Raw genomic sequence first — 101781 nt, 5'->3', positions numbered from 1 at the left:
GGCGGTGGAGGCGGTGGCAGTCACGGTGGTGGTGGCGGCAACAGCGGTGGCGGCGGTGGCGGCGGTGGCAGTCACGGTGGCGGCGGCAACAGCGGCGGTGGAAGCGGTGGCGGCGGCAGTCACGGTGGCGGCGGCAACAGTGGCAGCGGCGGTAATAGCGGCAGTGGCCATAGCGGCAGCGATCACAGTGGCAGCGACCATGGCTCGAGCCATTCCGGCAACACAGCCTCCTCCAACTCCGGGCGCAGTGGCACGCACGCCGAACCTGGCGACGATCATGGCGTTCATGCCAACGGCGAAGCAGGCGATGACCATGGTGTTCATCGTTCCGGTGAAGTGGCCCACGACAATGGCGTCCATCGTTCCGGTGAAGTGTCCCACAACCAAAATGGCGTTCATCGCTCCGGTGAAGTGTCCCACAACCAAAATGGCGTTCATCGCTCCGGTGAAGTGTCCCACAACCAAAATGGCGTTCATCGCTCCGGTGAGGTGTCCCACAACCAAAATGGCGCTCATCGCTCCGGTGAAGTGTCCCACAACCAAAATGGTGTTCATCGCGCCGGTGAAGTGGAACACGACAATGGCGTTCATCGCGCCGGTGAAGTCGCCCACGACAAAGGCGTACGCGCCAATGGCGAAGTCGGCGATGACCGTGGCGTACATGCCAACGGCGAAGTCGGCGATGACCGTGGCGTACATGCCAACGGCGAAGTTGGCGATGACCGTGGCGTACATGCCAATGGCGAAGTCGGCGATGACAAGAAGAGCTGATAACCGCTAAACACGGGAACCCCAGAACCCCCCTGTGGGAGTGAGCCTGCTCGCGATAGCCATTTGTCATTCAACATTGAAGTCGTCTGACACTCCGCCATCGCGAGCAGGCTCGTTTCCACAGGGGAATCTGTGCGGGCGGCTTAAAGCAAACCCTCAGACTGATCCAGTCGCTCGCGCAAAAACTCGATCATCGCCTGCACCGGTCGCGAACTCTGACGGTGCTGCGGATACACCGCCGATAACGTCAGCGGCTCAGGCCGAAACGCATCCAGCACCGGCACCAGCCTGCCGTCCTTCAAGGCGGCACCGACAATAAACGTCGGCAAGTAGGTAATCCCCATCCCTGCAATCGCCGCATCCTTGAGCAACTCACCGTTGTTGACTCGCATCCTGCCCGTGACATTGACGGTCAGCGGTTTGCCCTGCCCTTCGAACCGCCATTGCACCTGACGACTGTGGCCATAGGGCAGGCAGTCATGGCTGTGCAGGTCTTCGGGTTTGAGCGGCGTACCGCGCTCGGCCAGGTACGTCGGGCTGGCGCAGTACACGCGCTGAATTGACGCGATGCGTCGGGCGATCAGCGTCGAGTCTTCCAGAATGCCGATGCGCAACGCCAGGTCGTAGCCTTCACCGAGCAAATCCACCGGACGATCGCTGAGGTCCACTTCCACAGTGACGTCACGATAGCGCTGCAAGAACACTGGCAGCAGGCAACCCAAATGCGCCACCGCAAACGACAACGGTGCGCTGATGCGCAGGGTGCCGCGTGGCTCAGTGGTCTGCCCGGCAATGCCCTGCTCTACTTGCTCGACCTCACTCAGCAGGCGCAAGGCTGATTCGTAATAACTCTGCCCCAGTGGCGTGACGTCCAGCCGCCGCGTCGAGCGGTTGAGCAAACGCACGCCCAGGCGCTCTTCGAGTTGCATCAAACGCCGGCTGACGAACTGCTTGGACAGCCCCAATTGATCAGCCGCCGCCGTGAAGCTGCCGGAGTCCATGACCTGGCAAAAAATACGCATGTCTTCGAACGGGTTCATTGTCATACCGTGGTTGACAGTCGACAACTTTATAGCCGCTTCTTAGCTTTTTGGCATCCTATTAATCTGTGGCCACGGCGTTAAGGAGCAGCACAAACACTGTGGGAGCGAGCCTGCTCGCGAATACGGAAGCCCATCCAACAAAGATGCTGGCTGATCCACCGCTTTCGCGAGCAGGCTCGCTCCCACAGGTTTATGCGTTGTAGCTGAAGTGACTTACTTCGACGTCAGCGCCGAATAGCTGTTCATCAAATTGCGGTAGTTCGGAATGCGCGGCGACAGCAGGTTCGCCAGGCCTTCCATGTCGTTGCGCCAGTCGCCTTGCAGCTCGCAGGCCACCGAGAACCAGTTCACCATTTGCGCACCGGCCGCGGTCATACGCGCCCAGGCAGCTTGCTGCACGGTTTCGTTGAAGGTGCCCGAGGCGTCGGTGACGACGAACACTTCAAACCCTTCCGCCAGCGCCGACAGTGTCGGGAAGGTCACGCAAACGTCAGTCACCACACCGGCGATGATCAACTGCTTGCGACCCGTGGCTTTGACAGCTTTGACGAAGTCCTCGTTGTCCCAGGCGTTGATCTGGCCAGGACGCGGGATGTATGGCGCGTCCGGGAACAGCTCCTTGAGCTCCGGCACCATCGGGCCATTCGGGCCGTTTTCGAAGCTGGTGGTGAGGATGGTCGGCAGCTTGAAGAACTTGGCCAGGTCCGCGAGGGCCAGCACGTTGTTCTTGAATTCGTTGGGTGAGAAATCCTGAACCAGTGAGATCAGGCCAGTCTGGTGGTCGACCAACAGGACAACGGCATCGTCTTTGTTCAGGCGTTTGTACGGAACGTTGCTCATGTGAAACTCCTCGGTGGATGTTTATCGCTCAGGGCATCGGCCAACGCGGCCGGCGCTTTTTATTTGATCGTCAGAATGCGAAGCACGAACAACCGAAGGCGCCCCAGAAACCCGCAAAATCGCTGACCGGGGCGTTCGACAAACGTGCCTTTTCATGGCTGTGTGAATGTACGCCACAGGGTCCGCTGCAATGGTGAACCTGCGTCTGCATCGGCGAAGTCGGACGCCAGTGGCCCGGCACGTTCGCTACCGGCGACCAGTCCGGCAGCACCGGCACACTGGCCGGCCCAAGTTTTTCGAAGTCACCGGCGGCGTATACCACTTTGCCGCCAACCACCGTCAGCACCGACTCGATCCACTTGATCGCTTCTTCGTCGACGCTGAAAAAGTCCGCGCTAAGCGCTGCGACGTCCGCCAGTTGGCCGACCTTGATCATGCCTTTCTTGCCCTGCTCGGAAGAGAACCAGGCGCTGCCGTGAGTGAACAGTTCCAGCGCAGTCTGCCGAGACAAGCCCTCGGCGTGCAGCTCAAGCCCACCCACGGTGCGGCCGCTGACCATCCAGTACAGCGAGGTCCAGGGATTGTAGCTGGACACTCGCGTGGCGTCGGTGCCAGCGCCAACCGGTACACCTTCGGCCAACATACGCTTGATCGGCGGCGTCGCTTCAGCGGCTTTGGCACCGTAACGCTCGACAAAGTATTCGCCCTGAAACGCCATCCGATCCTGAATTGCAATGCCGCCGCCCAGCGCCCTCACCCGCTCGATGTTCTGCGGGGTGATGGTTTCGGCGTGATCGAAAAACCATGGCAGACCGTTGAACGGAATGTCGCGGTTTACCTTCTCGAACACGTCGAGCATGCGGCTGATCGATTCGTTATAGGTGGCGTGCAAACGGAACGGCCAGCGCTGTTCCACCAAGTGGCGCACCACCGGTTCCAGTTCGTCTTCCATGCTTTGTGGCAGGTCCGGACGCGGCTCGAGGAAGTCTTCGAAATCCGCTGCCGAAAACACCAGCATTTCCCCGGCGCCGTTGTGCCGCAGGTAGTCGTCGCCCTGGTGCAGGGTCACGTTGCTGGTCCAGTTCTTGAAGTCGGTCAGTTCTTCTTTCGGCTTCTGGGTGAACAGGTTGTAGGCGATGCGAATGGTCAGTTGCTGGTCCTTGGCCAGTTGCTCGATCACCTGATAATCGTCCGGGTAATTCTGGAAACCACCGCCAGCATCGATGGCGCTGGTCAGGCCGAGACGATTGAGTTCGCGCATGAATTGACGGGTCGAGTTGACCTGATACTCCAGCGGCAACTTCGGCCCCTTGGCCAGCGTCGAGTACAAAATCATCGCGTTGGGCCGCGCAACCAGCATTCCGGTCGGCTCACCGTTGGCATCACGCACAATCTCACCACCCGGCGGGTTCGGCGTCGTGCGGGTGTATCCGGCCACGCGCAACGCGGCACGGTTGAGCAAGGCGCGGTCGTACAAATGCAGGACAAACACTGGCGTGTCCGGCGCGGCCTGGTTCAATTCTTCGAGGGTCGGCATGCGTTTTTCGGCGAACTGGAATTCATTCCAGCCACCGACCACCCGCACCCATTGCGGCGTCGGCGTGCGGTCGGCCTGATCCTTGAGCATGCGCAAGGCATCGGCCAGCGACGGTACGCCTTCCCAACGCAGTTCGAGGTTGTAATTCAAACCGCCACGGATCAGGTGCAGGTGCGAGTCGTTGAGGCCTGGGATGACGCAGCGGCCCTTGAGGTCAATGATCTGTGTACCCGAGCCGCGCAGGGCCATGGCCTCGGCATCGGTGCCGACCACAACGAAACGACCGCCGTGGATGGCAACGGCACTGGCGAGCGGATTTTCACGGTCAACGGTATGAAATTGGCCATTGAATAGAATCAGATCGGCGTTCATCGCGTTTCCTTGGGTTGAGTGGAAGGAGATAACCAGGGCGCGAACAGGCGCGTCGCCATCGGCATGAACAGGTACACCACCGACACCACGATGGTCAGGGTGATGAGGAACGTCGCGACCACGTAACTGGAGAGGAAGGCATTGAGCTGGAGCAGCGGCCCCCAGATCAGCGGCACCAGCAAGGTGTGCGGCAGGATCACCAACAGCGTCACCACGGCCTGTTTCCAGCGCGGCGGCCGTGGCGACGCGGTATCGGATTGCGGCGCGAACCAAAATTCCTTGACCGGATTAACCTCGGTCTGGTCCCCATCGGCGAGCATCGGCGTGGCTTCGCGGACCAGTTCCAGCCGCTGCGGCGAATCGAGCCAATGCTGCATCGCCTCGGTGGTGCAAAAGCGCAACACGCAGGTGTACATGTCGAGACCGGCGCTTTTACCGCGCATCACGTCCACACCCAGGTGCCCTTCCTGCTGCCCGGCGATGCTGACAATGTTGCGTAGCCAGGCTTCGTAAGGCACTTCAAATCCCGCCTTCACCCGGTGCTTGATGACCAGGGTCACGACTTCCTCAAAACGATTGGACTCAGGCATACCGTAACGCTCCGGCGAATCGGACATTGAACGCCAGCCGTCCCGGCCCGGCGATGAAAATGCTGGTGAACAGAATCAACAGCAGCCAACCGAACTGCCCTTCATCGAGACTCCATTGCGCATGCACCACCAACAACGCCACCCACAACACACACAAAATCGGCAGGCACGCCAAACGCACCAGCACCCCGGCGATGATCAGCAAGGGGCACAATACCTCGGCGAAAATTGCCAGCATCAGCGTGACGTTCGCGCCCAAGTGGAAAGGGTCTTCGATGATTTGCAGTTGAGCGCTGTAGTTAAGCAGCTTCGGCAAACCGTGCACCCACAGCAGGAACAAACTGCTGCTGACCCGCAAAAAAAAGCAGACCCAAGTCCTGAGCCCGTTCATCCCGTCGCGAAGCGTTCATGGGCTACCTTCACAAATGAAAAAACCACCGGCAGCGAGGTGCCGAGACATCATTCGATAGTGACGGCGCGGGAACGGGAAAAATTGGATGGGTGTGCTCTTTTTGCGAGTACACGCTGATCTGCAATGCAACGAATATCCTGCGGGAGCCGGGCTTGCCCGCGAAAGCGGAGGGTCAGCCAACATCATTGTTGACTGGATGACCGCCATCGCGGGCAAGCCCGGCTCCCACAGGGATTTTCGTTGCTGGAAGGCTTCTGCCAGGCACAAAAAACGGCCTCGACGAGGCCGTTTTTTCAACGGACAGAGTTATTGCGGATCAACAATGTCCAGCGCCCGATTCACTGCCAGTTCAGCCAACATGATGTTCTGTTGAATACCGAGCATCGTGTTGCGATGCGGCCCTTCCATCAGCCCGGCGAAATCGCTGGCCATGACGCTGGCCGAGGCCAGGGATTCGCAGGCATTGACCAACAGGGTTTCGGTGTCGACACCAGGGGCGATGAGATAAATGGTGCTGGGCTTGCGCGGTGGGAAAGTGACTTTCAGGGGATTGAGAGAGTGATCCGGCGCGCGGTCATCGGATTCCGGGGGATTGGGTGTGGCTTTGAACATGGTGACGCTCCTTTGGAAAATGGCGCCACCGGAACTTGTCGCTAAACAAGTAAGGGTGGCGGCTGTACGCAGGTTAGCGAACCGGTCAAAGGCAACCCGGTAGACCCGAAGGTCTCCCGCATACAACCGCCATAACGTAATTGCAGACGACAAAAGTCTGCAACAAAGTCTGGAGCACTGATGCACTTTGAATAGTCCGGGTCGCTATACCCGATCGCTGATTGGCAGCGATGCGGAAACGATAGAGTTCAGGGTCAAAGCACACAAGCCGGCGGATTCTGGCGTAGTCATAGGCAACGGCGCAAGGCGCTGTAGCTTTCAGGAAGTAACGCTAAACACGATTAAACACAGCCTTCGAATCCGTACACATTCCCTGTGGGAGTGAGCCTGCTCGCGATGACGCAGGATCAGCCACCATCAATGCTGAATGACACACCGCTATCGCGAGCAGGCTCGCTCCCACGTTGGGCCGGGGGTCTTCTGCCAGATATTGGTGGGCTGTGAGGGCGGCATCGCAGGCAAGCCAGCTCCTACAGTGGTTTGGTGCAGGTTCGGAGGAATTTGGTCGGCCCGCAGGTCGCCGTGTTCAAGCCGGAAGCGGTAAAGGTGCGGACATGAACTCGCTGATCCGCGACCGTAACCACCGCTCCGCCGGGTCATTGTCATGTACCCCGCTCCAGGCCATCGAAAGCTGCGCCGCATCAATTGGAAACGGCGGATCTTCAGCCCGCAACCCACAGCCTTCCACCAGCGCACACGCGGCATAGTCCGGCACGGTGGCGATCATTTCGGTGCCGGCGAGCAATGCGCGCAAGCCGCTGAACTGCGGTACTCCCAACACTACGCGGCGACTGCGACCGAGCTTGGCCAGATCGAGATCGATGTTGCCGCTCAGGTCGCCAGAGAACGACACCATGGCGTGAGGCCGTTGGCAATATTCATCCAACGTCAGCGTGCCCGGTCGCTTGTCCCCGCGTAGCACTTTGCAGGGAATGTCCCGCAGTTTTTTGCGTTTGGCGTTGGCCGGCAAGTCGGTGGTGTAGCTGACGCCCACGGAGATTTCCCCGGAGGCCAGCAACGCCGGCATCAGCAGGTAGTTGGCTCGGCGCACCACGACCACAATCCCCGGTGCATCTTCTTGCAGTTGCCGCAATAACGGCGGAAACAAGCCGAACTCGGCGTCGTCCGACAGCCCAATGCGAAACACATCGCAACTGGTCGCCGGATCAAACTCCTTGGCCCGGCTGACCGCCCCCGAGATCGTATCCATCGCCGGCTGCAATTCTTTGAGAATCGCCAGCGCCCGTCCGGTCGGCTCCATGCCACGCCCGTTACGCAGCAACAACGGATCGTCAAACAGATCGCGCAACCGCCCCAACGCCGCACTCACCGCCGGTTGGCCCATGAACAGTTTTTCCGCGACACGGGTCAGGTTCTTTTCGAACATCAACGCTTCGAAAATCACCAACAGGTTCATGTCGACGCGGCGCAGATCATTACGGTTCATAGGCACTGTTCCCTTGTGTGTTGAGCCTGGCATGAAGCGGTGAGACTTTACTCGATCAGCGGTCACGCGCAACGCCACCGGATGACGTCGATCGTGCATGTACCGCGCCCGAAAAAATTGCAGCAATGTGCTGAGTTAGCGCCTTTGCGGGTATTGCGCACGGGCGGAATTAACAACGTTTAACTCGCCTGCCAACGCCCCGCGCCCAAGAATGAAGCTCACCGACACGGACATTTGTCATGGCTCATTCTCAGCAAAACGCTGCCCTCGCGGCAGTCACTGAATCGCCAAAGAAGACCACTGGCGGCTTGACCCCGTGGCGCGAAAGGCTGGTGAAACAACTGATCCTCGACCGTCTCGATGAAACCGTCGAGGTCTGCGAACTGGCACGGGCCTGCGCCCTCTCGCGCAGTCATTTTTCCCGCGCGTTCAAATGCAGCACCGGTCTCTCGCCACAAGACTGGATTCGCAACCAACGCATCGCCCGCGCGAAACAACTGATCCAGAACACCGACCTGACGCTGACGCAAATCAGCCTCGAATGCGGCTTCTGCGATCAGGCACACTTCTGCCACATCTTCACCCGTAGCGAAGGCATCAATCCGTTTGCCTGGCGCTGCCGTGTTGCCCGCGCCCGGCCCCTGCGCAGCACCTACACCGCTCAACTTCACGCACAGTAAAGCCCGACACTTTGTAGCAGCTGTCGAGCAGCGCGAGGCTGCATTCGGCTGCGCAGCAGTCGTCAAATCAGTCACCGCGGTGTTTCAGATAGACCGCGTGATCAGGTTTCACGACTGCTGCGCAGCCGAACGCCGCCTCGCGCTGCTCGACAGCTGCTACAGCCGAACGCATCGTGGCACGTTATCCCTTGAGGAACGCCAGCAAATCAGCGTTGAGCTGATCCTTGTGGGTATCCGTCAGGCCATGGGGGGCACCCGGGTAGATCTTGAGCGTCGAGCCTTTGACCAGTGCTGCCGAGGCGATGCCCGCCGCTTCGATCGGCACCACCTGATCGGCGTCGCCATGCACCACCAGGGTGGGGATGTCGAACTTCTTCAGGTCTTCGGTGAAGTCGGTTTCGGAGAAGGCCTTGATGCAGTCGTAGGCGTTTTTGTGGCCCGCAGCCATGCCTTGCACCCAGAACCAGTCGATCATGCCTTGTGACGGTTTGGCGTCCGGTTTGTTAAAACCGAAGAACGGCCCGCTGGCGAGGTCGATGTACAGCTGCGAGCGGTCGACCAGTGATGCCTGGCGAATGCCATCGAACACCTCGATAGGCAGACCACCGGGGTTGGCTTCGGTCTTGAGCATCAGCGGCGGCACCGCAGAGATCAGCCCGGCCTTGGCCACGCGGCCAGTGCCGTGGCGACCGATGTAGCGCGCCACCTCGCCACCGCCGGTGGAGAAGCCGAACAGCACGGCGTCTTTGAGGTCCAGCAACTCGATCAACTGCGCCAAATCGTCGGCGTAGGTGTCCATGTCATTGCCGGTCCACGGCTGGCTGGAGCGCCCGTGACCACGACGGTCATGTGCGATGACACGGTAGCCTTTAGAAGCCAGGAACATCATCTGCGACTCCCAGCTGTCGGCATTCAACGGCCAGCCATGGCTGAAGACGATGGGCTGACCGGTGCCCCAGTCCTTGTAGTAAATCTCGGTGCCGTCTCGGGTGGTGAACGTACTCATGCGATATCTCCTTAGCGAGGGTTGGGGTGAATCAAAGCGGTGAGTGGTTCATGCGTTCGGCCAGCCGGGCCACCCGCTCGCCCAGGTGCGCAGCGGTGCAGCGGTCCTCGGGCGGCGGGGCCAGTTCGGGAGGTTGCTCGACATTTGACTGGGACATGGCACCCAGCGAGCTGCCCAGGCGATTCATCTGCCCATCGAACACGCCGGTGCCGGAGCGCGCCGGCAGCACGTCCAGACCAACCCAGATCATTGAGTGTTGGGCGGCGAACACTGCCATCTGCAACAAGGTGTTGAGCTTGTCGCCGCACAGGCTGCCGGAGTTGGTGAACCCGGCCGCCAACTTGTCGCGCCAGGGTTGGGCCAGGTAAAACGCCGCAGAGGCTTCCATGAATCCTTTGAAGGGTGCCGAGGCGCTGCCCATGTAGGTCGGCGCGCCAAAGATGATGGCGTCGGCGTGGTGCAATCGGTCCCAGTGGTCTTCCACTTCTTCGACAGCAATCAATTGGCAGGTGCTGCCCAAATGCCGTTCCACCCCTTGGGCGACGGCCTGCGCCATGACCCGGGTGTGCCCGTAGCCGCTGTGATAGACCACCACCACGTTGCTCATTCCCGTGTCCTCATGAATAAGAATCCCTGCTTAACTTCAATGCCAACACCACATTTGTAGGAGCCGAGCTTGCTCGCGATAGCGGTGTGTCAGTCACAGTCAATGTCGACTGATCCATCGCTATCGCGAGCAAGCTCGGCTCCTACAGGTGTTGCGAACTGCGACTGATCGGTGGAAGTTGAAGGATGAGAGTTTTGGACGTAGACCAGACGCAGGACGAGTTAAACGTTGTTAATTTTCCATGGCGCGCCAAAAACCATAACGCGGCCTTTGCTACCGTAAACATGGCACCGGCTGTCTGTGTCGGGTGCTGCAGTCGTGGCGACCACCCGACAGTCACCCAAACCCTCGTTGCGTTGACGGAAAAACCTGAGGAATATGCTCGAAAACCACATCCTGGACGGATGCAAGCTGGAGTGCCTCGTTGACCCTTTCCCCCGAGCAGGCTGTGCATTTCGGCCCCTACCGGATTTACCCCGGACAACGCCTGGTGATGGAGGCTGACCAGCCCTTGCGCCTGGGCCGACGTGCCATGGACATTCTGTTGATCCTGCTGGAGCACGCCGGCCAGGTGGTCAGCAAACAGCAACTGATCGCGGCGGTCTGGCCCAAAAGTGTGGTGGAGGACATCAACCTGCGGGTGCACATGGCGGCACTGCGCAAAGCCCTCGGCGATGGCCAGGCCGGCCAGCGCTACATCGTCACCGTGGCGCAGCGCGGCTATAGCTTTGTCGCGCCCTATTCACTGGAACTGATCGAACTAAACCCCGACACCAAAAGGCCTGTGCCCAACGGCCATAACCTGCCCGTGCGCCGCACTCGCCTGATCGGTCGCCAGTCCCTGGTCGACACCCTGGTGACGCAACTGGCACGCCAGCGATTCATCACCCTCGTCGGTCCTGGCGGCATCGGCAAGACCACCGTGGCCCTGCGCGTCGCCGAACAACTGATCGGGCGCTACCGGGACGGCATTCGCCTGTTGGACCTGGCACCGATCAACGACCCGTTGATGGTCACCACGCATTTGGCGACGCTGCTGAATTTATCCTTGCACGACGGCGAACCCGTGAGCGAACTCGCCGCCTTCCTGCGCGACCGGCAGATGCTGCTGGTGATCGACAATTGCGAGCATCTGCTCGACGCCATTGCCTTGCTCTGCGAAGGCATCCTGCGGGGCGCGCCGCAGGTGCACATTCTGGCCACCAGCCGCGAGAGCCTGCGGGCCGAAGGCGAATTTGTTCAGCGCCTTGAATCGCTGGATTGTCCACCCTCCATCGCCGTGCTGGACCGCACTCAGGCCATGACGTTTTCGGCGCTGCAATTGTTTGTCGAGCGGGCAATGGCCAGCCACGACAGCTTTGAATTGAGTGATGACGAGCTGCCACTGTTGGTCGACATCTGTCATCGTCTGGACGGGATTCCGCTGGCCATCGAACTGGCCGCCGCACAAGTCGGCAACTTTGGTTTGAGTGGACTGCTGGACCAGTTGCAAGGCAGTTTTCGCCTGCTCACCCAAGGGTGTCAGCGGGTGTTGGGCCGGCACCAGACCCTTCGCGCCACGCTCGACTGGAGCTTCGAACTGCTGACGGCCTGCGAACAAACCTGCCTGCGCCGATTGAGCGTGTTCAGGGGCGGATTCACCCTGGAGTCGGCCGCCGCGGTGATCGTCGGTGAACACATCGACCCCGACAAGGTGTTCGGCGCGATTACCCAATTGGTGGCCAAGTCGCTGCTCAACGTGGAGGTGGGCGATGAGGAAGTGTTCTACCGCCTGCTCGACACCACACGCAGCTATGCCCTGGAGAAACTCGACCAGACCACTGACTTGGCGGACACGCAAATCCGCCATGCCGAACGCTGCCTGGCCTTGATGCATCAGGCCCAGAATGACTGGGAGCACATCCCCACCGGTGTGTGGATCGAGCGTTATGCCCGAGGTCTGGAAGATATTCGCGCGGCGCTCGATTGGGGCTTGAACGGACATGGGCCGCAAACGCTGGCGATCCGCTTGGCCGCAACGTCCACGCCGCTGTGGCAGGAACTTTCGCTGCTCAAGGAACATGGCGTGTATGTACGCAAGGCCCTGACGCTGCTCGATGCGACGCCCGAGCCCTGCCTTCATCTGAAAATGGCCCTGAAGCTTGCCCTGGGCAGCTCCTGTTACCACACCCAGGGCGGCACGCCGGAAACCATCGAAGCCTTCGTCAGCGCCAGAAACCTGGCCAGACAGTGCAGTGACGTGGCCGGTCAGCAGCGGGCGGTGTCCGGGCATATGGCGGTCAGCCTCAGTTGCGGCAACTATCAAATGGCGCTTGAGCAAAGCCAGCAATTCGACCGGTTGAGCGCAAAAGGTGAAGCCGTTCTGTCGCTGAGCACTCACCGCTTACGGGTGCTGGCCCTGCACTTTGCCGGGGATCAAGAACAAGCGGGGGCGGATGCCCGACAAGTGATCCAGCGCATGGCCCAGAGCGGCCACCTCAACCGCTTCACCCACGGTTTTGGCGTGCAATACGATCAGAGCGTGGCCGCCCTGACGATTCTGGCGCGCATCTTGTGGTTGCAAGGCCAACCGGAGCAAGCCTGGCGCACGGCGCGCCAGGCGCTGGACATCGCGGTTCAGATCAACCATGGCACCTCGATTTGCTACACACTGGCCTTGGCCGGCTGTCTGATCGCCCACTACAACGGCGACACCCGCAGCGCTCGCGAGCTGCTGAGCTTGCTGCTGGAGCAAGCGCAAAAACATTCTGTGCTGCTGTTCTACACCTGGGCGCGCCACTACGCGCAAGTGATCGACCCGGCGCAAACGCAATTGTCAGTTTCACCTGGCACCGGGTTGATCAAGGACATCATGGTCACGCTGGACAACGATTTCGTCGATAACGCCTTGCTGCAGCGAGCGGATACCGGCACCGCAGGCTGGAGCACAGCAGAGATTCTGCGGGCCAGCGCGAACGCGCTGCTGGCAGAGGATTGCCCGCAGCAAACCGAGGCGGCCGAGGCCGTACTGATCAGGGCGCTGAACGTGGCCAAAACCCAAGGCGCCCTCGCCTGGGAACTGCGTAGCGCCACTTCGCTGGCACAACTTTGGCAGCGCCAGGGCCACTATCAGCAAGCCCATGAGCTGCTGGCGCCGATCTACCAGCGGTTCACCGAAGGCTTTACCACACCGGACCTGATAAAAGTCCGCCGGTTACTCGACGAGTTGCAACGCCACCTGCCCGCCTGATATTCCACGCGCCCGGCTGATGTAGCGGGCATAACGCCTTTCAAAATCGCGCCCCCCCCCACTGTGTTCAAGCTTTTCCAGGGCATACATGCGGGTGGTGTTGAGGAAACGGTACCGGCTCACACCACTACCCTGCTCCAGCGATAACAGTGATTTGAGCACCAGGTGTTCCACCGCCTCCCTCACGCGACCAGGCAGCAGCACCGCGCAGCTCATCACGCCAATGGCTGCGTCCAGGGTGAAGGCCATTTTGAACACCGCCAGGCGCTGCAATACCGTTTGCTCTAACGGGCTCAGCCGTTCATAGCTCCAGTCCAGCGCGGCTTTCAAGGTTTGATGCCGGGGGACGGCGGTGCGGCGGCCCTGGGTCAGCAGTTGAAAACAGTTATCGAGCTGGGCTTGCAACCCCACCAGCGCCAATGCGTCGATTTGCGCGGCGGCCAACTCGATGGCCAACGGCAAACCATCGAGCCTGCGGCAGATGTCACCCACGGCTATGAGGTCTTGTTCGCGCAGGACAAAGCCTTGTTGACGGGCACGGGCGCGACTGACGAACAGTTGCACGGCCGAATACCCCATGACTTGGGCGACACTTTGCAGTTCGCAGACGGGCGGCACCGCCAGTGGCGGTAAACGCACGAGCGTTTCCCCAGCGGCCAGCAAAGGCTCGCGACTGGTGACCAGAATCGACAGCCGGGGCGCCGCGATCAGCAGGCTTTCGACCAATGTCCGGCAACGCTCAAGCAGGTGCTCGCAGTTGTCGAGTACCAGTAACGCATGGCGCTGCGCCCATCCATCGAGGGGCGTCCCGACGTCCAGTTCGAGGGTGCGCCTCAGGTGGTCAAGCACTTGCGCGGGATCATCGATCGCCCCCAGATCAACCCGCCAGACGCCGTCCTGATAGTGCTGCAACAACAGTTCGGCCACACGCAACGCCACGGTGGTCTTGCCAATCCCGCCGGGGCCGACCAGTGTCATCAGACGCCGCAGCGGTAACTGGCGGACCAGACTGCCGACAATCGAGTCACGACCGGTCACCGGCGTGAGTCGTGCAGGCAGGTTGTGCTGAGCTTTTTGAACAGTCTGGATCGACACAGGCACGCCCGCCGGCACGTGCTGCACCGGGGCAACAAAGCTGTACCCGCATTGTGGAATGTTGACGATGTAGCGCTGGCCGTCCTGCCCATCGCCTAAGGCGCGGCGTAACGCAGCGATGTGCACGCGCAGGTTGATTTCTTCGACCACCGACGTCGGCCAGACCTGGGCAATCAACTCGTCCTTGCTGACCACCGTCCCGGCACGTTCGACCAGCACCTGCAAAATGTCCAGGGCTCGCCCGCCCATGCGCAGCGGCCGATCACCTTCAAGGATCAGCCGTTGCCGCTGGTGAAACGCGTAGGGGCCGAAATGCAGCACCGCTTCGCGGTGTAAATGTGTGAGGCTGTTCATGCACGTTCGCGTGCTGAAAACCTGGCCCGGCTCAAAGTGCCTCAAACATCCTTCGCACCCGCCCTCCAGGCTCCCGCACCTCCATTGCAAAGAGTTCACGGCTATCTTGGCAGACCTCAGTGACGGTTCAACGGCCACGGAGGGAGCATACCGGCCATCACGGTGCGTGCAACGGACACAAGGCGCTAGCTGAACTGTTCACGGTATTGGCTGGGTGTCAGGCCGAGTTTTTCGCTGAACAGAAAACGCATGTGCCGCACACTGCCGAAGCCACTTTTGAAGGCCACGGTCTTGAGCGGCACGTCACTGGTTTCCAGCAGGCTCCTGGCGCGGTCGATGCGTGCGTTTTGCAAAAACTCCATGGGCGTCATGTTCACTTCCCGGGCAAAAACCCGGGTGAAGTGGCGCGCACTCATGGTTGCCAGGCCGGCCATGCGTTCGATGCTGAACGCTTCATCGAGATGCTCGAGCACATAGTTTTGCAGTCGGGTGATCGGTGTTTCATGGGGAGCGACCGTAGCCATCAGCGGGCTGAACTGCGCCTGCCCTCCCTGGCGTTTCATCACCACCAGCAGCACTTTGGCCACGTCCTGCGCGACTTTTTTACCATGGTCTTCGGCGACTACTGCCAGCGCCAGGTCGATGCCGGCGGTTACGCCGCCGGAGGTAATGAGATTGCGGTCCTGCACATAAATCTGATCAGTCTCCACCGTTGCCTTGGGAAAACCTTTGATCAACCGTTCGGTGTAATGCCAGTGAGTGGTCACGCGGTAACCGTCGAGCAAACCGGCGTGCCCCAACAAAAAGGCGCCAGTGCAGATCGAACCATAGCGTCCGGCACGATTCACAGCGCCCTTGAGCCAGCCGAGCAACGGTGGATATTTCTCGTTATAGGCACCAGGACCGCCTGGCACCAGCAGAAGGTCGTAACTTTCAATTGCCTGATCAATGTGCAGATCGGCCTGAACCCTGACGCCATTGGAGGCACGCAACGCTTCAGGCTCGGTGCCGATGGTCGTGAGCATGTAGTGGTCAGCCGGGGCCAGGTATCGGTTGGCGATGGAAAACACTTCCATGGGACCTGCCATGTCGAGCAGTAGAAAGTCCGGAAACAGCACCATAGCGACGGTTTTCATGGGTTAAAAATCACTGAAGTCAGAAAAGAATACTGGCCAGACACCGGTCCCTGTGGGAGCGAGCCTGCTCGCGATGACGGAGGCAAAGTCAATATTGATGTCAACTGATACACCGCTATCGTCGGAACGCCGCCCGGAGCCGGCTCGCTCCCACAGGGGTGATGTGTCCGGCATTAAAAGGTGCTGTGCATTATGGCCAATCGCGGCGTCAGCGTCGGAGAAGAATACGTGATCGCCCGCACACAACTGTCAACCCGAACGAGACAGTGTTTCAATTTCCATCTACTTATTGCATCAACCAGTAACCATTAATCTTCTCCTCACTCGGACGAATCAACGTCCCAACAGGAGATTTCATCATGCTGACCCTTCGCAAAGCTTCTGATCGCGGCGCGGCCAATCACGGTTGGTTGAAGTCGTTCCATACCTTTTCCTTCGCCAACTACCGCAACCCGAAAGAACAGGGTTTTTCCGACCTGTTGGTGATCAACGATGACCGCGTAGCGGCCGGTAAAGGTTTCGGCCAGCACCCGCACCGCGACATGGAGATTTTTTCCTACGTGCTCGACGGTGCGCTTGAACACAAGGACACGCTGGGCACCGGTTCGGTGATCCGCCCCGGTGACGTGCAGCTGATGAGCGCCGGCAGTGGCGTGGCCCACAGCGAGTACAACCACTCGGCGACACGGCCCGTGCACTTCCTGCAAATCTGGATCGTGCCAGAAGTGAGCGGCGCAAAACCGCGTTATCAGCAAGAGCATTTCAGCACGCAAAAGAAGCGCGGGCGCCTGCAACTGATCATCTCCCCCGACGGCGACAAGGGTTCGCTGAAGGTGCGCCAGGATGCACGGGTGTACGCCGCGCTGATCGACGGCAAGGAAAGCACCGCGCTGGAACTGGCCGCGAATCGTTATGCCTACGTGCATGTGGCCCGTGGCAGTGTCGAACTCAACGGCGTGCCGTTACAGGAAGGTGACGGCGTGCGGGTTCGCGATGAGCAGGTGCTGACGTTAAGCAACGGTGTGGATGCCGAAGTACTGGTGTTCGACCTGCGCCCGCAAGAACTGCCTGAAATGCCATAAGATCAAGAGTTCGCAGCCGGGCGTTGCCTACCGATGATCGATAAGGTGTATACGCTTGCCAATGCGTCGCAGGCGTATGCGCGTATGGAGGGAGGTGGATTGATCGGGATTTGGCTTTGGCAGTAATGGCCCCTTCGCGAGCAGGCTGGCTCCCACAGTGGATCGCATTTCTTCTGGAAGAACTCGGTCAAATGTGGGAGCGAGCCCGTTCGCGAAGGGGCCCGATGATTTACCGCCTATTCATACGGCTGTCGCAATTGTCCCCGCCCCCGCCACGCATCTGTTAAAACCCGTCCTTTCCCGCTGATCTTCCGGACCGCCGCATGTTGTCGAGTTGGATGAGCCGTCGTTGGCTGCCGCTGCTGTGCATGGCCATGCTGATCATCGGCCTGCCGGTGAGTTGCGGTGTGCTCAAGTACAAGGAGCGCGAGCTGTTGTTTCGCATCGAGCCGGGTAACGCGGGCTGGTACCGCGGCTTGCCGGACGATGTGCAGGAATTCGACATCAAACCCTCCCGTTTCAGGGCGGGGCAAAACCTGCATGCCTGGTGGTGGCCCGCCGAGCGCCGTGATGCGCCGTCGATCCTCTACCTGCACGGCGTGCGCTGGAACCTGACGGGCCAGGCGTTTCGCATTGAGCAATTGCGCGCCATGGGCTACTCGGTGCTGGCCATCGACTACCGTGGGTTCGGCCAAAGCCAAGGTGATCTGCCCTCGGAAGCCAGCGTTTACGAAGACGCCCGAGCCGCTTGGGAACGCTTCACCCAAATGCAGCCGGACGCCAGCAAGCGTCTGATCTACGGCCATTCCCTGGGCGGCGCGGTGGCCATCGACCTCGCGGCGGACCTGGCCGCACAGGCGAAAAAACAGCATGTCGCGGTGCCGGTGCGCGGCCTGGTGATCGAGTCCACGTTCACCACGCTGGGCGATGCCGTGGCGCAAGTGGCCGACAACAACCTGCCGGTGAAATGGCTGCCAGTGCGTTGGCTGGTGTCGCAAAAATTCGATTCCATCGACAAGATTGTCGACATCGACATGCCGCTGTTGGTGGTTCACGGCCTGGCCGACCCGCTAATGCCTTCACGTTTCAGCCAGCAATTGTTCAACGCCGCCAATCAACCCAAGCGCCTGCTGCTGGTGCCCGGTGGTACGCATAACAACAGCATGAGTCTGGGTGGAAGCCAATATCGCCAGGCAATCGATGGTTTGATGAAAGCAAAACCTAGCGGTAACCCCGGGCTTGCAGGTTGAACAACTGCGCGTAGCGTCCGCCCGCGTCCACGAGGCTGTCGTGATCGCCACGTTCAAGAATCGCCCCTTGGTCCAACACAATGATGTGGTCCGCATTGCGCACGCTGGAAAACCGATGGGAAATCAGCAACGTCATGCGACCTTCGGTGTGCTCGCTGAAATGCTCGAACACCGCCGCTTCCGCCGCCGGATCGAGTGCCGACGTCGGTTCATCGAGAATCAGGATATCGGCGTCGCGACGCATGTAAGCACGCGATAGCGCGATCTTTTGCCACTGCCCCCCGGACAGCTCTTGCCCACCGGCAAACCATCGCCCCAATTGCGTGGCATACCCGCGATCCAGACGCTCGATGAACGGCGCGGCCATGCCCTGCGCCGCCGCGTCCTGCCAGCGCTGTTCATCATTGAACGCCAACGTGTCGCCGACGCCGATGTTTTCACCCACCGAGAATTGGTAGCGGATGTAATCCTGAAAAATCACGCCGATGCGCTGTCGCAGCACGTCCTCCTTCCAGGTCTGCAAATCGCTGCCGTCGAGCAAAATACGGCCTTGATCGGGTCGGTACAAACGGGTCAGCAACTTGATCAGCGTGGTCTTGCCCGAGCCGTTCTCCCCCACCAGCGCCAGGCTGCGCCCCGGAACCAGGTGCAGATCGATGCCTTCCAATGCCGCACGACTCGCACCCGGATAACGAAAACTGACGTTCTCGAAACGCAAACCATCGCCCGGCACCGCGCCCTCGGTGAGATGTCCGGAATCGGCCACCACCGGTTCGGCCAGGTATTCATAAAGGCTCGACAGGTAAAGGCCGTCTTCATAGAGACCGCTGATGGCGCTCAAGCTACTGCTGACCGCGGTTTGCCCCTGCTTGAACAACACCAGGTACATGGTCATTTGCCCCAGGCTGATGTTGCCGTGAACGGTATCGACCACCACCCACGCATACGCCAGGTAAAACGCCGACGTGCCGAGCAGGCCGAGGACAAATCCCCAACCATCGCGACGCAACGTCAACCGGCGGTCTTCGGCGTAGAGACGCGCGAACGTGTCGCGATAACGCTTCAACAACAGCGGCGCGAAACCGAACAATTTGACCTCTTTGATGTACCCCTCGTGGGACAACAGCGTCTCGATGTAATTCTGCTGCCGACTCTCCGGCGCCCGGCGGGTGAACAGCCGAAAAGCATCCCCGGAAAAATGCGCCTCGGCGAAAAACACCGGCAATGCACCGACCACCAACAGCACCAGCGCCCACGGCGAAAAGTGCACCAGCAACACGCCGAAGCTGATCAGCACAATCAGGTTCTGGATCAACCCCAACGACTTCATCACCAACGCCAGCGGCCGGGTCGAAGCCTCGCGCCGCACCCGCACCAGCTTGTCGTAAAACTCGGAATTCTCGAACTGCATCAGCGACAACGTCTGGGCTTTCTCCAGAATCATCGTGTTGACCTTCTGCCCCAACTGCACCCGCAACAGCGACTGCTGAACCGACAACGCCCGCTGAGTACCAGACAACAACGCCAGCACCCCCGCCTCCATCAACACATAACGCACCACCGGCCACAACGGCGCACTGCCTTGCTGCGCGTGCAACTGCATGGCACTGACCACTGCGTCGACGATGCGTTGACCTATCCAGGCGGCCAGCGCCGGGAGAACACCGGCAATCAGGGTGGCCAGGACCAGGCCGAGGAATAATCCGCGAGAGGTGCCCCAGACCAGCAGCAAGGCGCGTCGGGCCTGGTCGAACAAGGCGGTGAAGCGGCCAACTATGGGGATCACCCCGAACACTCCACCTGAAACCGCGCCCGATACCGCCCCGGGCTCTCCCCCGTCCATTTCTTGAACGCCCGATGGAACGCGCTCGGTTCCTGAAAGCCCAGCCGCTCAGCGATATCACTGATGCTCGCCTTGCTCTGGCGTAATTGCTCAAAGGCCACGCCTCGCCGCACTTCGTCCTTGATCTCCTGATATGAGCACCCTTCACGCTCCAATTTGCGGCGGAAGGTGCTGGGGCTCAGGTGTTGCTCGAGGGCGAAGTCCTGCAAGGTCGGCCATTCGCTGTAGTCGCTGTTGCGCAGGCGCTGGTGGACTTGCGAGGCCAGGCCATGTTGGTTGCGGAAGCGGATCACCAGCCATTGCGGGGCCGTGCGCAGGAATACTTTCAGTGAGGCCAGATCTTGAACCACCGGCAGGCGCAGGTAGTGGCTGGCGAATTCGATTTCGGTGCGCTCGGCGCCGAAGGTCAGGTTGGGGCCCCACAGCAGGCGGTCATCGCTGAGGGACACGCGTTCATGACGGAAGTCCGCGCGATCGATGGGGATGCGTCGCCCCCCGAGCCAGCACAGCAGACTGATCATCAGCACCAGGAACGTCTCTTCGCCGAAACGGCTGAGATCGTCGTTTTGCGCATGGGTCTCCAGGCTGATGATTGCGCGCTTGCCGCGCACGGTCAGGGTGCCGCGAAAGTCGCGCAGGAACAGACCGAAATTGGCCAGGCACTGGCGCATGGCTTTGTGCAGGTCGGGCTCCTGAATCAAGGCACGGCAGATCAACGCGAAGCTGCCCGGCGGCATGCCGTGGGAGTCGAGGCGGAAAAACTCGTCGTTCAATTCGCGGATCTGAATCAACCACAGCTCGGCAAACGCGCTGGCCGACACCCGCGCCGTGGGCTCAGACAACAACGCCGGGTCGATACCGGCCTGCTCCAGCGCAGCCTTCAGGCGCTGCGGATCTTGCGCCAGTGCATGGATCATTGCCTGCACGAAATAAACGGCAACCGAGTCGTTTTCCCGCATGTGAACGTTTCTCTCCCTAACACTTGAACTGGCAAAAAACGCCAGCACCGTTGAACAGTTGCGGCATAGGACAACCGGGCTGCCGGTTCTAGACTCGCGGCCAATAGTACGCCTTCGACCGTTGTCACGGCCAAGGTATCGCACGGTATGACCGGAAGGACGGCAACATGAATCTGCAAAACATTGGCGTGATCGGCGCGGGCACCATGGGCAACGGCATTGCGCAGGTCTGTGCGCTGGCTGGCTTCAACGTGACCCTGATCGACATCTCCGACAGTGCCCTGCAAAAGGCCCTGGCAACCGTCAGCAAAAACCTTGATCGCCAGGTCGCCAAGGAAACGTTGACCGAGGAGCAGAAGAACGCAGCCCTCGACAAGATTCGCACCAGCACCCAATACGATAGCCTGCAGAACGCGCAACTGGTGATCGAAGCGGCCACCGAAAACCTCGATTTGAAACTGCGCGTGCTGCAACAAATTGCCGCGCAGGTCAGTGCCGAGTGCGTGATTGCTTCCAACACCTCGTCGCTGTCGATTACCCAACTCGCCGCCAGCGTCAGCCAGCCTGAGCGCTTCATCGGCCTGCACTTCTTCAACCCGGTGCCGGTGATGGGCCTGATTGAAGTGATTCGCGGCCTGCAAACCAGCGACAGCACGCATGCCCTCGCCCTGGACATGGCGACAACCCTGGGCAAAACCGCGATCACCGCCGGCAACCGCCCGGGTTTCGTGGTCAACCGGATTCTGGTGCCGATGATCAACGAAGCGGTTCTGGTATTTCAGGAAGGTCTGGCCAGTGCCGAAGACATCGACGCTGGCATGCGTCTGGGCTGCAACCAGCCGATCGGCCCGCTGGCCCTGGCGGACCTGATCGGTCTGGATACCCTGCTGGCCATTATGGAAGCCTTCCACGACGGCTTTAACGACAGCAAGTACCGCCCTGCTCCACTGCTCAAGGAAATGGTCGCCGCCGGCTATCTGGGGCGCAAAACAGGACGTGGATTCTATGCCTATGCCTGAACGTTGCTCGCGCTTTGCCGAGTACCGGGACAAAGTGCTGGAGTTGTTCTCCAGCAAGGGTTTCGGTCAGGTCGGCATGCGTGAACTGGCCGCGTGCCTGGGGCTCTCCCCGGGCTCGTTGTATCACCATTACCCGAGCAAGCAGCACTTGCTGCTCGACCTGATTGAGGAGTTCTACGAAGAACTGCTGGCGACCTTGGGTCGCCTCGATCAAAAGGGCCCGGCCAAACGCGACAAACTGCAAAGCCTGATCCGCGCGCATTTGAATCTGCACCGGGAAATGCCCTGGCATTTCCGTCTGGCGGAGCGTGACGCCGGTTGCCTCAATGACGAGCAACAAGCGCGCGTCCGGCAATTGCGCGAGCAATACGAACAGCGATTACTGCTGATGATCGGCACCAAATCCCGGGTCGGTGAACAGGCGCAACGTGCCACTGCGCACGCCATCGCCAACTTGCTCAACAGCGCCCCCAGTTGGTTGATGCAACATTCGCTGAACGAACATGAGCATGATGAACTGCTGGAGAACCTGGTGAGTGGGGCCATTGAGCGCCTGCTTCGGCCCTCGGCACCGCGTGCAGTGGCCTGAGGAGTTGACGCAATGTCAGCACACCGAGGCCGCTAAACGTCATAAAACCCAGCGTTTCAATAGAAAAAACATCTAAAAAAATTTTGCCAATCACTCCCTCTAACGCTTTGCTAATGGCGTCCAATCACTGCGGAGCTGACGGTTAATCCAACCTCGTTCGGCTTCCTTCGCTACCGGGAGCAAATCATGAAAATCAATCCCTACCTGATCTTCAACGGCGACTGTAAAGCGGCCTTCACCTTCTATGCCCAAAGCTTGCCCGGCAAGATCGAAGCCATGATGACCTTCGGCGAGACGCCGGCCGGCGAACACGTGCCGACGGATCTTCACAACCTGATCATTCACACCCGACTCGTCGTGGGGGATCAGGCCATCATGGGGTCCGACACCACTCCGGATCGTCCTGTCGATGATATGGCCGGTTTTTCGGTATCGCTGAATGTCGACAGCATCGCGGAAGCTGAACGCGTCTTCGCGGCCTTGTCGAAAGACGGCACCGTGCAAATGCCGCTGGAACAGACGTTTTGGGCGGCGCGTTTCGGCATGCTGGTGGACCGTTTTGGTGTGTCGTGGATGGTCAATTGCGAGAAGGATCAGTGACCGTCAGGCATGAAAAAGCCCAACCTGAAATGGCTAATGCCGATCAGTTAAGGCGTAAAACCTGTGGGAGCGAGCCTGCTCGCGATGGCGGATTGTCAGGCAACGCAAGTGTTGACTGTGCCACCGTCTTCGCGAGCAGGCTCGCTCCCACAAGGATTGCTGCGTTCAACGCCTTAACTGATCGGCATTAGCCTGAAATAGCTGGGTTTTCTGGCCTGACTCACTATTGCCGAAGGGCTCAGCCCTTTACGCACACCACCTGACGCAGGGTGTGCAGCACTTCCACCAGTTCGCGCTGGGCGTGCATGACGTGGTCGATGTCCTTGTAGGCCATCGGGATTTCATCGATGACCGCCGCATCTTTGCGGCACTCGACGTGGGCGGTGGCGCGGATCTGGTCTTCGACGGTGAACAGGCTTTTCGCCTTGGTGCGACTCATGGTGCGGCCGGCGCCGTGGCTGCAGGAACAGAACGATTGCTCATTGCCAAGCCCGCGGACGATGAAGCTTTTCGCGCCCATCGATCCGGGAATAATCCCCAACTCGCCCTTCTTCGCCGACACCGCGCCCTTGCGGGTGACGAGTATGTCCTGACCAAAGTGCCGCTCTTTTTGCACGTAGTTGTGGTGGCAGTTGACCGCCTCCAGCGCCACCTCAAAGGGCTTGCTGATCACTTTGCGTGTCGCCTGAATCACCGATTGCATCATCAATGCACGGTTCTGTCTGGCGAAGTCCTGGGCCCAGCCCACGGCTTCGACGTAGTCATTAAAGTGGCGGCTGCCTTCGTTGAAGTAGGCCAGGTCACGGTCCGGCAAGTTGGCGAGGTGCTGGCGCATGTCGGCCTGGGCCAGTTGAATGAACAGGTTGCCAATGGCGTTACCGACCCCGCGTGAACCGCTGTGCAGCATGAACCAGACCCGGTTGGTCTCATCCAGGCACACCTCAATGAAATGGTTGCCGCTGCCCAACGTACCCAAGTGCACGCGGTTATTGGTGTTGGCGAGTTTCGGGTACTTGGCGGTGATCGCCTTGAAGCGTGAATCCAGTGCGGCCCAGGCCTGATTGGCCTGTTTCGGAACACTGTCCCAGGCACCTTTGTCCCGAGCGCCACGAACCATGGTGCGGCCGTGGGGCACCGCTTTTTCGATGGCACAGCGCAAGCCGTGCAGGTTGTCGGGTAAATCAGCCGCCGTCAGCGTGGTGCATGCGGCGATCATGCCGCAGCCAATGTCGACCCCGACGGCAGCCGGAATGATCGCGCCCACCGTCGGAATCACACTGCCGATGGTCGAGCCCTTGCCCAGATGGACGTCAGGCATAACCGCCAGGTGTTTGAAGATGAACGGCATCTTCGCGGTGTTGATCAACTGTTGCCTGGCTTCGTTTTCTACCGGGACGCCTTCGGTCCAGAGTTTGATCGGTTTGCCGTGGGCGACTTCCAGTAGTTGATAGGTCGGTGTTTGCATGATGTGCGATTTTTTCTCAACTGCCTGCACCGCCATGTGCTTCCTCAAAGAAGTAATCTTTCCAACTGTCAGCCTTGTTTTTCAGCACACCTAACGCCTGCAGTTGCTCGGCGTAGATATAGGTTCGCTGTGGCACCACAGTAAAGTCGATTTCGGGGTCGGCGACGATCTTCTCAACCAAGGGTAAGGATAGTTTCGATTGCTCCACACGGATATAGGTCTGGGCTGCCGCCGACTTATCGGCCTTGATGATTTTCTCGGCCTCGGCCAGCGCCGCGTAAAACGCCTTATAGGTTTTCGGGTTTTCGTCGTGGAATTTCTCAGTGGTGTACAGCACATTAAACGTGGCCTGGCCACCCAGCACGTCGTAGGAACTCAGCACCTTGTGCACGTTGGGACTTTGCAGTTCCTGGTACTGGAACGGCGGGCTGGAAAAATGTGAGTTGATCTCCGAACCGCCAGCAATCAGCGCCGACGTCGCATCGGGATGGGCCAAGCTGATCGAGATGTCGTCAAACTTTTTGAAATTGTCCGCGCCAAACTGCTTGGCCGTTTCGATCTGTAAAGTGCGCGACTGGAACCCTACCCCCGCCGCCGGCACCGCGATGCGGTCCTTTTCGGTGAAGTCCTTGAGGCTTTTTACGTTCGGATTATTGGTCAGCAGGTAGTTGGGCATCGACCCCAGTGAAGCGATGGCCTTGACGTTCTGTTTGCCCTTGGTCCGGTCCCAGATCGTCAACATCGGCGGCACGCCTGCCGAGACAACATCCAGCACGCCGGCCAGCAACGCTTCGTTCATTGCGGTGGCACCCGAGATGCTGTTCCAGTCGACCTTGATGTCGAGGCCCTGCTCCTTGCCATGTTTCTCGATGAGCTGCTGGTCGCGCACCACATCCAGAATCAGGTAACCGATACCAAATTGCTGGGCAATGCTGATTTTGCCTTCGGCCTGAACGACAGGACTGAGTAACGCACTCAGCGCCGCCACGGAAGTGGCCAACAGGGTCAATGCGTTGCGCTTGAAAGGTGTCGTCATGAAAACCTCAAGGTGACTGAGCCTCTAATGCCGATAAGTTAAGGAATGACACAGTCCGTAGCAGCTGGCGAAGCCTGCGTCCGGCTGCGCAGCAGTCGTGAAATCAGACGATGCGGCGTGTCAGGAAGACCTCGCAAACTCAGGTTTCACGACTGCTGCGCAGCCGGACGCAGGCTTCGCCAGCTGCTACAAAGTGCGTTTTGGCTGAACTGACTGTCGGGGTCAGAGCTTGGCGATCGAGACCTCGGTGGATTTGACGAAGGCAATCACTTCGCTGCCCACTTTCAATTCGAGGTCACGCACCGAGCGGGTGGTAATCACTGAGGTAACAATTCCAGAGGCGGTTTGCACGTCGATTTCGGACACCACTTCGCCCTGGACGATTTCCTTGATGACGCCTTTGAACTGATTACGGACGTTGATCGCTTTGATGGTCATGATGAGGTTTCCTGTCTGATGGCGGGCGTATCCGTTCGGATGCGCAGGCCCTCAAAGTGCACCACCGGCACAAACAACAAAAGGAATAAATAATTATCTATTTATTCCTTTTTTGAATATAAAACCGTCATGCCATCGCCAAATTTGCGTGCACTACAACCATTCGTCGTATGGGGAAACCCTGGACGCAAATGCTCCAAGTGTCTGGCGCGGGGATTGCACAGGCCGGCCGTAGCCGCACGGAAACGACGTAATTCTGACGCGGCAACAATCAAATTAATAATTAAGGACCCCAGCGCAACGCTTGGTGAGTCACCCGGAGATTTAACGTGTCAACCCTCAGTGAAATCGCAGCGAACCACGCGAGAATGGCTAAAACAAAGGTACAAGAGTCGACCGGATTGATTGAGCGGCACGTGCACATTGTGGGTGGCTTCGAAGTCCCTTGCCTGGAAGAACAACCGCATATTCCACTGCACCTGATGGCTGGCGTGCAGGACAACCACCTCGGACAGGTACCGGCCTACCAGCTCTGAGCGTGTTTGCGCACCAAGAAGTGGCACCAATCGATTGATGACCACTTCTTGCGCACTTATTTGGTGCGCTGAAGACGAGCCGATGATCGTTCCCACGCTCCGCGTGGGAATGCCTCCAGGGACGCTCCGCGTTCCAGTCACACCTCCGGCGTCGAGCCGGGCACCGATTTGACGCAGAGCGTCAGGGGCTGCATTCCCACGCAGAGCGTGGGAACGATCATTCAGCGGAGTTACTCCGAAGGCCGTGCCCGCAACCGCCGCCCAATCACATCCAGCACGTCGCATCCATCCCGCAATGGAATGGCGCACAGCATCGCAAAATCACTAAGGATGAACGACTCACACTCAACCGAACCTCGCATCGACATGTTTTCCAGCACCTGCGTGACGGCACGAATTCGATAGTTGGCGGCGTCATACAAAACATCGAGCGGAGCGTGGGTATCGACGAACAGCGTGGGCATGTCGGTGCAGTTGCTGGTGAGGGCCATGAAGCGGTTGTTGGGGTGGGGGGTTGGTTTTTCATAGGGTGGATCGGGGTGAAGTGTTTTCATTTTTTAGAGACCTTGGAGTATGTATTTGAAGCTACCAACGGCCTTTCCTACGGGCTTGGGTGGCAGCCGTGCGCGGGAGTAGGAAACTGAGATACTCCAACTCAGCCACGTCGAAACGTGTCCCGCACACAGCCGCCGCGAAGGATATTACGGACTCGATATAAGCGCCGCAATCAATCGACAGTACTGATGCACGTTGGAGTAAGGGTTCCTACACCCTGCCGCTGCATTTGCAGCGACAGCCATAGACTATCCATGGATCTCACTTCACACCAGTTCATGGAAACCGCTGCAGGTTGAAGGAAACTTCCGACGAACTTGTCCAGAAATTTCGTAATAATAACGATTGTGTTAAAAAGAACTTAAACATGCCGTAGTGCTGGCGATTGGCATTGAGAATGCCGATGCGTGGGATTCCAGATTGACAGCCGCCACCTGCTCCATCACCAGTTGGCCCGATCCTCAAGACTCGCTTTAAGAAGGTCTTCCTTCCAGGCCTCCTGAGCCAACAAATAGACATCTTGAAGAAATCCACGGGAATCCTCCAATGCATACCACTCGCCACGCGGCCAACTCCCCGCATCTTCTTCGTTTATATCAAACAAACTCTGAAAATCATAAGACGCATCGCTTAGCTTTTCCGCAAGAAAATCCAGCAGCACGAGCTTATGTCGATAGGACAGATAACCTAGATTCAAGCTGTATCTTTTGATCAGCTCCGCTCTGTCAAAGCGATCATTAGGATTAAATACTTCCAGCTCCACACCCCGAGTTTCCTCGCGATCATAAACATCAAAGACGCCAATAAACCACATCAAATCGGGCTGGAACTCTTCGTTTGAAAATGGATCTCGCAACATTATTTGCTCTCCGCAGGAAAACCTGTAAAAGGCCGACGCACATTGTCCTTATCGAACTTAATTTCAAACCAATTCAAATCTTCATTTAGTGTTGGGTTGCGAGCGTCTCTCCTGTTTGGTTTATAACCACGCCCAGCCCCAGGTAGCTCCATCCTTACAATCGGGTAATTATTGTGATCCTTCCCTGTATGCGGGCTCAAACCTAACACTTCCCTTGTCATAGCTTTATTCAATGCTCCCAAATGCATACGCCAGTTTCTGAATTGAGAGCTCAAGTTCCCTCTAGCGCCTCTCGCAACCTCACCGGTATGAGGATCGGCACCATTAACTGCTCGTTGTTTGAGCGCTTGGTCAGATATTTCTGAGCTGTGTTTTTTGACTGTGTGCATGTCATATTTTTCTTCCATTTCCGTAACACGCCGCTTCGCATTCGCTTCCGCTAGTTCATCAATCCGCGCCCTTCGCTGATCACCTGTCAGCTTTGGCAGCGCCGGCTCACCCTCATCAACCTTAACGCCAGTCGTATCATCCGGCGCCTGACACCCAGACTTACCCGACTGCGGACAGTTCCCGCTCAACCCCAACGGATCAACCCACCCCGTCGGATTCGGCGTGTACTGGTACTGATTCAACCCACCCGCCAACTTGATCGGATCAGGCGTCAGATACCGTCCAACATCCGGATCATAGTACCGATGCCGGTTGTAGTGCAGGCCGCTCTCGGCGTCGAAATACTGCCCTTGAAAGCGCAACGGTTGTTCAAGCTCCTCGCCCCCGCCCAACGCCAGGTGCGTGACCTTGCCGTAGGCGTTGTACTTCGCCGACCAGACAATCTCGCCACCAAAATCGGTCAGTTCCTGCGGTGTGCCGAGGTGGTCGAGTTGGTAGTAAAACGGGCAAGCCTTGCGCGGGCCTTTGCCGTCGAGCATCGCCAGCGGGCGGAAGCTGCCCGGTTCGTAGACGTAGCTGCGGTAGTGTTCGCGGCTGCTTTCGGCGACGAGGTTGTCGCCCTGCCAGAAGAACTCGGTGGTGTGGCCGTCGATGGTTTTGCTGATGCGGCGGCCGAAGGCGTCGTAGCGATAGTTGGCGCAGCGGCCATCCGGGGTGGTGACGCCGACCAGGCGGTGCTGGCAGTCGTAGCGGTAGTCGGTGACGAGTTTTTGTGCGGTGCCGCGGCGTTCGCGGATGAGGTTGCCGAAGGCGTCGTAGTCGTAATGGCGGTCGCCTTGCAGGAGCAGGCGATTGCCCAGCACTTTCGCGGCGCCGGGGCGGTCCTGCATCAGCAGGTTGCCGGCCGGGTCGTGGGCGAAGGTTTCCGGCGGGTCGTCGCGGGTGTGGCGGACGCGGGTCAGGCGGTTGAGTGGGTCGTAGGTGTAGTTGCGCTGGCCGTGGCGGGTGTCGGCGAGGCTGTCGAGATTGCCGTTAGCGCTGTAGGCATAGTCGCGGCGATACAGCGGTTGCTGCTGTTGGCTGACCGCCTGAGCCTTCAGACGGCCCTGATCGTCGTAGGCATATTCGCTGAGCAACTGGCCTTGCTGGCGTTGCTGCTCGCGCCCAAAGGCGAACTGGTGAGTGGTGAGCCGTGCGCCGTTGAGGTCGATGGCGGTGAGTGCGCCGCCCTTGGCGTGGTGGTAGTCGAGTTTGCTGCCGTCCGGCAGGCGCAGGCGCTTGAGTTGGCCGCAGGCGTCGTAGCCATAGCGCAGGGTGCCCCAGCCCTGATGCTCGGTGATCAGCCGGTCCTGTGGGTCGTACTCGAATTCCAGCGGATGGTCGTGGCCGTCGTCGACGCCAATCAGCCGACCGAGGCTGTCGTAGCGGTATTTGACCTGGATGCCGTCGGGCAGGGTTTTGACCAGCAACCGCCCCGCCGCATCCCGCTCGTAAGCGGTGATCAGCTGCGAACCGTCAGCGCCGAATTCGGTTTTCTCCAGCAGATGGCCATTGAGGTCGTAGGCGTAGGCCGTGCGTTGGCCGTCGAAACCGGTTTCCTGTCGGATCAATCCACCGGGGGTGTAGTCCAGTCGATATTTGTCGCCGGATTCGTTTTCGATTTCCGTGAGCAGCAGCTGCGCGTTGTCGTAGCGGTATTGCAGCTGGGTGCCGTCGGCATTGAGGCGGCGGCTGACCAGGTGCAGGTCGTCGAGGTATTCGTAGCGCGTGATGCGGCCGAGTTCGTCGCGTTCGGCGGTGATTTTGCTGTAGGCGTTGTAGCTGTAGGCGCGGCTCGCCCCAGTGGGAAGGATCGTCTGGATCAGTCGGCCAACGGCATCCCATTGCGACTTCGTGACCGCACCGTGTTCGTCCTGACGGGTAAGCTGCCGCCCCAAGGCATCGTAGGAAAACCGCCGCTGCCCACCGTCCGGCAACGTTTCCTCAACCAGCTGCCCCAATGCGTTCCAGACGAACACATGTCGACTGGTGTCCGGGTAACGGATCGACAGCAGCTGACCTTTGGCGTCGTAGTGGTAATGGGTGACCTGACCGTCAGGATCGATGGCCTCGGTGACATCGCCCTGCGCATTGCGCTGCCAGGTCCACACGGCTTTGCCGCGATAACGTGCGTGCAGGAAACCGTTGCGGTACTCGTAGGCCGTCGGCTCGTCTTCTGACGGAATCAGCGCCACCAGCCGTCCGACTTCGTCGTAGCGGTATTCAGTGACGGCGCCGAGCGGGTCCTGTTCGGCAACCAGCCGCCCCTGATCGTCGTAGGCCTTGAGCTGTTCGCCGCCATCCAGTTCGACCTTGCGCACCAGCCGCGCCTGGTCGTCGTGGACGTAAACTTCTTCGCTGCCGTCGAGGTTGTGCACGGTGACGCTGCCCGCGTCATCCCAGACATAGCGTGCGTCCATCTGCGCAAACGACGCCCAGTGGCGGATGCAACGCGCCGCTTTGCCGGACCGTTCCCACTCCCAAAAGAAACTCGCGCCACCGGCCAGTTGCCGCTGGAGAATGACGTGCTGGTCGTCGTAGTCGTAGCGTTCGCTTTCGCCGGCGGCGTTGCTCGCTTCGATCAGTTGCGCGCGTTCGTCGTAGGCGTAACTGACCAGGGTTTGCTCAGTCTTCCAGCACGCCTCGAGGGTCTGCGCCGGGACAAAGACCTGATAGTCGATGGCGACCAAATGGCTGCGTTCATAGCGCAAGCGCAAGGCGCGGCCTGCGCCGTTGCTGAGGCGCTGGATGCGGTCCTGGCGGTCGCGACTGATGCGCAGGCGGTTGTCGTAGGCGTCGCTGATCGTGGTCAATCGACCGTTACGGAAGTGATAAAACCGCGCGTCGTCACCGGCCCGGGCGAGGATCAATTCTTCGGGTTCAGCCCCGAGATAAATCGCGGCGCGCGACAGGCTGTTGTGAATGGCCGGGCGTTCGGCGGACGGCAGCGGGAATGTAGTGCGACGGTTTTCGTGGTCGATCCAGATGACCGTGTCGCCGTCGATTTCCAGGCAATGGGATAAGGAATGGCTCCAGCCAAACCCGAGGCCGCAGTCGATCTCGGCGGCGCTGGTGCGATAAAGCCGGGTGAAGTCGAACGGCAGGAGGCCGCCCAGCGAACCGTCGGTGAGGGTCAGCAGTTCTTCGCCGGTGACCATCGACACCGGGCATTTGTTGGTGGCGGTTTTGTTGGCGGAATCGGCACTGTCGCCGTTGGGGTTTGTCGCCTGATCCGGGACGTTGTCGTGGTGTTCGTTTTGCTTGAGGGTGGTGTTGCGCTTGGCATCCCAGCGCAACTGCATCCGGCCTTTTTTCAGACCTGCCGCGACACCGCGCGCGGCGACGGCTTTGTACTGGTCGACGTACTTCATGAAGGTCGTGAGGATGCTGAAAGTCGCCTCGACGAAACGTATCGCGAGACCCGCCAACACCATCCCGTACTTGATGCCACGAAGCTTCAGATAGGCTACGGCTGCGGGCACACCGATACCCGTAAAAGCCAGCGCCGACGCAATCAGAATATCGATCAGCACTGTAACGATGACGTGACTGGCCACTTCCGCCGAGTTACCAGCAATTTCGCTAGGTGGTAACGCTGAAAGCCACATACTCGCGGCACGAAACAGCAGACAAAGCGCCGCTTCATCACTTGCCAGCAGCATGGCTTTTTCCATCGCGGCAGGGGATCGCTCCGCCAGCTCGATGAGTTTTTGCGCACTGCTACCAAGCTGTTCAAGGTGAGCACCAGGATTTTTAAGGATGTCAAAGACAAGGCTCAGACCATCCCAAACACCCATGACCGCGGCCCAACCTCCCGCCAGCAATCCGTTCCCGGCGGCCGCAAATGTCGACTGTGACCATTGCGGCTTAAACCCTGCCCACTCACTGCGCAGCCAGCCCTCCAGCGCTGCGCTCAGGCCTTTATAAGAATCAAAAAGCTTGTCGATTTGCTTCGGCGTGACTTCACTCTGAACATGAACACGGTAGAACTTGCCGGGGGTCCCCTTAAACTGCCCTTTACCGTTTTCATCGAGCGTGATCGACTTGCTCTCGCCGCCATCCATGGCAATCACATCAACCGAGATATTCCCCAACGGGATGTCGTAAACCGATTCGAACTTGCTCTCGATCTCTAGCTTTCCACCCTTCGAGCACTGCACGACGGTAGAGAAAAATTCGTCGTCGCCACTGCTCACCGTGGTGCTGGCATCACCGAATCGGATGATCCGCTCCATGCCCATCAGCGACGGCAAATCAGCCACACGGCTGGCTTGGTCCGCCTTCTGGTTAAACCAACCCTTCAACTGTTCGCGATAAAGCGTCAGCGTGTGCGGAAAACTGTCGAGTTCCTGCTCGATGCGGGCGATGTGGGTCATCAACGCACCGAACGGCATGGAGTGGAGTGGAAAATCGGGTCGAACATGAGCAATCCCTCGCGCAGAAAATGGGGCGCGCGAGACTTTGCAGGGGATCAGTCAGGAAAGAAGTCAGAGAAGTAGGCGATGCCTGTAGGGAAAATCCGTAAATATGCATCCACAAACAACAGGCAAGCTAAAACGCAAACGTGGCGTGAGGTTTCCCTCACGCCACGTTTGTTTATCTACCTCAGGAGGCTAGAACCCAGCGGTTTCAACCGTCAGTTCGACGCGGTTTCCCGAATCAGCTTCTTGTTGATTTTGCCGACGCTGGTCCTGGGGATCTCGGCGACGAACTTGAACTGCTTGGGGATTGCCCATTTGTTGATGCGCCCACACTCGACAAACGTCAGCAGGTGCGCTTCGAGTAGCTGCTTGTCGAGGTACTGCCCCGGCTCGCACACCACCATGGCCATGGGCCGCTCGCCCCACTGTTCATCGACGATGCCGACGACCGCGACGGACATCACTGCGGCGTGTTCGCTGATCAGGCTCTCCAGTTCCAGCGAGCTGATCCACTCGCCGCCCGTCTTGATCACGTCCTTGATGCGGTCTTTGATTTCGACGCCACCCATCGGGTCGATCGAAGCCATGTCGCCCGTGTGCATCCAACCGTCGAGCCAGAGCTCGGCGCCCTTTTCGGGTTCTTTCAAATACCCCTGGGTCAGCCAAGGCGCGCGGACCACGATTTCGCCCAACGACTCACCGTCATGGGCAACATCGTTGCCGCTGGCATCGATGATTTTCAGGTCAACCATGGGCACCGGTGTGCCGGTCTTGATGCGGGTAGCCAATTGTTCTTGCATGGGTTGTTTGAGCACGTCATCACGCAGGTAACTCAGGCACAGCAGCGGGCAGGTTTCCGACATGCCATAACCGCTGTGCACCACCATGCCTTTGGCGCTGGCTTCGCTGGCGATACCGAGAGTCAGCGCGCTGCCGCCCAGGAGCATTTTCCAGCCATCAAAACGAGTCTGTTTCCCGGCTTCGCAGTTCAGGATCATCTGCAAAATGGTCGGTACGCAATGGGAAAAGGTGACCTTCTCCTCACGATAAAGTTTGACCAGGGTGTTGGGCTCATAGCGGCCCGGGTACACCTGTTTGATCCCCATCAGGGTGGCGACATACGGCACACCCCACGCATGCACGTGAAACATCGGCGTGATGGGCATATACACGTCATCGGAACGCAGCAGCGGCTGGCCTTGATAGACACCCAGGGTGCCGACGGCGTTCAAGGTGTGCAGGACCAATTGGCGGTGGGTGAAATACACCCCTTTCGGGTCGCCGGTGGTGCCGGTGGTGTAGAACAGGGTTGCGACCGAGTTCTCATCGAAATCGGGGAATTCATATTGGTCTGACGCTTGGGACAGCAGGTGCTCGTACTCACCCAACACCGGCAACGACGTTTCGGTAGCCGTGTCGTCCGTCAGTTGCAGGTAACCTTTGACGGTCGTGAGTTGACCCTGGATCTGTTCGAGCAAAGGCAGGAAGTCATCATGCACCAGCACCAGATCGTCTTCGGCGTGGTTCATGGTGAAGAGCACTTGATCCGGAGAAAGACGGATGTTCACCGTATGCAACACCGCACCAATCATCGGTACGGCAAAGAAGCATTCCAGGTAGCGATGGCTGTCCCAGTCCATCAGCGCCACGGTGTCACCGGCTTTCACGCCGGCTGCCGTCAAGGCGTTGGCCAGTCTGCGAATCCGCTTGTTGAGCGTCTCGTAGCTGTAGCGCAGTTTGTCGGCATAGACGATTTCCCGACCCGGCTCGTAGCGCACACCGGACAGCAATAATTGCTTGATCAGCAAGGGGTAGGCATAGGCGCCTTCGGCGGGCGGAATTATTTTTGTCGCCATCATGATTAGAGTTCCTGGTCCTTTATTGTTGGCTCAGTGCCCCTCGGTGCACACAGGTGCAATCGACTCCCGACGCGGTGCCGGGAGTCGCGGGGGCCTGGCAATCAGAACTGCGTTGCGTCCAGTTGGTAGAGGCACTCGCTTCCGGCCTTGACCGAAGCGCTCAATGAATGAATGCGCGGTAGTAGGCGAGCGAAGTAGAAGCGTGCGGTGGCCAGTTTGCTGACGTAGAAGTCGTCCTCGGCTTGCTTGCCGATGGCGGTCTTGGCCATCAGTGCCCACATGTAGGCGTAGGCCACGTAACCGAAGGCTTGCAGGTACTCGACCGAGGCCGCGCCGATTTCATTCGGGTTGGCTTTTGCCCGGTCCAACACCCATGCGGTCAACTCGTCGAGCGTGTCCACGGCAGCGTTCAACGGCTTGCTGAACTCGTTGAGTTCCTCGCTGGCGTTGGCGGCGAAGTCGCGAATTTCGGAGGCGAACAAGCGGTAAAGCGCCCCGCCACTGCCAACGATCTTGCGCCCGACCAGGTCCAGCGACTGGATGCCGTTGGTGCCTTCGTAGATCTGGGTGATGCGCACGTCACGCACCAGTTGCTCCTGGCCCCACTCGCGGATATAGCCGTGGCCGCCGAAAATCTGCTGGCCGTGGATGGTAGTCTCCAGCCCCATGTCGGTCAGAAACGCCTTGGCCACCGGGGTCAGCAGCGACACCAGCTCTTGCGCACGATTGCGGGTTGCCTGGTCTTCGCTGTACTTGGCGGTGTCCAGTTGCAGGGCCACGTAGCTGGAGAACGCACGACCGCCTTCGTTCAAGGCTTTCATGGTCAACAACATGCGCCGCACGTCCGGGTGGACGATGATTGGGTCGGCAACCTTGTCCTTGTTCTGTGCACCCGTTGGCGAACGGCTTTGCAGACGGTCACGGGCGTATTCGACGGCGTTCTGATACGAGCGCTCGCCCAGCGACAGACCCTGAATGCCTACGCCCAGACGCTCGTAGTTCATCATGGTGAACATCGCCGCCAAGCCCTTGTTCGGCGCATCGACGATCCAGCCAGTGGCGCCGTCAAAGTTCATCACGCAGGTGGCGGAGGCCTTGATTCCCATCTTGTGCTCGATGGAGCCGCAGGACAGCGCGTTGCGCTCGCCCAGGGAACCGTCGGCATTGACCAGCACCTTGGGCACCAGAAACAGGGAAATACCCTTGGGGCCGGCCGGCGCATCCGGCAGTCGGGCCAGTACCAGGTGAATGATGTTTTCGGTCAGGTCGTGCTCACCGCCGGTGATGAAGATCTTGCTGCCACTAACCTTGTAGCTGCCGTCGGCCTGAGGCTCGGCGCGGGTGCGAATCAGGCCCAGGTCGGTACCGGCATGGGCCTCGGTCAGGCACATCGAACCGGTCCAAGTGCCGGCGTACATGTTTGGCAGGTAACGTTCTTTGAGTTCTTCGCTGGCGTGGGCGTTGATCGACAGGCACGCGCCGGCAGTCAGCATCGGGTACAGGCCGAAGGACAGGCCGGCCGAGTTGACCATCTCTTCGACTTGAGCCGAAATCGCCTTGGGCATGCCCATGCCACCAAACTGCGGATCACCACCGACGCCGACCCAACCGCCTTCGGCGAACGCCTGATACGCGGCGACAAAACCGTCTGGCGCGGTGACCGCGCCGTTGGTCCAGGTGCAGCCTTGTTCGTCGGCACTGCGGTTCAGCGGTGCGATCACTTCACCCGTGATCTTGCCGGCCTCTTCAAGGATCGCGGCAGCCGTCTCTTCGTCAATGACCTCGGCCAGGCCAGGCAAACTGGCCCATAGCTTGGACACCTCAAAGACTTCATTGAGGACGAAGCGCATGTCGCGCAAGGGAGCTTTGTATTCGGACATAGTGAACTTACTCAGGAGTAGTCAATGCATGAGGAACAAGCGGAGCGTGGGAGGTGCCGGCTTCATTGGCAGGCACCCCCAGGTCATCCGCAGCTGGATGAGTCTCCAGCGATTTTTCGCGCAGCAGGAAATACGACAGCGCAGGAATCAGGATCAGTGCGCCGAGCATGTTCCACAGGAACATGAACGTCAGCAGGATGCCCATGTCCGCCTGAAACTTGATCGGCGACCAGACCCAGCACACCACGCCCGCCGCCAGGGTGATGCCGACCAGGCCAACCACGCGACCGGTGAACGACACCGCGTTACGGTACGACTCGGACAGCGACAAGCCTTGACGCTGGAAATGCAACTGCACACTCAGCAGGTACAGCGCGTAGTCCACGCCGATCCCCACCCCCAGCGCGATCACCGGCAACGTCGCCACTTTCACGCCGATGCCCATGGCCACCATCAAGGCTTCGCAGAGGATCGAGGTCAGGACCAGTGGCAACAGCGCGACCAGCGTCGCGCGCCAGCTGCGGAAGGTGATCAGGCAGAACAGGGTCACCGCTGCGTAGACGTACAGCAGCATGGTGTGATTCGCCTCGCGCACCACGATGTTGGTCGCCGCTTCGATACCGGCGCTGCCGGCGGCCAGCAGGAACTGGCGATCTTCGGTGCTGTTTTCCTTGGCAAACTTGTCGGCGATGGCGACCACCGAGTCCAGGGTTTCGGCCTTGTGGTCCTTGAGGAAGGCAATCACCGGCATCAGCGAGCAATTGTTGTTGAACAGCTCCGGGGAGTTGACCGAGGCTTGCTGCGCGGCGTAGTTCAGCACGTCCTGGTTGCGCTGGATGCTGTTGAGCTTGGGGTTGCCTTCGTAGGTCCCGGCGGTGATTTGCCGCACGGCGTTGACCAGCGACGTCGTCGCCCGCACACCCGGATCTTGTTGCAGTTCCCAGGCCAGACGGTCGGCCAGCACCAGCGTCTTGTAGTTCAGGCAACCTTCCGGCGCAGTCTTGATCATCACCGCGAACAGGTCGCTGGACAGCGCGTAATGCTGGGTGATGTAGGCGTTGTCACGGTTGTAGCGCGAATCGGCACGCAGCTCCGGTGCGCCACTTTCCAGGTCGCCAATCTTCAGGTTCAGGCTGACCATGAAGCCGCCGATGCCCATCAACAGCGCGACCAGTACCGCGCCGGTAGCCCACTTGCGGGTGGTGAAGCGGTCGAGTGCGTCCCACAATTTGCCGAAGCCTTTGTGCCGGTCGGCGCGGGTGTCGATCTTCAGGGCGCGTTCGGCCGCCTTGGCGCCGACGCCGACATACGACAGCGCCACCGGCATCAGCAGCAGCGAGGTGAAGATCAACACCGCGACACCGATACTGGCGGTGATCGCCAGGTCCTGGATCACCGGAATGTCGATCAGCATCAACACGGCAAAGCCCACAGCGTCGGCCAGCAGCGCGGTGACGCCGGCAATGAACAGACGGCGGAAGGTGTAGCGCGCGGCGATCAGTTTGTGGGTGCCACGGGCGATGTCCTGCATGATGCCGTTCATCTTCTGCGCGGCGTGGGACACGCCGATGGCGAAGATCAGGAACGGCACCAGCACCGAGTACGGGTCGATGGCATAGCCCAGCCAGGCGACGATGCCCAGCTGCCAGACCACCGCGATCAGCGAACAGCCGACCACCAGCAGGGTGCTGCGCACGCAACGGGTGTAGCCGTAAATGATGATCAGCGAGGTGATCACGGCCAGGCCGAAGAACATCATCACCTGAATCAGGCCATCGATCAGGTCGCCCATCAATTTGGCAAAACCGATCACCCGGACCTTGTAGTGGCCCTTGCCTTCTTCGCCGGACTTGCGCGCGGCACTGTCACCGCCGTATTCGATCTTGTCGCGCAACTGCTCTTCGAGCATCTGCGAGAACTGATGGTAATTGATGCTCTGACCAGTGGCCGAGGCCTTGTCCATCAGCGGCACGATCAGCATGCTGGATTTGAAGTCGCTGGCCACCAGGCTGCCGACGATACCGGCACGGGAAATGTTCTGGCGCAGTTGCTCGATTTCTTCCGGGTTGCCCTGGTAGGTGTCGGGCATCACCGAGCCACCCTGGAAACCTTCCTCGGTGACTTCGGTCCAGCGCACGGCCGGGCTCCACAACGACTTCATCCAGGCCCGGTCGACGCCCTCGGTGAGGAACAACTGATCGTTGACCTGCTTGAGCACGTCCAGGTATTCAGGGTCGAAAATATCGCCCTGGGTGTTTTCCACCACCACGCGTACCGAGTTGCCCAAACCACGCAGCGACTGGCGGTTTTCCAAGAAATTCTGGATGTACGGCTGGCTCTGCGGAATCATTTTTTCGAAGCTGGGACGCAGCTCCAGACGAGTGACCGCCATGAAGCCCAGCACCACGGTGGCAAGCGCCATCATCAGCATGAACACAGGGCGGTAGTTAAACACCAGCCGTTCCAGCAGGTTGCCGGAGCGACGGTCGAAATCACGCATGTCGCGGATCACCGGCATGGCTTCTTGTTTTATATTGCCCATGTCTGGGTTCTCGCTTTAAGGGTTCGAGGTCTTATCGACGGACAGCGCCAAGGCACCACGCAAACCAGCCACCACCAGCGAGCCGTTGGTGGCCTCGGTGGCGCCGGCTACCGGCGTCGGTACGGGTTGCTGAACCAGGTGCAATTGCGCGCCAGTGCCCTGGCTGACCAGCATCTGCCCACCCAGGGTGAACAGGCGGTAGTCGCCACGGTCATCGATGAGGCCGGCGGTGATACTGATGCGCAGGCCGCTGTCCAGCGCGGTCCAACTCTGGCCGCCGTCGGTGCTGCGCAATACGTTGCCGCGCAAGCCATAGACGAGCACTTCCCCTGGCTTGCCGAGCACGCCGAAAAAGCTGCCCTGATAAGGCGTCGGCACGGCGGCGAAGCGCTGGCTGGCGTCATCCCATTTGAGCAACAGGCCCTGCTCGCCGGCGATGTACAAGCCGTCACCGGTCGAGGCAATGGCGTTGAGGTGAAAGCCTTGCGGGTTGTCGGTGCGGTCCTGATACGGGGTCCAGGTTTGGCCACCGTCTTCAGTACGCAGAATCAGGTTGAACACGCCGACCACATAGCCGACCTGCTCATTGGCAAACCAGACGTCGAGCAAGGGTTTGTCCGCGCCCTGCTCCATCAGTCGCTGGCCTTCGGCGGCCCAATGCGACCATTCTTCGTTGTCAGGTTCGGCACTCGCCAACGCACCATAATGCTTGACCAGTAATTCACCGATCTGACGGCCGTCCAATTGCTTGCGCCAGGTCACGCCAGCATCGCTGCTGTGCAACACCACGCCATCATTGCCGACCGCCCAGCCTTCCCTGGCCGATGGAAAATTCACAGCACTGAGATCGGCACTCACTGGCACAGCTGCTTGCTGCCAGTGTTTGCCGCTGTCATCTGAATAGAGAATGTGTCCACGCTGCCCGACGGCTACCAATCGGTCGCCTGCGCGGGTCATGCCGGACAACGGACTGCTGACTGCCAACGCACTGACTTTGGCGGGCAGATCCAGCACATCGATATAGCCGGCCGCCTGAGTGACGCCCTGCGACAAGACAAGCACGGCGCCAAACGCCAACTGCAGGTACTTTTTGTACGAACCCATACCGCGTCCTCTTGGGAAAACCGCGTCAGGGACTGCAATGTGCAGCCCGACGTTAAAAACTGTCGCCGCGATGATCGGCTTGCACCGACCCTCGCGCGGTCACACGGCCTTGTGGGCCGTGGACCGTTGGACGCTTTGTTGCGGTTTGCTTAGCGAATGCCGGCGCCCGCCAGGGACTCCGACGACCACTGCGCCTTGGAGAGCGGATCGATGTACTTGATGCCGCCGTACGGGCCGACTACACCGTTGATGTTGTAGGAACCGCCCACCAGGTCATAGATCATGAACGGAGTGGAGTCAGGGACCTGCTTGTCATAGCTTTGGCTGAGGAAGGCAAACGAACCACGGTAGAGCTGACCACGAGCGTCATATTGATCCGAGGCCAAAGCGGTCCAGCTGTCTTCGTCAAGGTAGAAGCGACGCTTCTGGTAGATGTGACGAGCGCCAGCCTTGAGGTTGCCCTCGACGACCCATACACGGTGTTTTTCCCAACGAACGAAGTCCGGGGCCAGGTGGTTCGGAGTCGTGATCGACTTCGGATCCTGGACGTAGGTCAGCTTGTAGGTGTTGTAAGGCACGATCATTTCCTGCTTGCCGACCAACTTCCAGTCGTAGCGATCCAGCGCACCGTTGAATACGAAGACGTCGTCGTATGTACCGGCGCCGGCGGTGCCTGGGTTAGGCGTGTCGTAGGCCAGGTTCGGTGCCAGCTTCACACGGCGCTGACCAGGCAAGTACTGCCAGGCACGACGTGGTTGTTGCAGCGGGTTGGCGGCGTCCTTGAGCATCACCGCTTCGCCGGCACGACGCGCCGGGCCGGTGTACTGCAACTTCATCTGGTAGTACACGTCAGCACTGCTGATCGGCTGCGCCAGGTTTTCGTAGATCGGATAAGAAATGAACGCCATCCCGGTGGTCGCCAGGCTTGGAACGCCTGCGGAGTCAACGTTCCAGGAGTCGTACTTGGAGTTGATGCTCACACCCTGATAGCGCAGCAGGAAGTTCCACATCGCTTCGTTACCCGATTGCGGAATCGGGAAAGGCACGCCCGGCAGCACGTTGTCGATGGCCAGGCCGCCTTCAAGGGACTTGGCGCCGGTGGCGTTTTTCACGCCGTTGTCGAGGATGGCTTTAGGCAGCGCGACGGTGCGGTGAGTCGGGTACACCTCGACTTTGAAGGTCGGGAAACGCTTGGCCAGTTCCGCCGTGGTGGCGCTGAGCAGGCCTTTGTACTGATCGACGTTTTTGCCGTCGATGACCAGCAGCGGCTTTTCAGCAGCGAACGGGTCCGGACGCATGCTGTCACCGGCCTTGAAACTGGCCGGCGGCGTGGTCAAGCCGCCGTCATAGGCGGGGATGGAACCATCGGCATTACCGGCTTTTTCAGCGCCGACCAGGGTCAGGCTGGTGCCCAGTTTGGCGGCGTCTTGAGCCGAAACAGCGGCGTGTGCCTGGGCGGCGACGATCATCGCCAGCGAGGCAGCCAACACGGTTTGTGCAAATTTCATATTGTTATTCTCCTGCTTGCATTGAGCAAATCAGTGGTGAATCAAAGTTGTGAATCAGAAGGTTGTTTTCATCGTCAGGTACACGGCGCCACGGTCCTCAGTCGTTGCACCACCACCGGAGAAGGACGAGTAGCCACCGGCGAAACAGGCGTAGTTTTCGTTGCCGCTAAAGGCGTTCGGAGTAGAGCCATCGCCACCGGTCGGGCCAGTGCTCACGCCACTTTTATTGCACTTGTCGGTTTGGCCGAAGGAGTCCACGTACTTCAGGTCGACAAAGTATTTGTTGTACACAATGGCGCCGACGCCCAACGCATAGTTTCCAGTGTCCTTGGCACCGCCACCGGAGACCGGTGACACGCCGGCGAGGCCGACGTTGACGGACATTGGCGCGTTGAGGTCAACACCGGGAAACACCTGGTACCAGGTCGGTGTGAAGTTGACCGCGACGCCCCAGTTGTCCCGGGTCGGCTGGTCGATGCCGCGATAGGTGCCTTTGCCCTTGTAGAGCGCTTCGTTCTTGTCATCGAGCTTGAGCAGGTTGCTGTAATACAGCTCGCCCAGCAGGGTTGCCGAATCGAACACCGGCGTTTTCGGCAGGGTCATCAGACCGTTCAGCGTCCAGTGCAAGGTATCGCCAGTGGCGCTCATGCTGTCGCCGCGGCTCGGGGTGTCGTAGATCACACCCGTGGACGCCGTGCGCGCCGGCAACAGGCCGAGGCCTTGGCCCAGACCCAGCGGGCTGGTGGTGCTGACGATGGCCGGGATACTGGCCAGCGGCATGTTGTGACGGATGTTCAGGTCCGAACCCACGCTCACACCACCGACATCCTTGGACAGACTCAGACCGGCAATCTTGATGTTGTCGGCATAGGCCAGTTGATAGGTGGCGGTGCTCAACGAGTTGAGCGTGTTGACCACCGCCGGCACTTGCCCGGCTGGCCGGGTGCCGTTCGGGTTGGCCGAGGAGATGCCTCTGGCATCCAGCCAGGCTTGCGGCAGGATGTCCGAGGTTTCGCGGTAGTAGACGCCGAGCGTCCCGTCCAGCCAGGCCGGCGACCACTTGGCCATCACGCCCCAGTCACCGCTGTTGTGCGGATCCAGGTCATGACCGCGACGCACGTTGGTCAACGCGTTGCACGGTGCCAGGCCACAACCCAGCGGGCTGCCCGGAACCACGGCGTTGGTGTTGCCCAACAGGAACGATTTCGCGCCAAAGCCCAACAGATCGGAACCACCGTAGTAGGTGCCCGCTTCAGGCAGGCGAGCGGCGTCCCAATCCATGAAGTACTGGGCCCCGACGGTCAACTCGGGGTTAACGGTGAACGACATCGACAACTGGTTACGCGGAACGAACAACTCCTTGGCTTCTGTACCCGGCGACGCAGCCAGTTTGGCCAGGTCGAGGCCGGACTGGCCGTAGCTGATCGAGTGCACCGGGTTGAGAATGGTCTCGCCCCAGAACACGTTGTGCTGACCGGCCTTGGCGCTGAACAAAGACTCCTCGCCCACTTCAGTGCTGTAGAACACGAAAGCATCGAGAATTTCGCCAGACGGACCGGTGTAATAACGCTGGGCGTAGTTGCTCAGGTGCGGGCTGCCAAAGCCGACGTTGTCGTTGGTGACGCCGGCCAGGCGTGGGTCGTTAGCGACCAGACCGGACCGTGAGTCATTGCCGTTGACGAACGGGTTGGAGTTGGAACCGGTGTTTTCATAAGCCTTGTCGTACCAGCTGGCAGCACTGACACGAAAGCCCATGGCGTTCTTGTAGACCACGTCCATCTCGGTCAACAGGTCAACACGGTTGGTGATGTTGGTTCCGGACTTGCGGAAGTTGTAGTCGCCATCGTTGTTGTTTGGCGTCCCCAACATGCGCTTGTCGGCGCTTTCGGTGCGCACACCGTAGTTGTACTTGACGGTGTTATCGATACGCGCGGTCCAGTCCGGGTTGCCCGTATCCAGTTCAACCGCCTGGGCGGTCGGCATGGAAGCAGCCAGGATGGCCGAAGCCAGCAAGGTGTAACGCGGAACCGTGAAACCTTGACTCTTATTGTTGTGCATTGCGATGTTTCTCCGCCTTTTTGTATTTGTTTTAAGCGCAGCAGCCCTCACGCAGTCCCTTGTACCAGGGACTTGCGCTTCTCAGGAGTGAGGGCAAATGCCGGTTGGCTAACAGCCAGTCGGCGCCTGAACTATCGGTCCAGTTCCAGGATGAGCGCTTGCGCTTCTGGCCAGTGGCCAAATCCTGCAGCTGGATTGAGATGACCCACTGCGCCAAAATTGCGCAGTTCGGCACCCCAGCCTTGAGCCATGCGAGTGACGGCGTCCAGACTGGCGAGGTGATCATTGGTGCTGCCGGCCACCAGGCTTGGGAACGGCAACGGACCTTGGGGGAGCGGATCCCAGCCATGGGCCCGCAGGGATTCAGAAGTGGGGTAGCCTTGCGGCCAAGTAGCCTCGAGGTCCGGTGGCGCGGCCAGCAGAGCACCCTTGATCGGACGACTGTGCAACGCTGCCCAGTGCGCGACCATCAACACACCGGCACTGTGGGCAACCAGAATCACCGGCCCTTCGATCTGATCCAGTTCGTGCTGGATCGCGCGAACCCGTGCAGCGCAGTCGAGTTTGTCGGTTTCAAGCGGCGGGACGCTGCGTACTTTGCAGAGTCTGGCTTCAAGCAATGTCTGCCAATGCTCGGCCACATGCTCACGCAGGCCCGGCACGATCAAAACGGTTGCGACAGTATTCAGTTTGTCCACGTCAGCACCTACGCTTTCTCGATGACTCTACTGACTCGTTGGTCAGAGATTTTTGTTGTGCTGACATTAAAGACCCCCCACCCCGGGCGCTTTTCATTGGACGTCAGTCACTTTTCTTTTCATGACAAATTTCACGGTGCCGACATGAGGTGCCCGCTGGTCGAAAACCACAGCAGGTTTGCCCAAGGCCACTGTAATCAATACGTGAGCGGATTTATCTCGATGAGACGGGGCGATTAGAGGAAGCAACGGGCGCTCGCCGGCGCTTACGCAACAACTTTCCATTTCATGACGTGCTGGATATAGTCGCCACGCTCATTTCCACCTTAACCGGCCCAGGGAAGACCCACGCATGACCAAGCTTGTTCGCGCCGCCGTCTTGACCAACTACCTGGAGGTCACCCAGTACCTGGGGTTTAACCCGCGCGATGTACTGGCTGCCAGTGGCTTGAGCAGGGCTCAGTTGTTAGCACCGGAACATCGGATTCCCATCGATTCCGCGGTGCGCGTACTGGAAGATTCAGCCGTCGCCAGTGGCTGCCAGAGCTTCGGCCTGAGCATGGCCGAGTCGCGCCACCTCTCGGATTTCGGGGTGGTCAGCCTGCTGCTCACTCACCAGCGTACGCTGCGGGACGCCTTGCAGGTCGTGGTGCATTACCGTCACTTGATGAACGACTCACTGGCGATCTTCATTGAAGAGGCCGGCAAGATGGTGATCATTCGCGAGGAGGTGGTGACCGACACGCCCATGCCCTCCCGGCAAGCCAACGAGCTGGCCATCGGTGTCATGTTCCGTTTGTGCGCGGCCCTGCTCGGTGCGCACTGGCATCCCTACAGCGTCAACTTCACGCACCAGCCTCCGGACAACCTGCAACTGCATCGCCGCCTGTTCGGTTGCACGCTGGAGTTCGGCAGCGAGTTCAACGGCATCGTCTGCCCCAATGCCAGCCTGGACGTGACCAACCCTCATGCCGACCCGGCCATGGCACGTTACGCGCAGGGTTATCTGGACTCGTTGCTGAGCGATGAAGGACCGTCGTTGCTGTTCGAGGTGCGCAAGGCCATTTACGTGCTGCTGCCAATGGGGCGCGCCACCATTGAGCAGATCGCCCAGACCCAGGGCATGAACGTACGGACGCTGCAACGTCGCCTCAAAGATGACGGCTGCGCCTTCAACGATCTGATCAACGACGTGCGCCGCGATCTGGTCCTGCGTTACCTGGACAATCCGAATTATTCGCTGGGGCGCATCGCCGACATGCTCGGGTATTCCATGGCGAGCTCCTTCACACGCTGGTTCATCACCCAGTTCGGCATGCCGCCCGCCACTTGGCGCGCACAAAAGCAAACCACCTCAAAACCCGTCTCTGGTCACAACGAATCCTGAGCCAGCCAAATCTTCGAGTTCCCACCCTGGGGACTTGGGGTATTAAACATCGCCCGAAAGGGGTTGTTTAAAACCCTTCCAGGTTACGTCCTGAAAGCCACAAAACCTTGCGCCGTTGCCTACGGCTACGCCAGAATCCGCCGGCTTGTGCGCCTTGGGGCCGCTCGGTAACTTGATTCGTGTCACTGCCCATCAGTGATCGGGTTTCGCAGCCCGGGTAATCTCTAGACGCACAACGTCTACCGTCCATGAACAGATGCTTCGTCAGGTCTGTCTCTATTGTCATGGCGGCTGTGCGTGGGAGACCTTCGGGTCTGCCGGGTTCCTAGAGTCCTGGTCTGCGAACCCGCGTACAGTTGCCACCTTATTTTCGTTTCGCAGCGAATCGTGGCAGCTCCATATCTCTAGGAGCTTCACCATGTTCAAAGTAACGCCTAATCCGCCAGACACCGATCCGGCTTCCCCGTACGAACCCGATTCAAAAAAACTCAACGAGGCCGCCGAGTGCGCGCTCAACTTCCACTTCCCGTCGAATGCCGACATCAAAGCCACCGCGCGTAAACCCAGCAAACTGTTTGCCGTGGACCCGGAGGCGACAGCCGAAACCCTGGCGGTTTTCTTGGTCGAGACGCTGGCCTCGGTGGATGTAATGGTCCATCACTTGGTCGATCATCTGGAGGGTGAGTCGCGTTATGCCCTACTGGGTATTTCCAACAGCATCATGGTGGCGGAGATCACTGCGAACCGGGTGCTGGATCACATCGAGCCCGCTGCGTAACCGCTTCCTGTGGCGAGGGGGCTCGCCCCCGTTGGGCCGCGCAGCAGCCCCAAAAAACGACGGCTGCTGCGCAACCGAACGGGGGCGAGCCCCCTCGCCACAACAAGCTCCCTCGCCACTGTTCATTGCCTGAAGCCTTTTCTGACATCCCCGGGCTTCAAGCATCCCATCCCGATCCTACAAGTAATCAGGCTGCGACTGGCAGCGTCGCCCATTCCCAAGAGCGCATCGTTTCTCCCTGACACCAATCATTTGATCTGGCGCCCAGGGAAGGGCTTTGCGCTCGAGGGATGCATCCATGAAAAATGGCTCTGGGGGTTGCCAATGTGCGATTTGCCGCAGCCGCAGTCGAGGCCCGCGACCGGACCAGGCAGCGGAACAACGCAAATATGACGAAGCAATGGCCCGACAACGGACAAGGGAAGAGGCGCTCAACACAGCCTGGGAAGCCAGGGAAGCACGTGAGGAAGCCTCGCGGGTGAAGATCACTCTGCGTATCGGGGTGTTTTTCGATGGCACTGGCAACAACCCGTTCAATGTCGAGATGGGGCGAAAGTGCGGCGCTCATCATCCAGTGTCCAAGCAGGATATGGATGGGAGTTGCAAGCCGTACATGCAAGACCCTGACAGTAGTTATGGAGGGGAAGTGACGAATGTTAAGCGGTTGTATGACTTGTACTTGGAGTCGACAGCACAAGAAATTATTCAGAAGAAACTGGCATTCGATAAGGTCTACATCGAAGGCATTGGCACAACGGCTGGCGAGCAAGACAGCCTACTCGGTGCGGCATTGGGCCGAGGAGATACAGGTATCGAAGCACGGGTGAATCTCGCGTTCGATCTGATCAAACAACGATTACGCATCTTTCATAGTCGCAACCCAAACATCCAGATTCAGCGCCTGATCTTCGATGTCTTTGGCTTCAGCCGTGGTGCGGCCGCCGCCCGACATTTCGCCTGCTTGTGCCTGAACAGGTCCGACAATGCGCTCAGGGAAACCCTGAACCTGCCGGACAGCCTGTTCGCCCGAGGGTTCAGCAAGGTGTTTGGTGAAGGGGTCAGCACCGGGTTTATCGGCCTGTTCGACACTGTCGCGTCTGTGGGCGGCCTGAGTAACCTGGGCTATGTGCGCAGCCCGGCAGCCCCGGGGGTCAAGTTGTATTTGATGCCGCGCTTCTTTCCCAATGTTGTGCAACTGGTAGCACGGGACGAGTACCGCGCCAATTTCGCCCTCAACAGCGTCAGCCCGGATCATTCGGAAATCAGCCTGCCGGGCGTTCACTCGGATATCGGCGGTGGTTACCGCGATGAAATCGAAGAGTGCGTCTTACTCAGCCCGATGCAGGCCTTGGAGGTTGGCGAATTCACCGACGTAAAAACCACTTCGATCTACTGCGAAGCCCAACAGGAACGGGCGAAGTGGCACACCAAGGGTTGGCCACTGGAGATGCTGGAGCTGATCACCCCTGCCCCGGTAACGCTACGGCCTGAACCAAGAGAGCAACATGCGCCGAAACAAAAGCGCGTGTTTGTCGGGTTGCAGCTACGGCGCAAGATCGGCGCTGGATTGTCGCTGGTGTACCTGCGGGTGATGTATGAGGCGGCGAAAAAACACGGCTGTGAATTCTTACCCATCCCAGACGAGCCAGAAACCGATGTGCCGGACGACTTGAAAAGTCTTTGTGAGCGATTCGTCGCGGGTGACTACAACATTACGTCGAGTGAGGAGAAATTACTGAAGCTGCACTACATCCATCAGTCAGCGCACTGGAACCCGACCTTTCTCTCGGGACCACGCGCCACCACATTTCAACTGGCCTATGCCCATGTCCCGACGGCGGATGCCGTACGGGTGTACCACCCTCATGTACCGGAATGGACGCTGTAACCATGAAAATACTTTTCTCACTTTTAGTGTTTTTATCGATAGGAGCCTGCCAGGCCGTCGACCCACTGTCAGCTAAAAACGACCCCAAAACACGTTGGTGGTACATCGGTTTTACCGAACCCGCCCACATGACGGTTTGGGTCGAGACCTCGGTAGTTGAAGACATCAAAGGTCGGATATTTCACTCTGTCGCATCGGGTGCAGCCGCAAGAAGTGATCATGAAGATGGAACCGAAAATGCGCGGGGTTGGGTGGGTATTGGCGGTGCCGGCATGCCAGTGCTGGGCGCAGACCTGCCGAAACGCATCTTCGTGCGCTGGCAATCGATAGTCGAGCGCAAGACCTACGCAGGCTGGATTGATATCTCCGAAACCACCCGCGAAATGATGCGCAACTCGACGGCCCAGCGCTGCCACGAAACCCCTCAGTTCACCGCTAACCTGAGTGCAGCCCTGAATCTGGGACTGGCGCCGGGCGGCATCATTCAGGTCTGGGTCTGGGACGACTGTTTCCGCGCCCACAAAGTCGACCGAGGGCAAGTCGGTATCGAGCCTCTTGGCCCTTATCTTGGCAAAAATGAAGGGCGCTACGCCTGGAAGATCAAAGACTCCTCCCAACGCTACATCGAACGTTTCGGCATCCCCTATGGCAGTTGGTGAGGGATGCCGTACGGATACACCCCCCTCATGTACCGGAATGAACACTGTAACCATGAAAATTCTGACCGCTTTGTTCGCACTCGCAACGATAAGTGCATGCCATCCTGTCGATCCACTATCGGCCAAAAACGACCCCAAAACACGGTGGTGGTACATCGGTTTTACCGAACCCGCCCACATGACGGTGTGGGTCGAGACCTCGGCAGTCGAAGACATCAATGGTCGGATATTTCACTCTGTCGCATCGGGTGCAGCCGCAAGAAGTGATCATGAAGATGGAACCGAAAATGCGCGGGGTTGGGTGGGTATTGGCGGTGCCGGCATGCCAGTGCTGGGCGCAGACCTGCCGAAACGCATCTTCGTGCGTTGGCAATCGACAGTCGAACGCAAGACCTACGCCGGCTGGATCGATATCTCCGAATCCACCCGTGAAATGATGCGCAACTCGACGGCCCAGCGCTGCCACGAAACCCCTCAGTTCACCGCTAACCTGAGTGCAGCCCTGAATCTGGGACTGGCGCCGGGAGGCATCATTCAGGTCTGGGTCTGCGACGACTGCTTCCGCGCCCACAAAGTCGACCGAGGGCAAGTCGGCATCGAACCGTTAGGACCCGATCAAGGCAAATACAACGGCTTTTACGGCAAGATCAAAGACTCCTCCCAACGCTACATCGAACGTTTCGGCATCCCCTATGGCAGTTGGTGATGAAGTGTTTTCGAGCCAACGAAAAAACGGCGACTGTTGTTACAGTCGCCGCAAAAAGCCGATGCTTGTGACACCGACCGAGTGCCGCAAAGCGCTGAGGAGTCAAACGCAAGGCGGCACTACGTAAAACGGATTCAGGTCGGGCTCAGAACCCCCAGCGCAGCAACAGCAGCACCAGGACGACGAGGAACACCGTCTCCCCCACCATCAGGAGGATGGGCTTGATGCCGACGGAGGCCAGCTCCTTGAGCTGAGTCTTCATGCCCAGGGCACTGATGGACACCACCAGGCACCAGCGCGACAGGTCATTGACCGTGCCTTGCACGGCGGGCGCTATCCATCCCGTGCTGTTGATGCAAGCCAGCAGCAGAAAACCGACGGCGAACCACGGCAGCAATGGTGGTCGTTTGCCTCCGGTGTCGGCGCCCTGCATGCGCGTCACCATGGCCGCACAGACGATCACCGGCAGGAGCATCGCGACCCGCATCAGCTTGACCACCGTCGCCGTGTCACCCGTTTCGGTCGACATGCTGTAACCGGCACCAACCACTTGGGCCACATCGTGGATGGTGGCGCCGAGGAATATTCCCGCCATTTGCGGTGACAATGAAAACCAGTTGGCAATCATTGGATAAACGATCATTGCCATGGTCGACAGGGCGGACACGCCAATGACGGTAAACAGTGTGGCGCGTTCTTTCTGCGGATGATTGGGCAATGCCGCCGCCAGCGCCAACGCCGCCGAAGCGCCACAGATCGCCGTTGCGCCACCGGTGAGCATGCCGAACAAACGCTGGAAACCCAGCAGCTTGGCCGCGATCACCGAAACGCCAATGGTCACCACCACCAGCGTCACCACCAGTGCTACAGGCTTCCAGCCCAGCCCGGCAATCTGCTCAAGGGTAATGCGCATACCCAACAAGGCCACGCCGATGCGCAATACGGTGCGCGCCGTAAACTCGATGCCGGCCTTGCAGACGCCCTCACCGGCCAGGAAATTCAGTGCCATGCCCAACAGCAAGGCAAACAGCATCACCGGCGCACCGTAGTGCTCGGACAAAAAAGTAGCGGCGGCTGCCACGATCAGACTAACGATAAAACCCGGTGCCAGTTCGCGTGTTCGGCTATGGATACGGGTAAGAGCGATGGCGCTCATGGCGCGGACTCCTCAGAAACTAAAACGATAAAGGCCTGGTCGTCGACAACTTCGACCGGGTAGTTTGGGACCTTGAGCTGGGTGGAATTGAGCAGGTAACCGCTGCGCAGATCGAAGCGCAGGCCATGGGCGCAACATTGAATAACCCTGCCGTCCAGACGCCCGCCACACAGCGAAGCGCCCTGATGCGGGCAACTGTCATCGATGGCAAACAGCTCGCCCTCGACGTTGAACAACGCCAGGCTTTTGTTCTCGAACTCAAACAGCGCACGACCGCCCGCCTGTGGAAATTTTCCGGCAGGTACGGGGACACGACGCGTCATGACGGGGACCGCATGCGCTGGCGCTCCAAGGCTTCGTACATGGCGCCAAGCAGCACCTCGGCAGGCTGCGCGCCGGTCATCGTTATTTGGCTATCGAACTGAAAACTCGGCACACCGCTGGAGGCCCCAATCTCGTTACCGACAAAGGGACCGGATTCGTCTTGCAGGTAGTCCTTCACCGCGTCAGCGTCGTAACCGCACGATTGGGCGATGGTGATCAACGTCTCGCGGCAACCCAGGTCCTCGCCGTTCTGGAAGTACGCGGCGAACAAGCGCTCAAGCAACAAGTCGCGCTGAGCTGCGCTCCCCCGTGTGTTGGCGTGCGCCAGCAAACGATGGGCGTCAGCCGTATTAGGCATCGTGGCGATGCGGCTCAAATCGATGGGCACCCCTACCGCCTGCGCGGCCTGCCGCACTTGGGCCTGACGCATCGCCACCGCTTCGGCACTGCCCAGACGATTGAGATAGAACTCGGCGAACGGTTCACCTTGTACCGGTATATGAGGCAGTAACTGCACCCCATGCCACACCGTGGTCACCAGAACTTCCGGTTGCAGCGAGTGCAGCGACTCTAGAGCGCGCTCCAGTTGGCGTTTTCCGATCAAGCACCAAGGGCAGATAAAATCGAAAAACACATCAATACGTAAACGACCACTCACACCTTCACCTCTACCGCAGTTTCACTTACCGAATCGTTGACATGCTCACCCGCCAGCCGGGCAATATCCTTCTGGTAATGGCATTTGGCATAAAAGAACACGGCTGCTGCCGCGATGCTCACCAGCGGCACTAACTGGAAGGCCGCCTGCAAGCCGATCATGTCGGATACCTTGCCGGTAATGAACGGCCCCGGCGCCAGGCCGAGCAAGTTGTTGGCCAGGGTCAGCGTGGCAAACGCCGTACCGTGCACCGAGTAATGAGTCAGGTTGGCAACCATCGCCCCGGCGGGCCCGGTGGTGCCGGCGGCAATCAACATGCCCAGGCAAATCAACAACAATTGCGCAGGTCCCGGCGGCAAGGCGAATGCCGCTGACAACAGCAGGCAGCTGCCCAGGCAATAGGCGATGGCCAGAGCGACCTTGCGCTCTGCCGACTGGCGGCACATCCGATCACTGAGCATGCCGCACAGGATCATCCCGGCACCGCTGCACAGGACAATAATCGCCGCCATACCGCCAGCCTTGTCGGTCGGCATGTCGTAGTAACGGTTGAGGTAGCTGGGCATCCACACAATCACGGTGCCGCCGACGAACAGCTGCAAGCCACTGCCGATGTAAGCCGCAATCACCGAAGGGCTGGAGCACAACGTGCGCAATGGGCGCTTGACCACCGCGCTGACTTTTTTGCCGGCTTGTGCCGCACGCTGAGGTGCAATACGCGCCTCCTTGACGATGATCGGGTACAGCACCGCCAACATCAGACCAAACAGAGCCATACCGGCAAACGACCAGCGCCAGCCCAGCTTGGCCGCAATAGCGCCGCCCAAGGCCATGCCCAACACCGAGCCGAACATACCGCCCGCCATGAAGGCACTGGCCAGCGTTGCTCGCATGTGTTTCGGAAACACCGAAATCACTACAGCAATACCGACGCTGCCATAGGCAGCCTCACCGACACCCACCATGAAGCGGGCGATAAACATTTGCTGGTAGTCCTGCGCCAATGCGCAGCCCAGCGTGGCGATACTCCACAACAGCGCCATCAGCGCCAGACTTTTAACCCGGCCGAAGCGGTCAGCCATTAATGACAATGGAAAGGTCAGCAAGCCGACCATCAAGGCCACAATGCCGCTGAGCAGGCCGAGTTGGCCGTCAGTCAGGGCCCACTCGCCCTTGAGCATCGGAAATACGGCGTTCAGCACTTGGCGGGACATGTAATCGGAAATCAACAAGCCGAACGTCAGTGCGAAGACGATCCAGGCATATTTGCGCGCAATACCGACACCACTGGTGTCGTCATCGCCGGCGGCGATTGGGTGAAAGGCCATGCAGCCTCCTCGAAACTTCGTTTTATTTTTGTTATCGAGCGAATTGCAAAACAGCGAGCGAGAGGTCACCGACCTCCCGCCCTCGCTGCCGGTCAGCCGCGTTGCGGCACACCTTTCTGCCCAGCCTTGCGGTTGGGGGCCATGCCGTTGGCCAGCAGAGTTTCTTCGATAGTTTCGTACTGCACGCCGATGCGATAGATCTCGCGGGCTTCTTTGCCGGTGGCGATTTCGCGACCCAGTTCGTGAGCGATGCGCACGGTCTGTTTGATCTGCGCAACCGAGCCGAAACGGTCGCCCTTGTGGTCAATGATGGTGTCTTCATTGCCCACACGTGGGTGCATGCCCATGGCCATCGACATGGTGTTGAACGGCATTACGTTTTTGAGCAGCGATTCGGAGGTCACAGTGGAACCGTCCGGCGCGCGATGGAGGAAGTTGAAGAAGTTGAACGGATTCGGGCCGTCGAAACCGCCACCAATGCCGATCCAGGTCAGGTTCAACGGGCCTTTGTAGACGCCCCTGCGCACCAGACGCTCGAGGGTTTCCAAGGAATGCATGCCAGTCAGTTGGAAGTGCGGCTGAATGCCGTTGGCCATCAGACGCTTGAGGTGCTCGGCAACCCAGGCCGGGCCGGCTGGCACGGTCATTTCGCTGTAGGCAGCCTGATAGGCCGGGTTGGCCAGGGAAGTGCCTTCCAGGTATTCCGGATACAGCAGCTCCATGATGTTCATCTGGACGGTGTTGATCGCCACCGTGACCTGATCCGGTTTTGGCGTCAGCTCGGCCAACATGTGGCGGGTATCGTCGGACAACCACAGGGCGGCTTCGCCATCGCTTTCAGGTGCGAACGAAATCGAACCGCCAACCTGGATAATCATGTCCGGCACTGCTTCACGTACGCCGGCAATCAATTCGTTGAACTTGGACAGACGCTTGGAGCCCTTGCCGTCCAGCTCACGCACATGCAGGTGCAGAACCGTGGCACCGGCTTCGTAGCACTCGACCGCTTTCTGAACTTGTTCATCCATCGTCAGCGGGATGTCTTCCGGGAAGTCTTCCGGCATCCACTCGGGGCCGTACGGGGCCACGGTGATGACCACTTTGTCCATGTTTTCCGGGTGCAGGGAATCGTCGAAGAATTGCATGAGTTACTCCAGTTTTTATGGTTGTCCGCCTGCCGGTCATGCCTGGCAGGCGACTCTACGAGTGCTAATACAGAGGGCGTTGATCAGAACGTCTTGTCACCGATAATCCCGGCGCGTTCCATCTTGCGATGGCACGGCGGGTAATCCATGACCGCGTAATGCTGGGTACTGCGGTTGTCCCAGATCGCGATGCTGTTGGGTTTCCAGCGCCAGCGCACCTGATACTCAGGGATGTACGCCTGGCTGATCAGGTAGCGCAGCAACTCGCCCGCACCAGGGTTTGCGTCCTGGCCGAAACGCACCCGATCAGGGGTGTGGTAGTTGCTGATGTGGGTGGTGAAGGCGTTGACGAACAACACCTTTTCCCCAGTCTCCGGGTGAGTACGCACCACCGGGTGCTCGGCATCCGGGTACATCGCCTTGAGCGCCAGACGTTTCTCGATCGGCATGGCCGCGCCAAAGCTCGCTTCGATGCTGTGACGGGCACGCAGGTCGGCGATCTTCACTTTTACGTCTTCCGGCAGGCGCGCATACGCCTCCACCATGTTGGTCCACATGGTGTCGCCGCCCACGGGCGGGCACTCTACGCAACGCAGCACACACCCCATCGGCGGGGCCTCGCGCCAAGTGGCATCGGTGTGCCAGGCGTTCTCGTAGCGGTCCATTGGTTGGTCCGGATTCTTGTAGATGCGCACCAGTCCCGGATGATCCGGGTCACTGCCGGCCACCGGGTGATCCTCCAGCTCGCCGAAACGTCGGGCGAAGGCCACGTGTTCGGCGCGGCTGATGTCCTGATCTCGCAGGAACACCACACGATGCTTGAGCAACTGGGCACGAATCTCGGCAAAAAGACCGTCGTCATGCACCGCATCGGCGAGGTTGACGCCGATCAGTTCGGCGCCAATGTTGCAGGTCAATTGTTCGACTTTCATGGCTGGTAGCTCCTTAAATGACGAAAATCGACGAGCCAGTAGTCTTGCGTGACTCTAGGTCGCGATGGGCCTGGACAGCGTCTTGCAAGGCATAGTGCTGATTGATTTCGATCTTGATCCGACCGCTGCCGACGTGGTCGAACAGCTCGCCAGCCAGGTCGGCTTTTTCCGCCGGGTCTGCGATGTAGTCGGCCAGGGCCGGACGGGTCAGGAACAGCGAGCCTTTCATTGCCAGCATTACCGGGTCGAAGGCCGGGATCGGGCCGGACGCCGTGCCGACGCACACCATCAAGCCGCGACGCTTGAGCGAATCCAGGGAACCCATGAAGGTGTTCTTGCCAACGCTGTCGAACACAACGTTGACACCCACACCGTCCGTCATCTCGCGAACGCGTTGAGCAACGTCTTCATGGCTGTAATTGATGACATGGGTGCAACCATGAGCCAGGGCAATTTCACCCTTGGCCTCGGTGGACACGGTCCCGATAACGTTCACGCCGAGCAGCTTGGCCCACTGCGAAACGATCAGGCCCACACCACCAGCGGCGGCGTGCAGCAAAATAGTGTCACCGGCCTTGAAGTCGTAGATGCGGCGCATCAGGTACGACGAGGTCAGACCACGCATGGTCATGGCCGCGGCCGTTTCGAAGCTGATGGTTTCCGGCAACTTGATCAACGGCGCGGCCGCGATCAGACGCTCGGTGCTGTAGGCACCCAAGGTGTTGAGGAAACCGGTGTAGGTGACGCGATCACCCACTTGAACGTTGGTCACACCTTCGCCGATAGCCTGGACCACACCGGAAGCCTCAACGCCCATGCCGTTTGGCATAGGGATCGGGTAGGTGCCATTGCGAAAGTAGGTGTCGGCATAGTTCAGGCCAACCGCTACATGACGAAGACGAACCTGGCCTGGACCAGGATCGCCGACTTCGACGTCTTCATAACGAAGGACTTCGGGACCACCGGTTTCGTAAAAGCGAACGGCTTTGGCCATGATTTCTTATTCTCCAATCTGCAATGTTGGCTTGCTGCGTCGAATTGCGCTGATTGGACTGTAGGTTGCTGCCTCTGGAGCCGCTTCTCATCAGACGACAATGGCTTTTCATTTCGTGACAGAGGCCCGGTGTTGCGAGATATGGATGCCAGTGGCGGATGGTCGGGCGACGGTGGTTCAGCCTCTGCATCAATGCGCGCGGCAACGCCCGACAGGAGAATTGCTGGTCAACAGGTATTAATGGACATCATGCGGCAACGCTGACCTGCCGCCTTTGCGATCAGGGCTCGCTCATCAGACCGATACGTTCTGCGCAAATAGCCGCCTGCCATAGGGGGCTGCGGGACGGACACACTCTGGCGGTTCAGTTTAATAGTTTTTGAGGGTTATTGATTCGGATTATCCAGCCACTCCGGGCAGGATGCGCCCCGCATTGACCGACGTACAAGCTCGCGCTTTGCGTAGCTCAGGTCAGCACCTGGGACCAGGTCGGAAACTGAATGACAACTTTCATCACTTGAGAACAGAACACATGGGCATGTCGAATAAATGGATAGTGGGAATTGCTTTGAGTAGCGTGTTTCAGGTCGGCTGTGTCTCGAAGGTCACTGAGCAGGAGCAATATTCGGGCTTCCTGGCCAATTATCAGGGACTGGAAGAGCAAACTACGCCGAGCGAAAAAAAGGTGCTGCGCTGGGTAAAGCCAGGGTTTGATCCTCGCGCTTATTCCACTGTCGTGTTCAAGCAGGTAGAGCTGTATCCAGCGCCGAAGCCGAGCGATCGCATCAACCTGAAAACCCTGCAAGACGTGCAGACCATGGCGAGCAACAGTGTCAAGAACGCCTTTGCCCCCACCTACACAATCATCTCGGATGCACAGCAAGCACCCGCCGATTCTCGGACATTGATCTTGCATGCGGCGATCACCGAGGTCAGCGCCACCAACGAGGGCATGCATTGGTATGAGGCCGTACCGATCTCTGCTATTGTCGGGGCAACACAAGCAGCCACCGGGCATCGCGATCAGACAGCCGAAATGTATATCGAAGCCGACCTGATCGATGCAAAAACCGGTTTGCCCGTCGTCAAGGTGGTACGCAAGGTGTTCGGCGAGACATTGGATAATGCCAGCCAGCCAATAGCTGCCAATGACTTCAAGGCCGCACTCAAAGAGATGACGAACGACATGCAGGCACTGCTTTCCAAGCAGTAATAACCGCGTAATACCCCATTGCAAACGTTGAATTGCCTGCCATCCATTGTCATGGGATTGCATCGCGAGCATGGGGTTTGAGCCGCGTCTCCCTAAACAAACCGTTAGGCCACGTAACGATATCTAACGAGAGTCCGACTTGATGAAAATACTGACCTTTACCTTATCGTCATTAGTGTTGCTCGCCAGTTCTGGCGCGTTGGCGGTGACGGTGGTTCCACTAAAAGGGCAAACGTCCCAGACAATTCAGCAAGACACCAGTACCTGCCAATCACAGGCCAATGCTCAATTCCCGATACAAAACACCGTGCCATCCGGTGGTCGGGTAAAAGGCGCTGCCACCGCCGCCGTCGCCGGAGCCACTGCAGCGCAGGTTCGGGGCAACCAACATGACAACGTCTATGACCAGATCGACGACGATATCAAGCAAGACTATCGCCAGAACCGTGCACACAGCGCAGCGGTAGCTGGCGCGGTGGTCGGGGGATCAAGACAACGCCAGGAGCGCAGACAAAACAGTGGAGCGACCGAGCAAAGCATCACCGCCAACAACTCGGTGTACAGCAGTTGCCTGCAACAGCGTGGCTACAACGTTTTGCCTTGATCCCGATGGTTATTCTTCTTCGAATACCCCGATATCAACGTTGCGAACTGACAATTTTTCCGGATAACTTAATTGATGTTCCGATGTAATTACCCAGTTATGCGATCAACAATTTAAGTTCGCCCTGCCTCTGAAGGAACTTCACTTCCCTTATCCCCTACCCTCGCCTGTATCTCACTCAAATACATGGCTTCAATCTGCTTGAGGGGCAAAAATGTCCTGTCAGCAAATGGGAATCAGTTCGGCCAAACCGCAGGCTTGTGTGTCAAATAGAACTCAGTCTCAACCCCCTGCCTTGCAGTTTTCGGATAGCGCACATTATTCGTACCGAGCATCATCATGGACCTCGATTGAACCCTCGTGGATTACCCTTGCTTGATTCCAGTGAGATTTTTGATAGGCTGTCCCAGCATTGTCTAGTGGCTCTCTCTGCACCTTCCGCGTATGCCCGCTCGTAGCCGTTCATCCCCTGACAAATATGTATTACGTCAAATCCGGCCTATCAAAACTGTCTTAATAGCCAGCCAGATCCACCCGATCGAAGGATTCTCATGCGTTACGCCTTCAAGTTGAAAAATGGTTCCATGGCCGTTTTTGACCCAGACACCGCCTTGCTTTCCATCACGACACCCTATGGAGATGTGCAAAACACCACGATAGGTAGAGCTGAATCGCGTCTACTGGACCTGCTGCTTATGGAACCCGGTCAGACTAAAAGCCGTGAGGAAATCATCGACTACACCTGGAATGACCGCGTCGTCGCCTCTGGCAGTTTGAATCAGGCCGTTTTCTCACTTAGAAACATTTTGAATGACAGTCGAGATCACGAGATTTTGATGACGGTTCCTCGAAGAGGCTATTGCTTCAACCGTCACTATGTTGTCGATGTACAAACAGACTTTCTGACGCCTTCCGATGAAGCCGCACAACCTGCTGTACCCGCCATTGAAGCGCTTCCGCTAACCGAAAATGATGGTGTCCTGGAGTCATCAGGAAAAACCATAAAATCTACTTACATTAAAAAATCCCTGTCAGTCGCTTATGTCTTGACCTTGGGAGTATGCGCCTTCACTGGTTTCCATTCGGGCTTCGACACACCGAAAATAGAAATTTCCAGTGTACAAGTGAACGAATTGGTCATTCATGCAGTAGGTAACAGCGTCGCAGAAGCTCAATCACTGCGGGATCTTTCGGCTAAACAGGTTCAACAGCTTTCGCCAAATTTAAAGGGTCAGGTTTGGTTGAATCTCTTTAAAACAAACTATTCCGTGTCGTGCGTTCGTCCGGACCTAAGCACTGCAAACTTACAGTTAAATAGCAACCAAAAAGACCTCGCCGTGATGATCCAACAATGTTTGGAAGCAACGCCATGAAGCTAAGAATACCGTCAATTGCTCACTGGATAGTGCTGGGAGTTATCAACGCTGCCTGTATTTTTTCGTTGATGTATTCGCCATCTTATTACATGGAAAATACCAGTTATCAAACAATCACTCGACAATGGCTCGAAGATTTAAATCAACTCAACTCTGAAGAATATCTGACCATCGGGCACGGCCGACTTACGCAAACCACTCTGGAAAGCCTGAACGGAAAGATCCGCAACGCTACGATCACGGCGGATGTCATCCGAGAAAGCTATCATCACGTTCAGATAAAAGTAAGTAATGTCAAACTTAGCCAGGATGACGAGCTATTCGCCATTGAAAAAACACCCGATCTCTTTTTCAGGCGCCAGTTCGCTCTGCAAGAAGGCGCTGTTCTAAACTACGAATTAATCCCTACCACCGATAAAAAAGCCGTATGCTTTTATGTGCACGACTTTGGCCGCTTGCGCTGCATGAATCACTAAGCCATCTATTGTCAATCACGTCACGCATATTCGACCAGGCAACAGGACTTGATACTCCTTGCGCCGCTAAAGCCGACTCAAACAAAAAAATAAGAATTACTGATTTGAGTCAGGCGCCCTTTCCCTTCAAAGTCTCTCCTCTATAGTTTCGGAGCCGTGCCTGCTATCTCTCAGCACAAAGACCGGCTCCCGGCTTCTCCAAACAAACTTCATGACCGCCTGTAAAGTTATGTTTCAGCTTCATACTCCTTCAAAACAACTTTTCCTGGGGTGGTAGATGAAAACAACTATTTTTTTGCGAGCCGTAAAATCGATGATATCCAAGATCCTGGTAGCTCTATCTCTGGCTGCAATACCATTTCATTCGATGGCCCACAATGAGTACTCTATCGGTAGCGCGGAAATCGAAATTTATGAAATAGAATTGAGTCCGAATGAGAAACTAAAATTGTCGCATCTAAAAATCTACTCTGAAAATGAGTTCCACGAGGAGGAAGAGGCGACAAACGACCAACGCCCCTCCCCCCCCAAAAACATGACTAATGAGCGTCAAGATTTATCACTCATTCCACTTTGATAATATTTTTTCTGGCTGCATAGCCTCTCAATACAGTGAAAGCTGCTCCTGACGTCATCTGCAAATAGACCGACCACTCCGAAAATATGAGTTTTTGACTTTGATAAGCCTCGTTGGAGCGAGACTATCCAGAGGCCAAGCCGTGGCAGTGATGCGGCTGACACTATGCTCTGCCTGAAAAGCCATTCATAAGGAAAGCACGTCAATGCAGCTAAAAAACCTCGCAACCGTATCGTTTGGTGTATTGCTTTCTGTCAAGGCCATGGCCTATGAAGACGAACCTCATGGTGCCGACCTGACACGTATTGAAAGCAACAAAAAAGCACTGAGCGATGAAAAAGCCAGATATAAAATTTGCACCAACTATCGTGTCAATGATTTGTTTGCCTATGATGCCGCAGCCATCGGCCCAACAAGTCAAAAAACGGCCATCTTTGGTTCGAAAATAGCGCCGTGCAAACTTCAAAGCCTATTGGATATACCATTGAACGATGCGTATGTTTTTTCAGCGGCGTTGGATCTGATGCCGGAGTCATTGACGGACAAAAATGACGACAGCGCTGAAGTCGAGCCAGGTGCGTTTGCGTCATAGTCTATACGCTGAATGTGAAAATTTAGAAGTAAAAGAATTGTCACACTCAGCGCTTATTTTCTTTGGACGTCACTGTCAAGGAGCGATCAAATGGATCGCTCGTCAAACTCTCTCGACTGAGTTGCATTAACGACCGACACCACAGTCGTTGACACACATTGCTTAGCACTATCCATTTAGCTGAAGAGCGTTCAACTCCATGAGCATCCCCAATGAAGTCTTTCGTGTAACCTCTACGCCTGCGGACAAATCCCATAGAACAATTGGCCGATGGGAGATGAGCCTTGTCCCATCAGAGCGTGAAGCAAGCATTCGACAGCATAAGCTCATTAATAGTCCCAAACTTCAATGCAGTCGACTGGAGTTTGATTCAGCGGTGACTATTATCAGCTCTGTGCCTCACGGCTATGTCACCTTTGCCATTTCACAAGCTTCCGTTGGTCGCCCCACTATAAATAACCATGAATTACGACCTAACGAAATCATCGTACTGACTAGCGACGAGCCAGTGCATTACACTTGCGAGCCAAATGAAACTCTTTTCACACTCACCACGACTTTAGAACACTACAAACAGTGCCTGGAAAACAATTCAACTATCGATATGCTTGCAAATCGAAAAGAATACCGCTTTCAGGTTCCAAATTTCAAATTAATTCAGTCTGCCATCCAAGCCATCAACGCGTGCGTTAACGACGTCAACAATCAACCTTTAGAACAGCGCGACCGCCCTGATACTTCCTCCATTGAAAGTGTGCTGCTGATTTCTCTACTCCGGGTACTGACACCTGCTGGTCGCTCCTCGCTAAAAATCCCGACCAGAAGAAAGGTTGCGATGGCAGCGATAGAATACATTCATGACAACCTGAAAAAGGCGCTCTGCATGAAGGCGCTAGTAAAACAACTTGAGACTACGACTCGCACCTTGCATCATGGATTCGTCGAAACATTTGGAATTTCTCCGATCGCTTACATTCGAAATTTAAGACTCGCCAATGTCCGCCGAGACTTGATCCGCAACACGTGGCCAACGGTTACCGAAACCGCAATGTTCTGGAACTTCCAGCATCTAAGTCGGTTTTCCAAGGCCTACCAGGATGCTTATGGAGTGACACCCTCCGAAACCACCAGGCGCAACGCTGCAAAACTGGCGGCGTCCAACTGCTGAGTATTAGAAATGGTAAGGTGATGCTACTCATGCGGGATACTGCAGGCGCTTTTCATTCACTGCAACAAGCGCACCGCCTAGACAACGTAATTCCAAAAAAATAACAATCAATAATTTTCATCCATCCATTTTAACCACCAATATTGATTACTTCTAATTCAAGGGGGTAAGCATGAGCTATCGATTAAATTCACTGCCGCTTAAGCAAAAAATTATCTTTTGTCTTCTCGCCTACTTATGTGGTGTAGCACTGGCCTGGTTGATTGACTATTAACAAGCGCACCTTTAATTCTTCAGGCCGCCCCCACCAAGTTGAAGTCGTGTATTTCGGAGTTTTTTATGATTACGGGGTATAAAGCTTTGCTTAGAAGGCACACGGTAGCTTTATGCGTAACGGCTGCGGCGGGCTCGGTCGCATGGTTTTGTACCGGGAGTCTTGCTGAGCATCTGGCTCTCGGATGGAAGTTATTTATTACCCTGGCGTTTATGCTGGGCGTATTGCTCTACAGTGCACGGAAGATTGAAAGGTATTACACCTCAACCGCCATTCAGCTTCGCAAGGCCATAAGGGCGAATGAGCTGGATGTTCACTACCAGCCTATAGTTAATTTGCGGACGGGTAACCTGGTCGGTGCCGAATCGCTGTCGCGCTGGAGCTCTAAAGGAGCCATCATTCCGGCGGACGTATTCATCGCGGCGGCAGAGAAGTCCGACTTGATCTGCGAGCTTACGCGCTCGGTCATACGCCGGGTTGCGGAGGATTACAGCACCTATCTTTGGGCGTGCAAGAATTTCTACATCACAGTCAATCTTTCCACTCAAGACATTCTCGATCCAACCTTTCCAGACTTTGTGGCCAACATCATGGCAGCGTACAACTTGCCAGCCACCGCCATCGTCTTTGAAATTACCGAGAAAACCTTGTTAGACCAAAAAAGTGCAGCGACTCAGTTGCACAGACTTCGAGCACGCGGGCATCGTATTGCCATTGATAACGTCGGCTCCGGCTACTTCCGCCTCTCGCTCATCGAATCAGTACCTGTCGACATACTGAAAATAGATCTTACGCTCATCAACCACGACACCATCGCTGCCAAGGATGCCTTGTGGCGACATATTGCCAAAATCGCCAAGACTCTAAAACTTAACGTTGTCGCCAAGGGCGTCGAAACTCAACAGCAACTACCGCACTTGACTTCAGAAGGTGTGTTATTGGCGCAAGGCTGGTTGTTTTCCAAAGAGCTCCCTGTTCGTGCATTGGCAAGACGGTATTTTCAATTACCAGCGAACATCAGTCCCCACACTGATTGAAGTCACTCAAAAATATCAATCAATGACTTCTATCAGTCTTCGCGATCACTCAAATTCTCGGCGAACACCTCACAATCGACAATCTGTAGAAGGATTCCACCTCACATGTTTTTTCGAAACCTTGGCTTCGTTTCACTGCTTTCGTTGCTGTCTTTTCAGGCAGTCGCGGAGGATGACAGAGGTTTGTATCTTGGAGCTGGCGTAAGCAACATTGAAACCGACAAATCCAGTCTGAGCGATGAAGATTCCAGCTATAAGGTTTTTGCCGGCTATCGTCTCAACGGCTATCTGGCCTTCGAAGGCGCCTTCGTTGATCTCGGTCAATTCGAGGACAAGAATCTTGATTTCGATGGCAAATCTGTCCAGGCCAGCGCCCATGTCGGCTTTCCACTGGGAGACCGGATACGCCTTTACGGCAGTGTCGGTGCTCATGCCTGGGATGCTGACGGCAATGCCAGCGATGATGACACCGGGGTGGATCTGACCTACGGCGCCGGTGTTGAATTTGATGTGTTTCGCAACATTGGTATCCGCGCTGAATATGAAGTACTGGAGGTCGGCGACATCGACCTGAATCAAACAACGGCCTCTGCTTTTATTCTCTTTTAACGCCAACTTGCATTGAGCGGCCATGCGGGTCGCTCAACGCACACCCTGAGACCATCATCCTCGCCGGACTTGCCCTGTCGCGCCGCGCGTCACCACTGGCAAATCTGCCATTCCAGCAGTCGGCATTCGCTGGCGCCCTATCACTTGCGCCGTGACATCGAATGGTCTGTTTTACACAGGTTCTGTGCTGCAAGCGGAGGGCTACTAACGCCCTTATTTTTCTGAGGGCTATGGATGAAACAAGGGCGAGTTTGGGCGCTGTTGCTAGTATTTGCGATCTTGACGGGCTGCACGACGGTGCCGCCAAAGGATCAAAATAATCTGTGCAATATCTATCGTGAGTACCCTGACTGGTACGAAGACTCGCTAGAGATGCAGAAAGAATGGGGTACGCCTCAACACGTTGCGATGGCGATCATGAAGCAGGAGAGCAGTTTCGTCTCCGATGCATTGCCTCCCCGTGACTACGTGCTTGGAGTGATTCCCTGGGGGCGAGTCAGTTCTGCCTATGGTTATGCGCAAGCCCTAGACCCTGTCTGGGGTGAGTACAAGGATATGACCGGCAATGGCGGCTCGCGGGACAACTATGATGACGCGATCATGTTTATCGGCTGGTACACCACTGGCACCCACAGCCAGCTTGGAATCTCCAAAGGGGACGCCTACAACCAGTACCTGGCTTACCATGAAGGGCGTGGCGGCTTTCGTCGTGGCACCTATCGCAGCAAGCCATGGTTGATGCAGGTGGCACGCAAAGTAGAGCAGCAGTCAAAGAACTACGATTCGCAACTCAAGCAGTGCCGCGAAGAGCTGGAGGATGATCGCAGCTGGTTTTAACACCGACTGATCAGCATCTACCGAAGAGGCACCTGGCAACGTCGTTTCGTTCTGCGGCGCAGATCGAAATGCCCAATTTCTGACTCTGTCACACCGTCGTCACATCCACCCGGCACAATGCGATCAGCCAAAAGGATTTGGCTACGTGTATGAAGAGCCCGGCCACAGCGCCGGGCTTTTTCGTTCCTGCGACATACTTTTCACGAAGCGCTCACATAATGGAGCGCAGATTGAGCAAACAAAAGGATTTGACCCCATACAGAAGGCCCGCCATGTGCGGGCTTTTTGTTTTCAGACTCCCTCTCTCCTACCTGCTTGTATTCCACGCAAGTGCCCCTCTGCGAATTCGCGACGCTTTAGCGGATGCCATTTACCGGATAAGCATGGAATCAGGCACGCCCCTAATTCCCGCGATGACCGGTATTGAACCGAGAGCGTTGAATTGCGTCCAACGGAAATGAATCGCATCAAGGGGATGAGGGCGATGGAAACGCGAGCAGTGGTCAAGTTTTTTGCAGCTTACTTGTCTGTCACTCTAACAATTGCATGGTGCGTAGCCGAGGCTTCACCCTGGATCGCCTCTCATATCCTGATGAAGTGGATGCTTTAGCACAGCAGTGATCGAACCGGGAACAAGCACCGAGCATGAACAGCGTTCACGCTGGCAACGTCATTGCTGCTCTGGGTGTCGAAGATCATGATGAGTTAACGCATGAGTATTCAGCAAGCGTGCTTTCAAGAATTTCCGAATTCAGCCTCTCGCATTCTGCATTGGCCTCAATTCGTGTCGGATAGCAGATTTTTAGCCTGCACTTACCTTCAATATCGTAGATGTCGAAATCTATAGGCGCCGTCGTGCAGTAGAAGCGTGCCCCACTGCGGGTTGATCCGGTTTCCTTTGGAATCGAGGGGACAACCACGAATCTCGCCATATTGGTTTTCCCTGCAGTGCTCACATGTCAGTGACTTAAGGAATAGCGGCTACTAGCCACTAGATCAAGTGAGTATCTTAAAAATCCGATGAGCAGTTTGTTGCAACCAAAACGCATTCGAATTCACCGATGTGATTACTGCGCAATCATACATTTAGGGTGCGTTGATTGACCGTCAAGGTGCTTGAGCTCAGGCGTGAAGGCGGCGATATACGGCTCGGATGCTGCGCACAATCGCCTATGATTTTGGCTCGGGTGAGCGCGAAGCTCGGTCGGTCGGCACGGGAGCGTTCTCAGGCTTTACATGCCTCGTGGGCGCATCGAACAGCTCCTCCAAGCGGGTCTGCTTTCGGTGCGAGAAATCGCCTCAGCTTGTGCCAGAGAGGCGGCACCGTTGATCAGCATGCAGGACGTGGAAACTAGCAGCCGCAAGTTAACAATCTTAAAAAGGAAACGAGCGTGAAAAATCGAGGAGTCACGTAAATCTCACGCACATGAAAAAGGCCAATGCTGTGAACATTGGCCTAAGTCATTGAAAAATATGGTCGGGACGGAGTGATTCGAACACTCGACCCCTAGCACCCCATGCGTGCGGAGACCGCTGGAACCCGCCAAACACAAGGCTTCGCGCTTGGCGCTCGCTGCAACGATGCCCAACAGTGCGCAACCGCGTTTTACAAAGTCACTCGGAAAGTCACTGAGCCATTTTGTCCCCTTCCCCGGTGCCCAATGTGGGTAGCCAAGCAGATACAGAGTGAACGATAACTGCAAGAGTCTTCTCGAGTTGGATGCCATCTTCGATGGGCAGCATCAGAATTAAAAGCGGTGCGCATGGTCGATGAAAAAAACGCTACAGCGCCCACCGTGTCCTGCCTAACAGATCAAAAACTAAGCGGAACTACGGGACCGACGGACTGCGGGTGCATCTTACGAACCACCTGCTTAACAAATTTATTAAAACCTAATACAAGTTCAGTCATGTCGTGATCATGAATTTTTACGACTCCGCTATAGTCGTTATGCGGTGCGGAAATAGCTTTAACTAATGGAAAATGGTTGTTCCAATCATTGCGTGCCTCAGGCATCAAATAACTGTGTTTCAGAGCGTTCACGAGATCATTCAAAATATCAGGAAATGAATCATACTCACCTACATATTGCTCGATGATTTCACGACCAAGCGTAGTAGGCTTACCTTTGCGAAAAAGCACACCCCAACCATCGACTTCAATTTTTCGCGTGTCGTTGATCTCAAGCTCTTTATGAATACAATAAGAGCCCATTATTAAATCGTCGATTACTCGTTTCATCGACACCAAGGTAGCCTCTAGGGCAAATTGGTAGTCTTGAAACTCACCACGCGTGAAGTGTTCTAGGAGTCCGCTCCATTGGTGCTGAAGATGTTGGAGTCTCAAAGAAACCCATATCGAAGCCGATTGACCGTTGATGAGGCCAGGGATAGCTGGAGGTCTAGGCATCGATAAGGGCTGAATCTGAATAATGGAAGGCCAATTCTTCCTGGGCTCCTCACTGACATAGCAGACAGTCTCAAGTTGCATTCTGATGCTCCCATGCAAAAGACAGCATCATGACAGCATACTGCGTCTACCGCATGACTACTGAAGCGAATCTTCTCCAAAAACGGCTGCAACTTCCCATTTCAGCTCAAGCAATTGCTGCAAGACTTTATTATATTCCTCTTTCATGCGCAGCAGTTCTTGCTGCAACTTAGCCGATTCAAAAATACACGCTTTGATTCTATCACCAAGTTTTTTTGAGTGCGCACTTTCCACTCCATTACTGCCTTCGAGCGAAACCTTTTGGCGAGCAACCAAGTCAAGTTGTTCGTGTTCCGTAGCCTCGATCTTAAATTCAAGGGAACTCATCCTAGGCTGGATAGTAACCAATCTACGTTCAAACGATTCACGCTCCAAATATAGCTGCTGCAATCTTACCTTCTGTGACACCGTCATATTTGCAGCACTGGAATTATTCAAAAAATCATGAAAGTCTTGCAAACTACCAGAACGATCAAAATTACCAAAATTACCAAAACCACCAAAACGACCAAAACCATCTGAACTATCTGAACTAGCTGAACTAGCTAAATCCTCTACCAGGTCTTCAGACCGAACATCTACGATTTCATCAACAGCTCGTTGGGATGTAGCTCGATTCAGATATTCGTTTGCTCGCTCCATAAATTTCTCAGGGAGATACATGAAGAAGCCATGCCCTACCTCCCTGACGAACTCCTCAACCAGCTGCGGATGCGGCTCGATAGGATTCCCACTAAATATTGTCCACCAATCTTCCTTTTTGTCCCCGGTCACAAAGACAACGGGGACACCTTCCGCCTTAGCCTTGTCAAGTGTCTGCCGCCAAACAATATAGTCTCCATAGGGTTTCAGCCTTTCTGCAATAACGTCAGAATCCCCGCCTTTTTTTGCATCTTTGTAACCTGGTGGGATTTTCTGAGAGTAGCGATCCTGACCAGTACTCAATACGTCTTTAATTTCTTCGGTGGTTAAAGGAGAACCGACACGCCCATCCAACAACTTCTCTAGCTCAGCTTTAACATCATCCGACTCAATTTTACCCAAGTATGTTTTTTTATTTTCATTAAGCTCGCTTACAACCTTATCAAACGAAGCACCGAGCTCACGAAAAGTGGCCTCTTTCACGAACGGGTGCTGCCTTGGATTTTCAAACGAACGCTTCAGCTCCTCAACATTTTTTATAGCATCATCATAAACCTTAACTTGCTGATTGATAACACCAATTCTGTTTATCAAGTATTCACCAGCCACCTGATTAGGAACCCAAACGCGATCACCCAACAGATGAAATATTTCGACAAGCTCGGATCGAGTGTAATCAGAATAACGATACAAACTTAATAATACGTTTGCATCCAAGACGAAGAGGCATTGCTCCCAGATAACCTTCAAATTTTCGGCATCGCTTGCGAAATACCCTGGAAACATCTTTTTCATTTCTTGCACCTTTCTCTGAACCGTTCCATTCGGCCCTTTAAGGGCGCCACACGACTGCGTCACATGTTACCCACACTCCCAGAAAATTTGTTGGTGACGTCCTCCTCGCTGATCTCAAGCCGGCGTCACACATTCGGCCGACGAGGACGCCACTCCACCCGAGCCAATGACATGCGTGACCGACTCGACCTGCCAAAGTCTGTTCGCGCTGGTGCGATGGTTGCGCACATCGATCCGCCCCTCGGCGACAATTCTAGGCGTCAGCGGTCGAGTGATGGACATAGTCGACTTGCCGCGCTGCAGCTTCTTCAATTGCGCCGCCGCCGCTTCCTGGGCGCTCTTTTGATCCGTATGGGTCTTGCGGATGATGTAGCGCGGGCCCGCTTGGCTATCGGCGTCTTCAGTCGCCTCGCTGCCGTTGTCCGGGGCATCGCCGTACACCGACACCGCGCCGGCAACTATGCCCGCGACCACCGGCACCTTGCGCTGCTCGGCTTCGTTGAACCAATACGCGACCACCGACTGATAGTCGTTGCGCTCTTGGATCGTGACCCGGCCGCTGCTGTTCTCCGGGTCACTGATCACAATGGTCGCCAGGGCGGCGCCCGTGACGGTCTGGGCCACGCCCTTGGGCACCACCACCAGGCGACCGCCAATCGGCTTCGCCACGGCGCCCAGCTCACGAGCCAGGCGCGTCAGTAGGTTCATATCGGATTCGGCACGCTGGTCGATATGGCTGAAAACATGCTTTGCCAGATCCGGCGCCACGGCCGCAATGTAACCATGCTCCTTGGCCATCTTGGCGACCAGGGCGCCCAGGGTAATCCCGTCGAACGTGGCGTCACGCGGGGCCTTGATCCCGCCCAGCATCTTGGCCGCTTTGCCGTGAATCACCAGGGCCTGATCGTCTAACGGCTCTTCCAGTTCGTCGACCTGATAGGCGCCTTTGAACACCAGGGCGCCCGGTTCGCCTATCCACACCTTCAGTTCCGCGCCCGTCGACGGTAGACGAATCAGGTTGTCGCGGTTATCCAGCTCAATCGCCACGGTGTCGCTGTCTTCACCGGCGGAATCCTGCAAAGTCAGCTTGATAAAGCGCTTGCGCAGCATGGCGGTAATGTCGGCATCGTTGGCCGTGATTCGGTAGTCAGCTTTTTTCATGGTCGTCCTCAATCCCACAGCGACACTTGCCCGGGCGCTTGCGCCGGGGCAAGGTCTGGCAATTCAATCAACAGCCCTTCAGGCAGTACCGCGCCCCGCCGGCAAAGCCCCGGGTTGGCCTCTAAAACCGCTTCGGCGGTCCCCGGGCGAGCGCCGTAATGCACATGACAAATGGCGTCGAGCATGTCCCCCGGCCGGGTGCGGTAAGTCCTCATGCTTCATCCTCCCCGTACTCGGAAATTGACAGCGATCCCTTGCGCGCCAGGGGCGTTCCGTCCTTAAGGAAAAATTCGTCCGCCACGGTCAAGCCGTCGATCACCCACAACCCCAGGTCGGCCCCCGACTGCTTTAACTGGCCCTCCACCTTGGCCGTCCCTCCCGACACCAGGCGCAACGGCTCGCCCGCGTCCCCCATCATGCGCAGGCGGTCGAACAGCAACACGTCCGCGCGCGACTGCGGGTAAACGGTGATATCGAAGGTTTTGCTTGTGCTGTCAGGGCCGTGAAACTGCTTCCCGGGCTTGGCCCCGTAACGATCCTTTTTCGCCCAGCGCCAGGCCATCGAGGTCGATAGCCCTTGATATTCGGCCGTGGCCACGCTGAAGCGAAAGTCGCCCAGCGCCATCATTACTTCAGACATACCCCTCCCCGCGAAAACCGCCGGGGCGGTTTCGCTATTTCGCTATTTCGCTATTTCGCTTATTAGCCTTGGCCATCACCCAGGCGGCCGCGCTGCGACCGGCTGGCCTGACGGTCGCGGGCATCCAGCTCGGCGCGCACCTTCTTGGCGACCGCCTCTTCAGACATACCGGGTTGCGTCTGCACGACAATGTCACCGTACTGGCTGACCTGCTGCGGGGCAGCGGCCATGCCCGCCGGCGACGCCACCATGCCAACGGGTGCCGCCGCCGGGACACGCGGACCACCGACAGCCGACGCACCGGGCGGGACCCCACCGACGGCACTACTCGGCCCGGCCGCCGCCACCGGCGAATCACTGCCAAACAACCCGCCGGCGAAATCCTTGATGGCCGTGATAGGCGCCATAGTCTTTTGTGCGATCCACTCCATGGCCGAACCACAGGAAGACTTGATGCCCGCCCACAGCGTCGTGAAGAACCCCGTCAGCGGCTCCCACGCGGCAGTCACCATGCCCAGGGGCGACCAGGTGAACAGTGACTTGATGAACTCCCAGCCCGCACTAAACACAACTTTGATGCCGTCCCACAGCGTCGTGAAGAGCCACGCCAACGGCTGCCATACGGCCGCCACCAAGCCCACAGGTGACCAGTTGAACAGCGCCTTGATGAACTCCCAGCCCGCGCTAAACACAACTTTGATGCCGTCCCACAGCCCGCCAAAGAAGCCTTTCAGCGGCTCCCAATAGCGCACCACCAAGGCCACTACAGCCACCAACGCCAGCATGCCGGCAATCACCAGGCCGATAGGGTTGGCCGACATGGCCACGTTTAACGCCCATTGCGCCGCCGTCATCACCGCCGCCCCTACGGCAAACGCTCGACTGGCGGTGCCCAGCAGGAACACCCCTGTTGCGGCCGCCATAGCCCGAACCCGCGTTACGAGTAACGCCGCTTGCGTGCGCAGATTGGCCACGGTGAAGTATTTCAGCGCAGCGACGGCCAGCATCAGCCCATCGGAGAGGAACGCGAAGCCAAAGCGGGCGGCAATCGACGCGATCTTCAGGCCCACCAAACCGACTAAGGCGAAACCAATCACCTTGGAGAGAAACGGGAAGCGCTCGACCAGGCTGCCGATCAGGTTGGCCAGCTGGCCCACGCCGGCGGCGGCAAACATCATCGCCGGGGCGAACACCGCCCCCAGGCTCACACTGGCGTTCTGAATGCGCTGGCTCATCAACTTGAACGACTCGTTCGGGCCGCTGTTCATGATTTGAGCCATACGCTCAGTGGTCGACATCCCCGTTTTCAGCGCTTCGCCCATGCCGCCGATGTTCTTTTTCAGCGAATCAATTTCGGGGTACAGCAGCTGGATCAAGGCGATAGCTTCGTCAGTACCAAACGCCTTTTTCATCTCCTGGGTTTCCATCGCGTCCAGGGTGTCGCCGTACTTGTCGCGCAGCACCTCCAGAATCGCCGGCATCGACAACAGCTTGTCGTTGGCATCCATGAAAGAGACGCCCAGCTTTTCACTGGCCCCGGCGGCCGCGCCGATAAACGATCGGTATTTGGTGGCCGCTTCAGAACCGGACATCGTTAGCTGAAGCTGGCCGAGAATGGCCAACTGCTCGGCAAATGGAATGTTCGCCGACGTGGCGGTCGCGCCCAAGTTGGTCAGCGCCGCCGACATCTGCTGCCCGTCCGACTTGAACACGTTGACCGTTAGCAGCCATGTAACCGACAGATATCGAAGCCCGCTCAATGGCGGCACCTGCGATCACGTAGGGAGGTCTTCGTGACGCAAACAAAAGCCCGGTTCCGATCGGGCTTTTTTACGCCTGCCTTTATCCGCCAGCACTCTCCCCTGCGCCCAGCGGCAGCCAGCAGGAGGCCCGAGTGCTGACGAATAAACGCAACCCCACAGCAAGGAATCGCCATGCATCAATTACTTCAGCAGCGAGTCGACGGGGTTGCCGCCCTGCGTGCTCGTGCAAGCATTGCCACCGCCGCGTTCTACGCCCTGATTGGCAAGGGGCAGCCTGTGCAAGAAATTCGCTACCAGGTCGTCACCAAGGGCAACGCCTATCACATTGTCGAGCGCTCCACCGGCTTGACCAAAGGCTTTCGCTGGACGTGGAAAGAAGCCATCAACTTTGCTCAGGTTTTGGAAGCGCGCGCCGACGGCATCAAGGTCTCGCTGTCAGGTGAACGGAAATGATCGGCGTACCAATGCCCAACCCGAGAGACTCGATCATCGAGGACCTCAACCGAAAGCTGGATCAGTTCTTCGGCTCTGGCAAGACAGCGCAGCAGATCGCATCAGGCGTCAGCGCTGAAGCGCCCCACTTCGGCACCACGCCGCACAGCAACAAGCTGCGCGCCAAGCGGGACAAGATCGCGCCCAGGCTTAAGGCGTTGGCCGAGGCCGGCACGCCCGTCGCCAAGGCCGCCAGAGAGCGCGGCATGGAAGCCAAGCGCGCCCGCCTGATCGCCCGTGAAAACGGCTTCAAGTTCACATCGTGAAGCGCCTAAGCAACCAGGTGCGCCAGCGCCGACGACAGACATGGCTGGATCTACCGGCCCACGGAATTGAAGAGGCGGGCTATGGCCAAGAGCAATGCGGATATTCAGCGGGACAAGCGAGCCAAGGAGAAGGCCTTGCTCGACCGGATCGGCGCCGAGAAGCGGTCGCTGATTGTGTCGAAGGCGCTGGCTGATGCACTCCACGTGCTGGGCGAGCGCCACGACTTCGAGGAGTGGCAGGAAACGGTTTCGACTTTCCTGATCAACCTCGCCGCTGCACCGGCCGAAGAATCAGCCCGCTTTTCCACCATGTTGCGACACGAAATCACGATCAGCGAAAACGTGTCGCGACTTTTCCACCACAAGAGCCTGCTGATGATTCAGCAGGATCCAGGGGACGAGGTACTGTCGCCGAGCTTGAGTTGACTCAGCGTCTGCCGAAAGCTAACTGTTGCCGAGCCATCGAAATAGCTAATCCAGAACCGCCAAACATCACCGGCAACGAGACACATGTCATAGAGTTCGCCCTCCAGAGCGAGCATGTGGATTTCAAATATCTCAAACTGCCCTTCTTGGTCGTATTCTGGGTCTCTCGGCCTGGTGCGCGCCTCTTGGATTCGCTTCATTTCGTGCTTGGCATCGTTGGCGAAATGTCGACAGGCATGGAGTTTGAGCCCGATTTCTTTATCAGACTTTGCTATCAGATCCATAAATTTGTTGCCGCCATCCAAGCCGTGCAGCGGGGCGACCTTGTCCGCTTGATGGTTGAGTAAAAGCGCCGCGCATAGAAGCCTTCTGTAGACACGTAACAGATGCTTTACGTCAGGCTGAAGATCCTTCTGATACTCAGTCCAGAACTCGTCGTATGCCTCAGCGGACAGATCCCGCCAGTAACCTCGCGCATCATCAAGAAGTAATTCCGCCACAGACATCTCCATTTCCGGCTACATGCCGGGCCGAACACAAATACCCCACTTCAACGAATCACGCCAGCCGACGAGGCAGGCGTCTGCCTGGAGATAGCCATGGGCATCCCCGTGAACGCTTTGAAAGACGACGAGCTTTTGCACTATGCCGCGCTGGATCCGGGCGCCGCCACCGAGCTCGCCCGGCGCATTGCCGACAACAGTATTGATCCGAGCGCTGAGCGTGAAGAGTTGCGAGAAGACATTCGCCAGCTCGAAAGCCGTATCGAGGACAGCGAGGACGAACTGGACAACCTACGAGATGGTGTTGACGAGGCCTGCACCTGGATCAAGCGAGCAATGGACCCGGAAGACCGGGAGCTTTCACTGAATGCGCTGCTGCAAAAAGCGCTCGACTGCCTGGAGTGATGCTATGAGCACATTCGCAGTGTTTGGAATGAATGAACACTTCGCCCGCGAAGAGGCGAAGCGCAAGGTTCGCGACTTCAAGATTGAGAAAGGCCAGAGGATCGAACTGTCCATGAGCCAATGGCTCCAGGCTGTCGAAGAACGCGTCATCAAGATCATGGATGGCAAGCGTGTCGCTCAACTCAGCAGCATGTTCGATGCCCCCCAGTACGCCGCCGACTACGCCGAGCGCATCCGAAATCTTGGGCGGTGCCGTGACGTAATCATCAGGGCGAAGATCAAGCTCCTGCAGAACGACTTGAGGCGAAAGTCGCCGACGAAGCTTTCGTGGATGGACTACTCACCGGAATCGACAGCGGCCGCCTGATCCTCCCTCACCTATTGTGCTGAGTGAGCTTACGGCTTAATCGCCCTATATCCAATGGTGTATCCGTCAACCCCCTTGTAGTCAGTTGAGTTCCACCCAAGAAATCTTACAACCGCTTCCCCCGGTCCAGCTGAAGTGTCCAACACTGGAACAACTTTAAATCCTTGCTTGGTTGCAACTCCAATCTGCAAGTGCCCACCAACACCCTGATTTACTTCCCTCTTTACCATTTCACGAAACGTAGTCATAACACCTGCTTCTGGCTCATCCTCAAGTTGCCCCATAAGCGCTACAAAGTCCGCCTCACCGCTTCCAATTGGGAAGTATCTTCCGGCCTCAATGACAATACGCTTTACCGCCATGCGAAAAACTCCTTCCGGCATGCTGGGAGATAAAACGAATGCCATGTATCTGCTCTCGCTGGGACAAAAACCAAAAATCACAGCGGTAAATAGATACCGGAAGCCATCAGCCCCGCCTGATCGGAAGGACATATCTTTAACCTGGCACTCACCAATTTCAGCATATAGCTGGGCTATCGACTCTAAACTCACTGGCTTGCTGTAGCCTTTTTTCTGCGCGAAATTTTGAGTACAAGCAGAAGCGAGAGCATGTGTACTTGTGGCTGACAGTGTATTTCCAGCAAAGACAAACCCAAAACTATGGCGTTTACAAACACGCCACTTTGTTTCTTTTAAATGCTCATGACATATGACAGGGACCGGAAAAATTTTTGGGCCGCTGTCAGTCACCACACCCTCGGCGCCTGAGATGCGGGTATCCGCTGCACACCATAGCTCACCAAACTTTTCTCGATACCAAACGACTGCAAGCGTCATATGTCACCCCTTATTAAGTTGCTCTACTGTAGCTGATCCCTCACCACCCTCCACCGCCCGGGTATGACCCGGTTAGGACGCCCCATGCCCACAGAAAACAAATCGGCCGAACCGCTACCGAGCTTGGCGACCGGCGCCGACCTCAATGCGGCGACCTGGACCGACTTCGTAGAACGCCTTCGCCATGACTGCAACGGTGCCGGCGTTAAATGGCACCACACAGCGGCCGCGCTTTTCACCGTACAGACCAAGCGAATCGATTACGGCTTCGAGCTGGACTATGCGGAAGGGTTGGTGGTGTGTCGGGAGGACTGTTCGTGGTTCAGCCCTGAAGAATACTGGGAGGACTGCGACGAAGAGGACCAGGCTGCATTGAACGCCAGGGTCCAAGAAGACAACGAATGCGACTTCCTGGAACTCGACACCGATGATCAGTGGGAGCTGCTCGGCGAGCTTGATGATCACACTGTCACCGGATGGAACAAGCGCTGGGAGATCGTGAATAGCCACTTCACGAAGGACGCAGCCGAGGCTTTCATCCGCCGGAAAAAGCACGACTACGGCGAGATGCGCGTCTACGTCGAATCGCAGTACTACGCCTGGGAGTTTGAAGCCATCAAGGAAGCAATCCTCAACGGCACGCTGACCTACACGCCGAAGGTGGCAGCATGAAGCGGATCATCCGCCGAAAGTTCGAAGCCTGGCTTATCCTGCTGGCAGCAAAGATCCTGATCGGGCGGAACGTTCACCGGGCCGCAGTCGTTTCTCGCCGCGACAACAACGACATGTGGGGCATGGCCGAGCAGCTCGAAGCCATCGCCAAGCGCATCAGCGCCAACTACCCGTAACTCCACCTTCAAAGTCAGCAGCGCTTCATGAACACTGCTTCAAACTCCTTAAAAACTAACATAGGAAGCGGATCCTTTTCGATCAGGTAATGCTTAAGCTGCCAAGCTTCATACTTACCCATGCAAACATCCCACATTACGCTGTGAAAGTATGTCGCATCACCGTTAGTGACATCCGCCGCGCTTTTGCCATTGCACACCCACCTTCGCAACAAAGCCAATTCTTGTGGACCAGCAAACTCCATAACAGCCTCTCCTTTATTTGACCGAAAAGGATAAGTCGAGGGCCTGATTCGCACCAGCTCTAAAGCCTATTCCACCTTCCCATTTAGCCTGCCGATGAACGGCGGGCGAGGAATCGCTATGTCCAATCGAAGCGCGGCCCAAGTCGCGCCCGTCCCTCCCCGTTTTATCAGAGCCATGGATGCGCCTGGTTACCTCGGCATGTGCCGGGACGTATTCAACAAAACAGTCCGGCCGAACGTTCGGGAGTTTCCCATCGGAAAACAGGGAGTTGGCTTCGACCGGATCGAGCTCGACCAGTGGGCAGACGCCTATATCGAAGCCATGGCAATTGAAAAGGCCGCGAATCAGGACAACAATCGCCCTCGCAGCGAGCGCCAGGGCAAGAAGAAAGGAGAATTGCCGTGGCCCAAAAAGCAATCACAGGCCTCCAGCAAATGCCGAACGGCATCTGGAAGATTGACAAAAAATACAGAGGAGAACGAATTCAAGAGAGTACTGGCACTTGTAACCGCGCCGAAGCAGAGCAGTATCTGATTCACAAGCTGGAGCAACTTCGCCAGCAGAAGGTGTACGGCGTTCGGCGGGTCAGAACGTGGAGGGAGGTGGCAACTCGCTTCCTGCTCGAAGTGAAGGACCAGGCCTCGATCCACATTTCGGCTACTTATATGGAGCAGCTCGACCCATTCATTGGGGAAATGCCGCTCACACATATCGACGACGACGCGCTCGCCCCTTACATCCAGTCGAAGCTACATCCGGCTGAGGGCAGGCCAGTCACGAACCGTACAGTGAACATCGCACTGCAAAGGGTGATCCGAGTGCTGAACCTTTGTGCGCGGAAGTGGCGGGATGAAGAGCGTCGGCCATTGCTCGATGTGGTCCCGATGATCTCTCTGCTGGATGAGAAAACGAACAGTCGGAAGCCCTACCCGCTTTCATGGGAAGAGCAATCGATCCTGTTCGCCGAACTCCCGGCGCACCTTCAGACCATGGCCATGTTCAAGGTCAACACGGGGTGCAGGGAGCAGGAAGTTTGCAAACTTCAGTGGAATTGGGAAATTGCGGTACCGGAACTGGGAACGAGCGTGTTCTTGATCCCAGCAGGATTCGGCGGGAGAAGCGCCAGGTCTGGGGTGAAGAACCGAGACGAGCGTCTCGTCGTCTTGAATGACGTGGCCAAGTCGGTGATCGAGAAGCAGCGCGGCAATCATCCGCTCTATGTGTTCCCGTTTGGCAAGCCAGATGGCGAGGGGAATGAAACGACGGTTCACCGCATGAATGACTCGGCCTGGAAGAAGGCACGGATCAGGGCGGCGAAGAAGTGGCAAGAGAAGTTCTTGCGGCCGGCACATGATGGCTTTGCCAGAATCCGCATTCACGACTTGAAGCATACCTTTGGGAGAAGGCTGCGTGCTGCAGGTGTGACTGAGGAGGATCGCAAAGCGCTGCTCGGCCACAAGAACGGAAGCATCACCAGTCACTACTCAGCAGCGGAACTGGATCAGCTCATTGCGGCGGCAAATAAGGTATCAGCAACCGACTCGCGCGCACCAGCGCTGACGATTCTGAAAAGGAGAGAAGCATGAACGAAAAGGCCAGGGTCACTCGGAAAGTCACTATGGCAGAAACAACGAAGCCGCTCGAAAGCGGCTAAGTCATTGAAAAATATGGTCGGGACGGAGTGATTCGAACACTCGACCCCTAGCACCCCATGCTAGTGCGCTACCGGACTGCGCTACGCCCCGACTAGGCGTGAAACTCGTCCCTCACCTCGAGGAACGCTCAAGAATATATCCCAAGCTTTTGAAAACTGGAAGTATTCAAACGCAGTAAATTATTTCTTGAGAACCACCAACACATCTTCCAGCTCAGCAATCATCTGCCGAATCATCTGTTTGTATTGGGTGGTGTCGTCTTTGGCTTCATCGCCGGACAAGCGCAAGCGCGCGCCGCCGATGGTGAATCCTTGATCGTAAAGCAACGCGCGAATCTGCCGGATCATCAGTACGTCTTGTCGCTGATAATACCGGCGGTTTCCGCGGCGTTTGACGGGGTTGAGTTGAGGAAACTCCTGTTCCCAATAGCGCAGCACGTGCGGTTTTACCGCACACAGCTCGCTGACTTCACCGATGGTGAAGTAGCGTTTGCCTGGGATGACGGGGAGCTCGTCGTTATGACTTGGTTCCAGCATAAGCCTCAACTCGGGCCTTCAACTTCTGCCCTGGACGAAAGGTGACCACACGGCGAGCCGTGATCGGGATTTCTTCCCCCGTTTTCGGATTGCGGCCAGGCCGCTGGCGTTTGTCCCGAAGGTCGAAATTGCCGAAACCGGACAATTTGACTTGTTCGTTGTCTTCAAGAGCGTGCCTGATTTCTTCAAAAAACAGTTCGACCAATTCCTTGGCCTCCCGTTTATTCAGGCCCAGCTCTTCATACAGACGTTCCGCCATCTCAGCTTTCGTCAGAGCCCCCATACGTCACTTCCTTAACGTGGCGTTCAACCTTTGTTCGAGCGAGGTGAGGATGTTTTGCGTCGTGGTATTCACCTCATCGTCATTAAGAGTGCGCGATGGATGCTGCCAGGTCAAGCCGACGGCAAGGCTTTTTCTATCAGGATCAATGCCTTTACCCTGATACACGTCAAATAGCCTGAGGTCCGTCAGCCATTCCCCTGCATTTTCACGGATTACGTCCAGTACGGCACTGGCGGCGACGTCTTTTTCAGCGATCAGTGCAAGGTCACGACGCACTTCAGGAAAGCGCGATAACTCCTGGAATTTAGGCATTTTGCCCAACGCCACTTCTGCCAGAACCAGCTCGAAAACGAAGACCGGACGGTCGAGACCGAGGGTTTTCGACAATTCAGGGTGGATGGCGCCGACGAAACCTACCAGACGGCCTTCACGTTCGATGCGCGCGGTCTGACCCGGGTGCAGCGCTGGGTGTTTGCCCGGCACGAAAGTGAACGAGTCCAGCGCACCAGCGAAGCCCAGCACCGCTTCCACGTCAGCCTTGACGTCGAAGAAATCCACGACATCGCGCCCCTGCGCCCAACCTTCCGGCAGACGGCTGCCGCACACAACACCAGCCAACATCGGCTCTTGCTTCAGACCTTCGAGTTGGCCAACGAAGCGTAGACCGCTTTCGAACAGTCGGACACGATCCTGTTGACGGTTCAGGTTGTGCTGGAGCGCCTTGACCAGACCTGGCCACAAGGACGAACGCATGGCAGCCATGTCGTTGGAAATCGGGTTGGCCAGCAGCAGCGGTTCCACACCCGGATTAAACAGTTCGAATTGTTTCGGATCGATGAAGCTGTAGGTGATCGCTTCCTGATAACCACGGGCGACCAGCAAACGACGCAGCTCAGGCAGATCGCTACGCGCTTCAGCCTTGGCTTGCGGCGCCAGACGAGCTTGCGGATAACGAACCGGAAGACGGTTGTAGCCGTACAGACGGGCCAGCTCTTCGATCAAATCGACTTCCAGACTGATGTCGAAGCGATGGCTTGGCACTTCTACACGCCACTGCCCTGCCCCCTCGGCGGAAACGGTCAGGCCCAAAGCATTGAGCAGACGCTCAACTTCGGCCGAATCCATTTCCATGCCCAGCATCTGGGTGATGCGTTGCGCACGCAGAGTGACCGGCGCGATTTTCGGCAGGTGTTGCTCGCTGACGGTTTCGATGATCGGGCCGGCTTCGCCGCCAGTGATGTCCAGCAGCAGGCCAGTGGCGCGCTCCATGGCTTCACGGGCCAACTGCCAGTCCACGCCGCGCTCATAGCGGTGCGAGGCATCGGTGTGCAGGCCATAGGAACGAGCCTTGCCAGCGACTGCGATCTGATCGAAGAACGCACTTTCAAGGAAAATATCGCGAGTGGTCGCGGTGTTCACGCCACTGTGCTCGCCGCCCATGACGCCGGCGATAGCCAGAGCGCGGGTGTGGTCGGCGATCACCAGGGTATCGCTACGCAGGGTCACTTCCTGACCGTCGAGCAGTACCAGCTTCTCGCCTTCTTCAGCCATGCGTACGCGGATGCCGCCATTGATTTCGGCGAGATCGAACGCGTGTAGCGGTTGACCCAGCTCCAGCATCACGTAGTTGGTGATGTCGACTGCCGCATCGATGCTGCGCACCTCGGAACGACGCAGACGCTCAACCATCCACAGTGGTGTTGGCTTGGACAGGTCAACGTTACGGATCACACGCCCCAGATAACGCGGGCAGGCGGCCGGTGCCAGCACTTCAACCGAACGCACTTCATCGTGCACGGCTGGAACGGTCGCAACGACCGGGCGGGTGACGGCGGCGGCGTACAGCGCGCCGACTTCTCGAGCCAGACCGGCCAGGGACAGGCAGTCACCGCGGTTCGGGGTCAGGTCGACCTCGATGCTGGCGTCGTCCAGGTTCAGGTACTCACGAATGTCCTGACCGACCGGCGCATCGACCGGCAATTCCATCAGGCCATCGTTGCCTTCGCCCACTTGCAGTTCGGCTTGTGAGCACAGCATACCGTTGGACTCAACGCCACGCAGCTTGGCTTTCTTGATTTTGAAATCGCCCGGCAGCTCGGCATCGATCATGGCGAACGGGATCTTCAAGCCCGGGCGCACGTTTGGCGCGCCACAGACTACCTGGAAGGTCTCCGAGCCATTGCTGACCTGGCAAACACGCAGCTTGTCAGCGTCCGGGTGCTGCTCGGTGCTCAGCACCTCGCCCACGACCACGCCACTGAAAACACCGGCGGCCGGCGTTACGCTATCGACCTCAAGACCGGCCATCGACAGACGAGCAACCAGCTCGTCGCGACTTACCTGCGGGCTTACCCAACCACGCAGCCATTGTTCACTGAATTTCATCCTGCTCTCCTAAGAATTCGTTACGGCTAGCGAAATTGCGCGAGGAACCGCAAGTCGTTGTCGAAGAACAGACGCAAGTCGTTCACGCCGTAACGCAGCATGGCCAGACGCTCAACACCCATGCCAAAGGCAAAGCCCGAAAACTCTTCCGGGTCGATCCCGGACATGCGCAACACGTTCGGGTGAACCATGCCGCAGCCCATCACTTCCAGCCAGCCAGTCTGTTTGCAGACGCGGCAGCCTTTACCGCTGCACATCACGCACTCCATGTCGACTTCGGCGGATGGCTCGGTGAACGGGAAGTACGAAGGACGGAAACGCACGGCCAGTTCTTTTTCGAAGAACACGCGCAGGAACTCTTCGATGGTCCCTTTCAGGTCGGCGAAGTTGATATCGCGATCGACCAGCAGGCCTTCAACCTGGTGGAACATCGGCGAGTGAGTGATATCGGAGTCGCTACGGTACACACGGCCTGGGCAGACGATGCGGATCGGCGGTTGTTTCGATTCCATGGTGCGGACCTGTACCGGCGAGGTATGGGTGCGCAGCAACATGTTGGCATTGAAATAGAAGGTGTCATGCATCGACCGGGCCGGGTGGTGGCCTGGGATGTTGAGCGCTTCGAAGTTGTGATAGTCGTCTTCGACCTCAGGGCCTTCGGCGATGCCGTAGCCGATGTGGGTGAAGAACTGTTCGATACGTTCCAGAGTGCGGGTAACCGGATGCAGACCACCCGAGGTCTGACCGCGGCCAGGCAGGGTCACGTCAATCGACTCGGCAGACAGTTTGGCGGCCAGGTCGGCCTCTTCAAACAGTGCCTTGCGAGCGTTGAGAACCTCTGTGACACGCTCCTTGGCAACGTTGATCAGGGCGCCGACTTGCGGACGCTCTTCTGCCGGCAAATTCCCCAGGGTCTTCATCACCTGAGTCAATTCACCTTTTTTGCCAAGGTAGTGAACCCGGATTTGCTCCAGGGCATTGATATCTTCAGCGCTTTGCACAGCCTCTAGTGCTTGAGAGACGAGCGCATCCAGGTTTTCCATGTACAGACTCCAGATACAAAATAGGGGAAGAGCTTGAAGGCTCTTCCCCTATTTATGACGTTTAACACCTGACCCCACAGAGGTGAGGCCGGGTGACTGTCGGGGGTACTTAAGCCAAGGTGGCTTTAGCTTTCTCGACAATCGCAGCAAACGCCGCTTTTTCGTTCACTGCCAGATCAGCCAGAACCTTACGGTCGATCTCGATGGACGCTTTTTTCAGGCCGGCGATGAAACGGCTGTAGGACAGACCGTTGATACGTGCACCAGCGTTGATACGAGCGATCCACAGAGCGCGGAACTGACGTTTTTTCTGACGACGGTCACGGTAGGCGTATTGGCCTGCCTTGATTACCGCTTGCTTGGCAACACGGAATACGCGCGAGCGAGCGCCGTAGTAGCCTTTAGCAAGTTTCAGAATTTTTTTGTGACGTTTACGGGCAATGACGCCACGCTTTACACGAGCCATGAGTTACTTCCTCTATTCTTGACTAAAATTAACGAAGGCGCAGCATGCGCTCGACTTTTGCCACGTCAGACGGATGCAGCAAGCTGCTACCGCGCAGTTGACGCTTACGCTTGGTCGACATTTTAGTCAGGATGTGGCTCTTGAAAGCGTGCTTGTGCTTGATACCGTTAGCAGTTTTCAGAAACCGCTTAGCAGCACCACTTTTCGTTTTCATTTTTGGCATGTTCGGATACTCCGCATTCAGTTGATAAACATAATCAGAAGGCCTGCCGTGCCCTGTTGATTACTTCTTCTTTTTCGGGGCGATGACCATGATCAGCTGGCGTCCTTCCATCTTAGGATGCTGTTCGACCGAACCGTACTCGAGCAAGTCACCTTCAACTCGCTTGAGGAGTTCCATCCCCAGCTCCTGGTGGGCCATCTCACGGCCGCGGAATCGCAAGGATACCTTGGCCCTGTCCCCATCACTCAGGAAACGTACCAGGTTGCGCAGTTTTACCTGGTAATCCCCTTCCTCCGTCCCTGGACGAAACTTGATTTCTTTAACCTGAATTTGCTTCTGGTTTTTCTTGGCCGCAGCAATCTGCTTCTTCTTCTCGAAGATCGACTTGCCGTAGTCCATCAGCTTGCAAACAGGGGGTACTGCATCGGCGGAAATTTCCACCAGATCCAGTTTGGCCTCTTCAGCCTTAAGAAGCGCGTCTTCAATTGACACAATCCCAAGCTGCTCACCCTCAGCCCCAATTAACCGAACCTCGCGTGCCGAGATATTCTCGTTGATCGGGGCTTTCGGTGCAGCTCGTTTATCTTGTCTCATTTCACGCTTAATAATAATTACTCCGAATCTGGGCGACCACGCCGGGAAACCGCTTGCGCGAGAAACTCAGCGAACTGGGCGACGGGCATCGAGCCCAGGTCAGCACCTTCACGAGTACGCACAGCGACAGTCTGCATCTCGACTTCCCGATCTCCAATAACCAAGAGATAGGGAACCTTGAGCAAAGTATGCTCGCGGATTTTAAAGCCGATCTTTTCATTTCTCAAGTCAGACTTGGCACGAAATCCGCTTTCGTTGAGAGTTTTTTCAACCTCGGCGGCAAAATCAGCCTGTTTATCAGTGATATTCATGATCACTGCCTGAGTCGGAGCCAACCACGCAGGGAATGCACCCTCGTAGTGCTCGATCAGAATTCCGACGAAACGTTCGAAGGAGCCCAGGATCGCCCGATGCAACATTACCGGGTGCTTGCGACTGTTGTCTTCGGAGACGTATTCAGCTCCCAGACGGACAGGCAGGTTAAAATCGAGCTGAAGGGTACCACACTGCCAGACACGGCCAAGGCAATCTTTCAGCGAGAACTCGATCTTCGGACCGTAGAAAGCACCTTCGCCCGGCTGCAGATCATACGGCAGGCCAGCGCTATCAAGGGCTGCAGCCAATGCCGCTTCGGCGCGATCCCACAGCTCGTCGGAACCAACGCGTTTTTCCGGACGAGTGGACAGCTTCATCTCGACGTCTTTAAAGCCGAAGTCGGCATAAACGTCCATGGTCAGCTTGATGAATGCAGCGGATTCGGCCTGCATCTGCTCTTCAGTACAGAAGATGTGGGCGTCGTCCTGAGTGAACGCACGCACGCGCATGATGCCGTGCAACGCACCCGATGGCTCGTTACGGTGGCAAGCACCGAATTCAGCCAGACGCATCGGCAACTCGCGGTAGCTTTTCAGGCCTTGATTGAACACTTGCACGTGGCAAGGGCAGTTCATCGGCTTGATGGCGTAGTCGCGGTTTTCCGACTGAGTGGTAAACATGTTGTCGGCGTAGTTGGCCCAGTGCCCGGATTTCTCCCACAGGCTGCGGTCAACGACTTGTGGAGTCTTGATCTCCAGGTAGCCGTTGTCGCGCTGTACCTTGCGCATGTACTGCTCGAGCACCTGGTACAGAGTCCAGCCGTTCGGGTGCCAGAACACCATGCCCGGCGACTCTTCCTGGGTGTGGAACAGGCCCAGGCGCTTGCCGATCTTGCGATGATCGCGCTTTTCAGCTTCTTCGATGCGCTGGATGTAAGCCGCCAGCTGCTTCTTGTCTGCCCAAGCGGTGCCGTAAACGCGCTGCAATTGCTCGTTTTTGGCGTCGCCACGCCAGTAGGCACCGGACAACTTGGTCAGTTTGAAGGATTTCAGGAAACGCGTGTTCGGCACGTGCGGGCCGCGGCACATGTCGACGTATTCTTCGTGATAGTACAGGCCCATGGCCTGTTCGTTCGGCATGTCCTCGACCAGGCGCAGCTTGTAGTCTTCGCCACGGGCCTTGAACACTTCGATCACTTCGGCGCGCGGAGTGACTTTCTTGATCACGTCGTAATCTTTTTCGATCAGCTGCTGCATGCGCTGTTCGATGGCGGCCAGGTCGTCCGGAGTGAAAGGACGTTCGAAGGCGATGTCGTAATAGAAGCCTTCGTCAATGACCGGCCCTATCACCATTTTGGCGGTCGGGTACAACTGTTTGACCGCGTGGCCAACCAAGTGGGCGCAAGAGTGGCGAATGATCTCCAGCCCCTCTTCATCCTTTGGCGTAATGATTTGCAGCGTGGAATCGCTGTCGATGCTGTCGCTGGCGTCTACCAGCTTGCCATTGACCTTGCCGGCCACGGTGGCTTTGGCCAGACCCGCACCAATGGATGCGGCGACCTCGGCTACGGAAACCGGGTGATCGAATGAACGTTGACTGCCGTCGGGAAGAGTAATAGTTGGCATGGCGCCTCCTCTCCTAGTGGTGACCCCTACCAAAGGTCACGTGGGTTGGGATGAGCCAGTACAAGATCCGATCCAGGCCATTCAATGACGAACGCCTGCCTTACAGCGGCAGGAGCCTTGCGGCCAACCGGAAAACCGAACCAGAGTGACTGGGATTCAAATCAGGGTTATTCGCGCAGTTGCCGCCACCGGGACTGAAGGTCATCCGGAGCTTGCAAACGCCCGAGCGAGGCATGCTAGCACAGATGAACGGTCGTCGACGCAAGCAGGCTTTGTGCGGGGGCAAATCGGGCATTTTTATGCCAGAGTGCTGAACTTGAGCACCGCTTTGCACCTCAGATAACACGTCATTGACCCAAAAGGAGCATCCCAGCATGCGTCTGAACCGTTTATTCGCCGTAGTCGCCCCCATCGTTCTGCTGCTGCCATTGGCCGCCCATGCCGACTGGCCAAAGGGCGAGCGCGAGAAATACATGGCGCAGTGCGTCCCTGCGGCGGCACACAAGATCGGTGATGCGAAGGCAAAAGCCGTCTGTGGTTGCGGCGCCGACCAGCTCAAATCGTATCCAGCCAAAGACCTCCAGGCATTGATGGACGGCAAAGCCAGTCAAGAGTTGGCAAATCAGGCGATGCAGAAAATCGCCACTTGCAGGGTCGATACCGGCGCGAAAAAATAAGCTTCACGCATTCATTTTTTCACCTGCAATGACCGAAAAAACTGCCCGAATGTCGCTTTGTCAGACATTTTTTGAAGGTTTTACAGCTTTTTTTATCGTCTTTACTTTCGGCTGAAAGCCTTTAAAATCGGGGCTTTCAGCCACTTGAAGCACCAAAGAACGCTCGACAGCGAGGCAAACAGCACGTCCGGGGGGCTCCCAAAGCGAACATTTCGACTATGATACTCCGGTGTGCCCAGTTGGCCTGAGCAGCACAGCACTACTGAAAATATATGTTTCTTGGAGATACACCATGTCTAATCGCCAAACCGGCACCGTTAAATGGTTCAACGATGAAAAAGGCTTCGGCTTCATCACTCCTCAAGGTGGCGGTGACGACCTGTTCGTACACTTCAAAGCTATCGAAAGCGACGGTTTCAAAAGCCTGAAAGAAGGCCAGACCGTTTCCTTCGTGGCTGAGAAAGGCCAAAAGGGTATGCAAGCTGCACAAGTTCGCCCAGAGTAAGTTTCTGGCGCACTAAGAAAACCCCGTCCATGTGACGGGGTTTTTTATGGGCGAAACAAAAGCCTTGCGCGTTCAGCCGCAGTTGACGCGAGTGACCACCCGATTGGCATCGGTGTGCAGGTTCAAGCGATCAGAGCGGTATTCCAGCGTCACCATGTCATTGGGCGACAGGAACCGTGCATTCTGTGCGCCTGCGCGAGTGCGCGCCTGCTCCAGCAGTTCGGGCGAAGCCGCTTTGCCGAGGGTGAATTCGGCAGCCTTTGCCTCACAGCGGCTATGTCCCGTGTCAGTCGTCGCTACAGGGTCTGTTGTCGACTCGGATGACGTACTGCTGCAACCTGCCAGCAGAGTGACGGCGAACAAAGTACCCAATGACGCGAGCTTCCAAGGCATGAAGCCTCCTTTGTAAATAATTGAGCTGAGATCGTGCGACCGCGATGACGGCGACAGGTTTCAAGGCAAATGCCATCCTTACCTTGATCCGGACAAGTGCCAAGTTTGCCTGAGCATCGCCCCGCCCTTCATCACTCAATCGTGACTGAATATGAACAGCGCTCAATAAACGTCGATGTAGTCGTATGGTGGGTTCGGCCAGTTCTCTTTCAGCGCATTGAAAATCTGCATGACCCAGACTTCGTCACTGGCTGCGACCAATCCTACATAGCCCGAGCCTTTGGCCCACGTCTCTAGCCGAAATCGCAGCCCGCCGATGTCAGTACCGCCGACGACTCCTGAAGAGATGTAGGCGATACCGTTTTGGGTGACCCGCAGTTGAGTGTGTTCATCGTCACTGGCGGACGCCAACAGCTGGCGCACAGCCTCAAGGGTCAAACTGTCAGGAGTGTTCAAATCGATCTGCACAGCGCGGTCCTTGAAAATTCGTCAAAGACCAAGTGTCGCATAGCCCTTCCCCCATGCCTAAGTCGGAGTGCTAAACGCCGCGCAAAATGGTTAACTCGACACCCAGACCTCCCCTACCTCACGAGCGCCATCATGACCACTGTAAGTATCGACGCCGACATCAAAGCCAAGTGGCAAGACGGGCACAGTTCTTACAGCCCAGGCAGCACGGAAGAGCTTGCCATTATCAGTATCGATCTATTGGTCAGGGACATTGGAGCCGAGGCCGCCCAGGACTTCATCGAGCAGATTTTTGAAAAACACCTGGCGGACCAAAAGGCCGTAGCGGAGGCACGACAGGCGTAAAACCCGCAGGTTGGCACCTGCTGCGGGCGGCTTACTTCAGCCGAGCCAGTCGCTGAGTCAGCAAGTCGAAGAAGCCCTGAGCATCGCCACTTTCAACCCAGAAAGCATTCTTCGGTGCTTTCAGGCCGTCATGCCAGTCGACAATGGTTTGACCAAAGGTCGGGCCTTCGCGGCTATCAACGACCACGTTGACCGAGCGACCGGTAAAGAGCTCAGGCTTGAGCAGGTAGGCAATGACGGTTGCGTCATGCACCGGGCCACCCGAAAGACCGTAGTGCTCCATATCGCCTTTGACGTATTCGTTGAGAATACCGCCCACCAGCTTGCTGGCATTGTTGTTCAGCGCGGCGATCTGTTTCAGACAAGCTTCGCTGGTGAGGATCTTGTGGGTCACGTCCAGCGGCAGATAGGTCAGCTTCACACCACTTTTCAACACAACTTCAGCGGCCTGTGGATCGGCGAACAGATTGAACTCCGCTACCGGCGTAATGTTGCCACCGTTGAAATGCGCGCCGCCCATGACCACCACTTCCTTGATGCCCTGAACAATCTCCGGCTCCTGGATCAGCGCCAGGGCCAGATTGGTCTGTGGACCGAGTATGGCGATAGTGATGCTGTGGGGTTTGGCGGTTTTTAAGGTATCGATCAGGTAATTGACCGCATTGCCTTCAGCCAGCCCTTTCTTTGGCTCGTGCACGGTGACGCCCGACAGACCTTCCTTGCCATGAATGTCCTCCGCATAGATCGGCGTGCGCATCAGCGGTTTCGGGGCACCGGCGTAAACCGGCACGTCTTCGCGCCCCGCCCACTCACGGGCCAGCCGTGCGTTACGCGACGTCTTGTCCAGACGCACATTGCCCGCCACGGTGGTCAGCGCACGAATGTTCAGCTCTTGCGGCGAAGCCAGCGCGAACAGCAAGGCGACCACATCGTCGGCACCCGGATCGGTGTCGATGATCAAGTCGATCTGTTCCGCCGCCTGGGCGCTCGTTGCAGTAATCAGGGACACAAGCAGCAGACTCCAAAGCAGGTGATGCAGTTTCTGAGCATAGCGGTACATATCGCACTCCTTGTGCGTGGGGGAACCGAATGTGTTCAGTGCGCTAGAACGTCACCCCCGACACCAGCACGATGTTGCAGTACGGCGCGCATTCGCCGGTACGAACAATCGCCCGCGCCTGTCGGCTGAGGACCTTGAACTGGTCATGGCTAAGCCATTCGCGCGAACCTAGAACGCCATCGACGTTCAGTTCGTCCAGAACGCTCATTGCCGGCGGCTGCTTGTCCAGAATCTCTTGGGCCAAAACATGGCTTTCGACCTGCATTTCGCTGAGCACAACCTTCAAGGTACTGATGAAGTCCGGAATACCTTGGGTCAGCGCCAGATCGATCAACTCGACGCCTGGCGGCACCGGCAGACCGGCATCGCCGATGACGACCATGTCGCCGTGACCCAGCGAGGCAATCAGCCGCGACAACGCGACATTGAGCAGCGGTGTTTTTTTCATGGTGCTTTAAACGCCTGTACGTCGGACAAGGTGGGAATCGAGGGTTGCGCGCCAGCCCGGGTAACCGACAGTGCCGCGGCTACCTGGCCGAATCGAATCGCTTCGGCTTCGCTGCTCCCGGAGGCCAATGCGGCAGCAAAACCACCCACGAAGGTATCCCCGGCGGCCGTGGTATCGACGGCTTTGACCCTCGGTGCCGGGAAATGCTCCAGGCGTGTGCCATCGGCAAACAGCGAACCTTCGGCACCCAAGGTGATAATCACTTTGCCCGCGCCCATCGCGATCAGTCGGGTCGCGGCGGTTTCTGCCGATTCCAGGGAATCCACCGGCAAACCTGTCAGGGCAGAGGCTTCACTCTCGTTGGGGATCAGGTAATCGATGGCGGCAAACCAGTCCGCCGGTAATGGGCGACTGGCGGGTGCCGGGTTGAGAATGACGGTCTTGCCCAGTTCACGACCTCGTTTGAGGGCATGGCCAACCGTAGCGTCCGGCACCTCCAGCTGACAGATGATCACATCTGCCGCCTGCAATACGGCATCGAAACGGTCGATGACTTGCGGCGTCAGCGCACCGTTGGCACCCGCGACGATGACGATGGCGTTCTGACTGTTGTCATCGACCACGATCAACGCCACACCGCTGGAGTCATCAACGGTGCTGACCGCCTGACAATCGATCTGTTCGGCCAACAGCGCCCCGCGCAATTGCGCGCCATAAGCATCGCTGCCCACACAACCGACCATCGACACATCGGCACCCAATCGGGCCGCCGCGACAGCCTGATTGGCCCCCTTACCACCGGAAACCGTGGCAAACGACTGACCGATCAGCGTTTCACCGCCTCGCGGCAACCTTGGAGCCCGGGTTACCAGGTCCATGTTCAGACTGCCTATCACCACTACTTTTGCTGGCATACATCGCTACTCATCAATTCTGTTTCTGCGGCGCTTTGGGTATTGCGGCTTTCTGTTTCAACGGAACTGGGCGAATACGCCGGCGAGCGGCGCGGTCGACTCCCGAAGGACAATACTGGGCGTCACGATTCGCTGCTCGGTGACCATGTCCGGTGTGGCGATCCTGCGCAAAAGCACTTCAGCCGCCATCTCTCCGAGCTGCAGGATCGATTGCCCCACCGTGGTCAGCGCCGGGTAGACATAACGGCTCATCTGGATATCGTCGAAGCCGATCACCGACAGCTCGGACGGTACGCGAACATTGCGTTCTGCAGCCGCTCGCAGCACACCGATGCCGATCATGTCGTTACCCGCGAAGATCGCGCTGGGCGGATTCTTCTCCAGCAAAATCGCTGCCGCGTTGTATCCGCCGGTGCTGGTGAAGTCGCTTTCCAGCATGCGTTCGCGATTCACTTCGACGCTCGCCTCTTGCAAGGCACGGCAATAACCGGCCAGACGCATTTGCGCCACGCTCGTACCCGCCGGACCACCGATGGTGGCGATGTCCCGATGCCCCAGCTCCAGCAGATGTCGAGTGGCCAGATACGCACCGTATTCGTGATCGATGCGCACCAGATCGACATCAACGCCCTCCAGCCCGCGGTCGACGATGACCATCGGCGTGCGCACACCGGCAAGACCTTCCGCCAGCCCCGCATCGCCGCCGGCCGAAGCGACAATCAAACCGTCGATACGTTTTTCGAGCAACACGCGAAGGTAGCTGCGTTGCTTGTCCGGGTTGTCGTCGGAGTTACAGAGGATGACGCAATAACCCTTACGCTCGCAGTAATCCTCAATGCCTCGCGCCAACTCGGCGAAGTACGGGTTGAGGCTGTTTGGCACCAATAAACCGATGGTCGCGGTGGTTTTGGCCTTCAACGAACGGGCTACGGCGCTCGGCACGTAGTCCAGGGTTTTGATCGCCGCCTCGACTTTGATCCGCACCTCTTCACTGACCGGTCGGGTCCTGTTCACCACATGGGACACCGTGGTGTAGGAAATTCCAGCCAGTGCAGCTACATCCTTGATCGTTGCCATGATTCAGGTCCGCCGGCTTGCGCGCTGACTGCGATAAGTATCAAGCACCACCGCCACCACGATCACCGCGCCAGTGATGATGCGTTTGGTGGGCTCGGTCGCGCCGATCTGCGCCAGACCGGCCGCCAAAACGGAAATGATCAGGACCCCGAAGAACGTGCTGATCACCGAACCACGGCCCCCCATCAAACTGGTGCCGCCGATGACCACGGCTGCGATCACCTGTAACTCCAGCCCGGAGCCGGCATTCGGGTCTGCCGCCTCCAGTCGCGAAATCTGAAACAGCGCGGCAATGCCGGCCAGCAGCCCCATCAGGCTGAACACCAGAATCTTGTAAGGTTTTGGATTGATACCCGCCAGACGCACCGCTTCTTCATTGGTGCCGATGCCGATCAGGTAGCGACCGAACACCGTTCGGGTCAGCACGGCCTGGGCGATGAAAATAATCAGCAAGGCGATGATGAACGACGGCGAGATGCCGAAGGCAATCGGATTGGACAGCCAGGCGAAAGCGTCACCGATGTAGGCCGTACGTGATCCGGTCATCTGATACGCCACGCCCCGTGCCATTTCCAGCACACCCAGGGACACGATGAACGAAGGAATCCGCCAGGCCACGGTGATCGAACCGGTGATGGTCCCAGCCAGAGCTGCCGCCGCCATGCCGAGCAGCGCTGCCGGCAGCACGTTCCAGCCCCAGCCGAGAATGGCCACGCTGACCGTTGATGCCGCCAGTGCCAACACCGAACCGACCGACAGGTCGATGCCGCCGATGATCAACACGAAGGTCATGCCGACCGCCAGTACCATCAAATCGGGAATCTGGTTGGCCAGGGTGCTGAACGTGTCATAAGACAGAAAGTGGCTGCTCAATACCGAGAACAGCGCAATCATCGCCAGCAACGCACCCGCCAGACCCAGATAGGTGCCCAGACCGTAGAAATTGCCACTACGTTTGCCGGCAAAAGTTGCAGTTTTCATGGAAGATCCCTAGGCGCTGCTTCATTGAGCAACGCATCACGTTTTTGGTAGCCGGCAAAAGCGGCGGCAAGCAAGTCGTCCTGGTTCCAGCTGTCGCGCTCGAAGGTTTCTATCAGGCGCCCAGCCGATAGCACCCCGATCCGGTCGCAGATCAGCATCAGCTCGCGCAAGTCACTGGACACCACCACCAGTGCTTTGCCCTGGCGGGTCAGTTCTCCGAGCAACGCATAAATGTCGAATTTGGCGCCGACATCGATGCCACGGGTCGGCTCGTCAAACAACATCACCGAGCAATCGCGTTCAAGCCAGCGGCCGATCACGACCTTCTGCTGATTGCCACCCGAGAGCTCGGAAACCAACTGTGTCGGACTTGAACTGCGGATGCGCATGGCGTCGATCTGACGCTGTGCCAAAGACATCTCGTCGCTGTTATTGACGAAACCGCCACTGGAAATCACCGGCATGTTGCCCAAGGCAATGTTGGCGCTGATCGATTGGGTCAGTAACAAACCTTCGCCCTTGCGATCCTCTGTGATCAGGGCAATGCCGTGACTCACCGCGTCGGCTGGCGAACGGATACTCACCACCTGAGTCGGTGACCCCAGCGCCACCGTGCCGCTGTCGGCGGTGTCGGCACCGAAGATCAGACGCAGCAACTCGGTGCGCCCTGCCGCGATCAATCCAGAGATCCCGTAGATTTCACCGGCGCGCACTTCGAAGGACACATCGCGAACCTTGTCGGAGCGGGTCAGGCCTTTGACCGTCAACGCGGGAGCGCCGATCTTGCGCGGCCCCATGTCCATGTGTTCACCGAGCTCACGACCGACCATCAAGGTCACCAGTTGCTCGCTGTTGTAATTGGCCATCGGCTCGACGCAGACCAGGTTGCCATCGCGCAAAACTGCAATGCGCTGGGCGACCCGCGCCAATTCTTCGAGGCGGTGGGAAATGTAGATGATCGCCACGCCGCGAGCCCGCAAGCGAGTGATCTGTTCGAACAGCATCTCGACTTCGCGCGCGGTGAGCATCGCCGTCGGCTCATCGAGGATCAGCACATGGCAGTCGCCGATCAGATTGCGGGCAATCTCAACCATTTGCTGGTGGCCAATGCCGAGGTCGCCAACCAGGGTGTCCGGGTCGATCGCATCGAGGCCAACCTGGGCCATGGCCTCGATCGCCGCTTTGCGCAATTGCTTGCGACTGATCCAGCCGCCATGGCTGGGCAAATTGTCGAGGAACAGGTTCTCCGCCACCGACAGGGTCGGCAACAGATTGAGCTCTTGCATGACCATGCGGATGCCCAGGTCTTCGGCCTGGGTCCGGCTGCCGGGGCGGTAGTCCTGGCCCTGGAACTGCATCTGGCCGGTGGTTGGCGTCACCAACCCACCGATGATCTTCGACAGCGTGCTTTTTCCCGCACCATTCTCGCCGGTCAGCGCCAGCACCTCGCCGCGGATCAGCGCCAGGTCGATGCCGGTCAGCACCGGCTGGGCGTAGGTCTTACCGATACCGCTGACCGAGAGGACAACGTTCGGTGCGCAAACGGACATAAAACTCTCCATGTGCTCTCCCGAGCGGGCGAGCACTATTGTGTCGCCAGAAGGCTTACTTGGTGACCAGTTCAACCGGCGTTTCGATCACGCCGTTGGTGCCGCTGTCGACCTTCTCGCCCTTGATGATTTTCAGCGCAGTCTCGATACCGAACACCGCTTGCCTGGCGGCAAACTGGTCAGCAGTTGCCAGTACGCGGCCATCTTTGAGCATTGGCTTGATGGCATTGATGTTGTCGTACCCGACGACTTGCACTTTGCCGGCCTTACCCGCTGCACGCACGGCGGAAACGGCACCGACGGCCATGCTGTCGTTACCGGCCAGCAGGGCTTTGACATCCGGGTATTCGCTAAGGATCGAAGCGGCAACTTTGTTGCCTTTGTCGATCTCCCAGTCACCGGACTGCACCGAAACGACCTTGATCTGCGCCGCTTCCATCGCATCCTTGAAGCCTGCGGTACGGGCCTGAGCGTTGGTAGTGGTGGAGACGCCTTCAATGATGCCGACTTCGTCACCGGCCTTCAGCTGCTTGGCCAGGTACTCACCGACCAGACGCGCGCCTTTGCGATTATCCGGGCCTACGAACGGCACCGTCATGTTCTTGCTTTTGACGACGGCCGGATCCAGCTGGTTGTCGATGTTGATCACGGTGATACCGGCATCGATGGCTTTCTTGATCACAGGAACCATGGCCTTGGAGTCCGCTGGCGCGATGACCAGCGCATTGACCTTGGCCAGAATCATTTGCTCGACGATGCGTGTCTGGCCAGCAGTATCCGTTTCGTCTTTGATGCCGTTGGAGATCAGCTCGAATTCGCCGGAATGGTCTTTTTGATACGCCTTGGCGCCATCTTCCATGGTCAGGAAGAACTCATTGGCCAGGGATTTCATGACCAGCGCGACTTTGGGTTTTTCAGGAGATTCGGCGAAGGCCGATGTAACAGGCAGCGTGGCGGATGCGACAGCCAGCATAGCGACAGCAAGAAGACGTCCAGCGAATGGCAGCTTCATGGATTCACCCCGATCTTATGATTATTGTGAGCAACGCTTGCACTGGAGTAACGCCTGGACTCCGATCGTCGGTGTTACGAGCCACCAACAGGTAGCGCAAACGTTTGCGTAGATCGAACTATGCGAATCCGGCCGGGAATTGTCAACGACCGGTTTTGTGTCTCGGCAGGTAAAAAACCAGCCTTGTTCCTCAAGCGGCCGTGCTGACCAGGCCTCCCGTGCTGGAGTCCTTGGCCAATTCTTTCACCAGATTGCCCATCACTTGTGACAGCGCACCGCTGGTGTCGGCTATTTGCCCCTGAATAGACATCACCGCTGAAGCCTTGGCTTCCGGGGTCGGATAAGTCGTTGCCTGAGCAGCCGCCAGTTGTTGCTGTTGCTCGCGCAGTTGTTGTTGCAGTTCCTGCATTCGCTTGAGCAGCGTTTGCACCGCAATACTTTGGGTGCTGCCGCTCTCGGATTTGGCCTCCTCCTGAGCGCCGCCACCGGTTCGAACCTGGTTTTCACCCCCCTCGCCCTTACCCAAAACCTGTGTGGCGGCATCTGCCGTCGCTTCGTTCAGGGCATTGATCGTCGACGGGGCCTGGCCACCGATGGTGATCGCACCCGCATTGGGAAAACCGATAGAGAAGGACATGGGAACTCCTGTAAGAAAAATAACCTTTGAGGGGCATCGACCTATGCCCGGGATTCTTTAGCGCTGAATCTTGATTTCGCAAGGCGACCTTCTCGACATTAGTCGTAGGAGTTTTCGGAGAGCCGAACGTAAACGATCAACTTATTCGGAAACCCGGACATCGCCATTTTCAACGCTGACGAATTTTATAAAATTAACCTTATAAATCAGATAGTTAAAAGTTTTTCTCATTCAACGCATGACTGGTACAGATCCTGCTCTTCACATACACCCACGGTGTTCAGAGCTGCCGCGGGCGTATCTAGATGAACTTGCATCAGCACCGTCTGACTACTAGAGAGAAAATAATGAAATCTGCTTTCAACACTTTTATTCCGGGCGCTTTGGCCCTCCTGCTACTGCTGCCTACTGCCCTTCAGGCTAAAGAAGTCGAAACCCAACAGAAACTGGCGAACGTGGTCATTCTGGCCACTGGCGGCACCATCGCCGGCGCCGGCGCGAGCGCTGCGAACAGCGCGACGTATCAAGCGGCAAAAGTGGGTATCGAGCAATTGATTGCCGGCGTTCCGGAACTCAGCCAACTGGCTAACGTTCGTGGCGAACAGGTCATGCAGATCGCCTCGGAAAGCATCACCAATGACAACCTGCTGCAACTGGGCCGTCGCGTGGCCGAACTGGCCGACAGCAAAGATGTCGATGGCATCGTGATCACCCACGGCACCGACACCCTGGAAGAAACCGCCTACTTCCTGAACCTGGTGGAAAAGACCGATAAGCCGATTATCGTCGTCGGCTCCATGCGCCCAGGCACCGCGATGTCGGCGGACGGCATGCTCAACCTGTACAACGCCGTTGCCGTCGCCAGCAGCAAAGAAGCGCGCGGCAAAGGCGTCCTGGTGACCATGAACGATGAGATACAGTCCGGTCGCGACGTCAGCAAGATGATCAACATCAAGACTGAGGCGTTTAAAAGTGCCTGGGGTCCATTGGGCATGGTGGTCGAAGGTAAATCCTACTGGTTCCGTCTGCCGGCCAAGCGCCACACCATGGACTCGGAATTCGACATCAAAACCATCAAGAGCCTGCCTGACGTAGAAATCGCGTATTCCTATGGCAACGTCAGCGACACGGCGTACAAGGCGCTGGCACAGTCCGGCGCCAAGGCGATCATCCACGCCGGCACCGGCAATGGTTCGGTTTCCTCGCGCGTCGTTCCCTCCTTGCAAGCCTTGCGCAAGGACGGCGTGCAAATCATTCGCTCCTCCCACGTCAACGCCGGCGGCTTCGTACTGCGTAATGCCGAACAGCCTGACGATAAATACGACTGGGTTGTCGCGCACGACTTGAACCCGCAAAAAGCCCGCATCCTGGCCATGGTTGCACTGACCAAGACCAACGACAGCAAAGAGCTGCAACGGATGTTCTGGGAGTACTGATTCACCCTCGTCCGACCGGTTCTGGTCGGGCACTTTCTTAACCACTCGTCAGCGTTGACGAGTGGTTCACGCCCCTCGCAAAACTCCGATAAAAGTTTTCCCCTCTTCCTACACCAAACGGGAAAAACTGCTGTCAGAGGATTTTCTTGAATTTTAAGCAGTTGCGAAAATGCTTACAGTTAAATACTGTATGCACGTACAGCTTAATAAGGATAATCCTGTGGACACCACTTCCGCCTCCCCTGACACCTATGCACGCATGGGTCTGCGCGTTCAGAAAATCATCAATTCCCCCACCGCTCAAAAAGCCAAAGCCGCACTGATCTTCCGACTTCCGGACGAACCGGTGGATGAGTGGGAACAATTGCTCGAAGAAATCGACGAGAACGACAACGTCACCCTCGCCTATCGCGACGATGGCGGTGTGCAGATTTTCTGGGTTGTGCCGAAGGAAGATTGAGTCAATGAGTGTCCGCTGGTTTGCTTTGCTGTTTCTGCTCGTCACTCTCGGGGCCCAGGCTGGCGCCCCACGCACCTTCAGCGAAGCCAAAAAAGTCGCCTGGAAGCTATACGCGCCGCAATCCACCGAGTTCTATTGTGGCTGCAAATACACCGGCAACAAGGTGAACCTGGCGGCCTGTGGTTATGTGCCGCGCAAAAACGCCAAACGCGCGTCTCGCATCGAATGGGAACACATTGTCCCGGCGTGGCAGATCGGCCATCAGCGCCAGTGCTGGCAGGCAGGTGGACGCAAGAACTGCACCCGTTACGATCCGGTTTACCAGAAGGCTGAAGCCGATTTGCACAACCTGGTGCCGAGCATTGGCGAGGTAAATGGCGATCGCAATAACTTCAGTTTTGGTTGGTTGCCGGTGCAGACCGGTCAATATGGCTCGTGCCTGACTCAGGTCGACTTCAAGGCGAAGAAGGTCATGCCCCGCCCCTCCATTCGCGGCATGATCGCCCGGACTTATTTTTACATGAGCAAGCAGTACGGTTTGAGCTTGTCGAAACAGGATCGCCAACTATACGAGGCCTGGAACAAAACCTATCCGGTTGAACCCTGGGAGCGTCAGCGCAACCAAAGCGTGGCGTGCGTCATGGGTCGCGGTAACGATTTTGTCGGGCCGGTGAATATGAAAGCCTGCGGCTGATCGCCCGCTGAAAAGTAAAAAGGCCTCGGTGTAGTACCCGAGGCCTTTTGCGTTTCTAGCCGACTGCGTTACTGGGCCGCAGGACGCTCAAGCACCAGCAATTCGACATTCTGCTTCTTGGCCCGTGCAAGCGCCGCGGCCACCTCTGCCTGCTTGGCCTCGGTCTCGGCTTTCGAATTGAATGGCCCCATCAAAATGCGCGCCTTGCCGTTTTCCATGACGACGTTGGAAACGAAGCTATGCTCGATCAACCAGCCACTCAGATCGCTGACAGCCTGGGTTGTTTCGCCTCGCACTTCGAGATCCCATTGCGGCCCGCTAGCCGCAGCCGGTTCAGACGCAGGTGCGGAAACGACTGCAGGTTTAGACTTTTGAGCGTCAACATCCTTGCCCTCACCGCACCCTGCTAACGCCAATAGAACGATTACCAAGACCATTTTGCGCACAACGGTTCCCTCTGAATGCTGAAAGCGGCGATTTTAACATTCATGAATACTTCCCGAGTGCCGCAAAATGGGCACAAAACAACGAGAATGATGGTGGCGGCCTCTGTATAGTTACACCTTGGGAATTAATGCAGCATCTGCGCGTCAGAAAGAGGCACCCAAACCGTGAGACTTCGCACTAATCTATACGTACCACCGACCTCTGCACTGTTCAAATCAGGTGCCCTACAAAGCAATCAAGGAGAAGACCATGCTGATACTCACCCGCAAAGTCGGTGAAAGCATAAACATCGGTGACGATATTACGATCACTATCCTGGGCGTGAGCGGCCAGCAAGTCAGGATTGGCATCAACGCCCCGAAAGACGTTGCAGTGCATCGTGAAGAAATCTATCAGCGCATTCAGGCTGGCCTCACCGCGCCGGACAAGCCGCAAACTCCCTGAATCCCGTTGCAGTCAGTAGCCAGCCCGTTCGCCCAGAACATCGGCTGGCTAAAGATTCGAGCGCCGTATTGCCCGCCGTTTACTCATTACCCTCTCTCGCCAAAACATGCAGCTGATAGTACCGGCATGCCCCAGGCCATAGCTGTCAGACATTTCTGATTTACCCCGAGGAAGGATATACCGCAACCGGCTAACCAAAGGTCACACCACGTGCCATGCCGGTCGCCGCTATGACCATCAGCAACACCAGCAATGCCTCGACATGACTGAAGCGGGCAAACAGTTTTACGTGCCTGGTATCAATTGCCGAGCCACGGCCAAGCGCAATTCGCCACTTGATCAGCGCCACCATTGGAGCGACCTCAAGCAGCAGAATCAGTATGAAGAGCGTCATCTTGAGATGGAACAGTGGCTGGTGAAGGTAGTAATCGGTACCTTTTTCGTACCCACCAAAGGCCCGCAGCCCACCGGTGACCAGGAGGATGGCTGCGCTAATCCCCCACAGATTATCGGCCACCAGCACGCGACGAGCCTCCCCCGTCCCGGCCGCCAGTCGGCTGAATGCCGTGCCTCGGGTCAAAACCGCCCAGAAGCCCAACGCAAAAGCCAGCAAGTGAATTGCCGCAAGACACCAATGAACCAGCATCGATAGACTCCCATCAGACCGAGTTTGAGTATGGCCAGTCAGTAATAGCCCAAAAACGCGGGATCTACCCGATTTGAGCGGGCGGCGCCTTGATAGGAATCGAGTAAATGGATCGGCAACAAGCGCTCGCGCATGTATGACTACCGGCGATGGACGGCACTGGCGCTCGAAGGACTCAGGACAAATTTCAGGCAAAAAAAATCCCAAGCAGCTGATGGAAGCTTGGGACTTAAAAATGCATAAACCGTGGTGGTGAACGCGGGGCGATAATATCCCAACAGATCACTTGTAACAATATATTTTCTCTCACTATTTGGTTAATAAAAATCGTAACTCTTTAAATATCCACACTATTTTTATGGTTCTTTGGAAATTTATAGCTGCGCCAAGCCATCGCACGCCAAATCAGCAGACCTGATTGCCTGATTCAGAACACCCACATTGCCCGTCATTGAGGTCGCCAGATGTGACGAGCCCAGCGCGACGGCTGGGCTCTGGTTATTTTCTGTTTTCCATCATCTTGTCGGCGAGGGCCTTGGCTCTTTCAATCAACAGGTTCTGCCTGTCTTCGTGAGTAGCCCCTCCTACGACCGGTGCCGTCAGATTGCTTTCCGCAATCAACGCAGCACAGAAATACTGATCCCAAACAGCCCTGCTTTCAGATGCCTGCTTGTTCATTTGATCGGCGATCATATGCGGCTCCTTTTGGTGAGGTAACACCGCTATCTTACGCCCGAATCGTGAACTACCCGTGCTACTGAAGCCATTTTGAAAAGTAAGAGTGGCAGGGTGTAGCGGGATCGACCAAAGGGAAACACATCATGGAGATCAGAGCGGGTTAGTCGTCCCTATCGTCACGATCACGATCGCGATTTCGTTCATACCCCTGATCATTGTCGCGACGATCATATCTGCGGTAATGCCCTCGATCATCGTCATAACCTCGGTCATACCCTCGACCATGATCATAACCCCGATCACGCCCGTACCTTTCTCCATCGTCCCAGTGAGGCCCGCAGCCGCCCAACAGGAGAGAGCCTGAAATAGCCATGAACATTATTACTGCACGCTTCATTTGAACGTCCTAAAGACAAAGGTCGCCGATATGACCGTGAGTCTGTTCAATGATTCACTGGTGAGATTCAGCAAAGCAGCCACAAGAGCCATCGCCTTTTGCGACCCTTTAGAAACCAATAAACATTGGTCGAAACGGTTGCATTTTGGGGAAGCATTTCCCGCAGAAAATCCCACCTCCGGCTCTCTGCCGACCAAACACAATTCACCTTACGCAGTAGTGAACCACTAAAGCATCGCTGGAAATCTCGCCACCAGGTTCGCC

Annotated in this window: 102 protein-coding genes, 1 tRNA gene and 2 pseudogenes; 40 read left to right on the top strand and 65 right to left on the bottom strand. The window is 57.3% G+C overall.

All coding sequences use genetic code 11. The annotated features are described in order from the left end of the window. Window positions 1-411: pseudogene (locus KGB06_RS30040) on the top strand (hypothetical protein); the annotation flags it as partial. A 503-nt stretch (window positions 412-914) separates the two neighbouring features. Here KGB06_RS30040 and KGB06_RS02470 read toward each other — a convergent pair. The 7 genes and pseudogenes from KGB06_RS02470 to KGB06_RS02440 all read right to left on the bottom strand — a co-directional run bounded on the left by KGB06_RS02470 (window position 915) and on the right by KGB06_RS02440 (window position 7684). After that, complete coding sequence (locus KGB06_RS02470) at window positions 915-1811, bottom strand: LysR family transcriptional regulator (protein ID WP_223511636.1); 897 nt, start codon at window positions 1809-1811, stop codon at window positions 915-917. A gap of 216 nt (window positions 1812-2027) precedes the next feature. Then, entirely contained in the window at window positions 2028-2654 is a 627-nt protein-coding gene (gene ycaC, locus KGB06_RS02465; protein ID WP_223511634.1) for an isochorismate family cysteine hydrolase YcaC, read from the bottom strand. Between the two features lie 70 nt (window positions 2655-2724). Then, complete coding sequence (locus KGB06_RS02460) at window positions 2725-4563, bottom strand: amidohydrolase (protein ID WP_223511633.1); 1839 nt, start codon at window positions 4561-4563, stop codon at window positions 2725-2727. Next, window positions 4560-5153 carry an antibiotic biosynthesis monooxygenase gene (locus KGB06_RS02455; protein WP_223511632.1) on the bottom strand — a complete coding sequence of 198 codons (594 nt, stop codon included), beginning with the start codon at window positions 5151-5153 and terminating at the stop codon, window positions 4560-4562. The genes KGB06_RS02460 and KGB06_RS02455 overlap by 4 nt, the downstream gene beginning before the upstream one ends. Continuing rightward, window positions 5146-5563, bottom strand: a pseudogene (locus KGB06_RS02450) (DoxX family protein). Before KGB06_RS02450 ends, KGB06_RS02455 begins: the two are co-directional and overlap by 8 nt. Before the next feature lie 308 nt (window positions 5564-5871). Then, entirely contained in the window at window positions 5872-6177 is a 306-nt protein-coding gene (locus KGB06_RS02445; RefSeq protein WP_223511631.1) for a DUF6124 family protein, read from the bottom strand. A 586-nt stretch (window positions 6178-6763) separates the two neighbouring features. Then, entirely contained in the window at window positions 6764-7684 is a 921-nt protein-coding gene (locus KGB06_RS02440; RefSeq protein ID WP_223511630.1) for a LysR family transcriptional regulator, read from the bottom strand. Between the two features lie 239 nt (window positions 7685-7923). On the opposite strand from KGB06_RS02440, the gene KGB06_RS02435 reads away from it, so the two are divergent. Continuing rightward, window positions 7924-8364 (top strand): helix-turn-helix domain-containing protein, encoded by a 441-nt coding sequence (locus KGB06_RS02435; protein ID WP_223511629.1) that lies wholly within the window; start codon window positions 7924-7926, stop codon window positions 8362-8364. A gap of 181 nt (window positions 8365-8545) precedes the next feature. On the opposite strand, the gene KGB06_RS02430 is transcribed toward KGB06_RS02435, so the two are convergent. Continuing rightward, the gene (locus KGB06_RS02430) at window positions 8546-9370 is read right to left on the bottom strand and encodes an alpha/beta fold hydrolase (protein WP_223511628.1); all 825 of its coding nucleotides are present in this window, start codon (window positions 9368-9370) and stop codon (window positions 8546-8548) included. Window positions 9371-9401: 31 nt separating this feature from the next. After that, window positions 9402-9977, bottom strand: coding sequence for a flavodoxin family protein (locus KGB06_RS02425; RefSeq protein ID WP_223511627.1), 576 nt, complete (start codon window positions 9975-9977; stop codon window positions 9402-9404). 424 nt (window positions 9978-10401) lie between these two features. On the opposite strand from KGB06_RS02425, the gene KGB06_RS02420 reads away from it, so the two are divergent. Then, window positions 10402-13206: an ATP-binding protein gene (locus KGB06_RS02420; RefSeq protein ID WP_223511625.1), complete on the top strand. Its 2805-nt coding sequence runs from the start codon at window positions 10402-10404 to the stop codon at window positions 13204-13206. Here KGB06_RS02420 and KGB06_RS02415 read toward each other — a convergent pair. Then, window positions 13171-14655: an ATP-binding protein gene (locus KGB06_RS02415; protein WP_223511624.1), complete on the bottom strand. Its 1485-nt coding sequence runs from the start codon at window positions 14653-14655 to the stop codon at window positions 13171-13173. The two genes, KGB06_RS02420 and KGB06_RS02415, sit on opposite strands and share 36 nt — an antisense overlap. Window positions 14656-14840: 185 nt before the next feature. Continuing rightward, window positions 14841-15791: a GlxA family transcriptional regulator gene (locus KGB06_RS02410; protein ID WP_223511623.1), complete on the bottom strand. Its 951-nt coding sequence runs from the start codon at window positions 15789-15791 to the stop codon at window positions 14841-14843. Between the two features lie 359 nt (window positions 15792-16150). Between KGB06_RS02410 and KGB06_RS02405 the strand changes: the two genes are divergently transcribed. Then, entirely contained in the window at window positions 16151-16873 is a 723-nt protein-coding gene (locus KGB06_RS02405) for a pirin family protein (RefSeq protein WP_223511622.1), read from the top strand. A 323-nt stretch (window positions 16874-17196) separates the two neighbouring features. Continuing rightward, the gene (locus KGB06_RS02400) at window positions 17197-18123 is read left to right on the top strand and encodes an alpha/beta hydrolase (RefSeq protein ID WP_223511621.1); all 927 of its coding nucleotides are present in this window, start codon (window positions 17197-17199) and stop codon (window positions 18121-18123) included. Here KGB06_RS02400 and KGB06_RS02395 read toward each other — a convergent pair. Beyond that, window positions 18095-19906, bottom strand: coding sequence for an ABC transporter ATP-binding protein (locus KGB06_RS02395; RefSeq protein WP_223511643.1), 1812 nt, complete (start codon window positions 19904-19906; stop codon window positions 18095-18097). The two genes, KGB06_RS02400 and KGB06_RS02395, sit on opposite strands and share 29 nt — an antisense overlap. Beyond that, on the bottom strand, window positions 19906-20925 hold the full coding sequence (locus KGB06_RS02390) for an AraC family transcriptional regulator (protein WP_223511620.1): 1020 nt from the start codon (window positions 20923-20925) through the stop codon (window positions 19906-19908). Before KGB06_RS02390 ends, KGB06_RS02395 begins: the two co-directional genes overlap by 1 nt. A 167-nt stretch (window positions 20926-21092) precedes the next feature. Here KGB06_RS02390 and KGB06_RS02385 point away from each other — a divergent pair, with 167 nt between their 5' ends. From KGB06_RS02385 to KGB06_RS02375, 3 genes are all read left to right on the top strand, one after another. Next, window positions 21093-21944, top strand: a complete 852-nt coding sequence (locus tag KGB06_RS02385) for a 3-hydroxybutyryl-CoA dehydrogenase (RefSeq protein WP_223511619.1) — start codon at window positions 21093-21095, stop codon at window positions 21942-21944. After that, window positions 21931-22533, top strand: a complete 603-nt coding sequence (locus tag KGB06_RS02380; protein ID WP_223511618.1) for a TetR/AcrR family transcriptional regulator — start codon at window positions 21931-21933, stop codon at window positions 22531-22533. The genes KGB06_RS02385 and KGB06_RS02380 overlap by 14 nt, the downstream gene beginning before the upstream one ends. A gap of 186 nt (window positions 22534-22719) precedes the next feature. Then, window positions 22720-23133, top strand: a complete 414-nt coding sequence (locus tag KGB06_RS02375; protein ID WP_223511616.1) for a VOC family protein — start codon at window positions 22720-22722, stop codon at window positions 23131-23133. 238 nt (window positions 23134-23371) lie between these two features. On the opposite strand, the gene KGB06_RS02370 is transcribed toward KGB06_RS02375, so the two are convergent. The 3 genes from KGB06_RS02370 to KGB06_RS02360 all read right to left on the bottom strand — a co-directional run bounded on the left by KGB06_RS02370 (window position 23372) and on the right by KGB06_RS02360 (window position 26072). Next, the gene (locus tag KGB06_RS02370) at window positions 23372-24598 is read right to left on the bottom strand and encodes an RtcB family protein (RefSeq protein WP_223511642.1); all 1227 of its coding nucleotides are present in this window, start codon (window positions 24596-24598) and stop codon (window positions 23372-23374) included. A 16-nt stretch (window positions 24599-24614) separates the two neighbouring features. Beyond that, window positions 24615-25634 (bottom strand): ABC transporter substrate-binding protein, encoded by a 1020-nt coding sequence (locus KGB06_RS02365; RefSeq protein ID WP_223511614.1) that lies wholly within the window; start codon window positions 25632-25634, stop codon window positions 24615-24617. A gap of 222 nt (window positions 25635-25856) precedes the next feature. Next, on the bottom strand, window positions 25857-26072 hold the full coding sequence (locus KGB06_RS02360) for a molybdopterin-binding protein (protein WP_027921432.1): 216 nt from the start codon (window positions 26070-26072) through the stop codon (window positions 25857-25859). Between the two features lie 329 nt (window positions 26073-26401). On the opposite strand from KGB06_RS02360, the gene KGB06_RS02355 reads away from it, so the two are divergent. Next, on the top strand, window positions 26402-26608 hold the full coding sequence (locus tag KGB06_RS02355) for a hypothetical protein (RefSeq protein ID WP_223511612.1): 207 nt from the start codon (window positions 26402-26404) through the stop codon (window positions 26606-26608). Between the two features lie 230 nt (window positions 26609-26838). Here the strand turns inward: KGB06_RS02355 and KGB06_RS02350 are convergent, their stop codons facing one another. From KGB06_RS02350 to KGB06_RS02305, 10 genes are all read right to left on the bottom strand, one after another. Then, window positions 26839-27162, bottom strand: coding sequence for a hypothetical protein (locus KGB06_RS02350; protein WP_223511610.1), 324 nt, complete (start codon window positions 27160-27162; stop codon window positions 26839-26841). Between the two features lie 443 nt (window positions 27163-27605). Next, window positions 27606-28022, bottom strand: a complete 417-nt coding sequence (locus KGB06_RS02345) for a hypothetical protein (protein WP_223511608.1) — start codon at window positions 28020-28022, stop codon at window positions 27606-27608. Beyond that, on the bottom strand, window positions 28022-32827 hold the full coding sequence (locus KGB06_RS02340) for an RHS repeat-associated core domain-containing protein (RefSeq protein WP_223511607.1): 4806 nt from the start codon (window positions 32825-32827) through the stop codon (window positions 28022-28024). Before KGB06_RS02340 ends, KGB06_RS02345 begins: the two co-directional genes overlap by 1 nt. Window positions 32828-33087: 260 nt before the next feature. After that, a complete protein-coding gene (locus KGB06_RS02335; RefSeq protein WP_223511605.1) occupies window positions 33088-34731 on the bottom strand; it encodes a fatty acid--CoA ligase in 1644 nt (547 codons plus the stop codon). A gap of 101 nt (window positions 34732-34832) precedes the next feature. Then, a complete protein-coding gene (locus KGB06_RS02330; protein WP_223511603.1) occupies window positions 34833-36611 on the bottom strand; it encodes an acyl-CoA dehydrogenase C-terminal domain-containing protein in 1779 nt (592 codons plus the stop codon). 7 nt (window positions 36612-36618) lie between these two features. After that, window positions 36619-39153: an efflux RND transporter permease subunit gene (locus tag KGB06_RS02325; protein ID WP_223511601.1), complete on the bottom strand. Its 2535-nt coding sequence runs from the start codon at window positions 39151-39153 to the stop codon at window positions 36619-36621. A gap of 15 nt (window positions 39154-39168) precedes the next feature. Next, complete coding sequence (locus KGB06_RS02320) at window positions 39169-40257, bottom strand: WD40/YVTN/BNR-like repeat-containing protein (RefSeq protein ID WP_223511600.1); 1089 nt, start codon at window positions 40255-40257, stop codon at window positions 39169-39171. Window positions 40258-40406: 149 nt separating this feature from the next. Then, window positions 40407-41765: a DUF1329 domain-containing protein gene (locus tag KGB06_RS02315; RefSeq protein ID WP_223511599.1), complete on the bottom strand. Its 1359-nt coding sequence runs from the start codon at window positions 41763-41765 to the stop codon at window positions 40407-40409. 54 nt (window positions 41766-41819) lie between these two features. Then, window positions 41820-43823 carry a DUF1302 domain-containing protein gene (locus KGB06_RS02310; RefSeq protein ID WP_223511598.1) on the bottom strand — a complete coding sequence of 668 codons (2004 nt, stop codon included), beginning with the start codon at window positions 43821-43823 and terminating at the stop codon, window positions 41820-41822. A gap of 131 nt (window positions 43824-43954) precedes the next feature. Next, window positions 43955-44521: an RBBP9/YdeN family alpha/beta hydrolase gene (locus KGB06_RS02305; RefSeq protein ID WP_223511597.1), complete on the bottom strand. Its 567-nt coding sequence runs from the start codon at window positions 44519-44521 to the stop codon at window positions 43955-43957. A gap of 352 nt (window positions 44522-44873) precedes the next feature. On the opposite strand from KGB06_RS02305, the gene KGB06_RS02300 reads away from it, so the two are divergent. The 5 genes from KGB06_RS02300 to KGB06_RS02280 all read left to right on the top strand — a co-directional run bounded on the left by KGB06_RS02300 (window position 44874) and on the right by KGB06_RS02280 (window position 49939). After that, window positions 44874-45908: an AraC family transcriptional regulator gene (locus KGB06_RS02300; RefSeq protein WP_223511595.1), complete on the top strand. Its 1035-nt coding sequence runs from the start codon at window positions 44874-44876 to the stop codon at window positions 45906-45908. Between the two features lie 418 nt (window positions 45909-46326). Next, on the top strand, window positions 46327-46686 hold the full coding sequence (locus KGB06_RS02295; protein ID WP_223511593.1) for a DUF6124 family protein: 360 nt from the start codon (window positions 46327-46329) through the stop codon (window positions 46684-46686). A gap of 298 nt (window positions 46687-46984) precedes the next feature. Next, entirely contained in the window at window positions 46985-48574 is a 1590-nt protein-coding gene (locus KGB06_RS02290; RefSeq protein WP_263288131.1) for a T6SS phospholipase effector Tle1-like catalytic domain-containing protein, read from the top strand. Window positions 48575-48576: 2 nt separating this feature from the next. Continuing rightward, window positions 48577-49233 (top strand): DUF2931 family protein, encoded by a 657-nt coding sequence (locus KGB06_RS02285; protein WP_223511590.1) that lies wholly within the window; start codon window positions 48577-48579, stop codon window positions 49231-49233. A 52-nt stretch (window positions 49234-49285) separates the two neighbouring features. Beyond that, window positions 49286-49939 (top strand): DUF2931 family protein, encoded by a 654-nt coding sequence (locus KGB06_RS02280; RefSeq protein ID WP_223511588.1) that lies wholly within the window; start codon window positions 49286-49288, stop codon window positions 49937-49939. A gap of 145 nt (window positions 49940-50084) precedes the next feature. On the opposite strand, the gene KGB06_RS02275 is transcribed toward KGB06_RS02280, so the two are convergent. The 7 genes from KGB06_RS02275 to KGB06_RS02245 form a co-directional block, all read right to left on the bottom strand. After that, on the bottom strand, window positions 50085-51095 hold the full coding sequence (locus tag KGB06_RS02275) for a YeiH family protein (protein WP_223511587.1): 1011 nt from the start codon (window positions 51093-51095) through the stop codon (window positions 50085-50087). Then, window positions 51092-51418: a Rieske (2Fe-2S) protein gene (locus tag KGB06_RS02270; RefSeq protein WP_223511585.1), complete on the bottom strand. Its 327-nt coding sequence runs from the start codon at window positions 51416-51418 to the stop codon at window positions 51092-51094. The genes KGB06_RS02275 and KGB06_RS02270 overlap by 4 nt, the downstream gene beginning before the upstream one ends. Beyond that, complete coding sequence (locus tag KGB06_RS02265) at window positions 51415-52077, bottom strand: DsbA family oxidoreductase (protein ID WP_223511583.1); 663 nt, start codon at window positions 52075-52077, stop codon at window positions 51415-51417. The genes KGB06_RS02270 and KGB06_RS02265 overlap by 4 nt, the downstream gene beginning before the upstream one ends. Further along, window positions 52074-53405 carry an MFS transporter gene (locus KGB06_RS02260; RefSeq protein ID WP_223511581.1) on the bottom strand — a complete coding sequence of 444 codons (1332 nt, stop codon included), beginning with the start codon at window positions 53403-53405 and terminating at the stop codon, window positions 52074-52076. The genes KGB06_RS02265 and KGB06_RS02260 overlap by 4 nt, the downstream gene beginning before the upstream one ends. Window positions 53406-53497: 92 nt before the next feature. Beyond that, on the bottom strand, window positions 53498-54550 hold the full coding sequence (locus KGB06_RS02255; protein WP_223511579.1) for a 3-keto-5-aminohexanoate cleavage protein: 1053 nt from the start codon (window positions 54548-54550) through the stop codon (window positions 53498-53500). Between the two features lie 83 nt (window positions 54551-54633). After that, entirely contained in the window at window positions 54634-55482 is an 849-nt protein-coding gene (locus KGB06_RS02250) for a TauD/TfdA dioxygenase family protein (protein ID WP_223511577.1), read from the bottom strand. Window positions 55483-55495: 13 nt separating this feature from the next. Continuing rightward, window positions 55496-56476, bottom strand: coding sequence for a quinone oxidoreductase family protein (locus KGB06_RS02245; RefSeq protein ID WP_223511575.1), 981 nt, complete (start codon window positions 56474-56476; stop codon window positions 55496-55498). A 532-nt stretch (window positions 56477-57008) separates the two neighbouring features. Here KGB06_RS02245 and KGB06_RS02240 point away from each other — a divergent pair. From KGB06_RS02240 to KGB06_RS02195, 10 genes are all read left to right on the top strand, one after another. Further along, window positions 57009-57689, top strand: coding sequence for a DUF3313 domain-containing protein (locus KGB06_RS02240; RefSeq protein WP_223511641.1), 681 nt, complete (start codon window positions 57009-57011; stop codon window positions 57687-57689). 142 nt (window positions 57690-57831) lie between these two features. Continuing rightward, window positions 57832-58293 (top strand): YMGG-like glycine zipper-containing protein, encoded by a 462-nt coding sequence (locus KGB06_RS02235; protein WP_223511573.1) that lies wholly within the window; start codon window positions 57832-57834, stop codon window positions 58291-58293. A gap of 551 nt (window positions 58294-58844) precedes the next feature. After that, window positions 58845-59666 carry a transcriptional regulator gene (locus KGB06_RS02230; RefSeq protein WP_223511571.1) on the top strand — a complete coding sequence of 274 codons (822 nt, stop codon included), beginning with the start codon at window positions 58845-58847 and terminating at the stop codon, window positions 59664-59666. Continuing rightward, window positions 59663-60145, top strand: coding sequence for a hypothetical protein (locus KGB06_RS02225; protein WP_223511569.1), 483 nt, complete (start codon window positions 59663-59665; stop codon window positions 60143-60145). Before KGB06_RS02230 ends, KGB06_RS02225 begins: the two co-directional genes overlap by 4 nt. A 277-nt stretch (window positions 60146-60422) precedes the next feature. Further along, complete coding sequence (locus tag KGB06_RS02220; protein ID WP_223511568.1) at window positions 60423-60722, top strand: hypothetical protein; 300 nt, start codon at window positions 60423-60425, stop codon at window positions 60720-60722. Window positions 60723-60927: 205 nt separating this feature from the next. Beyond that, window positions 60928-61314 carry a hypothetical protein gene (locus KGB06_RS02215; RefSeq protein WP_223511567.1) on the top strand — a complete coding sequence of 129 codons (387 nt, stop codon included), beginning with the start codon at window positions 60928-60930 and terminating at the stop codon, window positions 61312-61314. Window positions 61315-61513: 199 nt separating this feature from the next. Continuing rightward, the gene (locus KGB06_RS02210) at window positions 61514-62482 is read left to right on the top strand and encodes a helix-turn-helix domain-containing protein (RefSeq protein WP_223511566.1); all 969 of its coding nucleotides are present in this window, start codon (window positions 61514-61516) and stop codon (window positions 62480-62482) included. 339 nt (window positions 62483-62821) lie between these two features. Then, complete coding sequence (locus tag KGB06_RS02205; RefSeq protein ID WP_223511565.1) at window positions 62822-63793, top strand: EAL domain-containing protein; 972 nt, start codon at window positions 62822-62824, stop codon at window positions 63791-63793. A gap of 105 nt (window positions 63794-63898) precedes the next feature. After that, window positions 63899-64402, top strand: a complete 504-nt coding sequence (locus tag KGB06_RS02200; protein ID WP_223511563.1) for an outer membrane beta-barrel protein — start codon at window positions 63899-63901, stop codon at window positions 64400-64402. A 234-nt stretch (window positions 64403-64636) separates the two neighbouring features. Then, window positions 64637-65239, top strand: coding sequence for a hypothetical protein (locus tag KGB06_RS02195; RefSeq protein ID WP_223511561.1), 603 nt, complete (start codon window positions 64637-64639; stop codon window positions 65237-65239). A gap of 1813 nt (window positions 65240-67052) precedes the next feature. Here the strand turns inward: KGB06_RS02195 and KGB06_RS02190 are convergent. The 6 genes from KGB06_RS02190 to KGB06_RS02165 form a co-directional block, all read right to left on the bottom strand. After that, window positions 67053-67730: a hypothetical protein gene (locus tag KGB06_RS02190; protein WP_223511559.1), complete on the bottom strand. Its 678-nt coding sequence runs from the start codon at window positions 67728-67730 to the stop codon at window positions 67053-67055. A 57-nt stretch (window positions 67731-67787) separates the two neighbouring features. After that, on the bottom strand, window positions 67788-69167 hold the full coding sequence (locus KGB06_RS02185; RefSeq protein WP_223511557.1) for a PIN-like domain-containing protein: 1380 nt from the start codon (window positions 69165-69167) through the stop codon (window positions 67788-67790). Window positions 69168-69281: 114 nt separating this feature from the next. Next, window positions 69282-70328 (bottom strand): contractile injection system protein, VgrG/Pvc8 family, encoded by a 1047-nt coding sequence (locus KGB06_RS02180; protein ID WP_223511555.1) that lies wholly within the window; start codon window positions 70326-70328, stop codon window positions 69282-69284. A gap of 8 nt (window positions 70329-70336) precedes the next feature. Then, the gene (locus tag KGB06_RS02175; protein ID WP_030132172.1) at window positions 70337-70543 is read right to left on the bottom strand and encodes a tail protein X; all 207 of its coding nucleotides are present in this window, start codon (window positions 70541-70543) and stop codon (window positions 70337-70339) included. Next, the gene (locus KGB06_RS02170; protein ID WP_150752448.1) at window positions 70540-70968 is read right to left on the bottom strand and encodes a phage tail protein; all 429 of its coding nucleotides are present in this window, start codon (window positions 70966-70968) and stop codon (window positions 70540-70542) included. The genes KGB06_RS02175 and KGB06_RS02170 overlap by 4 nt, the downstream gene beginning before the upstream one ends. 62 nt (window positions 70969-71030) lie before the next feature. Further along, window positions 71031-72728, bottom strand: coding sequence for a phage tail tape measure protein (locus KGB06_RS02165; RefSeq protein ID WP_223511554.1), 1698 nt, complete (start codon window positions 72726-72728; stop codon window positions 71031-71033). A gap of 174 nt (window positions 72729-72902) precedes the next feature. On the opposite strand from KGB06_RS02165, the gene KGB06_RS02160 reads away from it, so the two are divergent. The 3 genes from KGB06_RS02160 to KGB06_RS02150 all read left to right on the top strand — a co-directional run bounded on the left by KGB06_RS02160 (window position 72903) and on the right by KGB06_RS02150 (window position 73915). Then, the gene (locus KGB06_RS02160) at window positions 72903-73184 is read left to right on the top strand and encodes a hypothetical protein (RefSeq protein ID WP_223511553.1); all 282 of its coding nucleotides are present in this window, start codon (window positions 72903-72905) and stop codon (window positions 73182-73184) included. Then, a complete protein-coding gene (locus KGB06_RS02155; RefSeq protein ID WP_223511552.1) occupies window positions 73181-73489 on the top strand; it encodes a hypothetical protein in 309 nt (102 codons plus the stop codon). Before KGB06_RS02160 ends, KGB06_RS02155 begins: the two co-directional genes overlap by 4 nt. Window positions 73490-73570: 81 nt before the next feature. Beyond that, window positions 73571-73915 carry a hypothetical protein gene (locus KGB06_RS02150; RefSeq protein WP_223511551.1) on the top strand — a complete coding sequence of 115 codons (345 nt, stop codon included), beginning with the start codon at window positions 73571-73573 and terminating at the stop codon, window positions 73913-73915. Here KGB06_RS02150 and KGB06_RS02145 read toward each other — a convergent pair. Continuing rightward, window positions 73870-74415: a hypothetical protein gene (locus KGB06_RS02145; RefSeq protein ID WP_223511550.1), complete on the bottom strand. Its 546-nt coding sequence runs from the start codon at window positions 74413-74415 to the stop codon at window positions 73870-73872. The genes KGB06_RS02150 and KGB06_RS02145 overlap by 46 nt on opposite strands. 99 nt (window positions 74416-74514) lie before the next feature. Here KGB06_RS02145 and KGB06_RS02140 point away from each other — a divergent pair, with 99 nt between their 5' ends. Together KGB06_RS02140 and KGB06_RS02135 are read left to right on the top strand one after the other, a co-directional pair. Beyond that, window positions 74515-74823: a hypothetical protein gene (locus tag KGB06_RS02140; RefSeq protein ID WP_223511549.1), complete on the top strand. Its 309-nt coding sequence runs from the start codon at window positions 74515-74517 to the stop codon at window positions 74821-74823. A 4-nt stretch (window positions 74824-74827) separates the two neighbouring features. Then, window positions 74828-75190: a hypothetical protein gene (locus KGB06_RS02135; protein ID WP_223511548.1), complete on the top strand. Its 363-nt coding sequence runs from the start codon at window positions 74828-74830 to the stop codon at window positions 75188-75190. 29 nt (window positions 75191-75219) lie between these two features. On the opposite strand, the gene KGB06_RS02130 is transcribed toward KGB06_RS02135, so the two are convergent. Further along, window positions 75220-76029: a hypothetical protein gene (locus KGB06_RS02130; RefSeq protein WP_223511547.1), complete on the bottom strand. Its 810-nt coding sequence runs from the start codon at window positions 76027-76029 to the stop codon at window positions 75220-75222. 84 nt (window positions 76030-76113) lie between these two features. Between KGB06_RS02130 and KGB06_RS02125 the strand changes: the two genes are divergently transcribed. Together KGB06_RS02125 and KGB06_RS02120 are read left to right on the top strand one after the other, a co-directional pair. Continuing rightward, window positions 76114-76701 (top strand): hypothetical protein, encoded by a 588-nt coding sequence (locus tag KGB06_RS02125; protein ID WP_223511545.1) that lies wholly within the window; start codon window positions 76114-76116, stop codon window positions 76699-76701. Next, complete coding sequence (locus KGB06_RS02120) at window positions 76698-76877, top strand: hypothetical protein (RefSeq protein WP_223511543.1); 180 nt, start codon at window positions 76698-76700, stop codon at window positions 76875-76877. Before KGB06_RS02125 ends, KGB06_RS02120 begins: the two co-directional genes overlap by 4 nt. A gap of 14 nt (window positions 76878-76891) precedes the next feature. On the opposite strand, the gene KGB06_RS02115 is transcribed toward KGB06_RS02120, so the two are convergent. Then, window positions 76892-77122: a hypothetical protein gene (locus KGB06_RS02115; protein ID WP_223511541.1), complete on the bottom strand. Its 231-nt coding sequence runs from the start codon at window positions 77120-77122 to the stop codon at window positions 76892-76894. Between the two features lie 118 nt (window positions 77123-77240). Here KGB06_RS02115 and KGB06_RS02110 point away from each other — a divergent pair, with 118 nt between their 5' ends. Together KGB06_RS02110 and KGB06_RS02105 are read left to right on the top strand one after the other, a co-directional pair. Next, the gene (locus tag KGB06_RS02110; protein ID WP_223511540.1) at window positions 77241-77657 is read left to right on the top strand and encodes a hypothetical protein; all 417 of its coding nucleotides are present in this window, start codon (window positions 77241-77243) and stop codon (window positions 77655-77657) included. Continuing rightward, window positions 77558-78709, top strand: coding sequence for a tyrosine-type recombinase/integrase (locus KGB06_RS02105; RefSeq protein WP_223511539.1), 1152 nt, complete (start codon window positions 77558-77560; stop codon window positions 78707-78709). Before KGB06_RS02110 ends, KGB06_RS02105 begins: the two co-directional genes overlap by 100 nt. Before the next feature lie 82 nt (window positions 78710-78791). Here the strand turns inward: KGB06_RS02105 and KGB06_RS02100 are convergent. The 9 genes from KGB06_RS02100 to thrS form a co-directional block, all read right to left on the bottom strand. Continuing rightward, window positions 78792-78868 (bottom strand) — tRNA-Pro (locus tag KGB06_RS02100). An 89-nt stretch (window positions 78869-78957) separates the two neighbouring features. Continuing rightward, entirely contained in the window at window positions 78958-79314 is a 357-nt protein-coding gene (locus KGB06_RS02095; protein WP_003179985.1) for a MerR family transcriptional regulator, read from the bottom strand. Then, window positions 79295-79597: an integration host factor subunit alpha gene (gene ihfA / locus KGB06_RS02090; RefSeq protein WP_002553164.1), complete on the bottom strand. Its 303-nt coding sequence runs from the start codon at window positions 79595-79597 to the stop codon at window positions 79295-79297. The genes KGB06_RS02095 and ihfA overlap by 20 nt, the downstream gene beginning before the upstream one ends. Window positions 79598-79600: 3 nt before the next feature. Beyond that, window positions 79601-81982: a phenylalanine--tRNA ligase subunit beta gene (gene pheT, locus KGB06_RS02085; RefSeq protein WP_223511538.1), complete on the bottom strand. Its 2382-nt coding sequence runs from the start codon at window positions 81980-81982 to the stop codon at window positions 79601-79603. Window positions 81983-82008: 26 nt separating this feature from the next. Further along, entirely contained in the window at window positions 82009-83025 is a 1017-nt protein-coding gene (gene pheS / locus KGB06_RS02080) for a phenylalanine--tRNA ligase subunit alpha (protein WP_007905876.1), read from the bottom strand. A gap of 109 nt (window positions 83026-83134) precedes the next feature. Continuing rightward, a complete protein-coding gene (rplT, locus tag KGB06_RS02075) occupies window positions 83135-83491 on the bottom strand; it encodes a 50S ribosomal protein L20 (RefSeq protein WP_007905879.1) in 357 nt (118 codons plus the stop codon). Window positions 83492-83519: 28 nt separating this feature from the next. After that, window positions 83520-83714, bottom strand: a complete 195-nt coding sequence (rpmI, locus tag KGB06_RS02070) for a 50S ribosomal protein L35 (protein ID WP_002553160.1) — start codon at window positions 83712-83714, stop codon at window positions 83520-83522. A gap of 60 nt (window positions 83715-83774) precedes the next feature. Beyond that, window positions 83775-84326, bottom strand: coding sequence for a translation initiation factor IF-3 (infC, locus tag KGB06_RS02065; protein ID WP_172435341.1), 552 nt, complete (start codon window positions 84324-84326; stop codon window positions 83775-83777). Continuing rightward, on the bottom strand, window positions 84326-86248 hold the full coding sequence (thrS, locus tag KGB06_RS02060; RefSeq protein WP_223511537.1) for a threonine--tRNA ligase: 1923 nt from the start codon (window positions 86246-86248) through the stop codon (window positions 84326-84328). Before thrS ends, infC begins: the two co-directional genes overlap by 1 nt. Window positions 86249-86622: 374 nt before the next feature. On the opposite strand from thrS, the gene KGB06_RS02055 reads away from it, so the two are divergent. Together KGB06_RS02055 and KGB06_RS02050 are read left to right on the top strand one after the other, a co-directional pair. Next, the gene (locus KGB06_RS02055) at window positions 86623-86925 is read left to right on the top strand and encodes a hypothetical protein (RefSeq protein ID WP_223511536.1); all 303 of its coding nucleotides are present in this window, start codon (window positions 86623-86625) and stop codon (window positions 86923-86925) included. Between the two features lie 292 nt (window positions 86926-87217). After that, the gene (locus KGB06_RS02050; RefSeq protein ID WP_003179963.1) at window positions 87218-87430 is read left to right on the top strand and encodes a cold-shock protein; all 213 of its coding nucleotides are present in this window, start codon (window positions 87218-87220) and stop codon (window positions 87428-87430) included. 72 nt (window positions 87431-87502) lie between these two features. On the opposite strand, the gene KGB06_RS02045 is transcribed toward KGB06_RS02050, so the two are convergent. Beyond that, window positions 87503-87823: an I78 family peptidase inhibitor gene (locus KGB06_RS02045; RefSeq protein WP_223511535.1), complete on the bottom strand. Its 321-nt coding sequence runs from the start codon at window positions 87821-87823 to the stop codon at window positions 87503-87505. Window positions 87824-87985: 162 nt separating this feature from the next. Then, a complete protein-coding gene (locus KGB06_RS02040; RefSeq protein ID WP_223511534.1) occupies window positions 87986-88291 on the bottom strand; it encodes a hypothetical protein in 306 nt (101 codons plus the stop codon). 132 nt (window positions 88292-88423) lie between these two features. Here KGB06_RS02040 and KGB06_RS02035 point away from each other — a divergent pair, with 132 nt between their 5' ends. Next, a complete protein-coding gene (locus KGB06_RS02035) occupies window positions 88424-88636 on the top strand; it encodes a hypothetical protein (protein WP_223511532.1) in 213 nt (70 codons plus the stop codon). A 31-nt stretch (window positions 88637-88667) separates the two neighbouring features. Here KGB06_RS02035 and KGB06_RS02030 read toward each other — a convergent pair whose 3' ends face one another. From KGB06_RS02030 to KGB06_RS01995, 8 genes are all read right to left on the bottom strand, one after another. Then, window positions 88668-89696 carry a nucleoside hydrolase gene (locus tag KGB06_RS02030; RefSeq protein WP_223511531.1) on the bottom strand — a complete coding sequence of 343 codons (1029 nt, stop codon included), beginning with the start codon at window positions 89694-89696 and terminating at the stop codon, window positions 88668-88670. Between the two features lie 43 nt (window positions 89697-89739). Next, window positions 89740-90144 (bottom strand): D-ribose pyranase, encoded by a 405-nt coding sequence (gene rbsD, locus KGB06_RS02025; protein ID WP_223511530.1) that lies wholly within the window; start codon window positions 90142-90144, stop codon window positions 89740-89742. Further along, entirely contained in the window at window positions 90141-91058 is a 918-nt protein-coding gene (gene rbsK, locus KGB06_RS02020) for a ribokinase (RefSeq protein ID WP_223511528.1), read from the bottom strand. Before rbsK ends, rbsD begins: the two co-directional genes overlap by 4 nt. 57 nt (window positions 91059-91115) lie before the next feature. Then, entirely contained in the window at window positions 91116-92135 is a 1020-nt protein-coding gene (locus KGB06_RS02015; RefSeq protein WP_223511527.1) for a LacI family DNA-binding transcriptional regulator, read from the bottom strand. Between the two features lie 3 nt (window positions 92136-92138). Further along, a complete protein-coding gene (locus KGB06_RS02010; RefSeq protein ID WP_223511526.1) occupies window positions 92139-93116 on the bottom strand; it encodes an ABC transporter permease in 978 nt (325 codons plus the stop codon). Continuing rightward, the gene (locus KGB06_RS02005) at window positions 93113-94666 is read right to left on the bottom strand and encodes a sugar ABC transporter ATP-binding protein (RefSeq protein WP_223511525.1); all 1554 of its coding nucleotides are present in this window, start codon (window positions 94664-94666) and stop codon (window positions 93113-93115) included. The genes KGB06_RS02010 and KGB06_RS02005 overlap by 4 nt, the downstream gene beginning before the upstream one ends. 55 nt (window positions 94667-94721) lie before the next feature. Beyond that, window positions 94722-95678 (bottom strand): sugar ABC transporter substrate-binding protein, encoded by a 957-nt coding sequence (locus KGB06_RS02000; protein ID WP_223511524.1) that lies wholly within the window; start codon window positions 95676-95678, stop codon window positions 94722-94724. Between the two features lie 190 nt (window positions 95679-95868). Continuing rightward, window positions 95869-96315: a hypothetical protein gene (locus KGB06_RS01995; RefSeq protein WP_223511523.1), complete on the bottom strand. Its 447-nt coding sequence runs from the start codon at window positions 96313-96315 to the stop codon at window positions 95869-95871. Between the two features lie 347 nt (window positions 96316-96662). Between KGB06_RS01995 and KGB06_RS01990 the strand changes: the two genes are divergently transcribed. From KGB06_RS01990 to KGB06_RS01980, 3 genes are all read left to right on the top strand, one after another. Further along, entirely contained in the window at window positions 96663-97751 is a 1089-nt protein-coding gene (locus tag KGB06_RS01990) for an asparaginase (protein ID WP_223511522.1), read from the top strand. 169 nt (window positions 97752-97920) lie between these two features. Beyond that, the gene (locus KGB06_RS01985) at window positions 97921-98211 is read left to right on the top strand and encodes a DUF1654 domain-containing protein (RefSeq protein ID WP_223511521.1); all 291 of its coding nucleotides are present in this window, start codon (window positions 97921-97923) and stop codon (window positions 98209-98211) included. Between the two features lie 4 nt (window positions 98212-98215). Then, window positions 98216-98905 carry an endonuclease gene (locus KGB06_RS01980; protein WP_223511519.1) on the top strand — a complete coding sequence of 230 codons (690 nt, stop codon included), beginning with the start codon at window positions 98216-98218 and terminating at the stop codon, window positions 98903-98905. 68 nt (window positions 98906-98973) lie between these two features. Here KGB06_RS01980 and KGB06_RS01975 read toward each other — a convergent pair whose 3' ends face one another. Beyond that, the gene (locus tag KGB06_RS01975) at window positions 98974-99351 is read right to left on the bottom strand and encodes an SPOR domain-containing protein (protein WP_223511517.1); all 378 of its coding nucleotides are present in this window, start codon (window positions 99349-99351) and stop codon (window positions 98974-98976) included. A 250-nt stretch (window positions 99352-99601) separates the two neighbouring features. Here KGB06_RS01975 and csrA point away from each other — a divergent pair, with 250 nt between their 5' ends. After that, a complete protein-coding gene (csrA, locus tag KGB06_RS01970; protein ID WP_007938114.1) occupies window positions 99602-99796 on the top strand; it encodes a carbon storage regulator CsrA in 195 nt (64 codons plus the stop codon). Window positions 99797-99986: 190 nt separating this feature from the next. On the opposite strand, the gene KGB06_RS01965 is transcribed toward csrA, so the two are convergent. The 3 genes from KGB06_RS01965 to KGB06_RS01955 all read right to left on the bottom strand — a co-directional run bounded on the left by KGB06_RS01965 (window position 99987) and on the right by KGB06_RS01955 (window position 101441). After that, the gene (locus KGB06_RS01965; protein WP_223511515.1) at window positions 99987-100442 is read right to left on the bottom strand and encodes a DUF2214 family protein; all 456 of its coding nucleotides are present in this window, start codon (window positions 100440-100442) and stop codon (window positions 99987-99989) included. Window positions 100443-100940: 498 nt separating this feature from the next. Then, window positions 100941-101135: a hypothetical protein gene (locus KGB06_RS01960; protein ID WP_223511514.1), complete on the bottom strand. Its 195-nt coding sequence runs from the start codon at window positions 101133-101135 to the stop codon at window positions 100941-100943. 135 nt (window positions 101136-101270) lie between these two features. Further along, on the bottom strand, window positions 101271-101441 hold the full coding sequence (locus tag KGB06_RS01955; RefSeq protein WP_223511512.1) for a hypothetical protein: 171 nt from the start codon (window positions 101439-101441) through the stop codon (window positions 101271-101273). Window positions 101442-101781: the final 340 nt, after the last annotated feature.

It is taken from the genome of Pseudomonas sp. GL-B-19, assembly GCF_019956415.1.
Taxonomy (GTDB): domain Bacteria; phylum Pseudomonadota; class Gammaproteobacteria; order Pseudomonadales; family Pseudomonadaceae; genus Aquipseudomonas.
Note: the sequence above shows the minus strand (reverse complement) of the source record. Positions and strands in the feature narration are given on the sequence as shown.

Coding starts and splice junctions, on each gene's coding strand:
- KGB06_RS02470 (WP_223511636.1), bottom strand. CDS start 1,811: ATGAACCCGTTCGAAGACATGCGTATTTTTTGCCAGGTCATGGACTCC.
- ycaC (WP_223511634.1), bottom strand. CDS start 2,654: ATGAGCAACGTTCCGTACAAACGCCTGAACAAAGACGATGCCGTTGTC.
- KGB06_RS02460 (WP_223511633.1), bottom strand. CDS start 4,563: ATGAACGCCGATCTGATTCTATTCAATGGCCAATTTCATACCGTTGAC.
- KGB06_RS02455 (WP_223511632.1), bottom strand. CDS start 5,153: ATGCCTGAGTCCAATCGTTTTGAGGAAGTCGTGACCCTGGTCATCAAG.
- KGB06_RS02445 (WP_223511631.1), bottom strand. CDS start 6,177: ATGTTCAAAGCCACACCCAATCCCCCGGAATCCGATGACCGCGCGCCG.
- KGB06_RS02440 (WP_223511630.1), bottom strand. CDS start 7,684: ATGAACCGTAATGATCTGCGCCGCGTCGACATGAACCTGTTGGTGATT.
- KGB06_RS02435 (WP_223511629.1), top strand. CDS start 7,924: ATGGCTCATTCTCAGCAAAACGCTGCCCTCGCGGCAGTCACTGAATCG.
- KGB06_RS02430 (WP_223511628.1), bottom strand. CDS start 9,370: ATGAGTACGTTCACCACCCGAGACGGCACCGAGATTTACTACAAGGAC.
- KGB06_RS02425 (WP_223511627.1), bottom strand. CDS start 9,977: ATGAGCAACGTGGTGGTGGTCTATCACAGCGGCTACGGGCACACCCGG.
- KGB06_RS02415 (WP_223511624.1), bottom strand. CDS start 14,655: ATGAACAGCCTCACACATTTACACCGCGAAGCGGTGCTGCATTTCGGC.
- KGB06_RS02410 (WP_223511623.1), bottom strand. CDS start 15,791: ATGAAAACCGTCGCTATGGTGCTGTTTCCGGACTTTCTACTGCTCGAC.
- KGB06_RS02405 (WP_223511622.1), top strand. CDS start 16,151: ATGCTGACCCTTCGCAAAGCTTCTGATCGCGGCGCGGCCAATCACGGT.
- KGB06_RS02400 (WP_223511621.1), top strand. CDS start 17,197: ATGTTGTCGAGTTGGATGAGCCGTCGTTGGCTGCCGCTGCTGTGCATG.
- KGB06_RS02390 (WP_223511620.1), bottom strand. CDS start 20,925: ATGCGGGAAAACGACTCGGTTGCCGTTTATTTCGTGCAGGCAATGATC.
- KGB06_RS02385 (WP_223511619.1), top strand. CDS start 21,093: ATGAATCTGCAAAACATTGGCGTGATCGGCGCGGGCACCATGGGCAAC.
- KGB06_RS02380 (WP_223511618.1), top strand. CDS start 21,931: ATGCCTATGCCTGAACGTTGCTCGCGCTTTGCCGAGTACCGGGACAAA.
- KGB06_RS02375 (WP_223511616.1), top strand. CDS start 22,720: ATGAAAATCAATCCCTACCTGATCTTCAACGGCGACTGTAAAGCGGCC.
- KGB06_RS02370 (WP_223511642.1), bottom strand. CDS start 24,598: ATGCAAACACCGACCTATCAACTACTGGAAGTCGCCCACGGCAAACCG.
- KGB06_RS02365 (WP_223511614.1), bottom strand. CDS start 25,634: ATGACGACACCTTTCAAGCGCAACGCATTGACCCTGTTGGCCACTTCC.
- KGB06_RS02360 (WP_027921432.1), bottom strand. CDS start 26,072: ATGACCATCAAAGCGATCAACGTCCGTAATCAGTTCAAAGGCGTCATC.
- KGB06_RS02350 (WP_223511610.1), bottom strand. CDS start 27,162: ATGAAAACACTTCACCCCGATCCACCCTATGAAAAACCAACCCCCCAC.
- KGB06_RS02345 (WP_223511608.1), bottom strand. CDS start 28,022: ATGTTGCGAGATCCATTTTCAAACGAAGAGTTCCAGCCCGATTTGATG.
- KGB06_RS02340 (WP_223511607.1), bottom strand. CDS start 32,827: ATGACCCACATCGCCCGCATCGAGCAGGAACTCGACAGTTTTCCGCAC.
- KGB06_RS02335 (WP_223511605.1), bottom strand. CDS start 34,731: ATGATGGCGACAAAAATAATTCCGCCCGCCGAAGGCGCCTATGCCTAC.
- KGB06_RS02330 (WP_223511603.1), bottom strand. CDS start 36,611: ATGTCCGAATACAAAGCTCCCTTGCGCGACATGCGCTTCGTCCTCAAT.
- KGB06_RS02325 (WP_223511601.1), bottom strand. CDS start 39,153: ATGGGCAATATAAAACAAGAAGCCATGCCGGTGATCCGCGACATGCGT.
- KGB06_RS02320 (WP_223511600.1), bottom strand. CDS start 40,257: ATGGGTTCGTACAAAAAGTACCTGCAGTTGGCGTTTGGCGCCGTGCTT.
- KGB06_RS02315 (WP_223511599.1), bottom strand. CDS start 41,765: ATGAAATTTGCACAAACCGTGTTGGCTGCCTCGCTGGCGATGATCGTC.
- KGB06_RS02310 (WP_223511598.1), bottom strand. CDS start 43,823: ATGCACAACAATAAGAGTCAAGGTTTCACGGTTCCGCGTTACACCTTG.
- KGB06_RS02300 (WP_223511595.1), top strand. CDS start 44,874: ATGACCAAGCTTGTTCGCGCCGCCGTCTTGACCAACTACCTGGAGGTC.
- KGB06_RS02295 (WP_223511593.1), top strand. CDS start 46,327: ATGTTCAAAGTAACGCCTAATCCGCCAGACACCGATCCGGCTTCCCCG.
- KGB06_RS02290 (WP_263288131.1), top strand. CDS start 46,985: ATGAAAAATGGCTCTGGGGGTTGCCAATGTGCGATTTGCCGCAGCCGC.
- KGB06_RS02285 (WP_223511590.1), top strand. CDS start 48,577: ATGAAAATACTTTTCTCACTTTTAGTGTTTTTATCGATAGGAGCCTGC.
- KGB06_RS02280 (WP_223511588.1), top strand. CDS start 49,286: ATGAAAATTCTGACCGCTTTGTTCGCACTCGCAACGATAAGTGCATGC.
- KGB06_RS02275 (WP_223511587.1), bottom strand. CDS start 51,095: ATGAGCGCCATCGCTCTTACCCGTATCCATAGCCGAACACGCGAACTG.
- KGB06_RS02270 (WP_223511585.1), bottom strand. CDS start 51,418: ATGACGCGTCGTGTCCCCGTACCTGCCGGAAAATTTCCACAGGCGGGC.
- KGB06_RS02260 (WP_223511581.1), bottom strand. CDS start 53,405: ATGGCCTTTCACCCAATCGCCGCCGGCGATGACGACACCAGTGGTGTC.
- KGB06_RS02255 (WP_223511579.1), bottom strand. CDS start 54,550: ATGCAATTCTTCGACGATTCCCTGCACCCGGAAAACATGGACAAAGTG.
- KGB06_RS02250 (WP_223511577.1), bottom strand. CDS start 55,482: ATGAAAGTCGAACAATTGACCTGCAACATTGGCGCCGAACTGATCGGC.
- KGB06_RS02245 (WP_223511575.1), bottom strand. CDS start 56,476: ATGGCCAAAGCCGTTCGCTTTTACGAAACCGGTGGTCCCGAAGTCCTT.
- KGB06_RS02240 (WP_223511641.1), top strand. CDS start 57,009: ATGGGCATGTCGAATAAATGGATAGTGGGAATTGCTTTGAGTAGCGTG.
- KGB06_RS02235 (WP_223511573.1), top strand. CDS start 57,832: ATGAAAATACTGACCTTTACCTTATCGTCATTAGTGTTGCTCGCCAGT.
- KGB06_RS02230 (WP_223511571.1), top strand. CDS start 58,845: ATGCGTTACGCCTTCAAGTTGAAAAATGGTTCCATGGCCGTTTTTGAC.
- KGB06_RS02225 (WP_223511569.1), top strand. CDS start 59,663: ATGAAGCTAAGAATACCGTCAATTGCTCACTGGATAGTGCTGGGAGTT.
- KGB06_RS02220 (WP_223511568.1), top strand. CDS start 60,423: ATGAAAACAACTATTTTTTTGCGAGCCGTAAAATCGATGATATCCAAG.
- KGB06_RS02215 (WP_223511567.1), top strand. CDS start 60,928: ATGCAGCTAAAAAACCTCGCAACCGTATCGTTTGGTGTATTGCTTTCT.
- KGB06_RS02210 (WP_223511566.1), top strand. CDS start 61,514: ATGAGCATCCCCAATGAAGTCTTTCGTGTAACCTCTACGCCTGCGGAC.
- KGB06_RS02205 (WP_223511565.1), top strand. CDS start 62,822: ATGATTACGGGGTATAAAGCTTTGCTTAGAAGGCACACGGTAGCTTTA.
- KGB06_RS02200 (WP_223511563.1), top strand. CDS start 63,899: ATGTTTTTTCGAAACCTTGGCTTCGTTTCACTGCTTTCGTTGCTGTCT.
- KGB06_RS02195 (WP_223511561.1), top strand. CDS start 64,637: ATGAAACAAGGGCGAGTTTGGGCGCTGTTGCTAGTATTTGCGATCTTG.
- KGB06_RS02190 (WP_223511559.1), bottom strand. CDS start 67,730: ATGCAACTTGAGACTGTCTGCTATGTCAGTGAGGAGCCCAGGAAGAAT.
- KGB06_RS02185 (WP_223511557.1), bottom strand. CDS start 69,167: ATGAAAAAGATGTTTCCAGGGTATTTCGCAAGCGATGCCGAAAATTTG.
- KGB06_RS02180 (WP_223511555.1), bottom strand. CDS start 70,328: ATGAAAAAAGCTGACTACCGAATCACGGCCAACGATGCCGACATTACC.
- KGB06_RS02175 (WP_030132172.1), bottom strand. CDS start 70,543: ATGAGGACTTACCGCACCCGGCCGGGGGACATGCTCGACGCCATTTGT.
- KGB06_RS02170 (WP_150752448.1), bottom strand. CDS start 70,968: ATGTCTGAAGTAATGATGGCGCTGGGCGACTTTCGCTTCAGCGTGGCC.
- KGB06_RS02160 (WP_223511553.1), top strand. CDS start 72,903: ATGCATCAATTACTTCAGCAGCGAGTCGACGGGGTTGCCGCCCTGCGT.
- KGB06_RS02155 (WP_223511552.1), top strand. CDS start 73,181: ATGATCGGCGTACCAATGCCCAACCCGAGAGACTCGATCATCGAGGAC.
- KGB06_RS02150 (WP_223511551.1), top strand. CDS start 73,571: ATGGCCAAGAGCAATGCGGATATTCAGCGGGACAAGCGAGCCAAGGAG.
- KGB06_RS02140 (WP_223511549.1), top strand. CDS start 74,515: ATGGGCATCCCCGTGAACGCTTTGAAAGACGACGAGCTTTTGCACTAT.
- KGB06_RS02135 (WP_223511548.1), top strand. CDS start 74,828: ATGAGCACATTCGCAGTGTTTGGAATGAATGAACACTTCGCCCGCGAA.
- KGB06_RS02130 (WP_223511547.1), bottom strand. CDS start 76,029: ATGACGCTTGCAGTCGTTTGGTATCGAGAAAAGTTTGGTGAGCTATGG.
- KGB06_RS02125 (WP_223511545.1), top strand. CDS start 76,114: ATGCCCACAGAAAACAAATCGGCCGAACCGCTACCGAGCTTGGCGACC.
- KGB06_RS02120 (WP_223511543.1), top strand. CDS start 76,698: ATGAAGCGGATCATCCGCCGAAAGTTCGAAGCCTGGCTTATCCTGCTG.
- KGB06_RS02115 (WP_223511541.1), bottom strand. CDS start 77,122: ATGGAGTTTGCTGGTCCACAAGAATTGGCTTTGTTGCGAAGGTGGGTG.
- KGB06_RS02110 (WP_223511540.1), top strand. CDS start 77,241: ATGTCCAATCGAAGCGCGGCCCAAGTCGCGCCCGTCCCTCCCCGTTTT.
- KGB06_RS02105 (WP_223511539.1), top strand. CDS start 77,558: ATGCCGAACGGCATCTGGAAGATTGACAAAAAATACAGAGGAGAACGA.
- KGB06_RS02095 (WP_003179985.1), bottom strand. CDS start 79,314: ATGCTGGAACCAAGTCATAACGACGAGCTCCCCGTCATCCCAGGCAAA.
- ihfA (WP_002553164.1), bottom strand. CDS start 79,597: ATGGGGGCTCTGACGAAAGCTGAGATGGCGGAACGTCTGTATGAAGAG.
- pheT (WP_223511538.1), bottom strand. CDS start 81,982: ATGAAATTCAGTGAACAATGGCTGCGTGGTTGGGTAAGCCCGCAGGTA.
- pheS (WP_007905876.1), bottom strand. CDS start 83,025: ATGGAAAACCTGGATGCGCTCGTCTCTCAAGCACTAGAGGCTGTGCAA.
- rplT (WP_007905879.1), bottom strand. CDS start 83,491: ATGGCTCGTGTAAAGCGTGGCGTCATTGCCCGTAAACGTCACAAAAAA.
- rpmI (WP_002553160.1), bottom strand. CDS start 83,714: ATGCCAAAAATGAAAACGAAAAGTGGTGCTGCTAAGCGGTTTCTGAAA.
- thrS (WP_223511537.1), bottom strand. CDS start 86,248: ATGCCAACTATTACTCTTCCCGACGGCAGTCAACGTTCATTCGATCAC.
- KGB06_RS02055 (WP_223511536.1), top strand. CDS start 86,623: ATGCGTCTGAACCGTTTATTCGCCGTAGTCGCCCCCATCGTTCTGCTG.
- KGB06_RS02050 (WP_003179963.1), top strand. CDS start 87,218: ATGTCTAATCGCCAAACCGGCACCGTTAAATGGTTCAACGATGAAAAA.
- KGB06_RS02045 (WP_223511535.1), bottom strand. CDS start 87,823: ATGCCTTGGAAGCTCGCGTCATTGGGTACTTTGTTCGCCGTCACTCTG.
- KGB06_RS02035 (WP_223511532.1), top strand. CDS start 88,424: ATGACCACTGTAAGTATCGACGCCGACATCAAAGCCAAGTGGCAAGAC.
- KGB06_RS02030 (WP_223511531.1), bottom strand. CDS start 89,696: ATGTACCGCTATGCTCAGAAACTGCATCACCTGCTTTGGAGTCTGCTG.
- rbsD (WP_223511530.1), bottom strand. CDS start 90,144: ATGAAAAAAACACCGCTGCTCAATGTCGCGTTGTCGCGGCTGATTGCC.
- rbsK (WP_223511528.1), bottom strand. CDS start 91,058: ATGCCAGCAAAAGTAGTGGTGATAGGCAGTCTGAACATGGACCTGGTA.
- KGB06_RS02015 (WP_223511527.1), bottom strand. CDS start 92,135: ATGGCAACGATCAAGGATGTAGCTGCACTGGCTGGAATTTCCTACACC.
- KGB06_RS02010 (WP_223511526.1), bottom strand. CDS start 93,116: ATGAAAACTGCAACTTTTGCCGGCAAACGTAGTGGCAATTTCTACGGT.
- KGB06_RS02005 (WP_223511525.1), bottom strand. CDS start 94,666: ATGTCCGTTTGCGCACCGAACGTTGTCCTCTCGGTCAGCGGTATCGGT.
- KGB06_RS02000 (WP_223511524.1), bottom strand. CDS start 95,678: ATGAAGCTGCCATTCGCTGGACGTCTTCTTGCTGTCGCTATGCTGGCT.
- KGB06_RS01995 (WP_223511523.1), bottom strand. CDS start 96,315: ATGTCCTTCTCTATCGGTTTTCCCAATGCGGGTGCGATCACCATCGGT.
- KGB06_RS01990 (WP_223511522.1), top strand. CDS start 96,663: ATGAAATCTGCTTTCAACACTTTTATTCCGGGCGCTTTGGCCCTCCTG.
- KGB06_RS01985 (WP_223511521.1), top strand. CDS start 97,921: ATGCTTACAGTTAAATACTGTATGCACGTACAGCTTAATAAGGATAAT.
- KGB06_RS01980 (WP_223511519.1), top strand. CDS start 98,216: ATGAGTGTCCGCTGGTTTGCTTTGCTGTTTCTGCTCGTCACTCTCGGG.
- csrA (WP_007938114.1), top strand. CDS start 99,602: ATGCTGATACTCACCCGCAAAGTCGGTGAAAGCATAAACATCGGTGAC.
- KGB06_RS01965 (WP_223511515.1), bottom strand. CDS start 100,442: ATGCTGGTTCATTGGTGTCTTGCGGCAATTCACTTGCTGGCTTTTGCG.
- KGB06_RS01960 (WP_223511514.1), bottom strand. CDS start 101,135: ATGATCGCCGATCAAATGAACAAGCAGGCATCTGAAAGCAGGGCTGTT.
- KGB06_RS01955 (WP_223511512.1), bottom strand. CDS start 101,441: ATGGAGAAAGGTACGGGCGTGATCGGGGTTATGATCATGGTCGAGGGT.